The following is a 91130-nucleotide window of genomic DNA, read 5'->3' as shown; positions in this document are numbered from 1 at the left end:
GCCACCCAGAGCGGTGAGACGCGCGACTTCATCGCCATCGAGCAGGGCGTGGTGGGCGCGGGCCTGCTCACCTTCGCGCTGGTGGGGCGCGACCTGGACATCTCCCAGGGCCGGGTGCTGCTCATCGACGCGGGCGGCATCCTGGGCGGCCTGGTGGGCTTGAGCGCGATGTTCCTGGCGCTGGACAGCGACCACGGGGACGCGCTGCTGGTGGGCACCGCCGTGGGCGTGCTGGCCGGCCTGGGGACCACGACGTTCCTCACGCGTGACTTCGATGCACCAGACAACACTCCGACCGTCTCTGTCGCCCCGGCGGCCATGGGGCGGCATGGGGGGATGGGGCTCGCGGTGCTCGGGCAGTTCTAGACTGCGGCCGCAGTCCTCCTTCGGCCTTCCCGGAGCCGCCCATGCCCGACGAGTCCCAGGCGCTGACCCTCTTGCGTGACGAGCACACGTTGCGCGTGCGACAGGTGAAGGAGTGGGGCGAAATCCTCACCGGCTTCGAGGGCCGCAACCGCTACGAGGTGGTGGGCGACGACGGACGCCCGCTCTTCTTCGCGGGCGAGGTGGGCAGCGGGCTGGGCCTGTTCCTGCTGCGCGGCTTCCTCAAGGCAAAGCGGCCCTTCAAGATGGAGCTCAAGTCCGCGCGTGGGGAGACACTCCTGCGGCTGCGCCGCCCGTGGCGCTTCTGGCTGTCCCGGCTGGAGGTGGAGGACGGCGAGGGACGGCACCTGGGCGCCATCCAGCAGCGCTTCCGCTTCTTCACCCGCGCCTACGACGTGCTCGGGCCTCGCGACGAAGAGCTGGCCCACTTGAGCGGGCCGTTCTTCAGGCCCTGGACGTTCAACGTGGAGCAGCAGGGCCGCGAGGTGGGGACCATCGCGAAGAAGTGGAGCGGGTTCGGCAAGGAGATGTTCACGGACGCCGACAACTTCGGCGTCCGGTTCAACGGCCTGCACGACCCGCACGTGCGGACGCTGGTGGTGGCCGCGACGTTCCTCATCGACTTCGTGCACTTCGAGGACCGCCGCGGCGGCAACGACTGACGGCTAGGAGTGCCGGCGCAGCGTGGGCACGCGCGTCTGGCCCTGCTCGTCACGCGGGAGTCCGTCGAACGCCGGCTCACCGACGGGCGGGGCGGGGCGCCAGCGCTGGACCTCACGCACCATGAAGAAGGCGGCGGCCGATAGAACGCCCAGGTCGTCCAGCCAGCCGAACACGGGGATGAAGTCCGGAATCGCGTCCACGGGCGACACGAAGTACAGGACGGCCAGCAGCCCGGACAGCTTGCGCCACGTCGCCACCCGAGGGTCGCGCACGTAGTGGAAGAAGCGGGTTCCCATTCCTCGAAGGCCTGCGATGTTCATACCCCTCCCTACGCATGGGGGACGCGGGTGATTGCACCATTCATGCCGGGCGCTTGCACGCCTGGTGTGCTAGCGGGCGGCGCCAGATGTCTCCTCCAGCACGTCCGCGCGGCCCGCGACCTCCAGGCGGGCGCGGCTGCCCTCGCGAAAGGGGGCCGAGGAGGCGGCGCGCACCACCAGCGCCATGCCCGCGCAGGACACGGTGAAGTCCACGTGCGCGCCCCGGAAGGCGCGCTCCAGCACCTCCGCTCGCAGGGCTCCGCCCACCGCGACGCCGTCCGTGTCGGGGACGAGCCGCAGCGCTTCCGGGCGCAGGGAGAGCATCACCTCGCCGCGCGCCTCCGTGCTCAGCGGCAGGTTGCCCAGCGCCGTGCGCGCGACGCGGCCGAAGGCTGAACCGGGCAGCAGGTTGGTGCCGCCCAGGAAGTACGCGGCGAAGGCGCTGCGCGGCGCTTCGTAGACGGACTCGGGTGCGCCCTGCTGTTCCACCGTGCCCCCGCGCAGCAGCACCAGCCGGTCCGCGAAGGCCAGCGCGTCCCCCACGTCGTGCGTGGCGAAGAGCACCGCGGTGCCTCGCGCCTTGAGCACGCGGCGCCACTCTCCGAGGACGTTGGCGCGCAGGCCGGCGTCCATGCCGGCGAAGGGTTCATCCAGCACCAGCAGCTTCGTGCCAGAGGCCAGCGCGCGCGCCAGCAACACGCGCTGCCGCTGTCCCCGTGAGAGTGTTCCGCAGGTGCGCGCTTCCAGGTCTTCCAGTTGGAACAGCGCCAGCATGCCGCGCGCGTGCGCCAGGCCTTCGCCCTTGGGCTGCACGCCCATCACCACGTCGCGCACGGTGAGGCCGGATTCGAGCTCCGCGTCGTGGAGGACGCGGCGCAGCGGACGCTGCTCCGGGGGCACGAACACGTCCGGCCCGGCGACCACGCGGCCCGCGAGCGTGATGTTGCCGGACGTCGGCTGCTCCAGGCCCGCCACCAGCCGCAGCAGCGCCGTCTTCCCGGAGCCAGAGGTGCCCATCAGCGCCACCGCGTCCCCCGGCTCCAGCGCCAGCGACACGTCGCGCACCGCGGGGGCGGCGGCGCCGAGGAACTTCAGGGTGAGGGCATCGAGCGAGAGGAAGGCCATGACGGCGGGCACACTACGGTGCGGCACCGGCCGGGCCAAGCACCGGCCACCCGACCCGGTCCCAACCTGTCCGACTGTCGGACAGGCTCGTGCGGTGTGCTCCGCGGAGGGGAATCCCAGCGAGGGCTTCCGCGCCGTGGGATTAGGCTCTTCGCCTTCCCCTCTTCCGGGAGTCCCCATGTCGCGCCTGCTCGTCGCTTGTGCCGTCCTGCTGGGAACCGCGTCCTTCGCCCAGGCCCCCGCTGCCCCTCCGTCGCAGCCCAAGGCCGCGGCCGCCCCCGCCGCACCGGAGAAGCCGAACCCGATGAAGGCCTCCGCGGAGCGCACCCAGGCCGCGCTCGCCCAACTGCCCAAGGCGAAGCCCGAGGACGTGAAGTCCCAGGACGCCATCCTCAAGGCGCTCTACGACGTCATCAGCGGACCGGCGGGCGCGGCTCGCGACTGGCAGCGCTTCCGCTCCCTCTTCTATCCGGGCGCCCAGCTCATCCCGCTGGGGAAGCCGCCGGGGGCGACCACGCTGGCGGCCCGCCCCATCACGCCGGAGGACTACGTGACGTGGGGCCAGGAGAGCACCGCGACGCACGGCTTCTTCGAGAAGGAGATTGCTCGCCAGACGCACGCCTTCGGCGCGCTGGTGCAGGTCATGAGCACCTACGAGGCGCGCGGCACGCAGGACGGGCCGCTCATCGCCAAGGGCGTCAACAGCATCCAGCTCTTCAACGACGGCCAGCGCTGGTGGGTGATGAACATCTTCTGGATCGACGAGAAGACCGCCGGCCTCACCGTGCCCAAGGACCTCACCCAGAAGTAGTCCCCCGCACCAACGAAGAGGGCCGGGTCCCGGAGCGCGCATCCCGCGTCCCGTGCCCGGCCCTCCCGTGTTTCTACCGCCTGGACTCAGCCTTCCGAGCCGGGCTCACCTTCCGTGCTGGCCGGGCCAGCCTCGTCCGCCGGAGCCTCCGGCGAAGCAGCCTCCACCGGCGCGGCCTCCGACGAAGCCTCGACGCCGGCCCCTTCCACCGGCGAGGTGGTCTCCGTCTCCTCCTCGGACTCCTCGCCTTCGGGCAGCTTGGAGATGGCCATCACCTTCTCCTCGCCGTTCTCCAGCGCGATGAGGCGCACGCCCTGCGTGTTGCGGCCGATGACGGAGATCTCCTTCACCTTCATGCGGATGAGCATGCCGCCGTTGGTGACGATCATCACCTCGTCGCTGTCCTTCACCTGCACCACGCCCACCACGCGGCCGTTCCGCTCGGTGGCCTTGATGTCGATGATGCCCTTGCCGCCACGGCCCTGCTGCCGGTACTCGGCGCCTTCGGTGCGCTTGCCGTAGCCGTTCTCCGTCACCGTGAGGATGGCGCTGCTCTGCTCCGCGGGCGCCTGGCCCTCCTCCGGCTCCTTGTCCAGGAGGTCCGCGCCCACCACCTCGTCGCCGTCCTCCAGCGTGATGCCCTTCACGCCGTAGGCCTGACGGCCCATGGAGCGGACATCCTCTTCCTTGAAGCGGATGCTCATGCCCGTGGCCGTGGACAGGAGGATGTCCTTGGTGCCGTCGGTGATCATGACGCCCACCAGCTCGTCGCCCTCGTCGATGCCCAGCGCGATGATGCCGCTGGCGCGGACGCTTTCGAACGCGCTCAGGTCCGTGCGCTTCACCACGCCCTTCTTCGTGACGAAGAAGACGTAGCGGTTCTCCGGGAAGTCGCGCGTCACCAGCACCTGCGCCAGCCGCTCCCCTTCCCCGAACTGCACCAGGTTCACGATGGCCTTGCCGCGCGACGTGCGGCTGCCCTGCGGAATCTGGTGCACCTTCAGCGAGTACAGCTTGCCCTTCGTGGTGATGGGCATGAGGTACGCGTGCGTGCTGGCCACGAACACCTTGGTGACGAAGTCGTCCTCCTTCGTCCCCGCGCCCGTCTTGCCGCGCCCGCCGCGCTTCTGCGCGCGGTACTCCGACAGGGGCGAGCGCTTCACGTAGCCCGTGTGCGACAGCGTGACCACCATCGTCTCTTCGGCGATGAGGTCCTCGCGGGTGAGGTCATCCACCGCGCCGGTGATCTCCGTGCGGCGCTTGTCGCCGTAGCGCTCGCGGATCTCCATCAGCTCCGCCTTGATGACGGAGAGCAGGCTCTTCTCATTGGCGAGGATGTCGCGCAGGCGCGCGATGTCGCGCACCAGCCCGATGAGCTCCTTGAAGAGCTCCTCGCGCTGAAGGCCGGTGAGGCGCTGCAGGCGCATCTCCAGGATGTTCTGCGCCTGGTCCTCGCTGAAGCCCGCGCCTTCGTACTTGTGCTCCAGGCCGCCGTAGGCCGGCTCCTCGTTGCGCGCGCGGCTGACCAGCAGCTCCATCTGCGCCTTGGCCTTCGCGTAGTCGATGCGGTCCAGGTTCTGGAAGCGCTCGCGCGTGTACAGCTCCGGCGACAGGATGTTCATCAGGCCCCAGCGCGCTTCATCCGGGTCACGCGACGCGCGGATGAGGCTGACCACCAGGTCGATGAGGTCCTGCGCGACGAGCAGGCCTTCCACGATGTGCATGCGCGAGAGCGCCTTGCGCAGCTCGTAGCGCGTGCGGCGCGTCACCACGTCGCGGCGGTGCGCGATGAAGCGGTCCAGCAGCTCCTTCAGGTTGAGCGTGCGCGGCTGCCCGCCGTCGATGGCCAGCATCACCGCGCCGAACGTCGTCTCCATCTGCGTCATGGAGAAGAGGTTGTTGAGCACCACCTGGTTGATGGCGTCGCGCTTGAGCTCGATGACGATGCGCATGCCCTGACGGTCGCTCTCGTCACGGATGTCGCTGATGCCCTCCAGCTTCTTCTCGCGCACCAGCTCGGCGATCTTCTCGATGAGCCGGGCCTTGTTCACCTGGTAGGGGATCTCCGTGACGATGATGGCCTCACGGTCGCCCTTCTTGTTCGTTTCAATCTCCGTGCGCGCGCGGATGGTCATGGCCCCGCGGCCCGTCTCGTAGGCGCGGCGGATGCCATCGCGGCCGGTGATGATGGCGGCGGTGGGGAAGTCCGGCCCCTCGATGAACTCCATCAGGTCCAGGACGGTGCAGCCCGGATTGTCGATGAGGTGCAGCGTGCCGCTGATGACCTCCGTCATGTTGTGCGGCGGGATGTTGGTGGTCATGCCCACCGCGATGCCGCTGCTGCCGTTGACGAGGAGGTTGGGGAACTTGGCCGGCAGGACGAGCGGCTCTTCCAGCGAGTCGTCGTAGTTGGGGCCGAACTCGACGGTCTCCTTGTCGATGTCCCCCAGGAGGTCCTCCGCCAGCCGCTCCATGCGCACTTCCGTGTAACGCATGGCCGCCGGCGAGTCGCCGTCCACCGAGCCGAAGTTGCCCTGGCCGTCCACCAGCAGGTAGCGAAGGCTCCATTCCTGGGCCAGGCGCACCATGGCGTCGTAGACCGAAGAGTCGCCGTGCGGGTGGTACTTACCGATGACGTCACCCACCACGCGCGCGCTCTTCTTGTAGGCGCGGTTGTGGAGGTTGCCCAGGTCGTTCATCGCGAAGAGGACGCGACGGTGGACGGGCTTCAGGCCGTCGCGCACGTCTGGCAGCGCGCGGCCGATGATGACGGACATCGAGTAGTCGAGATACGAGCGGCGCATCTCGTCTTCGATGTTGATGGGAATGAGCTCCCCAGCGCCGCTCGACGGAGGAGGCGCGGGGGGCGTTGCCGGCGTGTCGGTGGTGTCGTCAGCCATGGGCTCTGGAAGGTGCGGACGGGCCCCTCACGTGGGGGGCTCCGCCCGATGGGAGAGTGTTCGTAACCCCCGGATTTCCCTCAGTCAATAAGGGAAACAGGGGGGATTCGCCCCGGCTGCCCGCCCGCCCGGTTCCAGGGGTCGGAAAGGGCCTTTCCAGGGCACCCGGATGGAACATCCGGGCGGTGCGTTTTCAGCCCCACCGGAGGCCGTTTCCGGGCCCGCGTCCGGGGCCCGTTTCCAGGCCGTTCCGGGCCCGTTTTTCAGGCCTTGGGGCGGAGGTTCGCGGCCAGCCGTTCGGCCTCCGCGCCCACGCCGCCCTCGGGGTCCTTGGCCTTCGCGGTTTCGAACGCGGCGAGCGCCCCTTCGCGGTCCCCACGGAGCCTCAGGGCCACGCCCACGTTGAGGTGCGCGGAGGCGTTGTCGCGGTCCATGGCGAGCGCCTCGCGGAACAGCGTGAGCGCCTGGTCCACGTCGCCGGACAGGAGCGCCTCGCGGCCCGCCTGGACGCGCTTGTCCGCGTCGTTGACCAGCTCCACCTCGAACACGCTCTTGCCCACCACGTTGGCCACGAGCACGCGCAGGATGCCGCCCCAGTAGAAGGACAGGCCCTCCGCGGCGACGACGGCGGCCAGGGGCAGGTCGGGCAGCAGCTGCTTGCCCCGGAACTTGAAGCGGACCTTGGTGTAGCGGCCCTTGTTGGTCCAGTGGACCAGCTCGCCGCGGAGCTTCTGGAAGCCGGCCTCCAGCTGCGCCGGGTCGATTTCGAAGGGCAGCACCCGGCCCTTCGGCTCGCCCGCGGGCAGGCTCTTGGGCGTGGACTCGCGGGGGTCGGCCACGGGGCCGGAGTCGAAGACGGGCTCGGCCTCCAGCACGGGGGGCTTCGGAGAGGAGGCGGAGGCGCGGCGGGGCTCCACCTTCTCCACCTTCGCCTTCACTGGCCGGGCCGGTGTCTTCGCGGGCGCGGCGGGGCGCGCGGGCTGCTTCTTGGCCTTCGCGGGGGACTTGCGGGATGCCGTCTTTGCCATGAGGCCACTCTAAGCGACCCACTCCCCCGCCGCTCGTGAAGTCGTGCGAAGACGGCGGCGCTAGACAGGGCCTGGACGGTGGGCCCAGACGCCCACCATGAGGCTGGGCACCAGCACGCCGCCGTTGGAGCGCAGCTCGGCGGTGAGGCGGGCGGCCAGCGTGTCGATGTCCACCTCCATGGCCAGCGCCACGCCCAGCCGCTCCATGTGGGGCAAGAGCGTGCGCACGGTCTCCACCAGGGCGTGCGTGGTCTCCGCGTCCGGCGTCACGCCCAGCCGCCCGCCCACCACGCCGTCATCCACCACCAGCCCGGCCCGCCGCAGCGTGGACACCAGCTCCAGGCCCATGTGGACCTTGATGCCCACGCGTTCGCAGGTGGGCAGCATCCAGTTCCAGACACGGTTGAACAGCGGCAGCTTCGGGTGCGCCATGCCCATGGCCGCCAGCTCCAGTTCGTGCAGCGCCAGCACGCCGCCGGGGCGCAGGTGCTCCACCATGCGGCGGACGAACGTCACCGGGTCCGGCTGGAACATCACCACCAGCCGGCCGACGATGGCGTCGAAGGGGGCGCCGACGGGCAGGGACTCCAGGCTGCTCTGCTGGAAGCGCACGTGGCCCAAGCCCTGCGACCCGGCGCGACGCTGGGCGCAGGCGAGGACGCGGGCCTCGCGGTCCACGCCCACCACCTCGCCCGTGGGGCCCACCAGCTCCGCCGCGAGGATGGACACGTCCCCCACGCCGCAGCCCACGTCCAGCACGCGCATGCCGGGCTTCAAGCCGGCCCCGCGCAGCACTCCCTCCGTCAGCGGCGCGTACACCTGGGCCTGGAGCATCAACCGTCGCAGCTCCCGGTCCTCGTTGCCCTGGACGTACTCCGCGGCGGAACTCGTTTCTTCGACACGCATGTGCGACTCCGGGGTTGGAGACGACGCGCACGGTCGCAAGCCCTGGCGCCGTTCGCGCCCTCCCGGCGGTCCCGGCGCAATGACAGACAGCCATCCGCGCCCGAGCCCCGGGGGCAGGGCCATGTCCACCCACGAACAGGCCCACGTCCCGGACATGTCTCTTGTGATTCCGGGACTTCCGGGTGAAGCACCCGCGCGGTGCACGGCGTGTGGGTTGTCGCGCGGCGTGGCCGTGAAACAATCCGCGCCCTCCCCCCACCAGGAAGAGCGCATCCATGACGCGTGTCCGGCCCGTCCTCCTCTCCGCCCTGCTCGCTGCCTCCCTCGCCCACGCCGCGCCCGCCGTGCCCGCCGCGGAAGGCGCGTGGCCTCGCGTGCGCAAGGAGCGCCTCCAGAAGCTGCTGCCCCAGGCCATGGCCCGCGCGGGCGTGGACGCGTGGGTGGTGCTCTGCCGTGAGAACGACAACGACCCGCTCGCGGCCCACGTGGGCGGGGAGAACGCGGGAGGCACCGCCGCGTTCCTGTTCCTACGGGACGGCGACTCGCTGCGCTCCACCGCGCTCTCTCCCGAGGGCGAGGCCACCGCGCTCCGCGACATGGGCGTGGTGGACGAGGTGGTGGCCTTCGAGCGCGGCGCGGACGTGAACGCGCTCATCGCCGCGCGCCTCACCCAGGCGAAGCCGGCGAAGGTGGCCATCAACTCGTCGGAGCGGATGTCCATCGCGGACGGCCTGTCCGCCACGCAGCGCGCGAAGCTGGAGGCGGCGCTGTCCCCCGCGCTGCGCAAGAAGCTGGTGTCCTCCGAGGACCTGGTCTCCGAGTGGCTGTCCGTGAAGACGCCCGAGGAGGTGGACATCATGCGCAAGGCCGCGGACCTCACCGCGAAGCTGGAGGAGGAGGCGTACCGCACCGTGGTGCCCGGCAAGACGCGGGACTCGGACGTGGCGCGCTTCCTCAAGAAGCGCATCGCGGAGCTGGGCGTGGGTGACGGGTGGCAGCCGGACCAGAACCCCAACGTGAACAGCGGGCCCACGCGCGGGCACTCGAACGCCACCGACCGCGTCATCCAGCCGGGGGACTTCATCCAGACGGACTTCGGCATCCGCGTGGGCGGCACGTGGGTGACGGACATCCAGCGCTTCGCGTACGTGCTGGCGCCGGGGGAGAAGCAGCCTCCCGCGGAGGCGCTGGCGAAGTGGGAGAAGTCGAAGAAGGGCAGCCGCATCGCGCTCGCGGCGATGAAGCCCGGCGTGCGCGGCTACGACGTGGACAAGGCCCAGCGCGACTGGATGCGCGAAGCGGGCTCCGAGCCCGTGATGTGGGGCACCGGCCATCCCGTGGGCTACTGGGCCCATGACGCCGGCCCCGCCCTGTCCGGCGCGGCGTCCGGCAAGCCGCCCGCGGGCTCCTCGCTGCGCAAGCTCCAGCCCGGGCAGGTGTTCGCCTTCGACGGCTTCTACGCGTGGAAGGACGGCAGCAGCCCGGACGCGCTGCGCATCCTCTCCGTGGAGGAGATGGCCGTCGTCACGGAGACCGGCGCCGAATACCTCAACCCACCCCAGGAGCAGCTCATCCTCATCCCCTCTCCTGTCACGGCCGCGAAACAGTGAGGGCCTGAGGCCCGCCAAGCGCCCACACCCTACGACGTGGGTGGCCCCGACCCCGGCAACTCGCACCGTGGGGGTGTGGCGCGCGGACGCGCGGGCTCGGATACACTCGTGCGCATCGCGCGCGCCGCTCAGGCGCTGGAGGAGTGCCATGCCAACCGTGCTGGTCATCGACGATGACCTCTTCGTGCTCGCGACCGTGGGAGACACCTTGCGGGACGCGGGCTACACGGTGCTCACGGTGCAGTCCCCCGCCGAGGCCTTCCACCTGGACCTCACCGGCATCGCCGCCATCCTGTGCGACTACAACATGCCGGACATGAACGGCTCCGACGTGCTCGTCGCCATGCGCGAGCTGCAGGAGTGCCGCGCGCCGTTCATCTTCCTCACCGGCCACTCGGACCTGGATGACCTGCTGCCCGTGGCCATCCGCTACGGCGCGGAGCTGCTGCCCAAGCCGGTGGACCCCGCGGAGCTGACGCGGCTGTTGCGCAAGCAGATCGCCGCCTGAGCCGTTCTGGCGTACGCGCGTCTGCCCGACGCCGTCTCCGACCACCACGCCGTGGTGGCCGAGTTGGCGGTTCAGCCGAGCACGGCGACGAGCTGACGGCACTGCGCGAGCAGCGTGCCGTCCTCCGCCCAGAGGAGCTGGGTCTCCTCTGTGTAGCCCTCCGCGGCCTGGCGCGAGCGCCCGGTGCGCAGATAGTGCGCGTCCGGCGCGATGCCCTTCACCGGGAACGGCTGGAAGAACTGCACGCTGAGGTCCACCGACGCCGCGGCGCGGAAGCCGTCCAGCCGTGACAGCACGGACGGCGGATACGCATCCATCAACCCCACGCACAGCGCCGGGTCCAACGCCGTGGGAACGCGAGGCCGCAGCCACCCGCCCACCTCCGCCTCGGGACCGCCCGAGTACGGCGCCGAGCCCACGCAGTAGCGGTACTCGAAGAAGCGGCAGAAGTCCGGCATGGGCACGTCGTCAGGGACAGGCGTGAGCGCACCGGGCGCGGGCACCTTCGGCATGACGAAGTCCATGTACTCGGGAGCCCCACCGCGAGCGGCGCCAAAGGTCGCCGTGGCGACGGCCACCACGACGCCGCCGCTCTCCACTCGCGCGGTGGCATGGGTGACGAACTTGCCGGCGCGCTCGATGCGCGTGTGCAGGTCCGCCACGCCCTCCACAGCGGGCGAGCAGAAGTGCACGGTGAACGAGCGCACCTGCCGTTGGGGGTCGTTCAGCTGGTGCTCCATCGCACGCAGCACCTGCCCCGCCACCACGCCGCCGTACGCACCCCGGCCCTGATACCAGGGCGCCTCGTAGCGCGAGCGGTAGTGCCCGGGTTCCAGCGGTTCAACGAGGGTGGCGACAAGGAAGGGCGCGGTCATGATGCACCGCATCCTAGTGTTCCCGGCGTGGATGTCCCGGGGAGATGCGGGCCCCCGGCGCTACTGGATGACGAGCTCGCGCAGGGTGGTGGTCTGCTTGAGGGGCACCCAGCTGAAGACGCCCTTGCTCAACCGGGGGTACAGGTTTCCGGGTTCCGCCAGGTAAAGGCTGCTGAAGTTCCCAGCGCCGGGACGCTTCTCCGTGGTGGAGACGAGCGTCTCCTGTCCCTTCCCATCGCTGTCGGAGAAGACGACCGTGATGGCCGCCAGCGCCGACGGAGGCTCCATGTCACCGTCATGGACCGTGACGCCCTCCCGCGGCTTGGGAACCAGCCAGCTCACGGGGAGCTCCACCTCGAACCGGTCGGGAGCGGTCCAACGGATGGAGGGAAGCGCCCTGTCCTTGCGGCCGGGAGGCTGGAACCACGTGGCGACGGGCTTGCCGTCGGCGGTGCGCGCCACGCCCAACTGCACCGCGCGCTTGGAGTCCGCGTTCGGCTCGCTCCACCACAGCTCCAGGTGATCCGCGCCAAGGATGGCCTTCGCGCTGGCATCCACCGCGGGCACCGGCTGGTCGTCCTGGAGCGTCGCGAGGAGCGTCACCGTGGTGCCCTTGCGCAGCCACTGCACCTTCAGGCCCGCGTCCGCGTCGCCGCTCCAGTTCTTCTTCCCCCAGCTCACCCAGACCGGCGCGGGCGGCGCCGGATTCTGCGTACCGGAGGCGAGCATCGAGGCGGACCGGTTCGGGACAGGGTCCTCGGTCTGCGATTCGGAGTATTCGTAGGACGAGAGCTCCGTCCGCTGGGAGACCAGGTCCATGCTCCACGCGTGGTACCGGTCACCGGTGTCGCCCCCCACCAGCAGGGGCCCCTTGTTGTCGAACAGCAGGGACACCGCCCCCACGTAGCCCGTCAGGCCATTGCCCGCGAGGCGGAGGGAGTTCGGCCGGCCCTTCGTCTTCGATGACGGCGCGCTGGGACAATTGACGTGATCAATCGGGCCCAGCCCTCCACCACGCATGGCGAAGCGCTCGCCGGTGGCCAGCCCCACCAGGATGACGGGCGTCGTGGTGCCGGGCCCTTCTGCATCCTTGAAGTCGTAACAGACGACATCGTCCTCCTTGCCGTCCCCATCCAGGTCAAGCTGGAAGCGTTCGCGGACGACGACCTTCTCCGCCTTCACGCGCGCATCGAACCAATCTCCGAAGGACTGTGGAGCCGAGGCGGCCGGAGTGGCCGTGACGAGGAGACCGAGCAGCGAAAACCAATGGGGCGTGTGCATGAAGGACCGTGGCTCAGCCCTGGTACGACTCGTCCTGTTCGATGCGGCTGAGCACCCAGTCGAACTCGCCGGACGTCACGCGCGCCTGGCAGTGCGTGCAGTGGCCCGCCATGTTGATGGACAGCGGGGCGCCGCACGACGGGCACTTCTTCTGCGTGGAGGGCTTGCCCTGCACGCCCCGGCCGCGGATGAGCGTCCAGTACTCGCTGTAGGCGCGCTCGCGGGAGCGGCTGCCCCCCACGACCTGTCCGTCCCGGTCCCGCACCGTGTAGTCCAGGCTGGACGCGAACACGCGCAGGGTGACGGCGTCGAAGTACTCATCCCGCGTCACCCGCGCGAGCACCAGGTTCGTGATGTGCGCGTTCTCCGTGATGTTGCGCAGGCCCGCCTCACGGTAGGCGTTGATCCAGTACAGCTGCGTCTGGAAGAGGTTGTCGCTGAGGAAGGGCCGCATGCCCTTCCACTCGCGCGCGGCCCACGCGGTCTGCATCTCGTGGAAGATGAACTCCAGGCGCTTGCGCAGCGCCAGCGGCGTCGCTTCCGGGTCGTCATGCAGCAGCGCGTTCAGCCGCTCCTGCGAGCGCGAGTCCTTGATGGTGGGCAGCTCCGTGCCCTGCTCCTCCGTGGTGCCGGTGAGCTGAGGGCCGCGCCGCTCGCGCTCCTGCGACGCCACGCGCGTCACCACCCAGTCGAACTCGCCGGTGTTCACCACCGTGTCGCAGTACGAGCACTTGTGGCCGTGCACGGACTCCAGCGGCGCGCCGCAGTTCGGGCACTTGAAGGCGCGCACGTCCTCGGGAGGCCGGGACTTCGCGGACGCGTCACGCTCCAGCAGCCACTCCTCCGCGACGTACCAGCTCTGCTCGGAGCCGGAGGAGACCTCCGTGTAGTTGGCCTCGAAGCGCAGGACGACGCGGACGCGCTGGCTGTTCGCGCTGATGCCCTCCACGGACTCATACGTGACGGCGCCCACCACCACGGCCTTCACCGCGTCCGGAGTGCCCAGTTCGTGGAGCGAGTCGATGGCGCCGTCGGACAGCCAGCCGCCCAGCGTGTCCAGGCGGCCGCCGCCGCGCGCCTCGTGCACGCGGGCGAAGAGCGAATAGACGAAGTCCTCGAAGAGGACGATGGAGAACTCCGGGTCCAACGGCTGCACCGACCCGTCCGAACCCTTGGGCCCCACGCGGGCCAGACGCGCGAGCTTCGTGCGCAGCGAGCCCTGGCGTTGGGGCGGCGGAGGCGCATGGGGCGTGGTGGTGCTCCAGTCCCTCTGCCCCGCGCCCGACTTCATGTTCATGACGACGATGGCCACCACGCCCATGATGACGATGAGCAGGCAGAAGCCCCCGAACGCCCCGCCTCCATCCGAAGACGACGAGCCACTGGAGCTGTAGTAGCGGGGGCCGGAGCTGTACGAGGACCGGCTGCTGCTGGAGCCGAAGGAGGACGACGAGCTGCGGCTGCTCGACGAACTGCGGCTGCTCGACGAGCTCCGGCTGCTCGACGAGCTGCGGCTGGAGCCCCGATAGGAGCTACCACCGCCGGGGCGCGCCTCCGCGTCCGGGATGGAGGCGAGGCCCAGCCCGAGGAACAGCGCGACCGCGAGAAGGAGGACGGAGTGGGAGCGCCTCACGCCACGGCTCCGGGCATGTCCGGCAGTTCGTTCACGTCATCCTCCAGGCGGGGCAGCACGCGCGAAAGCGGTGCCTGGATGCGGCGCAGGGCCTGGAGAAAGGGCTCGGGCGCGGTGGACGCGGCCAGCGCGGCGGACAGCTGCGTGAGCGCGTCCTGCCATTCCGCCCCCATGAGCGAGGTGTCCACGCCGTAGTCGGTGACGACCTCCACGCGGCGCTCGAAGAGGGAGACGAACACCAGGATGCCGGTGCGGCGCGACGTGTGCGAAACGCCCAGCTCCGTGAAGGCGGCCTTCGCGGCGGTGCGCACGGAGTCCTCCTGGAGCTTGCGCGGGGTGAGCGCGCGGCGCAGCGACGGCAGCAGGCGGCCGCCCATCACGCCCGCGGCGTAGGCCAGGAGCACGACGGGCGGGAAGGCGAAGAGGTGGACCTCCTGCGGGATGAACAGGAGGACCAACAGCATGACGAAGGCGACGGCCGCGCCCAGCCGTGCATCGGTGTGGGCGTAGTCGCCGGAGGCGCGGCGCACGGACACCACCACCTCCGCGGCGGTCTGGGACTCAATGGCCGCGACGGCTTCAGCGGCCTGGGTGCGTGCGGCGTCTTCGAGGAAGGTCGTGGCCATCGTGGGCGGGCACTATAGCCAACCCACGCGACACGCTCCTATGAGGGCAGCTGCCAGTCGATGGTGTGCTGGCCGTGCTTCTTCAGCGCGGCGTTGGTGGTGCTGTACGGCTTGCTGCCAAAGAAACCCTTGCTCGCGGACAGCGGCGAGGGGTGCACGCCCTCCAGGACGACGTGGCGCTTCTCGTCGATGAGGGCCTTCTTCTTCTGCGCGGGCTTGCCCCAGAGCAGGAAGACGACGGGGTCCGCCTTGGCGCTGACAGCGCGGATGACCGCGTCGGTGAAGGGCTCCCAGCCGTGCTTCGCGTGGCTGTTGGGGGAGGCCTGGCGCACGGTGAGCACGGTGTTGAGCAGGAACACGCCCTGCTTCGCCCAAGGGATGAGCGACCCGTCGCGAGGCTTCGGCGCGCCCACGTCGCTCTGGAGCTCCTTGAACATGTTCACGAGCGAAGGCGGAGAAGGCACACCGGGCTGGACGGAGAAGGCGAGTCCATGGGCCTGACCCGGGCCGTGGTAGGGGTCCTGGCCCAGGAGCAGCACGCGCACGTCCGCGTAGGGCGTGAAGCGGAACGCGGAGAACACATCCTCCTCCGATGGGAACACGGTCTGTTCCTGGCGTTCCTTGCGCACGAACTTCTCCAGCTCCGTGAACGACGGAGCATGGATGGCGTCATGCAGCACTTTCTTCCAGTCCTCGGGCAACCCATCCGCCAGGCTCATTGCGTCCCTCCGTGGGCCGCACCCTAGACCAGAGTTCTCGAACCTCGATCACCTGACGGCGCGAACGGCCTTGTCGGTGGCGTTGAGGTCGAAGGCTTCAGGGTCAAGCGAGCCTCCGACCCACTCGAGCATTTCCTCATGCTCCTCGTGCTTGGGGTCCTGAAGAATCTCGAGCAGGCGCTCGTAGCCGGGGATGCCGCCGCAGTCATCGGGAGGTGCCGCCCGCTCTCCTGCGGTGCATGCGGGGTATCTGCTCCCAGGTTCGGGCGGCTGCACCTTCTTCACGCGAATACGGTGCACCCAGTCGTCACCGAAGTCGTAGATGTAGCCGAAGATGTTGCGAGCGTGCGGGGCGATGTCCGTGACGGTGTACTTGCGCTCATCTCGCAGCGGAGGGCCCCCGAAGCCGAAGTCATCGGAATCCCCAGCAGCCCGACGGCCGTATTGCTGCCGCGAGGTGTCCTCGAACATGTGCATGTGGCTGTGGGTCCAGCCGAAGGACTCTTGCAAGACGTCGTGCAGCTTCGACAGGGGCATGTCGCTGCGAACGTGAAGCTCGCGCCAGATGGCCGGCTGGATGCCCACCAACTCGACGTGCAGCACGTGAATGGAAGGCGCGGCAGTCGTCTTCTTTCGGGAAGCCATGGACGAGGGCGCATGTAACCGCTCTCGCCATGAAGAGAAAGTGTCCTGACAGTCCCTTGCGGCTGAGTCGTACGAAAACGAAGAGACTGCTGCGGCTGAGCCGCAAGGTCCCGGACGTCTGCACCGCGCTGCGCTTCCTGGCGGTCGTGAGAGTGGGAAGTGGCCTGTCGTGCCGTGAGGTTGCCCGACAGCTGTGCTGTGCCCCTTCGACGGTCGTCTGCGCCGTGAAGCGCTTCCGCATGCATGGCGAGGAAGGCCTCTGGGACAGGCGTGCCGAGAACGGCACGGCCAAAGTGGACGAGGACTTCAAGGAGGCCCTCCGGGCAGCCCTCCTCGGCACGCCCCAGGAGTGCGGCTGGCAGAGGCCCACCTGGAGCCGTGAGCTGCTCTGCCTGGAATGGGCCGCCGGGGCGCGTCCGCGGTGTCTGTGGCCACGATGGGAAGGGCGCTCAAGTCGGTAGGGGCGAGCCTCAAGAGGCCCAAGCCCATCGTGCTGTGCCCCTGGCCTCGAATGAAGCGCCAACGGCGCATATTCCAGCTGCGCAGGTTGGCGGCGGCGTCCTGCGCCCGAGAGCCAGTCTTTTACGAGGACGAGGTGGACATCCACCTCAACCCCAAGGTCGGTCCGGATTGGATGTTGAAGGGCCTCAGGCGCAACGTGCTGACGCCCGGCAACAATGAGAAGCGCTACCTGGCGGGTGCCATGAATGCCAAGACACGCAAGGTGACGTGGGTGAAGGGCGCCAGCAAAGCCAGCTCCCTCTTCATTTCGCTGCTGTGGCGGCTGGCCACCGAGAACAAGCAGGCGCGCCGCATCCACCTCATCCTGGACAATGCCTCCATCCACGACAACAGGAAGACGCACCTGGCTCTGGCCCAACTGCGTGGCCGAATCGTCCTGCACTTCCTGCCGCCCTACTGCCCCGAGGAGAACCGCATCGAGCGCCGCGGGCTCGACCTGCACGCCAACGTCACTCGGAACCATCGCTGCAAGTCGATGGACGAATTGCTGGACAACGTGGATGCCTACCTCCAGGCGCGGAACCTGAGCTATCCCCTCATTTGAAACTTCCCCTCGGAGAACGCACGGGCAGCCGACCAAGCGAGCTCCGAGGGGGAATCAGAAATGAGGGGATGCATCAGGCGCGGAACGACTCCGGCGAGTCCAGTCCAGCCCTGCGTCGGTCCTCTCCCCTCGCCGCATAGGTGTTCGAGGATCGTGAGCGGTGGTTTAGGGTCCGTGAAGGCGTCCATGATGCCGCGCTGGTACGGCAGCGAGCGCCAGCGCCCGGGCTCCGCGGCGGACTCGGCGGACAGGTGGAAGTACCGGTCCGCCCACTCCGACAGGGACAGACGGGGCGGGGGCTTCCACGCGGCCATGGCGGCGCGGACCACGCCGTCGATGTCGGCGTGCTCGCTCATCGAGGGGGATCCCTCTCGCGCTCGCTGCGCGCCACGGAGAGCAGCGCGTACCCGGCGATGTCCCGCCAGGGCGACTCGCCCAGCGCGTCGCGGTCCGTGGCGATCCGGAACAGCTTATCCAGCACGCGAACGACGGTCAGCGCGTCGTCCATCCGCTCCGGCGGGATGCCGTCCGGGTACAGGATGCGCATCACCGCGCCGGACTTCCCGAAGCTGTCCCCGTGGGCCGCCTGCTTCGTGGTGACCAGCGCGCCGATGGCCGCGCCCAGCTCCCCGTAGTCGCTCATCGCTTCCTCTTCCGCTCGTCCGCCAGCAGCCAGCGCAGGTGCAGATCGTGGGGGCGCACCAGCATCCGAGCCGCGCGGCGTACCCAGGCCAGCGGGCGCGTCACGACGCGCTCTCCGCGAGCTCGTCAAGGGCCTCCCGCACTAGGTTCTCCAGCGTCCCGACGTCGGAGGCGGTGAGGTGCGGCATCGCCTGGCGCGCCCGGGACGGGACGCCCAGCAGGTGCGTCCGGCAGGTGCGGAACACGTCCTCCAGCTTCGCGCGGACGTCGCGCGCGGGGACGAGCTCCCCGGCCTCCTGGCGGTAGTCCAGCTCTGCCTGCCTGGCCTGCCAGTAGGTCTTGATCCGCGCGGCCTCGTTGCTCGACAGCTCGGAGTCAGGGGGCACGTCGGCGGGTAGTGGGGCAGGGCGAGGGCCGGCCGCAGGCGCCTTCGAGGCGGCGAGCTCGCGCGCGGCCTCGCGTTCGCGGACGGAGATGGGCGCTTCCGAGTAGCTGGTGTTCCGCGCCCACTCGCGGTCTGCGAGGGCCACGTCCACCACCTTGCCGTCCCGGACGGACTCCCGGAGGCGCCCGGACTCGATGGCCGCGCGCACCGTTTCGTGGTGCGCCCCGCGGTGGCGGGCGTAGGCGCGCATGGCCAGGGGGGGCGTGCAAGCGCACTCGCCCGGCGGGCAGCCGTTGGTCTTCGCTGGTGCGCTCTTCGAGCCCATCCTCCACGGGGTACCACCAGGTGGCGGAAGCCGGAACTTTGACCGGGCTACGGCGCTGGGGGCGGCGGGACCTTGGGCGCCCTGGACCTAGCGAGATCTCGCGGTCTGCGCACCCGTAGGCAGTGTACCCCTATGTAGGACCCAGACACATGGGGCGGGTGCGCCTATATGCGACAGTGTAGTCAAAAATTACGTCAGGGCTGAAATTGGCGCACGTTGTTCTGCATCGGGGCGTCAGGTGGGGAGCGGGCGGGGTGGGGTAGGGATGGGGGTAGGTAGCCCTTAAGCTCTTGATATCATTCACTATCTACCTACCTACCCAAGGGATATACACACATATAGGGCAGTACCTCTCAGGAAACAGGTATTACATAGACACACAAATTAGATGACGCAGATCGGATCAGTGTCTCTGATCTATAGGAGATCAGAACAGGTTAGGGGAGGGGGTGGGGAGGTACGTTTCTAGTAGTTACGAGTACTTAAGCGATCGACGCAGGTAGGTCATACATATGCAGTGCCGTGTGTCAGCGTATGTGGAGGTGAGGAATATTCAGAATAATGTCCAGATAATTCGCACCCGCAGAGGGCAGCATAAGCATATGAGACGACCCGTGTGGTACGTAGATATAAGCAGGAATGCGCAATTGCCGGGATAGTCACCCCGCCGGCCGTTTAATCGCACTCTCCGTGCGGCAACTCATGCATGAGTGCGCGGCCCGGGGCGGATAATCGCTGCCACGCCGGCGTAACCGGGAAGCCCTCCAGGGCGCCTCACTGAAGGAGCTCACCTGGCTGCCGCGCTGTTCGCGCCGTTGAGGCCCGCGCGGCGAGTAGGCGTCTTGCCAGGTGGCAAGTCAGCCCTGCAATCGATTGCAGCGGTCCCCCGGCCAGCGTGGACGCCTTGCCACCTGGCAAACAGGGGCGCGCCCGCTTGTCACACTGGATGCCCGCGGCCCGTCTAGCCTACGGCGCTTACAGTAGGGCCGTATGGGGCGGGCTGGTGCTGCCCGCTAAGCGGCCGATGTTGCTGGGGTACTGGAGGGCAGATTGCAAGATTCTTGCGTGTTGTTACCATCTATGGCAACAACCCGAGGAAGTGACTGGACCTCGAAAAATCGCGATGGACCGTGGGCCGACGGCCAAGTTGCGGATCGTGTGGGGTGCCGGCAACAACGAGCGGTACCTGGGCGAAGAGTTCTTCGACGGTGAATGCGACGAAAAGCAGCGATCGCAGTTCCAGGCCACGTTCCAACTGGTCGCTGACAACGGGCAGTGCAGGATCGATACACTGTATAAATATCCGCTGCCTTATTGCGGGAATCTAGGCGAATTCAAGGTCCACAAGAAACGCCTGTTTTTCTATCGCGACGGTAACGATTTGGTCATCACGCATGGGGCGACCAAGAAGACTGGAAAGACAGACCCGAATGATATCATCAGGGTCGAGCGCATCGAGAAAGAGATTAAAGCGAGGGAAGAGCAGTTGAAGCAATCCGCATTGAGGGTTCACCCACAAGACCGAGGCAAAAAGCGATGAAGCAAGCCAAGTATACTGCTGGTTACGCTGCGGCGTTCCGCTTGCTCGACAGCTTTCTGGGACTCCTTGAGCAGCGCGGGATGAAGCGAACGGATCTGGCGAAGAAGCTTGGGGTTGAGCGTTCCGCCGTGACTCGTTGGCTGTCCCCCAATCGCAATCTGACTGTCTTTACGGCGGCCATGATTGCCGAAGCGCTCGGCGCCGAGCTTCAGTTCGTGCTCGTTGACCGCGAGGCGCAGAAGGCCGAGGCGCCTCCGGTCGAGACTGTTCAAGCTTCGCCGGAGCCGCGGCGCGAGTACCGGAAGGCTCCTGCGCCGCGCCACACTTACATCACGGAGACCGCTTTGCCGGTCGCCGTCTCGAATCTTCGACTGTTCAGTCGAGGGGTCGAGACGTCGACCACGCAGGGCGAATACATCCATCTGCACTCCGTTTGAAACACCAAGCCATGACCAAGGCCACGACCGAACCCGGACCCCCGAAGATTGATCCCAAGGCCCTGGCCGAAGTCTCCAACGCCGTCGACCTCCTCGCGGTTCGCCTGGAAGAACTCGTCGCCAGGATTGCCTCTCAGGACGCGGTGCCCGGCGTCTCGATTGCCCTTGAGTTTGAATACAGCTGCGAGTGGCGCAGGCGGGATGAGCGCCCCGGCTTCGATGTGAGGTTCAAGCTTGACAGCGCACTTCACACGAAAGCGAAGCGCGATGCGGAGTGGGGCAAGCTCGTTGAGTTCCACATCGCCTATGCCCTTGAGTATGCGCTCAAGAAGCCGGCACCGGCCGAGTGGGACGAGCGACTCGGGCAGTTCGCCAACATCAACGGCGTCGTGAACGTCTGGCCATACGCGCGAGCTGAGATGTCTACGAGCCTAGCGAAGATGGGGCTGCCGCAGTTCATGCTGCCCGTCTACCGCCCCGGCCGGGCGAATAAGGGCCGCGTCGAGTTCCACGCGATGGTGGGCAAGGACATGACTGCGGAAGGCGACATGCCGCAGGCGTAGTTCCGCCCCGGTAGTGAGCGGCCCGCTCCCAGTCCCCTGGGGCGGGCCGTTTGCGTTGTGGAGGCCCTGGGAGCCTCGCCAAGCGTCGAAGCAGGGCTACGACGGCGGGCGCACTGCCGTGGTGGCTGGCAGAGCCGCCTGGGCCGGCGCTGCAGCTGCTGGAGCCGCTACCCACGCCAGAACCTCGGGGGGCGTCATCACCGACAACTTGGCGAACGCCCGCCCGGCTTGGGCCTTCAGCTTGGGGTGGTCCGGGTCGAAGGTGACGAGAACGTCCGCACGACCGCGCGCCGCGCACGCCATGATCATCGAGTCGAACTTCAGGTGCGTCATGCTCGTGCCCGTCCCGTTGACGGCCTTGAGGACGGACATGGGCAGGCCAGTGGCCAAGATGAGCGCCGCAGGCGTGTCGAAGGGGATGATTTCGACGTTGCGCACAGCTGGTGGGGCCTTGTGGCCGCGGCGCATGAACTCGGCGAGGGAGGGCGCGGGGATGAGGATGTCGCGCCGGTTGGCGACGAGCGCATCCCACAGCTCGCGTGAAGGGGCTTCTTCAGCCCGCCCCGTCGGCGGGTCGAAAACGAAGCTGAGCACGTTCGTGTCGAACATGACTCGCTTGGGCAGTCTGCTGGGATCAATCACGCCCGAGCTCCTTGTTCAGCTCGTCGAGGCTCAACCCCTCGAACTCGCCCCCACTGGCCTCACGGTAGAAGTTGCCCCACGCTGTCGTCGGGTCCTCGTCCGTCACCGGATCGAAGTCGAGGAGCTCCCCTTCGGTGATGCCCCCCTTCGCATCGCGGATGACTCGCGCTTCGACGTCGACTTCCTTGTAGAGGTACGGCGCGATCCGGAGCGCAAGGTCCGTCGTGAGGTTGAGCGTCATCTCCCCGCGTTCGATTCGAGCGTCGAGCCCCACCATGGGTTTACCGCCTCCGATGCTCGTCACGGTGGCGCGCCCGGAGAACGACTCCGGCACCGGCACGAACGCTGGCGCCTTCTCCGTCGCTACGGTCAGGTACCGCGGCCTTGCTTGGACCTTTGTCCACTCTTCCTGGGAGACGTGGACATCGAAAGGCTTCAAGCGCCCCACCTGCACGGAGGAACTCTTGATGTGCTGGGGGAAGTTCGCGACCTGCCCCCGGAAAATCTTTAGAGGCTTTGCGAGGGTGCGCGGCACACTCAGGTCGCCGGAAAGCATCGCGCTGACTTCGAGCGCACCGAACAGGGCGGCTTCGGGATTGGATGGGCGGGCGCCAATCCGCAGGCACTTCTCCTCGACTTCCAGCCCGTGAAACTTCAGGTCGGCGCCGCGCTTCCCGGCGGCCTGTCGGACGAGCTCCAGGTAGGCCAGGAAGAGCTTGAGCGCGGCCTCAGCGTCAACAGTGCCCTTGTGGACCTCGGGCCCGTCGATCTCAAACTTTAGGTTCTCGTCGTTCATCCCGCCTCTTGGCATAGCACGGCGCTATCGGAACCATCGCTGCAAGTCGATGGACGAATTGCTGGACAACGTGGATGCCTACCTCCAGGCGCGGAACGACTCCGGCGAGTCCAGTCCAGCCCTGCGTCGGTCCTCTCCCCTCGCCGCATAGGTGTTCGAGGATCGTGAGCGGTGGTTTAGACCAGCGCGCGCGTTCTGAGGGGGCCCGCTTAGGGATTGGGGCTCCCGGCGTCCAGCCATTGGGCTGGAAACGAGGGCTGCTGTTGGCCCCAGGAGGTGTCTCCCACGGGGATGGACGGGTCCGAAGGGCCGGTGGGCACGCCCGCATCGGGGCCACCAGGGCCGAGCGGTCCCTCCGGCTCACCATCGTGGAGCCGCCGCAGGATGCGTCCGTCCGACAGTCGAACCGCGTACATGACACCGCCGTCCAGCGACAGCCCACCGGGTTCACAGGCACGCGGGTCCAGGTCCATGCGGATGAAGACGATGTCCCCTTCACGGAGGAGCCTGAAGCGATGGGCCTCCCTCCTGCTCCAACAGGACCGTCCCTCCGGCTGGCGGGGAAGGAAGTCATCAGCCGCCACGAGCATGGCCCGAAGCAGGCCGCCCTCCAGCGAGTACGGCTGCCCCGGCGCAGCGACGGTCAGCGCCTCTCGCGCGAACATCTCAGGGAAGACAATGGAGCGGTCCTCCGACGCCAGCGAGTCGGATGGATTCGCCTCGCGTCGCATGCACCCAGCGCACAGGACCGCGCCCACGAGCAGCAGCCGCTTCATGGTCTGGGCTCTAGCCGCACGAGGTCCGGGTCGAGCGCGGCGGAGGACGCGCAGCCCCCAAGCCAGCACACCAGGCAGCACCACCAGGGACCGCGCATGGGCTGGCACTCCTTCCTCGGGAACGGAGGGCGGATGGCCACCTCCGGGTGGCATCGTGCCGGAACGCCACACCGGAAAGCGAGCAGGCACTCAAGGCGGGAGCTTGGGGCCCGGGCCGGAGCGCGCTAGCCTTGCTCCCGCCATGACGATGTACACCGAGTCGCTCCGCGCCTTCCTCAAGCCCGTCCTCCTCTACCTGGATGACGAGTCGGTGTCGGAAATCATGATCAACGGCCCCACCGACGTGTGGATCGAACGCAAGGGCCGCTTGATCAAGACGGATGCCGCCTTCTCCGAAGAAGGTCTGATCGGCGCCGCGCGCAACATGGCCCAGTTCGTGGGCCGCCCCCTGACCGAGGAGCGCCCCCGCCTGGACGCGCGCCTGCCCGACGGCAGCCGCATCCACGTGGTGATTCCGCCCATCGCGCGCAACGGCACCACCATCTCCATCCGCAAGTTCTTCAAGGACAAGCTGAGCATCGACTCGCTGTTGAAGTTCAAGTCGCTGACCAAGCCCATGGCGCGCCTCATCGAGGCTGGCATCGCCACCAAGCTCAACATGCTGGTGGCCGGCGGCACGGGCTCCGGCAAGACGACGCTGCTCAACATCGTCTCGTCCCTCATCCCGGACGAGGAGCGCATCCTCACCATCGAGGACTCCGCCGAGCTCCAGCTCAACCAGTCCCACATCGTGGCCTTCGAATCCCGCCCCGCCGACAAGTTCGGCAAGGGCGCCGTGGACATGGGAGACCTGCTGCACTCCGCGCTGCGTCTGCGCCCCGACCGCATCGTGGTGGGCGAGGTGCGCGGCGGCGAGGCCTTCCACCTCATGCAGGCCATGAACACCGGCCACGGCGGCTCGCTGGCCACCACGCACGCGAACACGCCCACGGACACGCTGCGCCGCATTGAATCCCTGTGCCTCATGTCGTCCGTGGAGCTGCCCATGGTCGCCGTGCGCGCCCAGGTGGCCAGCGCCATCAACTTCGTCATCTGCTGCGAGCGCCTCCACGACGGCAGCCGCAAGACGATTGCCCTGTCGGAGGTGCTGCCCCTCAACGAGAAGGGCGAGTACCGCACCCAGGACATCTTCGTCTTCACGCCCGTCGCCAAGGACGAGCACGAGAACATCCTGGGCTACCACGCGCCCACCGGCATCATCCCCAACTTCATCCAGAAGGCGCGCGCGTACGGCTTCGACGACCTGGACGACGCCTTCTTCGACCCCGCCACCTACGGCGTGCCGCCCCCGCCCAGCTTCCAGGTGGGCGAGGCGTACACCCTGCGCTGGGCCCCCTCGCTGAAGCACCGCGAGCAGGGACTGCCGGACCCCGCGCACTTCAAGGAGGACTGGGCGAAGTTCGAGCAGGTGCTCCGCAACGCGGCCCCGGACGGCCCCGTCGCTGGCCCCAAGCCGGCGGCGACCCCACCCAAGCCCGCCGCCGCTCCGGCTCCGCCGCCCGCGAAGGCCGCTCCGGCGCTGCGGCCCTCGACGCCGCCGCGCCCGCCGCCTCCGCAGGACGACGACAAGACGCCGCCGCCCACGCGCAACCCGTTCGCGGAGCAGGAGGACACCCGCTCCACGCCGCCCTCCGAGCCATTGGTGCAGGTGTCCGAGGACCTGCTCGCGGAGGCCTCGCCCGCGCGCAATACGCCGCCGCCGCGCCGGCCGCCGCCCGCTCCGGCGCGTCCCGGCACCCCGCCGGCAAACACGCTGCGAGCGGGTGCCACGCCCACGCGTCGTCCGCCGGGTCCGCCGCCACCGCCCTCGGATGACGAGGACGAGGACGACGACCGGCCGAAGACGGAGCTGAACACGTCGGAGAAGACGCAGATCCGCCCGGTTCCGGATCGTACGCGCCGGTAGCCGCCCAAAGGCGAGGGGACCCTGTCCGGGCTTCCCCGGCCACGGCGACGTGAAACCTCCACGCGGGAGGCCCGGCGCCGGACACCGGCGTCGCCCCCGGGTGGGTGGGGCCCTGTCCCACCACGCGGGTCCTCGAATCCTGACCTTGCGAGGAGGACGGGTCAGGGGAGAAAGTGCTCCCGTGTTGATCCCCTTCCTCGCCGCGCTCACCCTGGTGGTCGCCCAGGCGCCCGCACCCGCTTCCTCCGCGAAACCCGTCACCGTCTTGCTGGCGCCCACGGACGTGACGCGGGGAACGCCGCGCTACCTCGTTGGAACCGCCCAGGAGCACGTGGCCGAGCAGCTCAAGGCCCGCGGCCTGGAGGTGATCCGCGTGGAGGACGTGACGCGCACGCTTCCGAAGAAGAAGCGCACGGCGATGATGCGCTGCAACCGCACGCAGCCGTCCTGCATCGCGTCGCTGGGCCTGGCGGCGAAGACGGACGTGGTGATGGTGACGGAGATTGGCCCGTACCTGAACGCGTACAAGGCGGGCGTGCGCGTGTACACGGCGCAGGATGGCGCGCCGCTGGTCGAGCAGTCGGTCCCTGGCGTGAGCGAGGACCAGGTGCTGGACGCGCTCAACAAGTCGCTGGACGTGGTGGTGCCGCGCACGCTGCGGGTGCTGCGCCCGGAGCCGGTGGCGCCGCCGGTGACGCCTCCCGTGGCGCAGCAGACGCCCAACGTGACGCCGGGCGTGAAGCAGCCTGTGCCAGGGCCGGACCTGACGCCGGGAGTGCAGCCCCCCACCGAGATGGGACTGACGGACACGCCGACGGTGGAGACGCCGGGACGCCGCAAGTGGGCCTGGGTGCCGGCTGCGGGCGGCGTGGTGCTCGCGGGCGTGGGGACGGTGTTCTTCGTGCAGTCGCGGAGCAAGCTCAGCGACCTGAACAACAACGAGTATCCGAACCTGCAGGACGCGGAGAAGCTGCGCGACTCCGGCAAGCGTTCGCAGGCGATTGGCGCGGTGGGTATCGGCGTGGGCGCGGCGGCCATCGCGGCGGGCGCGCTGATGTACTTCCTGCCGGTGCAGCAGACGAACGTTCAGCCGTCCGTGACGCTCACGCCCCAGGGCGGTGGTCTGAGCTTCGCTGGGACGTGGCAGTGAGCACGGGGAAAGCCATGCGGAACCTCTGGAAGGTCGGCGCGCTGGGCGCGGTGTTCGGTGCGGTGCTCAGCGTGGGCGGCTGCAGTGACTTCGACGCGGCCTATGAAAACTGTCAGGGCGAGGGCCGCTGCGGACCGCAGGCGAGCGGGGACGGTGGACCGGACGCGGGTGACGCGGGCGACGGCGGAGACGTCACGCCTCCTCCCTGCGGAGACGGCGGCGTGGACTACCCCGACCTGACCGGCTTCGACAACGACTGCGACGGTATCGACGGTGTCGCGGACGCGGGCTACTTCGTGCATCCGACGGATGGCCGGGACGACGGCAACGATGGAACCCGCGAGCGGCCCTTCCAGACCCTGGCTCGCGCCCTCCGGGAGATCCGTGACGGAGGCACGGGACGCAACATCGTGTACCTGGGCACCGGCACGTACAACGAACCTGCGCCCGTGGTGGACGTGCCTGTTTCGCTCTACGGCGGATACACGTGGCGCGGAAACCAGTTCTGGGACCGATTCAAGGATGGCGGCGGCACCACGTTCTTCGACGGCGGCACGATCCCGTTCACCGTTCGAGACGTCGCTGGCGCGGACGTCCTGTTGGAAGGCCTCACCATCGCTTCCGCTGATGCGCTCAATGCCGGTGAGCCCTCCATCGCGCTGCGGGTCATTGGCAGCCAGAACGTCGTCCTCCGGAAGGTTTTCGTCGCGGCCGGGAACGGAGCTCCGGGTAGTGCTGGCACAAACGGAGGCGTCGGACTGGATGGTGGTGCAGGGAACACCGGGTCGGACAGCAGCAGCAGCATTTCCGTTGGCGGAAATGGCGGAGCCTCGTCCTGTGAAGCCACGCGCGTAGGCGGCCAGGGCGGAGGAAATCTTCCGACCCAGCCTGGAGACATGGGGGCAGATGGCGGCCCCAATGGCGGAGGTGGTCGCGGTGGAGATGGCGGTGCTCAAGCGCTCGTGACCGACGCCGGTTGCAACGACTTCGAATGCACGTGCAACGCTCCGGGAGGAGCTGCGGGCATCGCTGGCGCGAAGGGTGGAAATGGATCCGCGGGCCCTGGGGGCACGGGCGACGGCGCCATCGCCGGGGGAATGTGGGTGGCTGGCGCCTCCGGGCAGGATGGCCAACCCGGGAAGCCAGGCACGGGCGGCGGTGGCGGAGGAGCCGGTGGCAGCTGCAAAGCCGCTGCGACCCAGATCGCTACCGGCGGTGGCGGCGGCGGTGGTGGTGGTGCCGGGTGCGGAGGCCAGGAAGGCAAGGGTGGTGGGAACGGTGGGGCATCCATCGCGCTGCTCGTGTCAGATGCTCAGGTGACTGTCGAAGCCACCACTTCGTTGCAGACCGGCACTGGCGGCATGGGTGGGCGCGGCGGCGCAGGCGGTCAGGGAGGTGTTGGCGGTGCGCCGGGCCCTGGTGGAAAGACGATGCCCCCGATTACAGGCAAAGCCCTCCCCGGCAATCCCGACACACGAGACGTCCGGACGACCGGAGGCGCGGGAGGCCAGGGCGGCGTTGGAGGAGAGGGAGGTCAGGGCGGCCCAGGCGGTGGAGGACGCGGAGGCCCCTCCGTGGTCAGTTGGTGCGTGAATGGAGGCGTCACCTTCGAGTCCCAGCCAACGTATGTGCTGGGCAGTGGCGGGGCCGGTGGAGTCAGCGACGGAGGCGTGGATGGGACCGAGGGCATCTCCCAGTTCACCGTGGGATGCCCGACGCCCTGACCCACTGCATCGCCCGCTGTGTGACACCAGCGGGTGAGAAAACGCGACCCGGGGGCAGGTGCCTGTCTGCTTGCCCGGCGTGCCCCGGGCCCTGACTTCGCTTCCCGGGATTTCACCTGTTACGCTCCCCCGCGGTGGAGATGTCATCCGAGTTGATCTGCGAAACCTGCGGCCTCACCGTTCCGTCCGAGACGGCGGTGTGCCCTCGCGATGGCACCGTCGTGCTGTCGTCGTTCCATCCGACTCCACCGGAACCGAAGGTCATCGTGGAGCACCCCGGTACTGAAGCCACCGCCATCACCGACCCCCTCATCGGCCTGAAGCTGGGCGAGTACGAGCTGCGCTCGCGCATTGGCGTGGGCGGCATGGGGCTCGTCTACGACGGCATCCAGCCCCTCATCGGCAAGCGCGTCGCCGTGAAGGTGCTGCGCCCCGAACTGGCGCACTCGTCCGAACAGGTGGCCCGCCTCCTCGCGGAGGCCCGCGCCGTCAACGCCATCCGCCACCGCGGCATCATCGACATCTTCGGCTTCGGCCAGCTCCCTGACGGCCGCCAGTACATCGTCATGGAGTACCTGGATGGCCAGCCGCTGGACGCCATCCTCGCGGAGAAGGGCCGCCTCCCCGTCCCGGAGGCCCTGTCCCTCCTGGATGAAGTGCTCGCCGCCCTGGGCGCCGCGCACGGCGCGGGCGTGGTGCACCGCGACCTGAAGCCCAGCAACATCTTCCTCGTGCGCCAGCCAGACGGCACGCGCTACGTGAAGCTGCTGGACTTCGGGCTCGCCAAGCGCGGCGAAGGGCCCACCGTCCGCACCGCGCAGACGCGCACCGACATGGTCGTCGGCACTCCGGAGTACATGGCGCCCGAGCAGGCCCGCGGCCAGTCCGTGGGACCCATGACGGACCTGTACGCCATGGGCGTCGTCACCTTCGAAATCATCACCGGCCGGCTGCCCTTCATCGGCAGCTCCCCGGTGGACCTGCTCATGAAGCACGTGGAGGCGCGCCCGCCCCGGCCGTCGGAGTTCGTCCCCGACCTGCCACCCGCCGTGGACGCCTTCATCCTGCAGATGCTCACCAAGGACCCGGAGACGCGCCCCAACTCCGCGGATGCCCTGCGTCAGCACCTGTCCAAGCTGCGCCGCACCCTCCGCGCCACGCGCACCAACCCCACCGCGCCCGCTCCCGTCGAGCCCGCGCCGCCCAAGCCCGCGGTCGCCGTCAGCGACGCGGACGCGCGCCGCCCCACCACCCAGGTACCTCCGCCGGTCCCGCCGGACGACCTGATGGTGCCGCAGGAAGAGACGACCTCCCTGCGCCGCTTCGTCCCCATCGCCGTGGGCGCGGCCGTGCTGTTCGCCGCCGTGGGCGTGGTCATCGCCACGCGCGGGGGGAGCGAAGCGCCTCCGCCGGTCGTCGCCGTCGCCACTCCGCCGCCTCCCGCCTCGAAGGTGGAACCCACGCCGCCCCCGCCCGCGCCGGAGGTCGTCGCCGCGCCCGTGCAGGAGCCCGCTCCCGCGCCTGCCGTCGAGGTGCCCCCTCCGGCGAAACCGGTGCCGCCCACCGTCAAGGCCGTGGCCGTGAAGACCGTCCGCGACGTCCCGGCGCCCAAGCGCACGGAGTCCTCGAGCGAGTCCGCCGTGAAGAACCTGATCCTCGACACCGTGAAGCAGGTCGAGAACAGCCCCCTGTACGCCGACAACAAGGTCCACAAGGGGCTCACCCAGCAGGCCGCCCTCAACTACCTGGACAAGCAGATCAAGCGGCTGGAGAACGCGGACGACGCGGCGGGCCGCGCGGATATCCTCAGCGAGCTCCGCGGCTGGAAGCAGCAGTACCTCAAGTAGCCCACGCCATGACCGCGCCCCCGGGTCCTGCTCTGCTCGCGGTGGACCTGGGCCTGCGCTGCGGGCTCGCGCGCTTTGGCGCGGACGGGCGGCTTCAGTGGTACCGCTCGCAGAACCTCGGCACGCACGCGCGGCTCAAGCGCGCGGTGCCCGCCGTGCTCCAGGACGCGTCTCCGCTCGCGTGGCTCGTGCTGGAGGGCGGTGGCCCCATCGCGGATGTCTGGGAGCGCGAGGCCCTGCGCCGCGCCCTGCCCGTGCTTCGCGTGGCCGCGGAGGACTGGCGGCACCGGCTGCTCTACGCACGGGAGCAGCGCAGCGGCTCGCTGGCCAAGGACGCCGCGGACACACTCGCGCGGCGGGTCATCGACTGGTCCCACGCGCCCCGCCCCACCTCGCTGCGCCACGACGCCGCGGAGGCCATCCTGCTGGGCCTGTGGGGCGCGCTGGAGGTGGGCTGGCTTCCGCAGGTGCCCGCGGAAGTCCGGCGCTGACCGCCCGCTACTTCACCGACACGCACGCCACCGGCTGCGCGATGGCGTTGCGCGCGCGCTCCTCGCTCACCAGCGCGTAGCCCGCCAGGTCCTGCAACAGCATGTCGCGGTTCTGCCGGATGAGGCCCGCGTTCTTGCACGCCTTGATGTCGCCGTAATACCCGTACGGCGGCAGCGCGAGCTGCAGCTCCGCCAGCTCCGACAACTGGAGCTCTCCCAGCTCGCGGTGGAAGAGCTTGCGGGCCGCGTCCTCCACGCCGACGACGCCGCGCTCGAAGCGGATGATGGACAGGTCGTACGCGACGAGCTGATCCTTCTGGAAGAAGGCGTGCAGTCTGTGCGCGGCCACGGACAGCTGCAGGTCTCCCTCGATGCCCATCTCCCGCGCGATGCGCATGGCCAGCCGCCGCTCGCAGGCCCCGTCCCCTGGAGGCGCCGTGCCCAACGTCACGCCGGCGAACAGGCGCCACGCCCACGCGCGCCCATCCTCGCGCGGCGTCTGGAAATAGGTGGGGCACTCAATCTGGCGGATGTAGAGCGCCACCAGGTCCTTGGGCATCCGCGAGAAGTCCGGCCGCGTGAACGTCACCGCCGAGCGGTCCCGGATGCCCTGGTCCATCCGGCCGGCCAGGACACTCATCCGGTCGCCCTCGATGCGATGGCGCAGCTGGCTCTCGACGTCGAACTCGCTCTCCAGCCGCGGCAGCTTGCTGGCCGTGTAGAGGTACGTGATCGGAATCACCACGCCGGCCAGGCCGACGAGGAACATGAACAGCCAGAACACGGTCTTCACGGGCACGACTCTAGCAGGGCAGGCACGTGCCAGGAGGACGGGTTAGAAAGTCCCCATGAGCGACTGGCACACAGCCACCGTCACCGCCCGCACCCCCGCGGCGGATGGCCTCACCGATTGGGTGCTCGACATCGGCGGGACGCCGCTCGTGGGCTCGCACGCCCATCCGGGACAGTACGTGCAGCTGCGCCTTCCCGGTGGGCAGCCGGGCATGTTCGCCATCGCCTCGCCGCCCGCCCTCAACAGCACGCGGTGGGAGTTCCTCCTCAAGGACGAAGGCACGCTGCCGTCCGCGCTCCTGCACCTGCCGCTGGGCGCGCACGTGGAGGTGACGCGTCCGGCGGGCCCCGGCTTCCCCATGGAGAAGGCGCGCGGCCGCGACCTGCTGCTGTTCGCCAGCGGCTCCGGCATCTCCGCCATCCGCCCCGTCATCGCCGCCGTGCGACAGGAGCGCGGCGCGTATGGCCGGGTGACGCTGTACTTCGGCGCGCGCACGGCGGGCGGCTTCGCCTACCAGCACGAACTGCAGCAGTGGCTGGAGGACGGCGTGCGCGTGCTGTGCACCGTGAGCCGCCCCGGCGCCAGCGGCTGGCAGGGCCTCACCGGCTACGTGCAGGCCCACCTGGGCGAGGAGCCGCTGGAACACGCCATCGCGTTCGTGTGCGGCCCGTCGGACATGGTGCAGGACGTGATGGCCCAGCTGGCCCAGCGCGGCGTTCCGCGCAGCGCCGTGTTCCTCAACTACTGAGCCGCGCGCGCCTCGACCGCGGGGGACGCGTAGCGCACGCCCACCACCACCGCCGCCGGGTCGCTCTCCTGGCTGCCGGTGGCCTTCTGCGGCGTCCACGCGGCCACGCCCAGTTGATGCCCCTCTGGCGAGAAGCGCACGCGCCGCACGGACCAGCCGAACTCCAGCTCACCCGCCGCTTCCGGCGCGCCCTCGGCGAAGAGATACACGCGCCGGTCCCATCCGCCCGACGCCAGCGAGCGCCCATCCGGCGCGATGGCAGCGGTGGACACCACGCCGTGGTGCAGCTCCCACTTGCGCAGCACCTGACCGGAGGCCGCGTCCACCAGCGCGCCCGCGTTCCACGGGCCCTGGGGCTCCTGGATGCCCTTGCGCTCGCGCTCGTACACCGTGCGGTTGCGCTCCGCCTTCTCCTGGCTGAAGGCCACGCCCAGCCGCTTTCCCCGCGCGTCCACGGTGACGTCGTTGACGTGCGCCGGGAAGGTGAAGTCCAGCCGAGGCGAGAGCGCCCGTGCCATCGCCGTGCTCGCCCCTTCCGGAGCGCCGCCCTTGAGCGTGAGCACCGCCTCCGCCGTCGTCTCGTCGAAGACCGTGTCCACGCGCTCGGCGAAGGGCGCGCCCAGCACGCCCTGGCTGCCCTGCGGCACGCACGCGTCACACACCGCCACGTCCACGCCCGGCAGCGTCAGCTGCTTGAAGCGCAGCGTGCGTCCACGCGACAGCCGCGCCACGGTGTTGCCCAGCGCGCCCGGCACGGTGACGGTGTCCTTCAGGAACGCCACGTCGATACCGGACGCCGTGGCCGCCGCCGTGGTGAGCACCACCACCGGCGTGCGCGAATCCAGCGCCAGCACCACCGGCGGCCCGCTGTCCACGCGGCCCTGCACCGCAGCGAAGCCGCCGCGCCGCTCGAAGTGCGTGCGCGCCACATCCGGCTTCAGCACCTGCTCCGGCGTGTCCGACGCGCGCACGTGCCCGTCCCAGCCGCCCGAGTACAGCGTCCCGTCCGCCGCGAACGCCAGCGCGCTCACCGGCCCCACGTGCAGCCGCGCCTCCGCGCCGAACGACAGCTCCGGCACGGACAGCAGGGACACCAGGCCCTGCGCGCTGCCCACCGCCAGCCACTTGCCATCCGGGTGGAAGGCCACCGACACCAGCGGCTCCTCCGTGGCGAGCGCCACCACCTGCGAGCCCGTCGCCGCGTCGAAGAGCTGCACCGCGCCGCTGCGGCTCACCGTGGCCACGCGCGAGCCATCCGGCGAGAATGTCACGCCCTCCAGGTCGTACTGCTGGACGTTGACCGAGGGATCCGCGCGCATCACCGGCGCGCGGGCGTCACCGGACTTCGCCGCGGCGGGCGACAGGTCCCAGATGGAGACGTGGTACGCCTTGTCCCCCAGGCGCGTGTACGCCACGCGCTGGCCGCGCGGCGCGAAGTCCAGCGCCCAGATGAAGTCCTTGCGGTTGAGGACGGTGGGTTCCGCGTCGAAGCCCTCCACCGTGCCGGAGAGGAAGCCTCCGGACGTGGACTCCAACCGCCCCAGCGTGTCCGGCGCCAGGCCCACGGCGGTGTGCGCGCAGCCCGTGAGCGTCAGCACGCCCGCGAGGACGAAGCCCCCGGTGCGCTGTCTCATGAACCCGACCCGCGGACGGCGGCCTTCTCCTTGTCCACGTTGATCTCGTTCACGCCCTTGTTGTCCACGGACAGCAGGAACAGCTGCTTGTCCGCTTCACGCTTGTCGTTGAACGAGGTGCGGCCGGTGGCGCCGTCGAAGTCCTTCAGTCCCGCCAGGGCCTCGCGCATCGCCGCGCGCGTGTTGGGCCGCTGCTTGTCCAGCACCTGCCGCACCATGCGCGCCGAGTCGTAGCCGATGGCCTCCAGCAGGCCCGGGTCGCGGCCCGTCTCGCGGTACGCGTCGCGGTAGCTCTTCACGAACTTCTGCGTGGCTGGCCGCTGCGAGTCCACGAAGAAGCCGTCCACGTACACCGAGCAGGTGACGAACTTGCCGCCGCGCTCCAGGAGCTCCGGCAGGCCCGAGCGGCCCTTGGGGCTGGACCACTGGTTGGTGCCGAAGAGCGTGACGGTCTTCAGGTCCTTCTTGCCCGTCGTCTTGCGGATGCGCTCCAGGTCGCGCGGGTCGCACGCGTTGGTGACGATGTCCTCCACCGCGAGCGCGGGCGTCACCAGGCTCACCCGGCGCCAGTCGTCCGGGATGAAGAGGCCCTCGAAGTCGATGATGGGCTCCACGCCGCTGCGTGCCTTCTCCATGGCCTTGCGGCGGCGGTACGCGTCCGTGATCTTCTCGCCCTGCACGTCGCGCACGGCCTCCGCGTAGTCGCCGCGGTCCTCCAGGTAGTAGCGGCCCACCAGGCGCTTCGCTTCACCGGTGAACGTGGTCTGGTCGTACGAGTACGACTCCGCGCCGCGCATCACGCCGCCGCGTGACACCACGTCGTCCCAGAACTCGTTCGCCAGCTCCACACCGTAGGGGATGTTCGGGTAGAGCACCGCGAAGCGCTTGTAGCCCTTCACGTTCATCGCGTAGTCCGCGATGGCGCGCGCCTGCGCGGAGTTCGTCAGCATGTTGCGGAAGACGTACGGGCCAATGTCCGTGATGCCCTCCTGACGGCTCAGCGTCAGCAGCGGCACCTGGAGCTCCTCCGCCAGCAGCGCCGCGCGCTTGGTGTCGTCCACCAGCAGCGGGCCCAGGGCCGCGATGGCGCCGTCGTCGAACGCGAGCTGCTCCATCGCCGTGCCCGTCTTGTTGACGTCGCCCTGCGTGTCCTTCACCACCAGCTCGATGTCGCTGCCCTGCAGGCCCAGCTTCACGCCGCGCAGCACCGCCTCGCCGATGGGCTGGTAGCGGCCCGACATGGGCAGCAGCACCGCCACGGTGCGCGGACGCACCTCCACGCGGCGGGTGGCGCGCGCGAGCAGCTCCTTGGCCTGCGGCGCGAAGGTGCTGTTGGGCGCATCTCGCAGGAACGTCTGGAGCGTCTCCTCCAGGCGGGACCAGTCGCGCAGGTGGTAGTAGATGCGCGCCAGCTTGAACTGGAGCACCGGCCACGCGGGGTTGGACGGGGACAGCCCCTCCTGCACGCGGGCGATGTCGAGGAAGCTGGCGCGGCCCTCCACCAGCTGCTCCACCTTCTTCACCGCGGCGGCCTTCTCCTCATCCGTCCGGGCGTCGCCCGCTTCCTTCACCGCGGAGGACAGCGCCTGCGTGTACAGGCCCGCGCCTTCCGCCGCGCGCGCGGCCTCCCTCAGCAGCTGCTCCTTCTCCGCGCCCTCCGCGCGCTCCGCCAGGCTGGTGAGCGTCTGGTACGCGTCGCGGTAGGCGCCCACCTCCATGGCGGAGACGGCCAGCTTGTGCTTGGCGTCATCGGCCTGGGCGTAGAGGGGGTTCTCGAAGAGCAGCTCGTTGAAGCTCTTGCGCGCGTTCGCGTAGTCCCTCGCCTCGAAGTAGAGGACGCCCGCGTTGTAGAGCGCGTCCTGGCCGGCGGTGGTGGCGGGGTACGCCTTGCGCACGGACAGGTAGGCCTCCGCGGCCTGCTTCTTGTCCGGGTTCGACTGCGCCTGGGTGCGGGCCTGCGCGAGCGCGGCGTTCGCGGTGGCGTCCTGCTTCACCTCCACGCGCGGGCGATCGGGCTGGGTGGAGTCACCCCCGGAGGTGTCGTCCCGGCTGTCAGTACGGGAAGGCGTCTTGGGGCAGGCGGTCAACGTCAGGGCCAGCGCGGCGACGAGCGCGCGGCGCGATGCGGAGAGGACTTCCATGGCGAGGTGCATAGCAGCGCGGGTGCGGCTCCGTCGACACTTGAGCGGGGGGAAGATTCCCCTGGAACGTCCGCTTCAGTGCACCGCGCATGCCCGCGTGCGTCACCGAGGGGAAACCCCTGCCCTCCCCACTCCGTGCGGCCCCGGAGCCACGCCGCCGCGTGGCCCCGGCCGCACGCCCGGCCACCTAGCCGAAGAGTTCCTTCACCTTGTCGAAGAAGGACTTCGACTGGGGATGGGTCTCCTCGCCGGACACCTCCGCGAAGCGCTCCAGCAGCTCGCGCTGCTTGGAGGACAGCTCCGTGGGCGTTTCGATGATGACGCGCACGTGCTGATCCCCGCGCTGCTGGCTGTGCAGGTGCGGGATGCCCTTGCCCTTCAGGCGGAACACCTTGCCGGACTGGGTCCCCTGCGGAATGGTCATCTTCACCTTGCCGTCCAGCGTGGGCACGTCGATCTTCGCGCCCAGCGCCGCCTGCGTGAAGGACACCGGCACCTCGCAGAAGACCTCGTACTCCTCGCGCTGGAACAGCGGGTGCTCGCGCACGATGACCGTCACGTACAGGTCACCCGGGGGCGCGCCCCGGTCTCCCGGCTCACCCATGCCGGACAAACGCACGCGCGTGCCGTTGTCCACGCCGCCCGGGATGGCGACCTCGATGACCTCTTCCGACGGCGTCTTCCCGGAGCCCCTGCACTTGGCGCACGGATCCGGAATGGTGGCGCCCGAACCGCCGCAGTCACCGCACGGCCGGGACACCGCGAAGAAGCCCTGCGAGTAGCGCAGCTCCCCGCTGCCGCCGCACGCCGCGCACTGCCGGGGCGCCGCGCCGCTCTTGCTGCCGGAGCCGGAGCAGGTCTCGCACTTCTTCGGACGCGGGATGGTCACCTTCGGGCGGCAGCCGAACGCCGCCTCCTCGAAGCTGATCTCCAGGTTGTAGCGCAGGTCCGCGCCCCGGCTCTGACGCTGCCGGCCACGCCCGCCGCCCCCCCCGAAGATGTCGCCGAAAATCTCTCCGAAGATGTCGTTGATGTTGACGCCCTGGAAGCCGCCGCCCGCGTCCCCGAAGGGATTGCCCGCGTGTCCGAAACGGTCGTACTTCGTGCGCCTGTCTGGATCGCTCAGGACCTCGTAGGCCTCCGAGGCTTCCTTGAACTTCTCCTCGGCCTCGTGGTTCCCGGGGTTGCGGTCCGGGTGGTACTGCAACGCGACCTTCCGGAACGCGCTTTTCAGGTCCTGCGCCGTAACGCTCTTCTGGACGCCGAGGACTTCGTAGTAGTCGCGCTTCTGCCCTGCGGCCCCTGCCATTGAATCGAACCCCTGGAATTTGCTGGCGTTTTCAAGCTGCGTAGAGAATCGGAGTCACTATAACGCAGCGAAACACGCCAGCAATCCAGGCCGGGGTCCAACCCTGTGTGACGCAGGGGGTCTGCCGCTACACGGTCCAGACACGGTTGACCGTCAGCTCCATGCGGGCGAGCCGGCGCTTGAGGGCCGGGTCCACGGGGCCGTTCATGGACCACTTGGGGACCACGAAGTGCAGCTCCGCGTTGTAGAGCTTCGCGGCGCTCGCCAGCAGGCTCCAGCGGTTCTCCGCGGTCGGATCATCCACCATGCCCGGGGTGACGATCTCCAGGATGATGGGCGTGCGGGCGGAGTCGGACTGGCGACAGGTGAAGTCCGGCCGGTGGTCCTCGATGGTTCCGGAGAGCACGGGCGGCGGCATGAAGCCAGGGAGCCGGGCCTTGATGTCCGAGTAACCAATGGTCCGGAAGTACTCGGCCATCAGCCAGAGCAGACGGCGGCGATCTTCGTCATCCACGACCGACTCGCAGCCGGGATTGAACAGGACTTCTTTCTCAGTGTTGGTTTCCATGGCGCATCTCAAGCTGTCCGCGTGTGTGGGATGCGGCAACGCAGGCGGGCGCGAGCGCTCCCTGACCGGCCGTGGGGCGGGCGGCCATGCACGCGCGCTTCCCACTTCCCTTTCACTTGGACGACACCGTCGCCTCGGTGACAGAGTGCGCCCCCTCCCGTGGCCCCCCGTCCCTCCGCGCACGTCTATCGCCGGCTCCTGGGCTACCTGAGCCCGTACCGCCGGTTGCTTCTCGCGGGCACGCTCGCCTCGCTCACCGCCGCGGCCGCTACCGCCGCGTACGCGTGGATCGTCGGGCCCCTGCTGCGCGCCGTCCTCACCGGCGCCCCCGTCACCGTCGCGGGGATGACCCTGGCGCCGGAGGCCCTGCTGTCCCGGCTGCCCCTACTGGTCGTCGCGGTGGCGCTGGTGAAGGCCACCGCCCAGTTCCTTCAGGGGGGCCTGATGCAGCGGTTGGGCCAGCGGGTGATGGCCGACCTGAGGGGCTTCCTCTATGGCCGCCTGCTCGCCCAGCCTCCGGCTTTCTTCGAGCAGCGCCACTCTGGCGAACTTGTCTCCCGGTTCACCTCGGACGTACCCCTGGTGGAGTTCTCCGTCACCCAGGCGCTGTCATCGTACGTAAGGGATGGGCTCCAGATTTGCGCACTGCTGGCGACCTGCTTCCTCATCGACGCGAAACTCTTTCTCTTCACGTTCGTCGTCGTGCCCGTGACGGTGGTGCCGGTGAGCCGCTTCGCGCGGTCGCTCAAGAAGGTGGCCACCCGCTCGCAGGCCAACCTGGGCGCGCTCAGCGCCATCACCGCCGAGCAGCTGCAGAACCTCCCCGTGGTGCAGGCCTACGGCACGGTACCCCGCGCGCTGGAGTCCTTCGACGCGGAGGCGGAAGCGTACCTCACGGAGATGCGCCGCTCGCTCTTCATCCGCGGCGCCTTCAGCCCCACGGTGGAGCTGTTGGGCATCGTCGGCGTGGCGGTGGCGGTGGCGTGGGGCGCTCGCGCGGTGTCCATGGACCCGACGCTGGCCGGGCGGCTCCTGTCCTTCATGGCGGCGGCGCTGCTGCTCTACCAGCCGGTGAAGTCACTGAGCGGCACGCTGTCCCAGGTGCTCACCGGGCTGGCGGCGGCGGAGCGCCTGTTCTCCCTCGCGGACTCGCCGGTGCCACCGGACGTGGGCGCGGAGGCCCCTCCCCTGTCGCGCGCCCTGGAGCTGTCCGGCGTGCGCGCCACCTACTCGGACGGACGCGAGGCCCTGAAGGGCGTGGACCTGACGATTCCCGCCGGCGCGCGCGTGGCGCTGGTGGGCCCGTCCGGCGCGGGCAAGACGACGTTGTTCTCCGTGCTGCTGGGCTTCCTGCCGCCGAGCGGCGGTGAAGTGAAGTGGGACGGCGTGCCGCTGTCCTCGCTCAAGGCGTCCAGCGTGCGCGCGCAGATGGCGTGGGTGCCGCAGGAGCCGGTGCTCTTCTCCGGCACCGTGCGCCACAACCTGCGCCTGGGCCAGCCGGACGCGACGGACGACGCGCTGTGGGAAGCGCTGCGGCTGGCGCACGCGGAGGACTTCGTGCGGGCGCTGCCCGGCGGCCTGGATGAGCCCGTGGGCGAGCGGGGCAGCCGCCTGTCCGGCGGACAACGGCAGCGGCTGGCACTGGCGCGCGCGTTCCTGCGCCGCCCGTCACTGCTGCTGCTGGATGAGCCCACGAGCGCCCTGGACGCCACCAGCGAGGCGGCGGTGGGCGCGGGGCTCCAGGCGCTGATGAAGGGCCGCACGGTGCTGGTCATCGCGCACCGCCTCAGCACCGTGCGCGACGCGGACCTCATCGCCGTGGTGGAGGGCGGACAGGTGGTGGAGGCCGGCACGCACGAGCAGCTGCTCGCGCTGCGGGGCCGCTATGCGCGCCTGTTGGGCGAAGGCGCCGTCGCCGCCTGAACGCCGCCCCGCGGGGCCATGGCCTTCGCTTCCGAAGGGGTGTTCATGGGTCCCGTGCCCATTCGCTCCACGCCATCGCTGACCTTGCGCGACCGGGCACGCCCTGCGAGCCTTCCGCCCTGGCCCATGCCCCAGACGCCGCCCCGCGAACGAGAGCCGCTGTCGCTCAACGCGCTCCTGCTGGTGCCCGCCCTGCTGCTGGCCGCGGGCGCGTGCGTCGCGGTGGCCGCCCGGCACTTCGCGCTGGCCGCCGCGTTCACCAGCACGCTGGTGCTCGTCCCGCTCGTCTTCCGGCTGTGGACGCGGCCCTGGTACCGGGGGCTCGTGCTGCGCGGCCTGGGCCTGTTCATCGCGGGCATGCACCTGCCCATGCTCACCGGCGGCGTGCTCGCCTACGGGCGCATCGGCTGCGAAGGCGCGGACTGCGGCCAGACACTTCTCTGGAGCATCGTGCTGGCTCCCGTGGCCGGCGCCGTCTGCTCTGTCGTGTACTGGCTCGTGGGCCGTCCCCCCGTCTGAATTACAAGGAATCACAGACCCCCTATTCTCACTGGAAATGCTTGTTCCAGTCAGACCTCACGTCGCGCCCGGGCCGTTCGTCGTGGCGTTGGCCGTCCCCACCACGGTGTGCGTGCTGGGGAGCACGCTGCCGGTGCTCCTGGGCAGTCCCGCCGGCCTGATGAGCGTGGTGAGCTCCGCGGGGCCCTTCGCGGCGCTGCTGGTGCTGACGCTGGTGGTGGAGGTGCCCCTGCTCATGCTGGCGACGGGCTCCACGCTGATGGGCCGCACGGTGCCGCTGGCGGTGATGGTGGGCATGGCGACGGTGCCGTGGACGCTGGGGCTCTTGGGCACGGAGGTGGCGCTGGAGCGGATGCAGGTGGCGCTGCCGATGGTGTCCGCCACGGACGCGGGCATCGCGTTGACGGCGGGCCTGGGCAAGGCGATGGCGCCCCGGCTGCTGGGGGCCTGGACGAGCGCGGTGCTGCTGGGCGCGCTGTCGGTGGCGCTGGGCATGGCGCGCTACAACACGGCGCGCGTGGTCCACGACAACACGCGCCGCAGCCTGCTGCTGGGCAGCCTGGTGTCCGCGGCGCTGGCGGGCATGGCGGTGGTGGGCACGCTGGAGGCGCACCACCTCTTCACGCTGCTGTCCCGGCTGTCTCGGGCTCCCGGCGCGCTCCGCCCGGACCTGATGGCGGAGGGCATGGCGCAGGCGGCGCGGCTGCGCACGGTGCGCTGGAGCTGCTTCTCCTGCCTGTTGGTGCTGGGCTGCGCCTGGCTGATGACGTACCGAGCGGCGGAGGCCCGGCGGACCCGCGCGCTGGATTGGGTGGGCGGCCTGGTGCTCACCGCCGCGGTGGCCGTGCTGCTGGTGCTGGACGCGCACCCGCTGCACACCACGCTGGGCCCGGAGCGCGTCACCACCGGCCGCAGGACGTCCGGCCCCGTTCCCACCGACGCGGACGTGACACACCTGATGGGCGAGCGCTCGCCCGTGCGGCTCAGCTTCCCCGCGTCAGCACGTACAGCATGACGAGCCCCACCACGACGGCGAAGCCGAAGACGGCCACCATCACCAGCCCCTCCGACTTGCGCACCACCGGGGGCAGGACCTCGTTGGGCAGCGGCTGACCGTGCCGCAGCACCAGCGGCTCCGGCTCCGGGGCCACCCGCGGCGCGGGCGCTGAAGCGACGGCGGCGGGAGCGGCTTCGCGCGGAGGCGGCGCCACCGGCGTGAAGGTCACGGTCCGGGTGGCGACGGTGTCCCGCGTGCCGGGGTTGCGGCCTGACGGGTCCGCCAGGTGCTCTGGCGACGTGACGCTGGACATCTCCAGCCCCTCGCGAGCGAGCGCCAGCACGCGCTGCATGTGCAGGATGTAACGGTCCTGGCCCTCGTAGGTGGCGAGCGCCTGCGCGGCGCGCACCAGCCGCTGCGGCACCAGCTCCGGGTCCGCGCGCACCTCCGTGGACACGGGCCGCGCCTCGCCGGCTTCCACCCGGCCCGTGCGCACGCCCTGTCCGCTGGCCCAGATGCAGTGTTCATCCAAGAGCGTCAGCTCCTGGCGGCGCACCCGGCCGTCCTCGTCCACCAGGGACATCAGCTCCGCGCCCTGGGGAGACAGGTGCCAGACGGTGCGCAGGCCGTTCTCCCCCAGCGGTCCTTCCACCGCGCGAGCGCGGTAGAGTTCCTGCATCGCGGACTTCAAGGGGTCGGACGAAGTTTCCACGGCCATGACTGCCGCAGAGTAGGGGCGCCGCGCCCGAAACGGAAGCGACGCCCGCTCCGGTGTGATTGCCCCGTGCGTGGATGCCCGCCTTGTGCCTACCGTCCATTCCACGATGAGCCGTTCCAAGAACCGAGCCCCCGACTTCATCCGCCAGTTCGAGGGTGCACAGACGCTCGACGGACTGCTGGAGCTGGCTGGCAGTCCCTGCGACACCGCCGACGTGCTCGAGCGCATGCAGGAGGCGCGCGCGGAAGGCGCCGATGCCGGCCAGGTGATTCCCACCCTCTTCGACGGGGAGCCCCGCTTCCCGGACCCGGAGCTGGCGCGCCGCCTGTACCAGAACCTGCTGGGGCTCTGGGACGTGGTGCTGGAGGGAAAGACGGTGCGGCCGGAGGACGGCCCCCGCCCGCCGCGCCCGAAGAAGGAGCGGCTGCAGCCACCCACGCCCTTCCATCCGGACGACCCCTCCAGCGAATTCGTGGAGGCCGCCTGGCGTTACCTGGAGGACGACGACAAGGCGCGCACGCGGCTGATGCATGCCTACGAGAACCGGCAGGACAGCCTGCTGGGTGCGCTTGACGCCGCTGGCCTCACGGACGAAGGTTATGGGGTCGCCCGCCACCTGCTCTTCGAGCTGCACTCCATGCTGGAGCTGGGCTGGCCGCCGGGGCTCTCGGCCGTGGATGCCAGGGCCCTGGACAGGGAACCGGATGCGCCGCCCGCGCCGGATGCCCTCCAGGAGTACGTGACGGAAGCGCTGTTCGAGGCGGAGCAGGACGAGGAGCACCCCCTCGCCCCCGAGGAGCTGGCGCAGGTGCGCACCCTCGTCCGGCGGGGACTGGTCGCGCTGTGGCGCGCCCGCAAGGGGAGATGAAGATGGCCCGAGACGACAACGACGGTGGTGGCTTCACCGGCAAGCGCAACAAGTCCTACCGCGAGCTGGACGCGCAGCGCGGCAAGAGCAAGTACCACTCGCGCCAGGACGACCCGGCGCAGCAGAAGCTGGAGCGCAGCGCCAGCTACCAGAAATACAAGACGGCCGCGGACGCCCTCTTCACCGGCGGCGAGCTGCCGGAAGGGCTCGCGAAGACGTTCGACCCCGAAGGCAAGCGCAAGGCCCAGAAGGACGCCCTGCGCAAGGTGCAGGAGTCGGAGACGCGCGCGGACTGGGTGAAGGGCGTGGTGGACTACCTGGAGAAGTATCCGGACCTGCCCGAGGACGCGTACTTCCTCGACAGCCTCCTGGACCACCCGCGCGAGCGCATCGTGGACAAGGCGCTGGCGAAGCTGGAGTCGCTCCAGGAGGCGGGCACGCTCCAGAAGAAGCTGCCCAAGAGCCTGGACCAGCGGCTGAAGTCCATCGAGCTCACCGGCCTGGACCCCGACATGCAGGGCCGCGCCAAGGTGCTGCGCGAGAAGCTGCGCGCCTGATCAGCGCGCGCGCTGCTGGTGGATGAGCACCACGTCGCGCTGACCCTCCTTGGAGGGCTGGTGCGTGAGCCGCAGCTCCGCGCCGGGCCGCGAGTACAGGCCGGGCTCATCGCCGCGCTTCCACCCGGCCTTCGCCAGGGCGTCGTCGTAGAAGGCGTCCACCTGCGGGCCCGTGAGCGGCACCTGGAAGGTGAGCGTGCGTGAGCCCTCCGCGTTGACGCGCAGCACGCCGTTCGCTTGCGGCGGCAGTGGCGCGAAGTCCCCCGCCGCTTCCTGTGGACGCGCCAGCGCGTGGTTGGCCTCACCCAGGTACAGCGTGGTGGTGCCATCCGGCTGCGGCATCATCACCACGGTGTAGGTGATGCGCCGCTTTGGATCCAACGCGGTGAGCATGGCCGCGTTGTTCGCGTACTGCGCCTGCTCCTTGCCGGGCGGCACGTAGAGGCCGCCGTCGCGGAACGCGTCCGCGAAGCGCTGCACCAGGTCCCGGATGTTCTCCTTCACGTGCACCGCGCGCAGCGCCACCGGGATGCCACCCGCCTCCACGATGTCGCTGGACTCCACGTGGGCGATGACCTGGAGCCGGGGCCACGCGAAGCGCGGCGCGGCCTGCTGCACGCCCGCGTCCGGCACGCCCGCGTCGGGAGCCGCCTGGGCGGACAGCCCCAGCAGCAGCGAGAGCACCGCTCCCGCCACGCGCCCGGCGCGCATCAATGCGGCACGCCTCCCAGCCATTTGTTGCGCCGGCCGTCGTTCCGGTAGGTGGGGGAGAGGTTGTCCGCCACGAAGGGGGTGGTCTCCCAGACGGTCTGGTTGCCCGCGTGCGAGCCACCGATGCTCTGCTCGTAGTTGCTCTCCGAGCCGCGGAAGCTCATGAAGAACTGGTCCTCGTTCACGCCGCCCACCGCGCCCACGCCCGCCATCAGCGCGGCGCCGGCGCTCCCACCGCCGCCGTTCTCGCGGTACACGCGCTCGGCCCACCCGTAGTAGTCCACGTTCCCGCAGGTGCCCCCGCTGTCGATCATGAGCGGGCACTCACGGCCCTCCGCCACGGAGGACAGGCCCCAGTCATCCAGCAGCATGAAGAAGCGCCGGGTGCAGCGCCCGCCCGACGCGCGCCCCGCCGCGCACACGCGGAACTGGTCGCTGGCGAGCCGGTGCGACACCTTGAAGAACTCCGGCTCCATGAAGTTGCCCAGCCGCTCCGCGCGCAACGTCGTGGAGGCGTTGCAGGAGATGCCGTCGGACTGGGTGGCCATGGCCAGCCCCAGCGCCGTCGAGCCTGGATCCGCGTCCACCGGGCGGGTGCCCAGGATGCCCACGGGGCTGCCCGCGGGCCGCGTCGGCTCGCAGTCCACGTTCACCCGCGTGGCGCGCGCGATGGCCAGCTGGAAGGTCATCGCGCCGCTGGCGTGGCTGGCCCGGCCGTCGAAGTCCTGGTAGCGCCCCGCGGCCTCCGACGACGCCAGGGCCTCCGCGTTGGCGCGCTGGAAGACGCCGGCCTGCGGGTTGTGCATCACGTGCCCGGTGGCCTCCCACAGCGCGAAGTTGGCGGCCTCCTGCACCTTGAGCGTCAGCGCGCCCACCTCCGCGAAGTAGATGCCGAACAGGAGGATGGTGACGAACACCATGGAGCCCAGGGCCGTCTCGACGAGCGCCTGTCCCCGGCGCGACGTGGAAGCGCGCGCGCGCATCAGTACTTCCCTCCCGTGCTGCTGCCGCCCCGGTAGCCGGCGTTGTCCAGGCGGCGCAGCGCTTCCGCGTGCTCGGAGAAGCCCGCCTGCTGCAGGCTGTTCGCGGGCTTGTCGTCGCGGGCGCCCTCGGTGCTCACCAGCGTGGCGCGCCAGAAGGGGTTGAGGAAGTTGGGCGGCTCCTCCCAACCGCCGCCCACCGCCGCCGGCCGGGGCCGGTGGTAGTAGGCGAGCCCCGCGGCCAGGGCCACCTGGTTGCGCTGCACGTCCTCGCGGCCGGTGGGCAGGATGCGCCCGAGCGGCGCGGCGTTGTCGAACTCCGTCTCCTGGTTCGCGAACTTGAAGGTGAACAGCAGGTTCCAGGGGTCCGGCTTCGCGCGGCGCGCGTCGCTGGCGTAGTCGCGGTGGAGCATCGCGTACAGCTTGGGCTGGCCGTAGTCGTTCTCGTCGGCGTTGCCGTGCAGGAGCCCCGCGTTGAAGCCCACCGAATAAGGCCAGATGCCGGGGCACACCACGCAGGCGCCCAGCGTGTGGCGTTCATCCACGGTGGTGTTGTTCTCCGCGCCCTGGCCGGGCGGCGCCTTCGCGCCGTAGACGTGCTGGTCCTCGAGGGACTGGCGCTCGTCGGACATCACCCACGCGTCCGTCGCCCCGGCGGTGTAGGGGGTCCCGTCCGGGCAGATGCCGGTGACGGCGCGGCCGTGGTCGTGCGCCCACGAGTTGCGGCCGGAGATGGTCTGGTAGGTGGAGGAGTCCATCGCGGACGCGCTGCCGTAGTGATGGAAGCCCGGGTTGTGCGCGGCGGCGCCAGAGCCGAAGCCCGCGCTGCCGCTCCCCCGGTTGTGCACCCACGTCCAGCCCAGGCTGCCCATGGTGGCGTTGAGCGTGGCGGTGCCCTGGCCTCCGCCCGTGGGCATCACCGCGCCGGAGGTCGCCGGCACCGAGCCCGTCTTCTCCTGCTGCATCAGGTCGTCGTAGCTGGAGCCGGAGGACGCGCCGCCGGACACCTCCGCCAGGGACTTGTTGGCGCCCTCGGGCTGGGCGACCAGCTCCGGGTTGATCTCCTTGGCGATGAGCCGGGTGAGGTTCTGGTTCGCCAGGTGCGTGCCCACCAGATGGTTGTAGATGGCCAGCTCCGCGCGGAACATGGAGCTCGCGCGCCCCTGCAGCATCTGCACCTGCGTGGCCGCCGCCTGGTCCAGGGCGGACCAGTCGTTGCCGGGCATGGCACATGGGGACGTCTGCCGCGCGGCGTACTGCTGGCTGCCGAAGCTGATCATCGACTGCGTGCCCGCCATGGCCACCATGTGGGCAATCTGGGCGCGGTTCATCACCGCGATGGCGTTGAACGTGCGCGCCGTGGACACCGCCTGGCTGTAGGCCGCCGCGTCCGCCGCCATCTGGATTTCGACGCGCTCCTTGGCGCGCATGCCGAAGCCCAGCGTGAGCAGCACCATCAGCGTGAGCAGGAGGAACGTCAGCGAGAACAGCACCAGCGCCTGACCGCGCGCGCCGGACTTCAGAAGCCGTGCAGGCTGCATCCGGCACCTCCATTGAAGTTCGACGCCTTCACCGGGGTCATCATCCGCATGGCCGCGTGGACCTGGATGGGGAACAGGTAGTGGCCCTGCGCGTTCCAGCGCAGCATCCGCTCGCCCAGGTCGCCGCCGGGCCAGTCATCCGGCCCCAGCTCCACGTCGGTGTCCGCCCACCAGTCCGACTGCTTCTGCGCCGGGTTGAGCGGGTTCGCGTCCGTGTAGTTCTTGAGGTGGAACTGGGCCAGGAACATGCGGCTCATCACCCAGTCCGCGAACGGGATGCGCATGTAGTACCAGGCCACCATGCGGATCTCGAGCGTGCGCCGCTGCATCTCCGCATTGGAGTCCGTGGGCACGTCGAACAGCAGGTCCTCGTCGCCCGCGAGGCTGCGCACCCAGGCGGGATCCGGCGACTCGCGGACGATCTCCACCATGGGTCCTTCGGTGAAGAGCGTCCCCCGCGAGCCGCGCACGCGCAGGTAGTTGCGCTTGCGCTCGTCAAAGGCGTTGGCCAGCTGCGCGGGCGTGCGCGTGTGCTCCACCGTGGGCAGCATCGTCACCAGCGCCGCGTGCGTCATCGCCTCGCAGCTGCCGTGGTTGAGGCTGCCCGCGCGCACCGCGCGGTACACCGCCACCTGCGCCAGGATGCGGCCCTGCAGCAGCATGAAGAGCTGCAGCGAGCCCAGCACCATGAACACCACGAGCGGCATGCACAGCGCCGCTTCCACTGCGGCCTGACCGGACTCGTGCTTCCGACGCTGGGGGTGGGGGAAGGCCATAGTGGGTGAGGCTGCCTTCCTCCTAGATTCTCGATGATTGGGGAATCGGTCAAATGGCCGGAACACCGCCAGACCGATTCCATACTATCAGGACTGTTTGCCTCAGCGGTTGAGGGTGAACCCGCAGGCCGCGTCCAGCGCCACCTTCGCCCCCGCGAGCGCCTGGAGCAGGCGCTCGTAGTGATTGCGCTCCGCGTCAACCTGGGCCTCCACCTCCTCTGGGGGCAGGCCCTGGTGGGAGAGGGAGAGGCGCAGGCGGGCGGCGGCCGAGTCGCGCTCCACCTCGATGGCCGCCCGGGCCTTCTTCGCGGACCGGCCGAGCTCCGCCTCGGCGGCGGCCTGGGCCACGGGCAGCGCGGCGTCCACGAAGGCGCCGAAGCCAGGGAAGGCCTGGTGGACTTCATCCCCCTTCAGGGCTTTGCCGTCGGATTCCAAAGCGGTGAGTACGGAAACGTCCGCCACGGGGCCCTGGGGGCCCTCCACCACGGCGACGGGCAGGAGGGTGCGGGCCAGGAAGCGGGCCAGCTGACGGCTGGGCACGCGGGCACCGGGCGAGGTGTCCTGGGACTCCGGCAGCTGGACGTGGAAGAGCAGCTCCAGGCCGCGCGCGGGCTTCTTCACGCTGCGCTTCTCGATGTGGCGGAAACCACTGCGGCCGTAGGGGCCGTCCTTGAGGAAGCCGAACAGCGCCTCCACCAGCGGGTGGCCGGTGGCGAAGTACTCCAGCTCCTCCGCTTCCACCGCGGTGTCGCGCCAGAAGGTGCCCAGCAAGGTGCGGTCCTGCATCACGTCGATGCCGGGCAGGCCTTCCACGTTGAGCGCGTGGCCGAACTGGAAGGCCACCTGGAAGGCCTCCACCTGCTCGTCGGTGTCCACGCCAATGCCCACGCGGCGCGCCAGCTCCGTGACGGTCTCCTCCAGGCGCTCGTCCAGGTCGCGCGCCACGCTCCACAGCCCGTCCTCCAGCGGCGGAGCCTCCTCGTCGGAGTCCTCGTCGCCAGGCTCATCCCCCATGCGCTCCTGTGCGCGCGCCACCAGCCGGGCCACGGCGGGCTTGTCGAAGCTGCGCACGTCCAGCAGCGGGTCGTACGCGCGCTTCACCTGCTCACGCGCCGCCTCCACGCGGGTCTTCAACTCCGCGGCGTATTCCACGCGCGCCTCGCGGGGCATCAGGGCCAGGTCCGCGATGCGGTCCTCCACCTCCTCCAGCACCGCGTCCAGGCCGCCCACCGTCTCACCGAAGACGCCCACGGCGTCCGCCAGCAGCATCAGCACGTCCGACGCGAGCGTGCCCGCGGGGTCGAAGACGTGGATCTCCACCGGGTGCGCCTGCCCGATGCGGTCCAGGCGGCCGATGCGCTGCTCCACAGTAGAGGGGCTCCACGGCAGGTCGTAGTGGACCAGGTGGTGCGCGAACTGGAAGTTGCGGCCCTCGCCGCCCACTTCCGTGCACAGGAGCACGCGGGGGCCTTCCGGGTCGCGGAAGCGCGCCACCTGACGGTCGCGCTCCACGAGCGGCAAATCGCCGTGGTAGCCCAGCGCCTCCACGCCCTCGCGCGACAGCTCCGACTGGAGCGAGTCCAGCGTGTCGCGGCTCTCCGTGAACACGAGCACCTTCGCGCGCGGCTCCGCATTCCAGATGCCGCGCAGCACACCCACGAACGCGATGAGCTTCGCGTCCCGGCCGGTCAGCTTGAGGTCCGCGCCCTTCAGCGCCGGGTTGGACTTCACCGCGCCCATGAACGCCGCGGGGCTGGACTCCAGGCGCCGCAGCACGTTGGCCAGCGGCGCGCCGCGAAGCGTGCCCTTCGCCAGCGTGGCGAGCGCCGTGTCACGCGCCGTCAGCTCCTCCGGCGTGAGCTGCACCGGGTGCCGGTGGAGCCTGCGCGTGGAGAAGCCGCCCACCACCGCGCGCCGGTTGCGCACCAGCCGGTCGGACAGGCTGTACGTCTCCGCCAGGTGCGCGAGCAGCGCCTCCTTCTCCTTCAGCGTCTGGAGGCTCGCGTCCTCCGGGAAGCGCTTCGCCAGCGCGGCCACGGCGGCCTTCGCGGCCTTGCCGTCGCCCTTGCCTTCCATGAGCGCGCGCACCGCGGTGGACAGCTCCTCCTGGCGCTGGAGCCGCGCCTCGAAGCCGTTCACGGACGGCGCCGTCGCCGCGTCGATGAGGGTGAGCAGGCCGTGGTACTCCGCCGGATCCAACTGCATGGGCGTGGCGGTGAGCAGCAACAGGCCCCACGAGTTCGCGGCCAGCCCCTTCGCGGCGGCGAAGGCCTTCTCGCCCTTGAGGTGGTGCGCCTCGTCGATGATGACCAGGTCCCAGAAGGCGTCCTCGGCGGCCACCTCTTCGCGGTGCTCGCGGGTGCGGCTGAGCAGCTCCAGGCTCGTCACCACCAGCGGGAAGCGCGCCCACGGAGAGACGTCCGGCGCTTCCTTCAGCGACTGCTCGTAGCGGTCCGAGTCCATCAGCGTGAAGAGCTGGTTGAACTTGTGGAACAGCTCCACCAGCCACTGCACGGTGAGGTGGCTGGGCGCCACCACCAGGCAGCGGCGCGCCAGGCCCACCAGCCGCAGCGCGCTGAACACCATGCCCGCTTCAATCGTCTTGCCCAGGCCCACTTCATCCGCCAACACGAAGCGCGGCCGGCGCGCGGACAGCACGCGCTGCACCACGCCCACCTGGTGCGGCTTCACCATCACCCGGCTGGCCAGCAGCGCGCCCAGCGCGTCACCCCGGCGCTCGTCGTCCAGCACCAGCGCCTGCTTGCGCAGCATGAACGCCTTCGCGTCCCCCACCCGCCCGTCGCGCAGCGTGGACAACAGGTCGGAGCGCGGCGCCAGCGCACGCACCTCCGACTCCGGCAGCTCGTCCTCTTCGCCCGTGTCCTCGAAGCGCACCACGTAGCGGCGCAGTCCGCGCGCGCCCGGCTCCTCGCCCAGGACGGTGGCCTTGCGCCCCTTCGGCGTCTGGATGGGCTCGCCCTTGGGCAGCTGGTAGGGCACCAGCGCACCGCCGCGCGTGGACACCAGCACCGGCGCATCCTCGCGGGACGGGAAGGCGATGAGGGCCTTGGCCCCCTGCTCCTGCAGCGACAGCAGATGCCCCACGCCCCACTCGGGCTGCGGGAGGTAGCGGACCTTCAGACCTTCGACGAGAGACGCCATATGCCGTGCAACACCTGGGTGACGAGGAAGGGGCGCTGCATAACGTCCCGGCGCCCGGAAGGCCATTTCACGGGCACCTCCACCCCTTCCAACCCCTTGATTCCAGGCCCGAGCTCCCGGAAAGCGCCGGGGCATCGTCCACCATCCGACAGCCCCGCCGCGTCCTGCCCGCCAGACCTTTCCCATCCCTGCGGGTAGGGTCCATGATTTCATGACAAACAGGTAAAAACAGGGTTATAGGATACCCTGCCCGACAGTGCGATGTCGCTCACCCCACCTTTTCGGTGATGTTGAGCGTCCTTCTGCACAGAAGCGCTCGGTGCCGTCGGGGGGGAGTGCCACATGCTGCGACGTTGGACCTTCGCTCAGCGGGTCGGGGCAGGTCTGTCCGTATGCCTTCTGGCCGGACTCATCCTGCTTGCCACCCTTGTGTCCACGGCCCACACGCTGACGGTGGACGACGGGGCCGTCCTCCATCACGCCTCCGACATCCTCTCCGGCCTGCTGGGCCTGGGCGCCCTGGTCGCGCTGGTGGTGGTGCTGCGCAACGCGCTGGGCCCCATGCACGCGGAAGCCGTGCAGAGTGAACAGCGGTTGCACCTGTTCATGGATGGCGTGAGCGACTACGCGCTGTGCTTCCTGGAGCCGGACGGCACGGTGTCCTGCTGGAGCACGGGCGCGGAGCGGCTCACCGGGTGGACGTCCTCCGACATCGTGGGCCAGCGCGTGGAGGTGCTGCACGTGCCGGACGCGGTGGCGCACGGCCTGCCCGCCTCCCACCGCGAGCGGGCCGCGCGCGAGCGGCGCCTGCAGGCGGAGGGCTGGCGGATCCGCAAGGACGGCTCGCGCTTCTGGGCGGAGACGCTGCTCACCGCGCTCTACACGGAAGGCGGCACGCTGCAGGGCTTCGCGGAGGTGACGCGCGACATCACCGAGCGCAAGCGCACCGAGCGCATGCAGGCGCTGCTCGCGGAGGCGGGACGCGTGCTGCAGCCGCAGGCCGGCGCCAAGGAGCTGGGAAACGCGCTCACCCGCCTGTGCGTGCCGGAGATCGCTGACGCGTGCGTGCTCTACCTGCCGGACGGCCAGGGCGGCGTGCGCCCCGGCGCGGTGACGTGCGCGGACGCGGCCACCCAGGCGCGGCTGTGGGAGCCGCTGTTGCGCAGGCCCTCGCAGGACGAGCCCGGCCCCGCGCGCGTCATGCACACCGGCCGCGCCGAGCGCTTCGCGGAGGTGGATCCAGACCGGCTGCCCTCCTCCGTCAGCGACAGCACCTGCGCGGAGCTGTGGCGCGCGCTGGGCGTGCGCTCCGCGCTGAGCGTGCCGCTCGTCGTGGACAACCGCGTGCTGGGCGCGCTGTGCCTCCTGTCTACCCGGCCCCACCGCCACTACGGCGCGGTGGACCAGGCCTTCCTGGAGGAGCTGTCCGCGCGCGCCGCGCTGGCGCTGGACAACGCCCGCCTGCTGGCGGCGACGCAGAACGCGCTGGAGCTCATTGGCGTGGCGGCGCACGACCTGGGCACTCCGCTCAGCTCGCTGCAGCTGCGCCTGCGCCGCGTGCGCCTGCAGTGCGCGCCCGCGAACGCGGAGGACCCACGCCTGCGCGAGGGGCTGCTGCTGGCCGAGGACGAGACGAAGCGGCTGGGGCAGCTGGTGCACAACCTGCTGGACCTGTCGCGCCTGTCCGGCGGCCGGCTGGTGCTGGAGGCCCGGCCCATGGACCTGGCGGAGCTGGCGCACGAGGTGACCGCCCGCCACGAGGACCAGGCCGCCGCCGCCGGCTGCGCCCTCACCGTCCACGCCCGCGACGCGGCCCGCGGACGCTGGGACCGCCAGCGCCTGGACCGCGTCCTCACCAACCTGGTCAGCAACGCCCTCAAGTTCGGCCGGGGCCAGCCGGTGGAGGTGCATGTGAACGTGGATGAGGACTCACACCGGGTCCAGATGTCGGTGCGGGACCACGGCGCCGGCATCCCCGCCGAGGCGCAGCAGCGCCTGTTCACCCGCTTCGAGCGGGTCACGACGGACAGCCGCGCGCCGGGCTTCGGCCTGGGCCTCTACATCGTCCGCCAGCTCGTCGAAGCCCACGGCGGCACCATCCGCGTCCACTCCCGGCTGGGAGAAGGCTCGGAGTTCACGGTCGAACTCCCGTTCACCCTGGAAGCACAGGAGGAAGTGGGAAAATCGATTCGAATATGACCCTCCCGGGTGGGTTGCGCCCCAGAGGCCCTTCCCATCCAGTCACGGACAGTTCGAGTTCGCCTCTGGGTGGAATAATTCTCAGAAGTTGAATCGCTCTGTTGATTGTGGATATTCTCCGTGTGGCTAGAACTGCTCGTTTCCGGCAAAAGCCGGATTTGAGAGTGACCCTCCGCCAGCGTCCCCCCGACGCAAGGGCACCCGGGTCCACTGGCCGCGACGCTGCTTCGGCAGCCGTCCGCACATACGCGTTCGGAGGAGTCCCCTCATGGCTGGAACTGACACGATTCGGGAGCGGTGTTCTCGCACTTCCCCCCACCTGTTCACGGCGGGCCGCGCGAGCCTGCTGGCCACCCTGGCCAGCCTGACGGTGGCGTGCGGCGGTCCGGAGTCCACGGGGCTGGAGTCCTCCGCCGTCGTGGAGCCCAATGTCGAGCCGCAGCTCACGGTCCAGGGCCAGGACCTGTCGCTGGGCGACATCCTGGGCGGCGGCAACCGCGAGCCGGCCGTGGGCCTGGCGCTGGAGGTGGACAACGGCAAGGGCGTGCCCATCAAGGTGAAGGCCGGCCAGAGCTTCTGGGTGAACCAGATTGACCTGCGCGCCTCCCTCACCGCGTCGAAGGACGAGGGCGTGGACGGCCTGCGCCAGAACAGCGACTTCCTGGCCATCGGGTGGTCGGGTGTGCGCCTGGCGGACCAGGAGTTCGTGGGCCTGTCGAACCCGGACGGCACCTTCACCCGCCGCCGCTTCTACCGTGACGCCGCGTGGATGAAGGCGACCAGCCTCTTCACGGTGGAGCCGGTGGACTCGCGCGGCGTGCTGACGGGCGCCCCGGTGCTGCTGAACATCGGCAGCGACGACACCCGCCGCACGGAGCGCGACGACTTCTTCGTCCGCCGCATGCGCGCCATCCAGTGGACGCGCGACTGCCGCTCGCTCACGGACTGCAACGGCGCCCGGGCCTATGAGGAAGAGGCCCTGGTGGAGCTGCGCAACGCGTACGACCACGCGAAGAAGCAGACCCTCACCTTCAACTCCCGCACGGCGGGTCTGCGCCTGCGCTGGAGCCTGCGCCCGTTCGCCCCCTACTACATCCCCGTCACGCAGGTGTCCCAGCCGGAGTTCAGCTACGGGTTCGGCATCGACATCAAGCCCGTGACGGCGCCCCGCAAGGACGGCACGTATGCCCCCGGGTCGGACGTCACCTTCCAGATGACCCTGAAGGACGGCAAGGGCAAGCGCCTGCACAAGGCCGGGAGCCTCCCAACCTACAATGAGGTCGCACCTCCGGGCGCTCCCGGTAGCCCGGGCGGCATCCAGTACTATCAGGCGTTCTTCAACCCCACGACGACCTACTATCGCCGCAAGCACCAGGAACGGATGATGATGACGCAGCTCATCGGGCCGGCGCAGGACATCCAGCCCATCCGGACCATCGTCGACCTGGAGGCCTTCCTGGATGACTCGCAGGACGTGCAGACCATCGCCACCCCGGCGCGCGACGGCGTCTATGCGCAGTTCATGACCTTCCCCCCCGCCAACAAGCTGTTCGGCGGCGCCTTCTTCCCCAATGACGGCCGCTGGGACGCGCCCGTGAGCGACACCTGGACCTACACCCTGCCCGCGGACGTGAAGCCCGGCACCTACCTGGTGACCGCCAAGGCGCGCCGCAATTACCTGGGCGAGGACATTCCGGCGTCGCGCACCATCGAAATCCAGGTGGGGACGAAGACGCACACCAGCGCGGCCCTGACCACGGGTCCGTGCAACACCTGCCACAGCAAGGGCGGCGATCTGGGTGAAGTCCTCCATGCGAACGACAACCGCGCCGCGTGCGCGTCGTGTCATGCTCCGCTGGGCTTCGAACTGGAAGGGCCCATCTTCGTGCGCACGCACTTCATCCACTCGCGCTCCAACCGCTTCGACGCGCCCCTGGAGAAGTGCTCGTCCTGCCACCTGAAGCAGGAGACCACGCAGCGCACCAGCAAGGCCGCCTGCCTGTCGTGCCACAAGAGCTACCCTGAGAGCCACGTGGCGAAGTTCGGCCCCATCGAGAGCATGTACGTCGGCGGGGGCCGCGAGTCGTTCCAGCAGTGCACCGGCAGTTGTCACAAGACACACCCCGGCGCCGGCTTCTAGCCGCCGCCGGTTCGCACGGAGGTCCTCATGGCGCACGTGAAGATGCAGACGGCTCGTTCCACCCTCACGGATCCGGTCGCCGTCGCCGAGGACCTCCTGCGCCAGTTGCACGGCCCCCCGCCGAAGCTGGTGACGCTGTTCGCGGCCCGCCAGCGCGACCAGCGCGCGCTCAACCGCGCGGTGCGCGAGCGGCTGCCGAAGGACACCCGGCTGGTGGGCGCCACCACCGCCGGGGAGCTGGACAACAACGGCATCCACGAGAACAGCGTGGTGATGGGCGCGCTCTCCGGCGACTTCGAGGTGGGCCTGGGCCTGGGTTCGGGCCTCACCGGGGACGCCATCGCCGCGGGCGCGCAGGCCATCAAGCGCGCGTGCGAGGAGCTGGGCGTGCGTCAGCAGGACCTGGACGCGCGCCGGTACGTGGGCCTCGTGATTGACGACGGCTTCCGTTACAAGAAGGAAGAGCTGCTGCTGGGCATCCTGGAGAAGAACCAGACCCTGGTGCTCGTGGGCGGCGGAGCCAGCGACTCAGAGACGGACCCCGCGCGCCAGTCCGCCCTCATCCACGTGGATGGCGAAGTGGCCGGCGACGGCGTGCTGGTGGCCCTGTTCAAGACGAACGCGCCCTGGGCCGCGCTGCGCTCGCACTGGTACGTGCCCACCGGCGAGCGCATGACCATCACCAAGGTGGACGAGACGCACACGCGCGCCCTGGAGATCGACGGCCAGCCCGCCGCCCGGCGCTACGCGGACATCCTGGGCGTGGAGAACATCGCGGACCTGGAGTTCGGCCGGCCGGGTGGCTTCGCGCTGCGCCCCACCGCGCTCAAGGTAGGCCGCGAGTACTTCATCCGCGCCGCGTGGCGCCCCCTGGAGGACGGCTCCATCCTGTTCGCCAACCTCCTGGAGGAGGGCAGTGAGCTGGACCTGATGAAGGCCGGCGACCTGGCGGGCATGACGCGGGACTTCTTCCAGGAGGAACTGCCCAGGCGGGTACAAAACCCCCAGGCCGCCCTCCTGTTCCACTGCAGCGGACGCCTGTGGTACGCGCAGGCCCAGGGCATGTTGCCAAAGCTCTCCGAGGCCATGAAGCTTGCACCGTCCGCTGCTGGGATGAACGTGCAATTCGAGATCTACTCGGGCTTCCACATCAACACCACGCTGACCGTGCTCGCGTTCGGCTCCAACTAAACAGACCATGGCCCACCACCCGTTCGACGTGGCCCAAGCCGAAGCGCCCCTCGGTTACACCCTGTCCCTGCTCCTGGTGGGCAGCGAGCGTGAGACGCGCGCCATGCGCGACGCGTTGGAGAAGGAGGACATCCTCTCCATGCTCACGCTGGAGCCCGTCAGTACGCGGGAAGCCCTGGAGCAGGCGCTGGAGCGCCCCTGGGCCCTGGTGCTGGTGGGGTCCGAGCTGCCGGGCATGACCTGGGAGGACGTCCAGGCCGCCTGGGTGAAGCGCGGCCGTGAGACGGCCTTCGTGGTGAGCGCGCCCACCTGGAGCGCGGACACGCTGGCCGCCGTCATGCGCGCCGGCGCGCGCGACTACGTCAGCGAGGACCGCTACGGCCACCTGCCCTTCGTGGTGGCGCGGGAGCTGCGCCTGCACGCCGAGCGCGCCCAGCACCAGATGACGGGCGTGGAGCTCAAGCGCACCAACTACCTGCTCAGCAACATCATCGACGCGCTGCCCTTCGTGCTGTTCGTGAAGGACGCGGAGACGCGCCGGCTGGTGGTGGTGAACAAGACGTTCGCGGACGCGTTCCGGGTCACCAAGGAGTGGTTGCTGGGGAAGCTGGACCACGACTACTTCCCCAAGGAGCAGGCGGAGTCGTTCATCGCCATCGACACGGAGATCCTCGAGACGCGCAAGATGAAGACGTTCGAGGAGGTGGCCCGCGCGGACGGCGTGGACCGCATCTTCGCCACGCGCAAGATTCCGCTCCTGGACGACCAGAACGTCGCGCGCTTCGTGATGGGCGTCACGGAGGACATCTCCGACCGCAAGCAGAACGAGGAGGCCCTGCGCGCCTCCAGGGATGAGCTGGAGGCCGCCAACAAGCAGCTGGCCGCCAGCCTGGAGGAGATCAAGAAGACGCGCGCGGTGTCCGCCCGCTCCCTGGCGAGCTACCAGCAGCGCGCGCTCCAGATGGAGATCATCCGCCAGCAGAACGAGGACCTGGACCGGCTGGCCCAGGAGCTCTCCGTCGCCAAGCGCAATGAAGAAGAGCGCGCCCGCGAGGCGGAAGGCGCCGTGCGCCTCAAGAGCGAGTTCCTGGCGAACTTCAGCCACGAAATCCGCACGCCGCTCAACGGCATCATCGGCTACTGCGACCTGCTCATGCGCGAGGAGGGCAGCCGCCTGACGCCGCACGGCCGGCGCGACCTCAACGTGGTGAAGACGAACGCCAAGACGCTGCTGGCGCTCATCAACGACATCCTGGACCTGTCCAAGATTGAAGCGGGCCGCGTGGAGGTCGTCACCGAGCCGGTGGACGTGCAGGAGCTGGCCGACGAGTGCATGGCCACCGTGAAGGAGTACCTCAAGGGCAAGGACGTGGCCCTCACGGTGAACGTGGACACCGAGGCGAAGGAGATCCGCACCGACGCGCTGAAGCTGCGGCAGATCATGCTCAACCTGTTGAGCAACGCGGCCAAGTTCACGGACACGGGAGAAGTGGCGCTCACGGTGGTGCCCGCGGGCGGCGGCGAGCTGCTGATGACGGTGGAGGACACCGGCGTGGGCATCCCGTCGGATCAGCTCCCCTTCATCTTCGAGAAGTTCCGCCAGGTGGACGGCACCACCACGCGCAAGGTGGGCGGCACGGGGCTGGGGCTCGCCATCGTGCGCGAGCTCACCCGCGTGCTGGGCGGCACGGTGGACGTGAAGAGCACGCTGGGCCGCGGCTCCACCTTCACGGTGCGGCTGCCGGACGTGCTGGCGACGACCGTGGGCGCGGACAGCCCGCACGCCACGGAGCGCCTGGTCCCCTTCCACGACGTGGCCCAGAAGCTCGCGCCCATGGCGCGGCCGGGCAGCACGGTGATGGTGGTGGACGACGACGTGCTCATCCAGCAGCTCGTCACGGGCCAGCTGGAGCCCGCGGGCTTCAGGGTGGTGACGGCCAATGACGGCCTCGCCGCGCTGAAGCTGGCCCGCGAGGTGAAGCCGCAGGCCATCCTGCTGGACATCCACCTGCCGCGCATGGACGGCTGGTCCGTCCTGAGCCAGCTGAAGAGCGACCCGGCGCTGGCCGCCATCCCGGTCATCCTGGTGTCGGTGGAGGAGCAGCGCGCCCGCGGCTTCAGCCTGGGTGCGTGCGAGTACCTGGTGAAGCCGGTGGAGCCGGAGCGCCTGGTGGACGTGGTGCAGAAGAGCCTGGCCTCCGCGGGCGCTTCCGCCGCCACGGGCGACGTGCTGGTGGTGGACGACGACGCGGCCACGCGCGAGCTGGTCAGCCGCAACCTGCGCCGCGCGGGCTTCTCCACCAACGAGGCGCGCAACGGCGAGGACGCGCTGCTCAAGGCGCGCGTGTCTCCGCCGTCGCTGGTGGTGCTGGACCTGATGATGCCGAACCTGGACGGCTTCGAGGTGCTGCGCCGGCTGCGCGCGGAGAAGCTGTCCGTGCCGGTGGTGGTGCTCACCGGCAAGACGCTGTCCACCGAAGAAGAGACGCTGTTGCGCGACGGCTTCGCGGGCTTCGTGCGCAAGGGCGGCCACGCGCTGGAGGACGTCATCGCGCAGGCCAAGGGCCTCTTGATGACCCAGCGTGCGGCATCCGCGGGGAAGCTGCCTCGCGTGCTGTACGTGGAGGACAGCGAGCAGAACCGCGACATCGTCCGCAGGTACCTTGGCGGACTGTATGACCTCATCGAGGCGGAGGACGGCGAGCAGGGGCTGGAGCGGGCCCGCAACGACGCGCCGGACCTCATCCTCATGGACCTGTCCCTGCCGCGGCTCGACGGTTGGGAAGTCACGCGCAGGCTCCGCGCGTTGCCGGATGGGCAGAACGTGCCCGTCATCGCCGTCACGGCACACGCGGGTCGCGAGTACCAGGACAAGGCTCAGGCGGCCGGTTGCACGGCCTACATGACCAAGCCCCTGGACCGCGATCAGCTCATCGAGACGATTCGTCAGTACCTAGGGAGAAGCCATGGCTGAAGCCAAACCGCGCGTCCTTGTCGTGGACGACGATCCGGATCTGCTCGACCTCGTGCAGCGCTCGCTGAGCGCGTACGGGTTCGATGTGCAGACCCACACGTCCGCGTTGGGCGTGTCCAACATCGTGCGCGCCTCCGAGCCGGACTTCGTGCTCATCGACGTCAACTTCCCCGCCCTCAAGGGGGACAAGGTGGTGGGCCTGGCGCGCCAGTACGCGCCCCCCGGCACCCGCTTCATCCTCTACTCCGCCTCGGATGAGGCCAAGCTGCGCTCGCTGGCCATTGCCTCCGGCGCGGACGGCTACATCTCCAAGAGCGTTCAGGGCGCGGAATTGGCGCAGAAGCTCCACGCCATGCGCCTCAAGCCTCGCCCGGCGTCGCCCAACCGGAATCCCTCACCGGTTGAGAGCTGACCCACCCCCTGGGTGAGCCCGACCCCTCGGGCCACCCCGTACTCCGGACGGATGGGAATCTCAAAAATCGATAACCAGCAAGCCCTGTATGACTTGAAGTTCACCAAAAGGGCTGTAAGGTAGTCGCTTCTAGAGATTTACGCGCTCACTGTTCCTCTCGACTGGGGCGCGCTCTACCCACCACGATCTGCCTGCGTCCCCCCGGAGGCACCTTGCATACGTCGACCGATTACAGCCACGCCGAAAAGCTGAAGCAGGAGCTGACTCAACCGCTGTTCAACGTGATGTTGAAGAAGTGGGTGGGCAAGGGCGAGCTGGACTACGAGCGCTACCTGCACACGGACACCCTGCTGGCGCTGCAGTCTCCGGAAGGCGAGCTGGTCTCCCATGACGAGCTGATGTTCCAGATCGTCCACCAGTCCCAGGAGCTGTACCTGAAGCTGGCGTCGCGGGAGATGGTGGAGGTGGTGGCGGAGATGGACCGCGACGCGCTGTGGGCGGTGTCCGCGCGGCTGGTCCGGGTGCAGAAGATCATCGCCGGCATCAGCGCGGAGATGGCCATCCTGGAGACGATGACCCCGTCCGAGTACCAGGTCATCCGCCGCAGCCTGGGCAACGGCAGCGGCCAGGAGTCGCCGGGCTACAACACGTTGCGCCTCGCGGCGGACGGGCTGGAGTCCGCCATGGAGCGCATGCTGGCGCGTCGCGGACTGACGCTGTTCCAGGTCTATTCGGCTGGGGGGCCGAAGGACCTGCAGCACGTCTGCGAGCAGCTGGTCACGGTGGATGAGAGCTTCCAGGGATGGCTGTACGCGCACTACCAGCTGGTGCGCCGGACGATTGGCATCGACCGCACGGTGAAGGCGCTGGACGGGCTGCCTTCGCAGGTGCTGCAGGCGCGCATGACGCTGCCGCTGTTCCGCGCGCTGTGGGACGTGCGCGTGGAGCTGACCGCGGGCTGGAAGCGCGAGGGTGGCTACACGCCGGGTGAGTCGCGCGGCGGCGGCTGCCCGATGGCCGCCATCAACGCGATGAAGGACACGGCGGTGAACATGCCGGTGGCCCAGGCGCAGGCGGCGCACGCCCATGTGGCGGCGCACGCGCAGCACGCCTCGGCGGCGCAGGTCCATCACACCGCGACGGCGCACGCGGCCCCGGCCCCTGCGCATGAGGCGCGCACCGGCGGCGGCTGCCCGATGAACATGCAGCACGCTCCGGCGGCCCACGCGGCCCCGGTCCACGCTCCGGCGGCCCACGCGGCCCCGGTCCACGCTCCGGCGGCCCACGCCTCCGCGGTCCACGCGCACTCCGCTACGGCCCATGTTCAGCACGCCTCGGTGGCTCACGCCGTCATGGCGCATGCTTCGGAGGTCCACGCGGCCCATGCGCAGCACGCCTCGGTGGCTCACGCCGCGACGGCGCACGCAGCCCCGATCCCTGCGCACGAGGCGCGCACCGGCGGCGGCTGCCCGATGCATGCTCAGCACGCGCCGGTGGCCCATGCTCCGGCCGTCCACGCACAGCCGGCTCTGGCTTCACACGCTCCGCACGCGGCGGCCCATCCTCCGCACGTGGCGCACGCGCCGGTGGTCCACGCCCCGCACGCGTCGGTGCCGCACGCGCCCGCTCCCCATGCGGCCGCGGCTCCCGCGCCGGTGATGCACGGGCCGCATGCGGCGGTGCCCCACGCTCCGACTCCTCATGGGCCTCATGCGCATCCGCACGCCGCGCATGCATCGGCGTACGCCCACGCCCAGGAGCTGCGGAGCCAGTCGTGACCGTGGCGGCACTCCCGGGAGCCCTCCGCGCGGAGTACCCGCTGCTCCAGACCTGCACGTACCTCAACAGCAACTCGACCGGGGCGCTGCCCCGGGCCGTGGAGGGCGTGCTGGCGCAGTACTGGAACACGATGCGCGCGTGGCGCGATGACACCTGGGACACGTGGCTGTCCCAGATGCAGGCGTACGCGGACGGGGTGGCGGAGCTCATCGGCGCACCCGCCGGCTCCGTCGCGCTGGACACCAACCTGAGCGCGCACCTGTCGCGCCTGGCCTCGTGCCTGGAGTTCACCGGAGAGCGCCGCCGCGTCGTCATCACCGACCTGGAGTTCCCCACGGTGCCCTTCATCTGGAAGGGCTTCGCGCGCTACGGGGCGGAGCTGGTCGTCGTCCCGTCGAAGGACGGCCGCGTGGACGAAGCCGCGCTGGAGGCGGCCATCGATGAGCGCACGCTCATCGTCTGCGTCGCGCACGGGGCCTTCGCCACCGGCGCCGTGCTGGACGTCGCGCGCATCGCGAGGGCGGCGCACGCGGCCGGAGCGCTCATCGCCACGGACGCGTACCAGACCGTGGGCACCGTCCCCGTGGACGTGCGCCAGCTGGACGTGGACTTCCTCATGGGCGGCGCGCACAAGTGGCTGGGCGGCTCCGAGGCCGCCTTCCTGTACGTGCGCCCCGGGCTCCTGCCCACGCTCCGGCCCGCGGTCACCGGCTGGCTGGCCGGCGCGTCACCGCTCGGCTTCCAGCAGACGACGGACTACGCGCCGGACGCGCGCCGGATGATGGGTGGCACGCCCGCGCCGCTGATGGTGCTGCTGTCCCGTCCCGGCCTGGAGCTGCTCAAGGACGTGGGCATCCACGCCGTGCGTGAGCACTCGCTGAAGCTCACCGGCCAGCTGATGGCGCGCGCGGACGAAGCAGGCCTGCGCGTGGTGACGCCGAGAGAGCCAGACCAGCGCGGCGGCGTGGTGGCGATGAGCTTCCCCGGCGACGCCCAGGTGACGGCGCGGCTGGTGGCGCGAGGCTTCATCTGCAGCCACCGGGGCTTCCTGCGCGCCGCGCCACACTTCTACAACACGCTCGAGGAAGTGGACGCCTTCATGGACGCGCTCATCGAAGCGCAGCACAATGAAGCCGCATGAGCAGCCAGATGCCTCCCTTCACACGTGAGGCGCCGTCGCCTCGCGCCCTGCTGCACCTGCTGTTCAACGGCGCCCGCGCGATGGACGTCGTGGAGACCGCGCTGAAGCTGGGCCTGCTGGACGCGCTGGAGCCCGGCCCGGTGACGCTGGGCGAGCTGGCCACGAAGTACGACCTGCGGCCCAAGCGGCTCTACAAGTTCCTCGACTGCCTTGAGAGCCTGGGGCTGGTGCAGCGCGAGCAGACCAGCGACACGCTGGAGGCGGCGCGCTACCGGGGCGTGCCCGGCCTGCGCGAGGCGGCGGAGCTCGTGCTCGGCGCGGGGTCGCTGGAGCGCGACCGCGAGAAGTACGACTGGAAGGCCCTGTACGGCCGGCTGCCGGAGACGCTGCACGGCGAGCACTCCATGTCCGCCACGTCGTTCGACTGGCCTCCGCGCACGCCCGAACAGGTGGAGGGTTTCGAGGCCAGCATGTCCGCGGGCCTGGGCCCCATCCTGGAGACGTTCCGCGCGCACGCGAACACCCTGTGGCCCTCCGAGGCCCGGCTGCTCGACGTGGGCGGCGGGGACGGCACGCTCGCGGAGCACCTGCTGCGCCAGCACCCGATGCTCTCCGTGGACGTCTACAACCTGCCCGCCACGGAACCCCTCGTCGCGCGCACGCGTGAGCGCGCGGGCCTGTCCGCCAAGCGGCTGGGCTTCGTGGGCGGCGACTTCCTGAAGGAGCCGCTGCCCCGGGGCTACGACGCGCTGTCGCTCGTGCGCGTGCTGCATGACTGGCCCGCGGAGGTGGCGCGGTCGCTGATGCAGGCCGCCTTCGCCGCCCTGCCCTCCGGCGGACGCGTGCTCATCTGCGAGGAGTTCCGCACCCCGGAGCGGCTGGCGGCCCAGTTCTTCTGGTCCTACTTCCTCATCGGCGTGGACACGTGCGTGAGCCGGCTGCGCGAGGTGGAGTTCTACCTGGAGGGGCTCACCGCCGCGGGCTTCACGGACGCGCACGTGCTGCCCGGCCCCTTCGAGCTGGTGGTGGCCACGAAGCCCTGAACCGCCCCACCCCGTCAGGGGTGGCGTGCGAGGAAGGGCGCCCTCCCCGGGGCGTCGTGGCCTGCCCCGCGGGCCCTGTCCTACGCTGGACACCCGGCCCCCTCCGGCAGGTCACAACGGGTGGGGCCATGTTCAGACTGTTTCTCAGCCAGACGCGGTAACCAGCCACACGCAGACGGGAGGAGCCTGTATGACAGGTCCCCGGTCACGAACGGGGTTGAATGCGGTAGGGCAGGACCACGGGTGGGAAGAAGCGCGGGAGTCCCAGGCGCGACAACGTGGTGTCGGACCGGCGGCGCGCTCGCATCTGGAGCGCGAGGTGATGGTGCCGGTCGATGACGCCGTCCTCGTCCGAGGACGGCTGGCGGTGCCCTCGGGGGCCCGGGGCGTGGTGGTGCTGGCGCGCGGCAGCGACAGCAGCCTCCAGAGTCCACGGCTCGCGCAGACCGCGCGCCTGTTCCAGGCGATGGGGCTGGGCACCTTGTTGATGGACCTGCTCACCCGCGAGGAGATGGAGGAGCGCAGGACGCGGCAGTTGCGCTTCAACGTGGGCCTGCTGGGCATGCGCATGGCGGGCGCGGCCCGTTGGCTGAGGCGCGAGGGCCCCTCCGCGGGCCTGAACGTGGGCTACTTCGGCGCGCACACCGGCGCGGGCGCGGCGCTGGCGGCCGCGGCCTTCCGGCCTGATCAGGTGGAGGCCGTCGTGTCGCGTGGCGGCCGTCCGGACCTGGCAGGGGCGGTGCTGCCCAAGGTGCAGGCCCCCACCCTGCTGCTGGTGGGCGGCGCGGACACGCTGGGCCTGGACATCAACCGCCGGGCCTACGAGGCACTCCGCTCCGACAAGCGCATGGACATCATCCCGGGCGCCACCCACCACTTCCAGGAGGACTCGGAGCTGGAACAGGTGGCCGAGCTCGCCGGGGAGTGGTTCCTCCAGCACCTGGGCGACCCCCGGGAAGCGCGGGAAGACGGCGCGGAGGAAGCCGCGCCGCCTTGAGGGAACAGCCTCAGGCCAGCACGGGGCGGGGCACGCCCAGCTCGCACGCCATCACCGCGAGCTGGGCGCGGTTCTCCGGTCCCAGCTTGCGGTAGATGCTCGTCAGGTGGGCCTTCACCGTGCGCTCGGTGATGCCCAGGTGGGCGGCGATCTTCAGGTTGTCCGCGCCGGCCGCCACGTAGCCCAGCACCTCGCGCTCGCGCAGGGTCAGCCGTGACAGCGCGGAGCCCGGCATCTCGAGGTCGTCCAGGTGCAGGGCATTGGCGTGGAGCATGTCCACGGGCAGCAGCCGCTCACCCCGGGCCACACGCCCCACGGCCCGCACCACGTCGTCAACGCCCGCGTTCAGCTTGCACAGGTAGCCCGCCGCTCCCGCCTGGAAGCAGCGCTCCACCACGTCCGGCTCCTGGTGTCCGGACAGCACCAGCGCGCGCACCTGCGGATGGAAGTCATGCAGGTACTTCAGCGCGTTCAGCCCATCCTCCGCGCCCTCGCGGCCCACGTGCTCCAGCCGCAGGTCCACCACCGCCACGTCCGGCGCGGCCGCGCGCACGTTGGAGAGGAACGTGCCTGTCTCCGCGCACCGAGCCACCACCTTCATCCCCGCGCCTTCGAGTAGGGCCACCAGGCTCTCGCGGAACACCTGCTGATCCTCCAGCAGCGCGACACGGATCTCCCGTCCCGTTGAGTTCAATTCCATGGATGACACCCTCGCCTTCCCATCGTTTGGTCATCACCCCCTGGGAAGGGACATCCACGCTATGCCATCGCGCCGCCCCCTGTGAAACCACCCCCGGTATGCGCGCGGCGGAGGAGAAGAACAGCGAACGTTTCGTCGTCCGAGACCCAGACGAAGAGTATGGCCGACAGTGCTCCCGCAAGAGCGGAAGTACAGGTCTTGCCCGGTCGGTCTCACTGGACTACGTCCTTCTGAATGGCGACCAAGCCTCCACGCGACAGCGAGCTCGAAGCCATCCTGGAGAAGGTCCGCCAGGTGCGGAACTTTGATTTCCGCAATTACAAGCGGGCCACGCTGCACCGGCGCATCGAGCGGCGGATGCAGGCCACGCGCTGCCGGAGCCGGGCGGCCTACCTGGCGCTGCTGGAGCGGGACCCCACCGAGGTGAGCACGCTGGTCTCCTCCATGCTCATCAAGCTGACGACCTTCTTCCGGGACCGGGAGGTCTGGCAGGCCCTGGAGCAGAGCATGGCGGAGTTCGTGCGCCAGCGGCCGGACAAGGACCTGCGCATCTGGAGCGCGGGCTGCGCCACGGGCGAGGAGGCCTACTCGCTGGCCATCATCGCGGCGGAGGCGCTGGGGCCGGGCTACCCCGGCGCGGAGCTGAAGGTGTTCGGCACCGACGTGGACGAGGAGGCCATCGCCACGGCCCGCCGGGGCATCTATACGCCGGAGCAGTTGGAGAATGTCTCCCCGGAGCGGCTGGCGCGCTTCTTCGTGCGCACGGGCAACAGCTTCACGGTGCGCAAGGAGATCCGCCGCGCCGTGGTGTTCGGCGTGAACAACCTGGTGTCGGACGCGCCGGTGTCGCGCATCGACCTCCTCCTGTGCCGCAACGTCTTCATCTACCTGGACTCCGACCTGCAGAAGCGGGTGCTGGCGCGCTTCCAGTTCGCGCTGCGCCGCAACGGCCAGATGGTGTTGGGCCGCTCGGAGCTCATCCCCTTCGCGGCCCGGCTCTTCCGGCCCATCGACCTGGCCCGGCGCATCTACCGCAAGGATGGGCACGTGGAGCTCACCAGCACGACGCAGGACCGCCTGCCACCGGAGCCCGTGAGCCTGACGCGCATCCTCGAATCCAGCCTGGACTTCGAGCGCTCCTTCCTGCGCAACCTCCTGGACTCGCATCCCTGTCCGCACATCGCGACGGACAATGACGGCACGGTGACGCTGTGGAGCCGCGCGGCGGCCCGGATGTGGAACCGCAACGAGGGGGAGATGCTGGGCAAGAAGCTGGCCGCGCTGGGCCTGGCGGGCCTCAGCGGCGACCTGCTCGTCGAACAGAGCCAGCGCGTGCGCTCCGGCAGCTCCGAGCGGGAGGTGGCCGACGGGATGATGGAGGTCTCCAACGGGGAGCCCCTCGCCCTGCGCGTCCAGGTGGTGCCCCTGCGCGAGTCGGCGGGAGGGCGGCAGGGCCTGCTGTACACCGTCCACGACATCACCCACCTGCGCGGCGTGGAGCAGAACCTGCGCACGGCGCAGGAGGAGCTGCAGGCCATCCAGGTGCGGATGCAGTCCTCCACGGAGGAGCTGCGCGCGTCCAACGAGGAGCTGGAGACGACCAACGAGGAGCTCCAGTCCGCCAACGAGGAGCTGCAGACGACCAACGAGGAGCTCCAGTCCACCAACGAGGAGCTGGAGACGACCAACGAGGAGCTCCAGTCCGCCAACTCGGAGCTGGACGCCACCAACCGCGAGCTGGCGCACCGCACGCTGGAGATGGACGCGCTCACCTTCTGCCAGCGCACCATCATCCGCACCCTCTCCGCCGCGGTGCTGGTGCTGGACGGCGACGGCCGCATCACCACCTGGAACCTGGCCGCGGAGCGGCTCCTGGGCCTCACCGAGCGCGAAACGGTGGGCCAGCTCCTGTGGTCCCTGCACGTGCCCGCGCTGAAGCGCGCGCTGGTGCTCAAGCTGCGCCGCCACCTGCAGGAGAATCGCTCGCTGCGTCTGGATGGCATCCCCTATCAGCTGCCGCACGGGGGCAAGGGGAGCGCCACGCTGGTGGCCACGCCGCTCGTCACCGACACGCACGTGCTGGGCTCCATCATCCTCTTCGAGGACACCACCCGGGCCTCCGCCCTGCTGGAGGAGAACCAGCGCCTGCGGGGGAAGCTCAAGGCATGAGCCCGCGCCGCGCGTCCCCGCCTGCGTCCTCCGCCGCCCCGGGCCCCGGCACGCAGGAGCCCCAGGGACTCCTGCGCAAGTACCGCGAGCTCATGAAGAAGCACACCGCCCTGGTGCGCAAGCTGGGGGAGAACACCCGGCGGCAGGTCATCACCCTCAAGCTGTCGCGCTGGGCGCTGGAGACCAGCGACAGCGCGCTCGCGATGATGAACGCCACCAGCGTGGTGCTGGCCAACAGCCGCTGGCACGCGCTGGGGCGGCTGCGTGGCCCCTGGAGGCGCGAGGACGACGGCGCGGAGCGGATGGCCCTGCGCGACGTGGGCCAGGCGGAGGCCGCGGTGGTGCTCGCGCTCACCGAAGGCGGCGCGCGCATCACCCGCTACCGTCAGGCGCGCGAGGCCCAGCCCCGGGTGCTGGAGGTGCGCATCGAGCGCGTCACCGGCCAGATGCAGGGACAGGTGCTGGTGCTCGCGCGCGACATCACCGAACAGGCGCGCGCCGAGGAGGAGCTGGCGAGCGCGCGCGCCACCCTGCTGGAGCGCGAGAAGGTGCGCGCCCTGGGGGAGCTGGCGGCGGGCATCGCGCACGACCTGCGCGCCACGCTCAACGCCATGCGGCTGCGGCTGGAGCTGCTCCAGCGTGAAGTGAGCCCCACGGGCCAGGGCCAGCAGCACATGGACGCGCTCGTGAGCATCGTGTCCGACGCGGAGGCGCGCGTGGGCCGGCTCCAGGACTTCTCCCGCGGCAAGCACGGCACCGCCCTGGAGCCCGTCCAACTGGCCCACGTGGTCCACGACGCGGTGGACATCGTCCGGGGCGGCATCGAGCACCAGGCGCGCCAGGGCGGCCATCCCCTGAGCCTGGACGTGGCGCTGCCCGAAGGGCTTCCCCGCGTGGCCGGTTCGGCCATGGAGCTGCGCTACGTCGTCATCAACCTGCTCATCAACGCGCGCGACGCCATGCCCCGGGGCGGCGCCATCCGCGTGCGGGCCTTCAAGGCCGGGAAGGCCGTGCGGCTCGTGGTGGAGGACGAGGGCACGGGCATCCCGGAGGAGCACCTGCCGAACATCTTCAAGCCCTTCTTCACCACCAAGGGCGAAAAGGGCACGGGCCTGGGGCTGTCCATGGCCCACGGCGTGGTGACGCAGGCGGGCGGCACGCTCACCGCGGCCAACCGCCCGGAAGGGGGCGCGGTGTTCACGCTCACCTTCCCCGCGCTGAAGGCCGCTCCGGCGCACGGCGGAGCGCGCTGACCCGGGGCCTCAGCCCGTCTGCTCCGACTCGTCGGAGACCCCGAGCACCGGAGGCTCCACGGACGCCGCGCCGGACGGAGGCGCCGCGAGCACCGCCCGGCGCAGCAGCTCCACCTGGGACTCCGCCGTGCGGGCGCGCTCCTCGAAGCGCCGCGCGGAATGGTCATGGCCACGCTCCCGGGCCCGGGCGGCCAGCCGGCGCGACAGGGACGCGCTCTCCTCCAGCGCGCGCAGCGCGGCCCACAGCGCGCCGTCCAGCTGGTTCTGCTGCGAGCCGGACAGCGCCTCCCCCGTGTACGCGTGGCCCGTGCGGCAGCGGAAGCGCAGGAGGCTGCCCTCCTCCAGCTCGAAGAGCACGCCGCCGCAGTCCGGGCAGCCGTAATAGGACGGCTTCGCGTACTCCACCGGAGAGGGAGGGTCGCCCATGGCGGGAAGGTCCACCGACATCACCTTCACCTCCGTCTCCACCTGCCGCGACCGCTTGCGCGAGCGCGGAGCCACGGGCGTGTCCACCAGCCGCGTCAGCAGCGCCCCCATCTCCGCCAGGGGCACGCAGTAATCCACCGCCACGAGCTCCAGCGCGCTCCGGGGCATGTCCGGGCAGAGCGCGTCGCGCGGTTCCTGCACCACCGCCAGCCCGCCCTCCCGCTTCACCGCCATCAGGCCGCTGGTACCGCAGTCCAGCGCGCCGGTCAGCACCACGCCCACCACGCGCGGGCCGTACGTGAGCGCGGCCGAGCGGAACAGCGGATCCACCGCCGGCCGGTGCCCGTTCTCCCTGGGCCCCTTCACCACCTTCACGCGGTCCGGCTCCACCAGCAGATGTCTGTCATTGGGCGCCACGTAGATGCGGCCCGGCGCCAAGGCCTCTCCGTCCCGGGGATGGTGGGCCGGCAACGGACCGGCGCGGGAGAGGATCTCCGGCAGGTAGCTGCGGTGCTGGGCCGGCACGTGGAGCACCAGCAGCACGCTGGCGGCCAGGTCCCCAGGCAGTCGCCGCACCAGTTGGGTCAGGGCCTCCACCCCGCCCATGGAGGCGCCGATGACGATGATGTCGTGGCGTTGCAAGTTCCCATCCCCCAATCCGGAAGCGCGAACAGACCTCGCCGCGTCTGTTTCAAGCTAGGCAGGCCTGGAACCCCGTGCGGACGGGCCCGGGGAGGCACGGCACCGCCGCCTGGCAGGGGTCAGCCTGGGTCCTCCGGCGGGGCGCGCCCCGCGGACATCGCGAGCGGCGCCAGGTGGGCCTTCTGCGCGGACACCGCCGCCTCGGCGTCCGCTCTCGCGGCCTCGGCTTCCGCCCGGCGGGCCTGGGCCGCGTGGACGGAGGCCTCGCGCTCCATCAGGCCCACGTGGACCCGGGCCCGCTGACCGTCCCCCGCGGCCCACGTCCGCTCGGAGTCGTTGCCCCCCAGCATCGCCACGGCCTGATCCGCCAGTGAGACGACCTTCAGCGCCTGGGCCCGCTGCACGCAGGCCTGGGAGAGGACGCCATAGGCCTCCGCCTGCGCCCGGGCCGCCGTGGCCTCCTGCCGCCGGGCCGCCGCCCGGGCCTCCAGGGCGTGCCCCCGCGGGTCCGTCCGCCCTGCCTTCCGTTGGGATGTCATCAGGTCCTTCCTGGTGGGAGGCCACCTACATGCCCCGTGGCGCGCACACCCTTCAAAGCTAGGAACGCCCTCCAGGGCTGCCCACCCGCCAGGACGAGGCGTGTGGTTCCAATCGGAAGTTTCCAGAAAATTCCAGGGAGGGTGGCCAGAAGGGAGGGGGGTGGGTCATACTCGGGAAGTGCCCGGGTCACGTGTCTTCCTTGGGGCGGCATCCTGCCGACCGGGGCACCCAACTGTCGGTTCCAGGGGGAGCCACCATGTCCGAGACCAAGATTCGCGTCCTCATCGTGGACGATGACCCGGACCAGCTCGCGCTGACCGAACGCTCGTTGTCCTCGTACAACTTCGAGGTCCGCACCCACCGTTCGTCCCTGGGGGTCTCCAACCTGGTGCGCACCACGGCGCCGGACCTGGTGCTCCTGGACGTGAACATCCCCGCGCTGAGTGGCGACAAGGTGCTGGCGCTGGCCCGGCAGCAGGCGCCGGAGAACACCCGCTTCGTCCTCTACTCCGCCTCCGACGAGTCGAAGCTGCGCGCGCTGGCGCTGGCGGCGGGCGCGGACGGCTACCTGTCCAAGAGCACGCAGGGCGCGGACCTGGCGCGCAAGCTGGAGCGGCTGCACAAGCGCCCCCGCGTCGCCGCCGGCACGTAGCGCTCCGCGCTCACGCGAAGGCTCACTCGCCCACGAGCGCGCCGACCTCCAGGAACACCTGCCGGAAGTCGCCCTGCGCGCCCACGAGGCGCAGGTTCTGGGCCAGCCCCCCGGTGGCCCGGAAGAACATCATCGCCTCCGGGGGCGGCCGGATGCGCATGATGCGCGCGGCGTTGCGCGTGAAGTGGTTGCGCATGTCGCGGTTGATGTCGCAGGTGCCGTAGTCGTACGGCGCCGTGCGCATGGGACGCCCGGCGATGTGGAGCACCTCGCGCAGGAGCACCTCCGCCTCCGCCTCCGGCAGCTCCACGGAGAAGCCCACTTCGCGGCACAGGCCCAGCACGTCCAGCGTCTCCAGCCGCAGCGCCTGCTGGAACATGCGGCGGTTGGCCGCGATGAAGCCCGGGCTGAAGCGCTTGATGGAGCCGAAGTCCAGCAGGCCCATGCGCCCGTCCGGCATCACCATGAAGTTGCCGGGGTGCGGGTCGGCGTGGATTTCGCCCGCGTCCAGGAACGGCCCGTAGGTGGCGCGGATGAGCTGGCGCGCGACGCGGAAGCGCGCGGCGTCATCCGGCGACGTCGTCACCCAGTCCTTGAGCGTCTGGCCCTCCAACAGCTCCAGCGTGAGCACGCGGTGGGCGCTGCGCTCCTCGACGACCTGGGGCACGTACAGGTCCGGCAGCCGCGCCACGCTCTTCGCGAAGCCCTGCGCGAGCTTCGCCTCGCGGCGGTAGTCCAGCTCCAGCATGAGCTCGTCGCGGAACTCCTGGAAGTAGGCGGTGCCGTCCATCATCCGCGACGTCTTGGACACCGTCTTCACGACGAGGCCCAGGTTGTCCATGTCGTGGCCCATGGACACGTCGATGCCGGGGTACTGCACCTTCACGGCGACGGGGCGGCCGTCATGCAGCACCGCGCGGTGCACCTGGCCCAGCGACGCGGCGGCGAGCGCGTCCGGGGAGAACTCCTTGAACAGGGCCTCCGGCGGCGCGCCCAGCTCCTCCTGCACCACGCGCGACACCTGCGCGTAGGACATGGCGGGGGCCTGGTTCTGCAGCCGGGCCATCATCTGCCGCACCTCCGGCGTGAGCAGGTCCGGGTCCATGGAGAGGGCCTGGCCCAGCTTCATGGCCGCGCCCTTCATCTCCCCCAGCGTGGCCACCAGCTTCTCCGCGGTGCCCAGGCTGAGCAGCTCCGAGGAGTTCGTCCCGGAGAGCTTCTTCGCACCCGTCTTGAGCACCTCCGTACCCACATGCAGGGAGAGGCCCGCCAGCTTGCGCAGGCGGTTGAAGCGCCCCTGGGGCGGCAGCTTGTCGTCGGGTTCGGAAGCCATGGGAGAGCAGAGGATTAACGAAGACTCCTCTCCCATACGCAAGACGCCCCCGGGGTGGATGCGAGCCCGGCTCCCCTACCGGGGAGCGGCCGAGCCCCGCACCCGGGCCCGGAGGAAGCGCCAGCGCTTGAGCCCCTCCAGGTCCAGGGGGTCCGCACGGACCGCCAGCTCATAGGCGGCGAGCGCCTCCTCCAGCCGGCCCACGGACGCGAGCGCGTCTCCGGACAGGCGGTGGACGGCGGCGCGGCCCTCGCGGCCGGTGTTGCCGGCGAGGAAGCGGCGGCGGCACTGCTCCAGCATGGTGGCGGTGAGGCCCGCGGCGAGGCACCGCTCGATGCCCTCCACGTTGCCCAGCGTGGCGTCGTACTCCACGCGCCGCTCCACGTGGCCCAGCGTGTGGAGCGCTCCGGACACGCGATCCAACGCGCGGTCCACCTGGGCGCGCTGGCCGTCCGACAGCGGGCGGGCCTTGAGCAGCTCCAGCGCCCCACGAGCGCGCTGGGCCGCGGTGCGCACGGACTCCAGCGTGGCGTCGCGCGGCAGCTCCAGCACGGCGTACGGGTCCCCGGCGAGCCGCCGGCGAAAACCCTGGAGGACGGTCTCTGCTTGCGCGTCCTCGGGCGTGGGGATGGCGGCGGTGGCCTGCGCGGACGTGGCGCGGGTGACGTTGCGAAGCTGGGCCAGCTGGGCCTGGAAGGCGGGGCTGGCATCGCGCAGCTGCACGCCGAAGCCCGGGGGCATGTTCCACGACTGGGCCTGCTCGGCGGTGACGTGGCGTACCACCTGCGCGGTGCACGGCAGCTCGCCGCCGGGAAGCCGCAGCACCAGCGACACCTCCGACAGGAGCGCGGGGGGCGGAGTGGCCAGCTGGAAGAAGAGGCCGGAGCGGCCCACCCACTCGCCCTTGAGCTCCACGGGGGCCTGCGTGCCCTGGCCGCGCAGGAGCGCGGTGAGCGGCGGCGCGGAGGGCGCGGGCGGCGGCGCGAGCGACGCCTCCAGGGCCACTCTCAGCTCCGCGGCGGAGGCGAAGCGGTGTTCGGGCCGCTTGGCCAGCGCGCGCAACAGCACCCGCGACAGGGGCTCCGGCACGGCGGGGTTCAGTTCGTGCGGCGGGACGGGCTCCTTCTGCAGGTGGCCCACCAGGATTTCGGCGGCGGTGCGGCCGTAGAAGGGCACCTGGCCGGTGAGCAGCAGGTACGCGAGCACGCCGGCGGCGTACAGGTCGCTGCGCGCGTCCACGATGCCGTCGCCGCACTGCTCGGGGGCCATGAACTCCGGCGTGCCCAGGAGGACGCCCACTTCGGTGGTCATCTCCCCGGCGGGGCGGGACAGGAGCTTGGCGATGCCGAAGTCGAGCAGCTTCACCCGCTGCTTGCCGCTGGGGCTGGGGACGAGGAAGACGTTGGCGGGCTTCAGGTCGCGGTGGACGATGCCGTGCGCGTGCGCGGCGCCCAGGGCGTCACACACCTGCATCATCAGGTCCACCACCAGCGCCGCGGCCATGGGGCCGCGGGCGAAGTTGGCCAGGCTGTCACCCTCCAGGTACTCCATGACCAGGTACGGGCGCCCTTCGCGCGAGTCCAGGTCATAGAGGGTGACGACGTTCTCGTGCTGCACGAGCGTGAGCGTGCGGGCTTCGGAGAGGAAGCGCGCGACGAGCTCCGGGGCCTGGGCCAGGTGCGCGTGGAGCACCTTGATGGCCACGCGCTTCTGGATGAGCGTGTGCTCCGCGAGGAACACGGTGCCCATGCCGCCGCGGCCCAGCTCGCGCACGACGCGGAAGCGGCCGAACTCCTGGCCCACGAGGGAAGGCACCACGGGCGTGGGAGACGACATGGGCGTGAGCGAAGGGGCGGGCAGCGACGCCGCGGGTCCCGGCGGCGGCGTGCCGGCGTAGAGCATCGTGCCGCCGTTGAGGTCCAGCCCGCGCATCAGCGTGGGACACGCCTCCGCGTCCGAGTGGGGCTGACCGCAAGAGCAGATGAGAGGCGACTGGGCGAGCACGAGGGACCGGTAACCAGCGAAAGGCGATGCGGGGGTAAGGACAGCGTCAGCGGCCGATGCGAGCGGTGTGCCAGGAACCGGGATTTTCCGGCTCGCGCGGACGGGCGCGCCAACCGGTTGATCCGCTTCGCTTTTGCGACACTCGGATGCGGCCTGGGTCCCAACTCATCGACAGACACCCCTCGGTTGCGGGGAGTTTTTACAGCCCCGGGGCGGAACAGTTTTCCGTCCAGCACATCCCAATACGTTCGGTCCGCAAGACCTTGGGCAACTTCCGCCCTGCCTTCCCTTCAACCGTCCTGCCGCGCCGCGAAAGTCCCTCAACGATGACAGCACGCGGTGCGGGTTTCCAGTGCGCAGCGACACGAACATCCACGCTGGAAAACATCTCGTTCAGTCTCGAAGTAAGCCGCGATTGCGCGGATGGCAGTGGGAGCCTGGAAGGCCCTGTAGCGCGTGAGGAACGTACGGATCCGACGGTGTTGGGAGGCCGACAAATCGGCCTGGGATGAAGTGTCCTGCGAGGATGGCGGGGGTTTCCGGGCTTCTGGCGGGACGCGGTTGCGTGCGGTGGGGACGCGGGGTCCGTCACCCGTCCTGCATCAACTTCTTCAGCCAGAACCAGCGCCCGTTGGAGCGGAGCGCGCCCGCCAGGAACTCGGAAAACGAGCTGGCTATCTGGGGGCACTGCGCTGGATCCGGGAAGCGTTCGCGGAAGCCGTCGCGCAGGGGATAGCGGCCGTCGTGCTGCTTGCTCACGTCGAGCAGGACGTAGTTCCCATCGCGGACCTCGCAGAGGGCGTACCAGGACGCGGGCCCCGCCCGGTCCGTGTCGTCCTGGCTCATGACGATCCGCGCGCGGCGGAGCTCCGACAGCGGGGGGAAGGAGAACGCGGGGTCGACGCGGTCGAACAGGTCCGCACCGTCGCAGTGCAGGTAGAAGGCGCGCAGGTCCGGGTCCAAGCGCCATCCGGCGCGTTGCTCGAAGGCGTCGAGCTGCGCGGGAGTCGCGGGAGGGCGTGCGTGGTGGAGGCGCGAGACCTCTTCGAGCAAGGCACTCATCGACATGGGGTCATTCGCCCCTGATAGGGAGAAGGGATGCTCAAGACGGCAGGCTACTTCCGGGAGTTCGGTCCCGGGTTCGAGGATGCCCCTTCCCTCGTGGAGTCGCGAGGGAAGCTGCCGGAAGAGGACTGGCGGCGCGTCGCACGCTATCTGCACACGGGCGTCACGCTCGCGGTCAGCGGCGGCCTGCTGAAGGACTGCCTCACGGGTGAGACGCTCGTGGCCAGCCACTACGCCCAGACCGATGGCGTTTGGACGTGGCGGGCCGACCTGCCTCGCTACGTCGAGCGATACCGCGTGGCCATCCCCGACGCGTTCCTGGAACACATGCGGGCGCTGGACTGGAAGTGCCCCGTCCTCTCCCAGCAGGAGCTGATCGCGCTGACGGAGCGGCTCTTCCACGAGATGAAGCACGCACGGAAACATCGACGGAAGCCCTGAGGGCGGCACGAGCCCAGGAGAAGGCCACGCGCTGGGAGCACCGCTCGCTCGTGGGCTCGCGGCTGGCGGACCGTGCGTTGATGGCCACCCTTACGCCATGAGCACGCAAGCCCCGCGCAGGCTGAACGACGGGAACTCGCTTCCTCCCATGGGCTTTGGCACCTGGCCGCTCACAACGCGGAGGACCACAAGGGCGCGACGCTGGCGGAATGGGTGCAAGGCACGCTGTTCGGCACTTCGCCCGCGCTCGTGGTGGTGGACCTGACCACGGGGCGGCAGCGCCGGGTGCTGGCCACGCATCCGTCCACCCAGCCGGAGCAGGACTTCCTGGCGGTGGTGGCGAGGGATGCGCGCATCGTCTGGCCTGACGGCATCTTCGCCACGGCGGGACATGTCTACGTAACGCTCGGCCAGTGGAACCGGCTGCCGTCGTTCAACGGCGGCAAGGACCTGCGCGAACCGCCGTACCTGTTGATGCGCGCACCGCTGGAGGCAACGGCTCCGGTGGATGCCACGCGGACGAAGAAATGAGGAGCGGCCATGCACTCACGATTGGGATGGAGGGCGGCCCTGGTGGCCGTGCTGGGACTGGGCGGAGGCGCCTGGGACCGAGACTCCGCAGCCACGGCTCCAGGACAAGCGCCTGTCTTCAGCTACTGGCACAACTGGACGGATGACCATGGGGTCAGCCACATGACCCTGTGTCCCGTGCGGAGCTTCGACCTGAAAAGCATGTCTCCGCCCGCCGATCCTCAATGGCAGGCACACCAGCCGCCCGGCCAGTCCCAGGTCATCTTCACGGTCCAACCCAACGGCTGGAAGGGGTCCTGGCACGAGGACCCGAAGGTCCAGTGGATCATCCCCCTCTCCGGAACATGGTTCGTCGAGGCAATGGACGGCACACGCGTGGAGCTGGGGCCAGGGCAGGTGTCCCTGGGCGAGGACCTGAACACACGGCCGGACGCACAGGGCCGAAAGGGCCACCTCTCCGGGAACGTCACCCCCGGTCCTGTGACGCTGATGGTCGTGCAACTCGCGGAGGAGCCCACCGTCAATCAACCGTGCCGGTTCAAGTGACGGCGGTGCGTGCTGGATGTCTTCGCTACGGCGGCGCGAGCTGAACGTCTGGCACCACGTCCGCGAGCAATCCGAGCACTTCATCCCGATAGGGCAATCCCGCCTGCGCTCCCAACCGCGTCGTCGCGATGGCGGCGGCTGCATGCGCGAAGCGAGCGGCGGAGAGCAGCGGCTGGGACTCCGCCAGAGCGACACAGAGCGCCGCGGAGAAGGCATCCCCCGCTCCGGTGGTATCCACCGTGTCCACCGGCAGCTCAGGCAGCCACGCCTCTTCCTCCCGCGACACCAGGAGACTGCCTCCAGGCGCCGCGATGATGGCCGCCCCCACGCCGCGCATCAGCAGATTCCTTGCAGCGCGCCGCGCGGAAGCACGGCCATGCACCGTGATGCCTGTCAGCGTCCGCGCTTCGGAGGCGTTGGGCCGGATGACGTGCACATCCTCCAGCAACACCTCCGGCAGCGGCACGGCCGGCGCGGGATCCAGCACCACCCGGACTCCGGCCGCTCGCGCCAGACGGACCGCCGCCTGGACCGCTTCCAGCGGCACCTCCAGCTGCACGAGCAATACCTTCGCGGTGGCGATCCGCTCCGCGCTCCGCAACACATCCCGGATGGAAAGTCTGTGATTGGCGCCCGGGGAGAAGAAGGTCTGCTTCCTCCCGTGTCCATCCACCATCACCAGCACCGCGCCAGAAGGCGCCTTCGGATCAGGCACCACCCCCTCCAGCGCAACGCCCTCCCGTTCCAGCAACGCCACCTGCCTCAGGCCGCGCCCATCCGTCCCCACCCTCGCCACCAGCGAGGCCCGCGCCCCCAGCCTCACCGCGGCCACCGCGCCGTTGGCTCCCTTCCCTCCGAGCGCCTCCTGGAAGACGTCGCCCTCCGCGCTGCCTCCCGGCTCCGGCAGCGACGGTCCTCGCACCAGGTAGTCCGTGGCCACGCCCCCCACCACCACGATGCGCGGGCTCATGGCGGAGCCTCACCGAACGGACGCTCCCGTGCGGCCGTGACCAGGTGCTGGAGGAACCAATCCCGGGCCAGCCGGGCCGCCTGCTCCAGCGTCCCCGGTTCCTCGAAGAGGTGGGTCGCCCCAGGCACGATCTCCAGCCGCTTGTGCGTGCGCAGCGCCGCCAGCGCCTCCTGATTGAGCGCAATCACTTGCGTGTCATCTCCACCCACGATGAGCAGGGTGGGCGCCCGCACCGCCGGCAGCGCGGCACCCGCGAGATCCGGACGACCGCCCCGGGACACCACCGCCTGGATGGCTTCAGGCATCCGCCCCGCGGCCACCAGCGCCGCACCCGCCCCCGTGCTCGAACCAATCAACCCCAGCGGCTGGCCTCCCAACCCTGGCACCCGTTCCAGCCACCGCGTGGCTCCCACCAGCCGCCGCGCCAGCAACTCGATGTCGAAGCGCAGGTGCCGCGTCCGCCGCTCGGCCTCCTCCTCCCCCAGCGTGAGCAGGTCCATGAGCAGTGTCGCCAGCCCCGCCTGCTGCATCACTCCCGCGACGTACCGGTTGCGCGGACTGAAGCGGCTGCTGCCGCTGCCATGCGCGAACAGCACCACGCCGGAGACCGACTCCGGCACGCTCAGCGTTCCTTCCAACCCCACGCCGGGCTCCACCTCCAGCCGCACCGCGTGCTCCGAAATTCGTTGCTCAGCCATGTCTCAAACCTCCGCTGGACTCACCGCGCCACCGTGCGCAGCGCGCGCCAGCAGCTCGCGCACCTCGTCGTCGGTGGTCTGCGTGAAGTCCTCGAACCATTGCCCCACCGCGTAGAACGGCTCTGGGGTGTGGACGCAGACGACCGCGTCCGCTTCGCGCTCGAACTCCGCGCACGTCTCCGGCGCGCCCACCCCCACGCCCACCACGATGCGCGCGGGCTTCTGCTGACGAAGCGCCCGGAGCGCCGCCCGCATCGTCGAGCCCGTGGCCAGCCCGTCATCCACCAGGATCACCGTCCGCCCTTCGACCCGCGCGGGAGGCCTGCCGTCGCGGAAGAGCTGCTCCCTCCGGACCAGCTCCCGCCCCTCACGCTCAGCGGCCGCGGCGATGGCCGACTGGGGTATCCCCAGCCTTCGCACGACACCCCCGTTGAGGACCGTGACGCCTCCGGTGGCGATGGCCCCCATGGCCAGCTCCTCGTGCCCCGGCGTGCCGAGCTTGCGCACCACGAACACGTCCAGCGGCACCCCGAGGATGCGAGCGACCTCGAAGCCCACGGGCACACCGCCGCGCGGCAACGCCAACACCAGCAGGTCACCGCCTCCGCCAAGCAGGACGCGGAGCCGTTGGCCCAACGCACGGCCGGCGTCGACGCGGTCTCGAAACAGTTGCATGCCATGCCCCAGGGTCCGGAAAAGACGTCCTCCTCCTTGAGGTGGAAGACATGCCGGATGGCAGCAAGGGCACCCTGCCCGCCCGCTCGCATCACGCCCGAGTGACTGATTCAGCGATCAACCATTAACAAACATTAACATCCGACTTCGCGCGCATGACGCGAGGCGTCACCTGCCTATGGTCTGTTCCGCGTCAAACCCCCGTAGGAGTGCGTCAAAACCCAACGCAGGGAGTCCCCATGTCGAAGGTCTATGAAGCTCCGGGTCAGAAGGGCAGCAAGGTCGAGTACAAGAGCCGTTACGGCAACTACATCGGCGGTGAGTTCGTCCCGCCCGTGAAGGGTCAGTACTTCGAGAACATCAGCCCCGTCACGGGCCGCCCCTTCTGCGAGATTCCCCGCTCCACGGCGGAGGACATCGAGAAGGCGCTCGACGCCGCGCACAAGGCGAAGGACGCGTGGGGCCGCACCGCCGCCGGCGAGCGGGCCAACATCCTGCTGAAGATCGCCGACCGCATGGAGCAGAACCTGGAGATGCTCGCCGTCTCCGAGACGTGGGACAACGGCAAGCCCATCCGCGAGACGCTCGCCGCGGACCTGCCGCTCGCCATCGACCACTTCCGCTACTTCGCCGGTTGTATCCGCGCGCAGGAAGGCTCGCTCAGCCAGCTGGATGACAACACCGTCGCCTACCACTTCACGGAGCCGCTCGGCGTCGTGGGGCAGATCATCCCGTGGAACTTCCCGCTGCTCATGGCCGCGTGGAAGCTGGCGCCCGCGCTCGCCGCCGGCAACTGCGTGGTCCTCAAGCCCGCGGAGCAGACCCCCGTCACCATCCTCAAGTTCGCGGAGCTGGTGGGCGACCTGCTTCCCCCCGGCGTGCTCAACATCGTGAACGGCTTCGGCATCGAGGCCGGCAAGCCGCTCGCCAGCAACAAGCGCATCGCCAAGATTGCCTTCACGGGTGAGACGACCACCGGCCGCCTCATCATGCAGTACGCCTCCGAGAACATCATCCCCGTCACCCTGGAGCTGGGCGGCAAGTCCCCCAACATCTTCTTCGAGGACGTCTTCGCCAAGGACGACGACTTCGCCCAGAAGGCGCTGGAGGGCTTCGCCATGTTCGCCCTCAACCAGGGCGAGGTCTGCACCTGCCCGTCCCGCTCGCTGGTCGCCGAGCGCTTCTACGACGACTTCATCGCCAAGGCCGTGGAGCGCACGAAGCGCATCGTGCAGGGCAACCCCCTGGACGTCACCACGCAGATTGGCGCGCAGGCGTCCAATGATCAGCTGGAGAAGATCCTCAGCTACCTGGACATCGGTAAGAAGGAGGGCGCGAAGGTGCTGACCGGCGGCGGCCGCAAGTCGCTGTCCGGCGCGCTGGCGGAGGGCTACTACGTGGAGCCCACCATCTTCGAGGGCCACAACAAGATGCGCGTGTTCCAGGAGGAGATCTTCGGCCCCGTCGTGGCGGTGGCGAAGTTCAAGGACGCCGAGGACGCGCTCGCCATGGCCAATGACACGCTCTACGGCCTGGGCGCTGGCGTGTGGACGCGCGACAACAGCACCGCGTACCGCATGGGCCGCGGCATCCAGGCGGGCCGCGTCTGGGTGAACTGCTACCACCTGTACCCCGCGCACGCGGCGTTCGGCGGCTACAAGCAGTCCGGCATCGGGCGCGAGACGCACAAGATGATGCTCAATCACTACCAGCAGACGAAGAACCTGCTCGTCAGCTACGACCCGAAGCCCATGGGCTTCTTCTAAGGACGCCCCGCATGTCCGTGCCGCGCGTCGAGGTCACGCCGGCCGCCGAGGCCCTGCTCCACAAGATGCAGGGCCTTCACGGTCCGCTCCTCTTCCACCAGTCCGGCGGCTGCTGCGACGGCAGCGCGCCCATGTGCTTCCCGCGCGGCGACTTCCGCGTGGGCCAGGAGGACGTGTACCTGGGCGACATCGTCCGCACGCCCTTCTACATGTCCGGCCCGCAGTTCGAGCTCTGGCGCCACACCCACCTCACCGTGGACGTGGTGCCCGGTCGCGGCAGCGGCTTCTCCGTCGAAGCCCCTGAAGGCGTGCGCTTCCTCATCCGCTCACGCCTGTTCACCGACGACGAGTACCGCGCGCTCGAACAGGAAGGGCCCCCGCCCAAGGGGCCCCAGCACTGAAGGCATCGCCGGCCCCGGCCTCCCTCACGGCTTCGGGGGAGGCGGGGGCCGCGCTTCCGCCGTGTTCCGGGGCAGCCGCAGCGTGAAGGTGGCGCCCTGCCCCGGCTGGCTGTCCACGTCGATGCGGCCGCCCAGCGCTTCGACAATCTGGCGGCTGATGTAGAGCCCCAGGCCCATGCCGCCGTAGTGCCGCTCGCTCACGGCGCGCTCGAAGCGGCCGAAGAGGCGCGGCAGCGCGTCCGCTTCGATGCCAATGCCCTCGTCGCGCACCTCCACCCAGGCCTCGTCGCGCGCATCCACGCCCGCGCGCACCGACACCGGGTGGCCGGCGCCGTACTTCGCCGCGTTGGAGAGCAGGTTCACCAGCACCTGGTCCAACCGCAGCGCGTCCCACTGGCCCGTCAGCGTGCGCGGCAGCTCCAGTTCGAGCGTGCACCGCGCCTGGGCGAACACGTCCCCCAGGCGCTCCACCGCGTCGCGCGTCAACTGCACCAGATCCACCTCCGCGCGCTCCAGCGACAGCTTGCCCAGGGACAGCCGGCTCACGTCCAGCAGGTTGTCCACCAGCGCCGTCAGCCGGAGCACCTGCCGCTGCGCGGTGTTGAGCCTCCCCGTCACGAGCCCGGGAGTGCCCGCTGTCTCCAGCGCCCGGCCAATGAGGTTGTGCTGGAGGATGAGGCTGGTGAGCGGCGTCTTCAATTCGTGGCTCGCCACGGAGAGGAACTCGTCGCGCAGCCGCACCGCGGACTGGGCGTCGTGGAACAGGCGCGCGTTCTCCAGCGCCACGCTCAAGCGCAGCGCCAGCTCCTCCGCCATCGTCACGTCCGCGGCCTCCAGCGCGCGCTGGGGCTCCGCGGTGAACAGCGTGATGACGCCCAGCGTGCGGCCGCGCGCACGCAACGGCACCGACAGCACGGACGTGGGCGCCAGGCGATCCACCAATGCCCGGTGCTCGGCGCTCGTGGAGACGGCGTCGCAGCGCTTGAAGTCCAGGGGCGACAGGAAGCAGACCTCCCCGGTGCGGAAACACTGGAGCGCCGGGTGGGCGGGCCCCCTGTCCGTGCCTCCCAGGGCCGCATGGAGCCGCGCGTCGTGCTCGGCCACGCGGTGGGCCGCGGTCACCCGCCGCAGGGTGCCGTCCGGCGCTGCCAGGTCCACCAGGCAGCCGGTGGCCACGTGGTCCACCACCAGCCGCGCCACCGCCGGCAGCGCCTCCTCCACGTCGTCCAGGCGCAGCGCCAGCACGCGGCTTGCGGCCAGCAGGAGCTGCAGCCGCTCCTCGGCCGCCTTGCGCCGGGTGATGTCCGCCATGGCGCCGGTGAGCTCCGTCACCTTCCCGTCCGGTCCGCCGAAGGACTGTCCCACGCTGTGCAGCCAGCGCACGCCGCCGTCGCGGCGAATCACGCGGAACTCCAGCTCGAAGAAGCCCGGCGACTCGCGCTGGTAGCGTTGGAACTCCGCCTCCACGTGCGGCCGGTCCTCCGGATGCAGCCGCTCCAGCATGTCGCCCACCAGCACCGCCGAGTCCACCGCCGGCAGGCCCAGCATGTGGTTGAGCGCCGCGTCTCGCACCTCCTTGCCGCGCACCAGGTCCAGGCGCCAGGTCCCCATGTCGCCCGTCACCAGCGCCTGCCGCAGCCGCTCCGTGCGCTCGCGAAGCGCTTCGTAGAGCGCGGCCCGCTCCAGCGCCTGCGCGCACTGGTGCGCCAGCGCCTCCAGGAACGCGCGCTCCTCGGCGGGGAAGACGCGAGCCTCCGGCCACCCAAGCAGCAGCAAGCCCCTCGCGCGGGTCTCCCCCCACAGCGGCACCACCGCGCGGGCCCCCGGCCCCTGGCGGCGCGCGAACTCCGCGCCCTCCGGGTGGCGTGCGACGAACTCCTCCAGCGTCCCGAACCACTTCGCCTCGCGCCGGGGGGCCGGGTCCGTCCCGTCCGGCGGCCGGGTGAACGACGCCAGCGCGTCTTCCGGGTAGCCCAACACGCGCAGCGGGCGCATGAGGCCGTCCTCCTCCAACGCCAGCACCGCGACGCGCGTGGCGCCGCTCGCCTCCCACACCTCACGCGCCAGCACCTGCGCCACCGCGTCCTCGGTGGCCGCGCGGGACAGGGCCGCCGTCACCGCCTGCAGCCGCGCCGTGCGTGCCTGGGCCTGACGGGCCTCGCCATACAGGCGCGCGTTGTCCAGCGACAACGCCGCCCGGCGGGCCAGCTCGCGCGCCAGCTCCAGGTCCTGCTCACCAAAGCGTCCGGCCGTACCGGACATCAATGACAGACTTCCCAGCACCCGCCCGCGCGCCACCAGCGGCACCACCATCACGGAGCGGCACCCCAGGCGCCACGTCTCCTCCAGGGCCGCGTTCCCCCGTGCCGCCGCCAGGAAGGCCTGTTCGGGCACGTCCGGGATGAGGCGGGCCTCACCGGTGCGCAGCACATGGGCCATGCCCTGCGAGCCGTTCTCCTGGAGGGCCCAGCGCTCCCCAATGGCATACACGGTGGGTACGAGCGAGGGGTCCCGGTGCGTCGCGGCCCTTCGCACCACCTGGTTCGAAGGCGTGACGACGTCCACCGCGCACCAGTCCGCGAACACCGGCACCACCAGCTCCGCCAGCTCGCGCAGCACCGTGGGCTCGTCCAGCGACGACGCCAGCACCTCACCCGCGCGGGCCAGGAACGCGAAGCGGCCCTCCTCCGCGGAGGATGACACCTCGCGCACACCTGACAGGGACACGGGCGCGACAGGCTCCACGGCGGCGGCCTCACGCGTGACGGCCTCGCCTCCGCTCCCGGACACGGGGACCCCGTCGTTCGCCGTCACGGCGGACGGCGGCGGTAGCTCGGTCGAAGGCTCGATGGACGATTCGGGCATGGAGCGCGGGCCACGGCGTCACGGGGATGACGCCTCACCAAAGGGACGTTCCGATAATGACGGCCCCCGACCGGAGACAAGCCTCCCCGGCCACCTGACTCCTGGCGAGTGTCCGGCAGGCAACCCGCCCGGCCTGCCTGCCCTCGCGCGGTGCCTCAGCCCGCCGCGACGTCCGGTGAAGGCGGGTTCCACCACACCGCCCCCTTCCCCTGGATGGCGGTGTGCGCCCGCTCCCGCACCGCCTGCATCCCCGCGGCGTCCAGGGACTGGAAGGCCGAGGCCGCCCGCAGCGCGGCGTCCTGTTCGTTCGGGAAGCCCATCCCCATCAACATCACGTCCGGATCCAACGTCAGCGTGTATTGCACGCACTCCGCCACCGACAGGTGCGGCAGCATCGGCGTGTCGCGCGCCTCACCACCGGAGCTGACCTTGCCGCGCGGGCGCGCCTGGAGCGGACGTCCGTAGCCCTCCGTGTCCCCCAACAGCTTGCCCGCGCCGAACGTCTTGAAGGACACCACGCCCACGCCGTGCGCTCGCGCCAGGGGCAGCACCTGCTCCACGTAGCGCGCGTCCACGAACGGCCCCAGCGGGAACATCACCACGTCGCACCGCCCGGAGCGCACCGCCGCCATCAGCGCGTCCGGGTGGTGGCAGGAGATGCCCTTGAAGCGCGCCTGCCCCTTCGCCACGCACGCCTCCAGTTGCTCCAGCGCGCCGCCGGGCCGGGCCAGCTCCTCCCACTGCGCCAGCGACTTCACCGCGTGCAGCGCGAACAGGTCCACCGACGGCAGGCCCAGCCGCCGCAGGGACGCCTCCACCTGAGGGGCCACCGGCGCGTCCAGTTCGTCCACCTTGTCGATGACGAACACGCCCTCACGCCGGCCGCGCAGCGCCTCGCCCACCACCTCCTCGCTCAGGCCGTCCTCGTAGCCGGGCGCCGTGTCGATGACGTTGAGCCCCGCGTCCAGCGCCCTCGCGAGCGTGGCGACCAGTTCCTCACGAGGCACCGTGCGGTCCGCCAGGTCGCCAATGCCCACCGCCGTCGCGGTGAAGCCCGTGCGCCCGAGCGCGCGGCGCGGGGTGAAGCGGGGAAGCGATGTCGTGGTCATCAAGCAATCCTCCTGTCAGGAGGAGCAACATCTCACCGCGCCCCACGTCCCGCGCGGTTCTTGTCCCAGATGGCTCCCAGGATGAGCAGGTAGGCCATCAAGCGGACGACATACAAGTAGTGGATGCGCTCGGCGTCCAGGGTGGGCGCCAGCAGCGCGCCCAGCAGGTTGTGGACGCCCATCAGCGTGAAGGCCAGGGCGAACAGCGCGAACAGCCGGTCCTTCGACTGGAGATAGAAGCGCAGGAAGAAGAGGGCGCACGCCAGGTACGCCATCAACACCGCGCCATCGAGCAGGATCTTCATCATGGCGTCCCCCCCATTGCGTCAGGACACGTCCCAGATGAGGCCGAAGAGCAGCACGCCGGCCCCCACCAGCGATGTAACGGTGCGCTCCAGCGACAGGTCGCCCGCGGGGATGAGCACCAGGTCCACGAAGAGCAGCACGTTGTTCAGCGTGAAGACCGTGAAGCACAGGCCGCTGTAGAGCAGCAGCTTCATCCGCGTGCGCCGCCAGGCCCGCAGCAGCAGCACCGCGCACGCCAGACTCGTCAACGCGCACAGGATGTAGACCGCCTCAGCCATGTCCGTCGCCGTCCTTGTCCTGCTTGATCACGAACGCGTCCGCGAAGCCCCTCACCCGGTCCATGGGGCGTGAGAAGATGAACGAAATCACACTCACGCGCCGCGCCGAGTACGCCATCGCCAGCTCCGCCGTGGCCTGCACGTCCTCCGAGCGGCCAGGGCTGAAGCGGTAGGCGTCCTCCGCCACCCCATCCTGGAGAAGCAGCCCTCCCGTCTTCAGCTCCGCCATACGGCGGGCCGCGGAGGCTTCGGTGATGCGCAGCTCCAGGGCCACCGACGACGCAGTCCACGCCCGCTCCGTCCGGGCGCGAAGCAGGAGGAGCACCTCCAGCTTCTCGATGGAATCGATGTGCGTCGTGAGGAAGCGCTGGACCCGTGGTGAAAGGCCGGCGTCAGTCACGTCTCCACCTATGGACCTAGATACTTTGTGAATCAACCTTTCTATTGGGAGCGGTTGTTCACAGTTACACACGAGCCTGGTCGCCTGACTGGTCAGGGTGCGTCACGCCAGGAGCCCCCTGATTCCGCCTAGTTGCGAACGCGAGGGGCAGGGGCGCGGACGCGGACGTCCATGCGGGCGTCGCCGGCCACCATGCTGCTCAGGGCCTCTGGTTGGGCCGGGGAAAGGCGGGCCACGGCGCGCAGGGCGGCCACCAGGATGAGGGCCTCCAGGCTGGAGGGCACCGCCAGCCCCTCGGGGCCGGCCTTCACGGGCAGGGGCAGCCGGGGGGCGCGGCCGGCGGAGGACAGCGCGTCCACGGCGTAGGCGGGGCGGGCCTCCAGCGACACGGTGATGGCGGGCAGGGACTGCGCCTCCTTGTCGGCGCCGTGCACCTGGAGTTCCAAGAGCCGCCCCAGGGAGCCAGGGGACAGGTAGAGGGCCAGGCCCGAGGGACCGTCGTCGTCGCCGTGGAAGACGCAGCCCTCGTAGGTGTGCTCGTGCGCGCCCGTCACGTCCACGGTGAAGGCCTGGCTGTCATCCCAGTGCGTCCAGGGCTTCGCGTCCCAGAACTCGGTGGCGGCCTGGACGAAGAGCAGCGCCTTGTCGCTGCCCAGCCCGGACACGCCCATCTGGCCCCACGCGAGGAAGGTGGCGATGGCCGCCCGGGCGGAGAGCGCCGCCAGGGACGGCGGCGCCACGGACAGGCCCAGCGCCTCGGCGGCTTCCGCCAGGGCGGGCTCGCACGACACCTGGGAGGGCTCCAGGCCGGCGATGAGGGCGCGCACGCCAGAGAGGTCCGTCTGTTCGAAGACGGGAGCGGACGGGTCGCCCGAGTCACCGATGCGCAGGTAGACGCCGGTGGTGCCCACGGAGAGGGGCACCGGACCCAGCTTGAGCAGGTGGAACATGGCGGACCCTCCGGGCGCGCGGGCTTTCGCGTCACCCTCCCAGGACGCGAGGGTTCGCGTCCAGGGCCCTGCGGACCATCTTCATCAGGGCGCGGATGTCGAACGGCTTCTGGAGGAACTCCATGCCCGGGTGCAGGCGCTTGAGGCCGCTGACGTCCACGGCGCTCATGCCCAGCACGGGAATCTGGCGCAGCGTCGGGTCCTGCTGGATGCGCGCGATGAGCGCGGGGCCGTCCAGCACGGGCATCATCCAATCCGTCAGCACCAGGTCCGGCTTCACCTCCGCCAGGCGCTCCAGGGCCTCGCGGCCATGGGACGCCGTGAGCACGCGGTAGCCCTCCTCCCTCAGAAGGTCCGCGAGCGCCTCCAGGATGCCCTGTTCGTCGTCCACCACCAGCACGGTCTCGGTCGCGGGAACCACGGAGCCTCTGGGGGTCAGGAGTGGTTGCCCGGGAAGCGAGCGATGCCGGTGAGCAGCAACTCGGGCGAAGGCTGGAACGGCGGCTGGATCTCGATTCCCTGGGAGGTGATGAGGAACTCGCGCAGCGTCGGGTCGTAGTCCGCGTCCCGCAGCTTGAAGATGGACAGCAACCGCCTCAGGCGGCCATTGAGCTCCAGGTGGCGCATGAACAGCAGGTTCTCCGCCACGCCGGACAGGCCGGTCCCCAGGGGAACATCCATGTCCGGGCCGAAGAGGCGCGGCGTCTCCAGCGTGAAGACGGTCGTCACCCCGTGGCGTCGCAATTCCTGCGTGAGCGCGGCGAAGAAGGGGCTGATGCGCGCCGGTTCGTGGGTGGTCTCCACCATGGCGCTCAGGCCGTCCACGAACAGGCGCTTCACGCCGCGCCTGCGCACGTCCTCCATCAGCGTGTGCGCCACCAGGTCCAGGTTGCACTCGGCGGGCATGTTCCACTGGAGCACCAGCCGGCCGTCCTTCACCGCGGTGCCCAGCGACAGCCCCACGTTGGCCGCCTTGTGCATCAGCCGGTCCGGCCCCTCGTAGAAGCTCACCATCAAGCAGGGCTCGCCCAGGCGCAGCCCTTCCGCCAGGTGGCTCACGCCGAGGATCGTCTTGCCGCAGCCCGGGGGCCCCATCACCAGCGTGGTGGACGCCGCGGCGAAGCCCTCCGGAATCATGGCGTCCAGCGTGGGCACGCCGAAGCGCACGCGCTGCGTGCCCCAGTCCGGCGGCTGCGAGCGGCTGACCATCGTCTCCAGGCGGGGGAACACCTCCAGGCCCGACTCGGAGATGCGGAAGTGGTGCGAGCCATTGAGGCTGGCACTGCCGCGGAACTTGCGCACCTGCAGTTCACGCCACGAACGCATGGCCGCCGTGCGCTCGCGCAGCTCCAGGATGCCGTCCACCATGGTGTATTCCGGGTGCACGGTGGGGCCCACGCTGCTCGTGAGCAGGAGCGCGGTGAAGCGGGACAGGCCGGCGGACACCTGGAGCTCGTGGATGAACTTCTTGAAGTCGCGGCTGCTGCCCGCGGCCTCCTGCGCCTGCACCAGACCGTCCAGCACCAGGATGCCCGCGCCGTGGTTGCGCATCTCCCGGCGCAGGAGCTCCAGCAGGCCCGGCAGCCCCTGCTCCTCCAGCATGCGGAAGCCGCTGACGTAGTAGATGCGCTGGGGCAGCTGGGACGCGTCGAAGAACGCCATGCTGCGCAGGTTCGCCAGCATGCGCGAGTGCGATTCGGCCAGCAGCGTCACGTACAGACAGCGCGTGCCCTGTTGCGCCTGCGAGTAGCACAGCTGGTTGGCGAAGATGGTCTTCCCCGCGCCGGGCTCCCCCACCACGATGTAGACGCCTGAGGCCACCAGGCCACCGCCCAGGATGGGATCCAGTCCGGGAACGCCTGTCGCGATGCGCTCGAAGACGGGAGGGTGCTGCTCGCTAGGGGACATGGCGACCGCTCATACCGTAAAACCCGGGGTGTCGCCCTGGGAGATTCGCGCCGGGGCCCCTTGCCCCCTGGAGCCCCCACCGTGGAAACCCTCGTCCGGTTCGCCGAAGGCCTGGGCCGCTTCTCCGCGCGCTTCGTCCCCAGCGCCTTCGCCATCGCGGTGCTGCTCACCCTGCTCACCATGGCGCTGGCCATGGGCTGGGTGGGCGCCTCGCCGCCGGTGGTGCTGGACGCGTGGGGCGGAGGCTTCTGGGAGCTGCTCACCTTCTCCATGCAGATGGCGCTGGTGATGTTCACCGGCTACCTGCTCGCGCTCACCGCGCCGGTGAAGGCGCTGCTGGAGAAGGTGGCCAGCCTGCCGAAGAGCCCCCGGAGCGCCACCGCGCTGATGGCGGCGGTGTCCATGGCGCTCGCGTATTTCAACTGGGGCCTGTCGCTCGTCGCCAGCGCCATGCTGGTGCGCTTCATCGCGCGCAGGCGTCCGGACGTGGACTACCGGCTGCTGGTGGCCTGCGCCTACTTCGGCCTGGGCGCCACGTGGCACGCGGGCCTGTCCGCCTCCGCGCCGCTGCTGGTGGCGACGCCGGGGCACTTCCTGGAGAAGCAGCTGGGGATCATCCCCATCGACCGGACGCTGTTCTCCGCCTTCAACGTTTGCCTCACGCTGGCCGCGGTGGCGCTGCTCACGGCGCTGGCGTGGGCGCTGCATCCGTCTCCCGAGCGCACCGTGCGCGTGGAGCCCGCGGTGCTGGAGAAGCTGGGAGACTTCGTTCCGCCGGAGAAGCCCAAAGGGCGCTTGAGCCCCGCGGAGTGGCTGGACCACGCGTGGCTGCTCAACACCGTCTTCGGGGTGCTGGGCCTGGCGTGGTTCGCGCGGCACCTGTGGCTGAACGGCGGATGGAAGGCGCTCAACCTCAACGTGGTGAACTTCACCTTCCTCACGTTGGCGGTGCTGCTGCACGGCACGCCCGCGCGGCTGCTCAAGGCGAGCGAGGAGGCCGCGAGCGTGCTGCACGGCATCGTGCTCCAGTTCCCGCTGTACGCGGGCATCTACGGCATCTTCAAGGCCACGGGGCTCACGGACCGCATCGGGGAGCTCTTCGTGTCGCTGTCCACGCAGCAGACGTTCCCAGCCATCGTGTACCTGTACAGCGGCGTGGTGAACTACTTCGTGCCTTCTGGAGGTTCCAAGTGGGCCATTGAAGCGCCCTACCTGCTGGACGCTGCGGGACGGTTGGGCGTGGCGCCGGAGAAGGTGGTGCTGGCGTACGCGTGGGGCGACATGGCCACCGACCTCATCCAGCCCTTCTGGGCGCTGCCGCTCCTGGCCGTGGCGCGGTTGGAGTTCAAGGACATCCTCGGCTTCCTGCTGGTGGCCTTCCTCGCGTACCTGCCGCTGGTGACGCTCGGCTTCTTCCTGTTCGGGTAGCGCGGCGCGGCGTCCCCGGTGCGAAACCCTGGAATCCTGGACTCGGGGAATGACGCGGGATGTTTCATGGTAGACAGGCACACCAAGGGGCCGGACGTGGGCCGGCCGCCTCCAACATCAACGAGGGGACCCCAAGACATGAAGAGCCTGATCAACGGAAGCGTGCTGTGCGCGGTGCTGGGTGTGGCGACGGTGGCCGGAGCGCAGGAGGCGGCGGCGCCGGCGGCGGAGTCCGTGAAGGCCCCCAGCGCGGACGCGGTGCGCGACACCTGGAACTACTTCTACAAGGGCCAGGGTCAGGGTCCCGTGCTGGTGGAGGCCAAGCTCTGCACGGAGGTGGCCAAGGACGGCCCCAACAAGTACGAGTGCACCGCCGAGGTGGGCCCCGAGGGCGTCAAGGCGAACACCACCGTGATGCTGTGGCAGAGCTACCTGGTGCCCCAGGGCGACTCCATCGAGGACATCACGGTGCAGGTGAAGCAGGGCGCCACCGTGCGCGAGACGAAGGACGTGAAGGTGAAGGGCGAGGGCTGGCGCGCGCGTCAGTGGACCGGCGTGCGGCTGCCCAAGGCCGGCGCGTGGACCGTGACCGTCATGCGCGGCGACCAGGTGCTCAAGGAAGTGCCGGTGAAGGTGCTGTAGGCCTTCATCCCGTCCAACAGATAACACATACATCGACGCCCGCCGGGGAGCCCCGCGCGGGCGTCTTTCTTTACCGGCCCTCCTCCCCGAGGTCGGCAGGAATTACTGGCCGACGAACAGCAACCCCACCCTTGTGACGGGCTCCCCGCGACTTCCGCCGAGGGAACACCCTGGCCAGGACACGTTGGCCGCGCCCTTGCAATAGGGCTTGAGCGCGGTTGAAGGGC

84 protein-coding genes and 1 pseudogene are annotated in these 91130 nt (G+C 70.0%); 40 read left to right on the top strand and 45 right to left on the bottom strand.

Features of this window, described 5'->3' with window-relative positions; translation table 11 throughout:
• Positions 1-366 (top strand): annotated as a pseudogene (locus tag D7Y11_RS02665) (hypothetical protein); the annotation flags it as partial.
• 41 nt (positions 367-407) lie between these two features.
• Complete coding sequence (locus tag D7Y11_RS02660) at positions 408-1046, top strand: phospholipid scramblase-related protein (RefSeq protein ID WP_121751573.1); 639 nt, start codon at positions 408-410, stop codon at positions 1044-1046.
• Between the two features lie 3 nt (positions 1047-1049).
• On the opposite strand, the gene D7Y11_RS02655 is transcribed toward D7Y11_RS02660, so the two are convergent.
• Complete coding sequence (locus D7Y11_RS02655; protein ID WP_121751574.1) at positions 1050-1343, bottom strand: YkvA family protein; 294 nt, start codon at positions 1341-1343, stop codon at positions 1050-1052.
• A 93-nt stretch (positions 1344-1436) separates the two neighbouring features.
• The gene (locus D7Y11_RS02650; protein ID WP_126932952.1) at positions 1437-2492 is read right to left on the bottom strand and encodes an ABC transporter ATP-binding protein; all 1056 of its coding nucleotides are present in this window, start codon (positions 2490-2492) and stop codon (positions 1437-1439) included.
• Positions 2493-2670: 178 nt separating this feature from the next.
• Here D7Y11_RS02650 and D7Y11_RS02645 point away from each other — a divergent pair, with 178 nt between their 5' ends.
• Positions 2671-3303, top strand: coding sequence for a nuclear transport factor 2 family protein (locus D7Y11_RS02645; RefSeq protein WP_121751576.1), 633 nt, complete (start codon positions 2671-2673; stop codon positions 3301-3303).
• An 86-nt stretch (positions 3304-3389) separates the two neighbouring features.
• Here the strand turns inward: D7Y11_RS02645 and gyrA are convergent, their stop codons facing one another.
• The 3 genes from gyrA to D7Y11_RS02630 form a co-directional block, all read right to left on the bottom strand.
• On the bottom strand, positions 3390-6203 hold the full coding sequence (gene gyrA / locus D7Y11_RS02640; protein WP_121751577.1) for a DNA gyrase subunit A: 2814 nt from the start codon (positions 6201-6203) through the stop codon (positions 3390-3392).
• Between the two features lie 263 nt (positions 6204-6466).
• Positions 6467-7231 (bottom strand): tetratricopeptide repeat protein, encoded by a 765-nt coding sequence (locus tag D7Y11_RS02635; RefSeq protein ID WP_121758243.1) that lies wholly within the window; start codon positions 7229-7231, stop codon positions 6467-6469.
• Positions 7232-7291: 60 nt separating this feature from the next.
• Positions 7292-8137, bottom strand: coding sequence for a class I SAM-dependent methyltransferase (locus D7Y11_RS02630; protein ID WP_158628994.1), 846 nt, complete (start codon positions 8135-8137; stop codon positions 7292-7294).
• Between the two features lie 275 nt (positions 8138-8412).
• Here D7Y11_RS02630 and D7Y11_RS02625 point away from each other — a divergent pair, with 275 nt between their 5' ends.
• Positions 8413-9747 carry a Xaa-Pro peptidase family protein gene (locus D7Y11_RS02625; RefSeq protein ID WP_126932951.1) on the top strand — a complete coding sequence of 445 codons (1335 nt, stop codon included), beginning with the start codon at positions 8413-8415 and terminating at the stop codon, positions 9745-9747.
• 148 nt (positions 9748-9895) lie between these two features.
• Entirely contained in the window at positions 9896-10255 is a 360-nt protein-coding gene (locus D7Y11_RS02620) for a response regulator (protein WP_120594668.1), read from the top strand.
• A 71-nt stretch (positions 10256-10326) separates the two neighbouring features.
• On the opposite strand, the gene D7Y11_RS02615 is transcribed toward D7Y11_RS02620, so the two are convergent.
• Genes D7Y11_RS02615 through D7Y11_RS02585 form a run of 6 tightly spaced genes read right to left on the bottom strand, consistent with a single transcriptional unit; the run spans position 10327 to position 16034 of the window.
• Complete coding sequence (locus D7Y11_RS02615) at positions 10327-11130, bottom strand: acyl-CoA thioesterase II (RefSeq protein WP_120580049.1); 804 nt, start codon at positions 11128-11130, stop codon at positions 10327-10329.
• Positions 11131-11190: 60 nt separating this feature from the next.
• Positions 11191-12411, bottom strand: coding sequence for a hypothetical protein (locus D7Y11_RS44080; protein ID WP_233597362.1), 1221 nt, complete (start codon positions 12409-12411; stop codon positions 11191-11193).
• 13 nt (positions 12412-12424) lie between these two features.
• Positions 12425-14044 carry a TIM44-like domain-containing protein gene (locus tag D7Y11_RS02605; protein WP_158624531.1) on the bottom strand — a complete coding sequence of 540 codons (1620 nt, stop codon included), beginning with the start codon at positions 14042-14044 and terminating at the stop codon, positions 12425-12427.
• Positions 14041-14670: a hypothetical protein gene (locus D7Y11_RS02595; protein WP_121751580.1), complete on the bottom strand. Its 630-nt coding sequence runs from the start codon at positions 14668-14670 to the stop codon at positions 14041-14043. Before D7Y11_RS02595 ends, D7Y11_RS02605 begins: the two co-directional genes overlap by 4 nt.
• Before the next feature lie 38 nt (positions 14671-14708).
• Positions 14709-15389 carry a uracil-DNA glycosylase gene (locus D7Y11_RS02590; protein WP_120594663.1) on the bottom strand — a complete coding sequence of 227 codons (681 nt, stop codon included), beginning with the start codon at positions 15387-15389 and terminating at the stop codon, positions 14709-14711.
• A gap of 48 nt (positions 15390-15437) precedes the next feature.
• Positions 15438-16034, bottom strand: coding sequence for a plasmid pRiA4b ORF-3 family protein (locus D7Y11_RS02585; RefSeq protein WP_126932950.1), 597 nt, complete (start codon positions 16032-16034; stop codon positions 15438-15440).
• 29 nt (positions 16035-16063) lie between these two features.
• Here D7Y11_RS02585 and D7Y11_RS44075 point away from each other — a divergent pair, with 29 nt between their 5' ends.
• The gene (locus tag D7Y11_RS44075; RefSeq protein ID WP_233607179.1) at positions 16064-16495 is read left to right on the top strand and encodes a helix-turn-helix domain-containing protein; all 432 of its coding nucleotides are present in this window, start codon (positions 16064-16066) and stop codon (positions 16493-16495) included.
• On the top strand, positions 16432-17100 hold the full coding sequence (locus D7Y11_RS02580) for an IS630 family transposase (RefSeq protein ID WP_306770409.1): 669 nt from the start codon (positions 16432-16434) through the stop codon (positions 17098-17100). The genes D7Y11_RS44075 and D7Y11_RS02580 overlap by 64 nt, the downstream gene beginning before the upstream one ends.
• Here the strand turns inward: D7Y11_RS02580 and D7Y11_RS02575 are convergent.
• From D7Y11_RS02575 to D7Y11_RS02565, 3 genes are all read right to left on the bottom strand, one after another.
• Positions 17085-17456, bottom strand: a complete 372-nt coding sequence (locus tag D7Y11_RS02575) for a hypothetical protein (protein WP_126932949.1) — start codon at positions 17454-17456, stop codon at positions 17085-17087. The two genes, D7Y11_RS02580 and D7Y11_RS02575, sit on opposite strands and share 16 nt — an antisense overlap.
• On the bottom strand, positions 17453-17743 hold the full coding sequence (locus tag D7Y11_RS02570; protein WP_126932948.1) for a hypothetical protein: 291 nt from the start codon (positions 17741-17743) through the stop codon (positions 17453-17455). The genes D7Y11_RS02575 and D7Y11_RS02570 overlap by 4 nt, the downstream gene beginning before the upstream one ends.
• Before the next feature lie 100 nt (positions 17744-17843).
• Positions 17844-18452 (bottom strand): hypothetical protein, encoded by a 609-nt coding sequence (locus D7Y11_RS02565; protein ID WP_126932947.1) that lies wholly within the window; start codon positions 18450-18452, stop codon positions 17844-17846.
• Positions 18453-19575: 1123 nt separating this feature from the next.
• Between D7Y11_RS02565 and D7Y11_RS02560 the strand changes: the two genes are divergently transcribed.
• The 3 genes from D7Y11_RS02560 to D7Y11_RS02550 are packed head-to-tail and all read left to right on the top strand — an operon-like array spanning position 19576 to position 20992.
• On the top strand, positions 19576-19992 hold the full coding sequence (locus D7Y11_RS02560; protein ID WP_158641884.1) for a type II toxin-antitoxin system RelE/ParE family toxin: 417 nt from the start codon (positions 19576-19578) through the stop codon (positions 19990-19992).
• Positions 19989-20429, top strand: coding sequence for a helix-turn-helix transcriptional regulator (locus tag D7Y11_RS02555; RefSeq protein WP_126932945.1), 441 nt, complete (start codon positions 19989-19991; stop codon positions 20427-20429). Before D7Y11_RS02560 ends, D7Y11_RS02555 begins: the two co-directional genes overlap by 4 nt.
• An 11-nt stretch (positions 20430-20440) precedes the next feature.
• Positions 20441-20992: a hypothetical protein gene (locus D7Y11_RS02550; protein WP_126932944.1), complete on the top strand. Its 552-nt coding sequence runs from the start codon at positions 20441-20443 to the stop codon at positions 20990-20992.
• 96 nt (positions 20993-21088) lie between these two features.
• Here the strand turns inward: D7Y11_RS02550 and D7Y11_RS02545 are convergent, their stop codons facing one another.
• From D7Y11_RS02545 to D7Y11_RS02535, 3 genes are all read right to left on the bottom strand, one after another.
• Positions 21089-21601, bottom strand: coding sequence for a type II toxin-antitoxin system VapC family toxin (locus D7Y11_RS02545; protein ID WP_126932943.1), 513 nt, complete (start codon positions 21599-21601; stop codon positions 21089-21091).
• 25 nt (positions 21602-21626) lie between these two features.
• Positions 21627-22430, bottom strand: coding sequence for a hypothetical protein (locus D7Y11_RS02540; RefSeq protein ID WP_126932942.1), 804 nt, complete (start codon positions 22428-22430; stop codon positions 21627-21629).
• A gap of 209 nt (positions 22431-22639) precedes the next feature.
• Positions 22640-23206, bottom strand: a complete 567-nt coding sequence (locus D7Y11_RS02535) for a hypothetical protein (RefSeq protein ID WP_126932941.1) — start codon at positions 23204-23206, stop codon at positions 22640-22642.
• Positions 23207-23447: 241 nt separating this feature from the next.
• Between D7Y11_RS02535 and D7Y11_RS02530 the strand changes: the two genes are divergently transcribed.
• The 5 genes from D7Y11_RS02530 to D7Y11_RS02505 all read left to right on the top strand — a co-directional run bounded on the left by D7Y11_RS02530 (position 23448) and on the right by D7Y11_RS02505 (position 30384).
• On the top strand, positions 23448-25172 hold the full coding sequence (locus D7Y11_RS02530) for a CpaF family protein (protein ID WP_126932940.1): 1725 nt from the start codon (positions 23448-23450) through the stop codon (positions 25170-25172).
• A gap of 181 nt (positions 25173-25353) precedes the next feature.
• A complete protein-coding gene (locus tag D7Y11_RS02525) occupies positions 25354-26322 on the top strand; it encodes a hypothetical protein (protein WP_126932939.1) in 969 nt (322 codons plus the stop codon).
• Between the two features lie 14 nt (positions 26323-26336).
• Positions 26337-28046, top strand: coding sequence for a hypothetical protein (locus tag D7Y11_RS45125; protein ID WP_199753680.1), 1710 nt, complete (start codon positions 26337-26339; stop codon positions 28044-28046).
• A gap of 140 nt (positions 28047-28186) precedes the next feature.
• Positions 28187-29893: a serine/threonine-protein kinase gene (locus D7Y11_RS02510; RefSeq protein ID WP_126932937.1), complete on the top strand. Its 1707-nt coding sequence runs from the start codon at positions 28187-28189 to the stop codon at positions 29891-29893.
• Between the two features lie 8 nt (positions 29894-29901).
• Positions 29902-30384: a hypothetical protein gene (locus D7Y11_RS02505; protein ID WP_126932936.1), complete on the top strand. Its 483-nt coding sequence runs from the start codon at positions 29902-29904 to the stop codon at positions 30382-30384.
• A 7-nt stretch (positions 30385-30391) separates the two neighbouring features.
• On the opposite strand, the gene D7Y11_RS02500 is transcribed toward D7Y11_RS02505, so the two are convergent.
• The gene (locus tag D7Y11_RS02500) at positions 30392-31177 is read right to left on the bottom strand and encodes a transglycosylase domain-containing protein (RefSeq protein WP_120575134.1); all 786 of its coding nucleotides are present in this window, start codon (positions 31175-31177) and stop codon (positions 30392-30394) included.
• A gap of 55 nt (positions 31178-31232) precedes the next feature.
• Here D7Y11_RS02500 and D7Y11_RS02495 point away from each other — a divergent pair, with 55 nt between their 5' ends.
• On the top strand, positions 31233-31925 hold the full coding sequence (locus D7Y11_RS02495) for an NAD-binding oxidoreductase (protein ID WP_120575135.1): 693 nt from the start codon (positions 31233-31235) through the stop codon (positions 31923-31925).
• Here the strand turns inward: D7Y11_RS02495 and D7Y11_RS02490 are convergent.
• The 4 genes from D7Y11_RS02490 to D7Y11_RS02475 all read right to left on the bottom strand — a co-directional run bounded on the left by D7Y11_RS02490 (position 31919) and on the right by D7Y11_RS02475 (position 37577).
• A complete protein-coding gene (locus D7Y11_RS02490; RefSeq protein WP_126932935.1) occupies positions 31919-33559 on the bottom strand; it encodes a WD40 repeat domain-containing protein in 1641 nt (546 codons plus the stop codon). The two genes, D7Y11_RS02495 and D7Y11_RS02490, sit on opposite strands and share 7 nt — an antisense overlap.
• The gene (locus D7Y11_RS02485) at positions 33556-35700 is read right to left on the bottom strand and encodes a penicillin-binding protein activator (RefSeq protein ID WP_233596698.1); all 2145 of its coding nucleotides are present in this window, start codon (positions 35698-35700) and stop codon (positions 33556-33558) included. The genes D7Y11_RS02490 and D7Y11_RS02485 overlap by 4 nt, the downstream gene beginning before the upstream one ends.
• Positions 35701-35887: 187 nt before the next feature.
• Positions 35888-37009, bottom strand: a complete 1122-nt coding sequence (gene dnaJ / locus D7Y11_RS02480) for a molecular chaperone DnaJ (protein ID WP_121777540.1) — start codon at positions 37007-37009, stop codon at positions 35888-35890.
• A gap of 127 nt (positions 37010-37136) precedes the next feature.
• Positions 37137-37577: a hypothetical protein gene (locus D7Y11_RS02475; protein WP_120575140.1), complete on the bottom strand. Its 441-nt coding sequence runs from the start codon at positions 37575-37577 to the stop codon at positions 37137-37139.
• Between the two features lie 159 nt (positions 37578-37736).
• Between D7Y11_RS02475 and D7Y11_RS02470 the strand changes: the two genes are divergently transcribed.
• The 3 genes from D7Y11_RS02470 to D7Y11_RS02460 all read left to right on the top strand — a co-directional run bounded on the left by D7Y11_RS02470 (position 37737) and on the right by D7Y11_RS02460 (position 41034).
• On the top strand, positions 37737-39500 hold the full coding sequence (locus D7Y11_RS02470; RefSeq protein ID WP_126932934.1) for an ABC transporter ATP-binding protein: 1764 nt from the start codon (positions 37737-37739) through the stop codon (positions 39498-39500).
• Positions 39501-39545: 45 nt separating this feature from the next.
• Positions 39546-40019, top strand: coding sequence for a hypothetical protein (locus D7Y11_RS02465; protein WP_233607177.1), 474 nt, complete (start codon positions 39546-39548; stop codon positions 40017-40019).
• An 82-nt stretch (positions 40020-40101) separates the two neighbouring features.
• Positions 40102-41034 carry a hypothetical protein gene (locus tag D7Y11_RS02460; RefSeq protein WP_126932933.1) on the top strand — a complete coding sequence of 311 codons (933 nt, stop codon included), beginning with the start codon at positions 40102-40104 and terminating at the stop codon, positions 41032-41034.
• On the opposite strand, the gene D7Y11_RS02455 is transcribed toward D7Y11_RS02460, so the two are convergent.
• Entirely contained in the window at positions 41003-41695 is a 693-nt protein-coding gene (locus D7Y11_RS02455; protein ID WP_233596701.1) for a hypothetical protein, read from the bottom strand. The genes D7Y11_RS02460 and D7Y11_RS02455 overlap by 32 nt on opposite strands.
• A gap of 145 nt (positions 41696-41840) precedes the next feature.
• On the opposite strand from D7Y11_RS02455, the gene D7Y11_RS02450 reads away from it, so the two are divergent.
• Together D7Y11_RS02450 and D7Y11_RS02445 are read left to right on the top strand one after the other, a co-directional pair.
• Positions 41841-42602 (top strand): hypothetical protein, encoded by a 762-nt coding sequence (locus D7Y11_RS02450; protein WP_120575143.1) that lies wholly within the window; start codon positions 41841-41843, stop codon positions 42600-42602.
• A 2-nt stretch (positions 42603-42604) separates the two neighbouring features.
• Positions 42605-43159 carry a hypothetical protein gene (locus D7Y11_RS02445; protein WP_169821335.1) on the top strand — a complete coding sequence of 185 codons (555 nt, stop codon included), beginning with the start codon at positions 42605-42607 and terminating at the stop codon, positions 43157-43159.
• Here the strand turns inward: D7Y11_RS02445 and D7Y11_RS02440 are convergent, their stop codons facing one another.
• The 5 genes from D7Y11_RS02440 to D7Y11_RS02420 form a co-directional block, all read right to left on the bottom strand.
• Positions 43160-43870 carry a hypothetical protein gene (locus D7Y11_RS02440; RefSeq protein ID WP_120575144.1) on the bottom strand — a complete coding sequence of 237 codons (711 nt, stop codon included), beginning with the start codon at positions 43868-43870 and terminating at the stop codon, positions 43160-43162.
• The gene (locus D7Y11_RS02435) at positions 43870-44853 is read right to left on the bottom strand and encodes a hypothetical protein (RefSeq protein WP_120575145.1); all 984 of its coding nucleotides are present in this window, start codon (positions 44851-44853) and stop codon (positions 43870-43872) included. Before D7Y11_RS02435 ends, D7Y11_RS02440 begins: the two co-directional genes overlap by 1 nt.
• Positions 44853-46391 (bottom strand): pilus assembly protein TadG-related protein, encoded by a 1539-nt coding sequence (locus tag D7Y11_RS02430; protein WP_126932932.1) that lies wholly within the window; start codon positions 46389-46391, stop codon positions 44853-44855. Before D7Y11_RS02430 ends, D7Y11_RS02435 begins: the two co-directional genes overlap by 1 nt.
• The gene (locus tag D7Y11_RS02425) at positions 46370-47167 is read right to left on the bottom strand and encodes a TadE/TadG family type IV pilus assembly protein (RefSeq protein ID WP_121751587.1); all 798 of its coding nucleotides are present in this window, start codon (positions 47165-47167) and stop codon (positions 46370-46372) included. Before D7Y11_RS02425 ends, D7Y11_RS02430 begins: the two co-directional genes overlap by 22 nt.
• Before the next feature lie 102 nt (positions 47168-47269).
• A complete protein-coding gene (locus D7Y11_RS02420) occupies positions 47270-50329 on the bottom strand; it encodes a helicase-related protein (RefSeq protein WP_126932931.1) in 3060 nt (1019 codons plus the stop codon).
• Between the two features lie 342 nt (positions 50330-50671).
• On the opposite strand from D7Y11_RS02420, the gene D7Y11_RS02415 reads away from it, so the two are divergent.
• From D7Y11_RS02415 to D7Y11_RS02370, 9 genes are all read left to right on the top strand, one after another.
• Positions 50672-52528 carry an ATP-binding protein gene (locus tag D7Y11_RS02415; protein ID WP_126932930.1) on the top strand — a complete coding sequence of 619 codons (1857 nt, stop codon included), beginning with the start codon at positions 50672-50674 and terminating at the stop codon, positions 52526-52528.
• A gap of 268 nt (positions 52529-52796) precedes the next feature.
• Complete coding sequence (locus D7Y11_RS02410; protein WP_126932929.1) at positions 52797-54668, top strand: cytochrome C; 1872 nt, start codon at positions 52797-52799, stop codon at positions 54666-54668.
• 27 nt (positions 54669-54695) lie between these two features.
• On the top strand, positions 54696-55859 hold the full coding sequence (locus D7Y11_RS02405; RefSeq protein ID WP_120575151.1) for an FIST signal transduction protein: 1164 nt from the start codon (positions 54696-54698) through the stop codon (positions 55857-55859).
• Between the two features lie 7 nt (positions 55860-55866).
• Positions 55867-58833 carry a response regulator gene (locus D7Y11_RS02400; RefSeq protein ID WP_120575152.1) on the top strand — a complete coding sequence of 989 codons (2967 nt, stop codon included), beginning with the start codon at positions 55867-55869 and terminating at the stop codon, positions 58831-58833.
• On the top strand, positions 58826-59245 hold the full coding sequence (locus tag D7Y11_RS02395; protein WP_120575153.1) for a response regulator: 420 nt from the start codon (positions 58826-58828) through the stop codon (positions 59243-59245). Before D7Y11_RS02400 ends, D7Y11_RS02395 begins: the two co-directional genes overlap by 8 nt.
• A gap of 212 nt (positions 59246-59457) precedes the next feature.
• Positions 59458-61023, top strand: a complete 1566-nt coding sequence (locus D7Y11_RS43725; protein ID WP_199753679.1) for a tryptophan 2,3-dioxygenase family protein — start codon at positions 59458-59460, stop codon at positions 61021-61023.
• Positions 61020-62165: an aminotransferase class V-fold PLP-dependent enzyme gene (locus tag D7Y11_RS02380; protein WP_126932928.1), complete on the top strand. Its 1146-nt coding sequence runs from the start codon at positions 61020-61022 to the stop codon at positions 62163-62165. The genes D7Y11_RS43725 and D7Y11_RS02380 overlap by 4 nt, the downstream gene beginning before the upstream one ends.
• An 8-nt stretch (positions 62166-62173) precedes the next feature.
• Positions 62174-63208 carry a methyltransferase gene (locus D7Y11_RS02375; protein ID WP_126932927.1) on the top strand — a complete coding sequence of 345 codons (1035 nt, stop codon included), beginning with the start codon at positions 62174-62176 and terminating at the stop codon, positions 63206-63208.
• 322 nt (positions 63209-63530) lie between these two features.
• A complete protein-coding gene (locus tag D7Y11_RS02370) occupies positions 63531-64205 on the top strand; it encodes a dienelactone hydrolase family protein (RefSeq protein WP_126932926.1) in 675 nt (224 codons plus the stop codon).
• A 10-nt stretch (positions 64206-64215) separates the two neighbouring features.
• On the opposite strand, the gene D7Y11_RS02365 is transcribed toward D7Y11_RS02370, so the two are convergent.
• Positions 64216-64905, bottom strand: a complete 690-nt coding sequence (locus D7Y11_RS02365; protein ID WP_126932925.1) for a response regulator transcription factor — start codon at positions 64903-64905, stop codon at positions 64216-64218.
• 234 nt (positions 64906-65139) lie between these two features.
• Here D7Y11_RS02365 and D7Y11_RS02360 point away from each other — a divergent pair, with 234 nt between their 5' ends.
• Complete coding sequence (locus D7Y11_RS02360) at positions 65140-67074, top strand: CheR family methyltransferase (RefSeq protein WP_126932924.1); 1935 nt, start codon at positions 65140-65142, stop codon at positions 67072-67074.
• Entirely contained in the window at positions 67071-68327 is a 1257-nt protein-coding gene (locus tag D7Y11_RS02355) for a sensor histidine kinase (protein WP_126932923.1), read from the top strand. The genes D7Y11_RS02360 and D7Y11_RS02355 overlap by 4 nt, the downstream gene beginning before the upstream one ends.
• 9 nt (positions 68328-68336) lie before the next feature.
• On the opposite strand, the gene D7Y11_RS02350 is transcribed toward D7Y11_RS02355, so the two are convergent.
• Complete coding sequence (locus D7Y11_RS02350; protein ID WP_120575183.1) at positions 68337-69395, bottom strand: chemotaxis protein CheB; 1059 nt, start codon at positions 69393-69395, stop codon at positions 68337-68339.
• 119 nt (positions 69396-69514) lie between these two features.
• Entirely contained in the window at positions 69515-69934 is a 420-nt protein-coding gene (locus tag D7Y11_RS02345; protein WP_120575159.1) for a hypothetical protein, read from the bottom strand.
• 257 nt (positions 69935-70191) lie between these two features.
• On the opposite strand from D7Y11_RS02345, the gene D7Y11_RS02340 reads away from it, so the two are divergent.
• Complete coding sequence (locus D7Y11_RS02340; protein ID WP_120548103.1) at positions 70192-70587, top strand: response regulator; 396 nt, start codon at positions 70192-70194, stop codon at positions 70585-70587.
• A gap of 22 nt (positions 70588-70609) precedes the next feature.
• On the opposite strand, the gene D7Y11_RS02335 is transcribed toward D7Y11_RS02340, so the two are convergent.
• The 3 genes from D7Y11_RS02335 to D7Y11_RS02325 all read right to left on the bottom strand — a co-directional run bounded on the left by D7Y11_RS02335 (position 70610) and on the right by D7Y11_RS02325 (position 74992).
• Positions 70610-71920 carry an AarF/ABC1/UbiB kinase family protein gene (locus tag D7Y11_RS02335; RefSeq protein ID WP_121751595.1) on the bottom strand — a complete coding sequence of 437 codons (1311 nt, stop codon included), beginning with the start codon at positions 71918-71920 and terminating at the stop codon, positions 70610-70612.
• 75 nt (positions 71921-71995) lie between these two features.
• On the bottom strand, positions 71996-73852 hold the full coding sequence (locus D7Y11_RS02330) for a serine/threonine-protein kinase (RefSeq protein WP_233596702.1): 1857 nt from the start codon (positions 73850-73852) through the stop codon (positions 71996-71998).
• A 660-nt stretch (positions 73853-74512) separates the two neighbouring features.
• Complete coding sequence (locus D7Y11_RS02325; protein WP_126932922.1) at positions 74513-74992, bottom strand: SMI1/KNR4 family protein; 480 nt, start codon at positions 74990-74992, stop codon at positions 74513-74515.
• Positions 74993-75022: 30 nt separating this feature from the next.
• Here D7Y11_RS02325 and D7Y11_RS02320 point away from each other — a divergent pair, with 30 nt between their 5' ends.
• The 3 genes from D7Y11_RS02320 to D7Y11_RS02310 all read left to right on the top strand — a co-directional run bounded on the left by D7Y11_RS02320 (position 75023) and on the right by D7Y11_RS02310 (position 76507).
• Positions 75023-75430 (top strand): hypothetical protein, encoded by a 408-nt coding sequence (locus D7Y11_RS02320; RefSeq protein ID WP_121751596.1) that lies wholly within the window; start codon positions 75023-75025, stop codon positions 75428-75430.
• A 213-nt stretch (positions 75431-75643) separates the two neighbouring features.
• Entirely contained in the window at positions 75644-75961 is a 318-nt protein-coding gene (locus D7Y11_RS02315; protein ID WP_199745871.1) for a hypothetical protein, read from the top strand.
• A gap of 9 nt (positions 75962-75970) precedes the next feature.
• The gene (locus tag D7Y11_RS02310; protein WP_120575164.1) at positions 75971-76507 is read left to right on the top strand and encodes a cupin domain-containing protein; all 537 of its coding nucleotides are present in this window, start codon (positions 75971-75973) and stop codon (positions 76505-76507) included.
• 25 nt (positions 76508-76532) lie between these two features.
• Here the strand turns inward: D7Y11_RS02310 and D7Y11_RS02305 are convergent, their stop codons facing one another.
• The 3 genes from D7Y11_RS02305 to D7Y11_RS02295 are packed head-to-tail and all read right to left on the bottom strand — an operon-like array spanning position 76533 to position 78850.
• Entirely contained in the window at positions 76533-77477 is a 945-nt protein-coding gene (locus D7Y11_RS02305; RefSeq protein WP_126932921.1) for a ribokinase, read from the bottom strand.
• The gene (locus D7Y11_RS02300; protein WP_120575166.1) at positions 77474-78175 is read right to left on the bottom strand and encodes a dienelactone hydrolase family protein; all 702 of its coding nucleotides are present in this window, start codon (positions 78173-78175) and stop codon (positions 77474-77476) included. Before D7Y11_RS02300 ends, D7Y11_RS02305 begins: the two co-directional genes overlap by 4 nt.
• Before the next feature lie 3 nt (positions 78176-78178).
• The gene (locus D7Y11_RS02295; protein ID WP_126932920.1) at positions 78179-78850 is read right to left on the bottom strand and encodes a phosphoribosyltransferase; all 672 of its coding nucleotides are present in this window, start codon (positions 78848-78850) and stop codon (positions 78179-78181) included.
• A 239-nt stretch (positions 78851-79089) separates the two neighbouring features.
• Between D7Y11_RS02295 and adh the strand changes: the two genes are divergently transcribed.
• Together adh and D7Y11_RS02285 are read left to right on the top strand one after the other, a co-directional pair.
• Entirely contained in the window at positions 79090-80616 is a 1527-nt protein-coding gene (gene adh / locus D7Y11_RS02290; protein WP_120593885.1) for an aldehyde dehydrogenase, read from the top strand.
• Between the two features lie 11 nt (positions 80617-80627).
• Positions 80628-81017 (top strand): DUF779 domain-containing protein, encoded by a 390-nt coding sequence (locus tag D7Y11_RS02285; RefSeq protein WP_120575169.1) that lies wholly within the window; start codon positions 80628-80630, stop codon positions 81015-81017.
• A gap of 24 nt (positions 81018-81041) precedes the next feature.
• Here D7Y11_RS02285 and D7Y11_RS02280 read toward each other — a convergent pair whose 3' ends face one another.
• From D7Y11_RS02280 to D7Y11_RS02245, 8 genes are all read right to left on the bottom strand, one after another.
• Complete coding sequence (locus D7Y11_RS02280; protein ID WP_126932919.1) at positions 81042-83882, bottom strand: GAF domain-containing protein; 2841 nt, start codon at positions 83880-83882, stop codon at positions 81042-81044.
• 155 nt (positions 83883-84037) lie between these two features.
• Positions 84038-84991, bottom strand: a complete 954-nt coding sequence (locus tag D7Y11_RS02275) for an aldo/keto reductase (RefSeq protein WP_126932918.1) — start codon at positions 84989-84991, stop codon at positions 84038-84040.
• A 32-nt stretch (positions 84992-85023) separates the two neighbouring features.
• Positions 85024-85299 (bottom strand): DUF5985 family protein, encoded by a 276-nt coding sequence (locus D7Y11_RS02270; protein WP_169820306.1) that lies wholly within the window; start codon positions 85297-85299, stop codon positions 85024-85026.
• Positions 85300-85317: 18 nt separating this feature from the next.
• Complete coding sequence (locus D7Y11_RS02265) at positions 85318-85575, bottom strand: DUF5985 family protein (RefSeq protein ID WP_120593881.1); 258 nt, start codon at positions 85573-85575, stop codon at positions 85318-85320.
• The gene (locus D7Y11_RS02260; RefSeq protein ID WP_121751602.1) at positions 85568-85975 is read right to left on the bottom strand and encodes a hypothetical protein; all 408 of its coding nucleotides are present in this window, start codon (positions 85973-85975) and stop codon (positions 85568-85570) included. Before D7Y11_RS02260 ends, D7Y11_RS02265 begins: the two co-directional genes overlap by 8 nt.
• 128 nt (positions 85976-86103) lie before the next feature.
• Entirely contained in the window at positions 86104-86925 is an 822-nt protein-coding gene (locus D7Y11_RS02255) for a hypothetical protein (RefSeq protein WP_121751603.1), read from the bottom strand.
• 31 nt (positions 86926-86956) lie between these two features.
• Positions 86957-87346 carry a response regulator gene (locus tag D7Y11_RS02250; protein WP_120575175.1) on the bottom strand — a complete coding sequence of 130 codons (390 nt, stop codon included), beginning with the start codon at positions 87344-87346 and terminating at the stop codon, positions 86957-86959.
• A 14-nt stretch (positions 87347-87360) separates the two neighbouring features.
• Positions 87361-88833: an ATPase domain-containing protein gene (locus D7Y11_RS02245; RefSeq protein WP_120575176.1), complete on the bottom strand. Its 1473-nt coding sequence runs from the start codon at positions 88831-88833 to the stop codon at positions 87361-87363.
• 81 nt (positions 88834-88914) lie between these two features.
• Here D7Y11_RS02245 and D7Y11_RS02240 point away from each other — a divergent pair, with 81 nt between their 5' ends.
• Positions 88915-90261: a short-chain fatty acid transporter gene (locus D7Y11_RS02240; RefSeq protein WP_120575177.1), complete on the top strand. Its 1347-nt coding sequence runs from the start codon at positions 88915-88917 to the stop codon at positions 90259-90261.
• Between the two features lie 138 nt (positions 90262-90399).
• A complete protein-coding gene (locus D7Y11_RS02235) occupies positions 90400-90903 on the top strand; it encodes a hypothetical protein (RefSeq protein WP_126932917.1) in 504 nt (167 codons plus the stop codon).
• Positions 90904-91130: the final 227 nt, after the last annotated feature.

The sequence above is a fragment of the Corallococcus sp. AB018 genome (genome assembly GCF_003986945.1).
Taxonomy (GTDB): Bacteria; Myxococcota; Myxococcia; order Myxococcales; family Myxococcaceae; genus Corallococcus; species Corallococcus exiguus.
The sequence above is the reverse complement of the archived record's forward strand: the minus strand, read 5'-3'. Positions and strand labels throughout refer to the sequence as shown.

Coding starts and splice junctions, on each gene's coding strand:
- D7Y11_RS02660 (WP_121751573.1), top strand. CDS start 408: ATGCCCGACGAGTCCCAGGCGCTGACCCTCTTGCGTGACGAGCACACG.
- D7Y11_RS02655 (WP_121751574.1), bottom strand. CDS start 1,343: ATGGGAACCCGCTTCTTCCACTACGTGCGCGACCCTCGGGTGGCGACG.
- D7Y11_RS02650 (WP_126932952.1), bottom strand. CDS start 2,492: ATGGCCTTCCTCTCGCTCGATGCCCTCACCCTGAAGTTCCTCGGCGCC.
- D7Y11_RS02645 (WP_121751576.1), top strand. CDS start 2,671: ATGTCGCGCCTGCTCGTCGCTTGTGCCGTCCTGCTGGGAACCGCGTCC.
- gyrA (WP_121751577.1), bottom strand. CDS start 6,203: ATGGCTGACGACACCACCGACACGCCGGCAACGCCCCCCGCGCCTCCT.
- D7Y11_RS02635 (WP_121758243.1), bottom strand. CDS start 7,231: ATGGCAAAGACGGCATCCCGCAAGTCCCCCGCGAAGGCCAAGAAGCAG.
- D7Y11_RS02630 (WP_158628994.1), bottom strand. CDS start 8,137: ATGCGTGTCGAAGAAACGAGTTCCGCCGCGGAGTACGTCCAGGGCAAC.
- D7Y11_RS02625 (WP_126932951.1), top strand. CDS start 8,413: ATGACGCGTGTCCGGCCCGTCCTCCTCTCCGCCCTGCTCGCTGCCTCC.
- D7Y11_RS02620 (WP_120594668.1), top strand. CDS start 9,896: ATGCCAACCGTGCTGGTCATCGACGATGACCTCTTCGTGCTCGCGACC.
- D7Y11_RS02615 (WP_120580049.1), bottom strand. CDS start 11,130: ATGACCGCGCCCTTCCTTGTCGCCACCCTCGTTGAACCGCTGGAACCC.
- D7Y11_RS44080 (WP_233597362.1), bottom strand. CDS start 12,411: ATGCACACGCCCCATTGGTTTTCGCTGCTCGGTCTCCTCGTCACGGCC.
- D7Y11_RS02595 (WP_121751580.1), bottom strand. CDS start 14,670: ATGGCCACGACCTTCCTCGAAGACGCCGCACGCACCCAGGCCGCTGAA.
- D7Y11_RS02590 (WP_120594663.1), bottom strand. CDS start 15,389: ATGAGCCTGGCGGATGGGTTGCCCGAGGACTGGAAGAAAGTGCTGCAT.
- D7Y11_RS02585 (WP_126932950.1), bottom strand. CDS start 16,034: ATGGCTTCCCGAAAGAAGACGACTGCCGCGCCTTCCATTCACGTGCTG.
- D7Y11_RS44075 (WP_233607179.1), top strand. CDS start 16,064: ATGAAGAGAAAGTGTCCTGACAGTCCCTTGCGGCTGAGTCGTACGAAA.
- D7Y11_RS02580 (WP_306770409.1), top strand. CDS start 16,432: ATGGGCCGCCGGGGCGCGTCCGCGGTGTCTGTGGCCACGATGGGAAGG.
- D7Y11_RS02575 (WP_126932949.1), bottom strand. CDS start 17,456: ATGAGCGAGCACGCCGACATCGACGGCGTGGTCCGCGCCGCCATGGCC.
- D7Y11_RS02570 (WP_126932948.1), bottom strand. CDS start 17,743: ATGAGCGACTACGGGGAGCTGGGCGCGGCCATCGGCGCGCTGGTCACC.
- D7Y11_RS02565 (WP_126932947.1), bottom strand. CDS start 18,452: ATGGGCTCGAAGAGCGCACCAGCGAAGACCAACGGCTGCCCGCCGGGC.
- D7Y11_RS02560 (WP_158641884.1), top strand. CDS start 19,576: ATGGACCGTGGGCCGACGGCCAAGTTGCGGATCGTGTGGGGTGCCGGC.
- D7Y11_RS02555 (WP_126932945.1), top strand. CDS start 19,989: ATGAAGCAAGCCAAGTATACTGCTGGTTACGCTGCGGCGTTCCGCTTG.
- D7Y11_RS02550 (WP_126932944.1), top strand. CDS start 20,441: ATGACCAAGGCCACGACCGAACCCGGACCCCCGAAGATTGATCCCAAG.
- D7Y11_RS02545 (WP_126932943.1), bottom strand. CDS start 21,601: ATGTTCGACACGAACGTGCTCAGCTTCGTTTTCGACCCGCCGACGGGG.
- D7Y11_RS02540 (WP_126932942.1), bottom strand. CDS start 22,430: ATGAACGACGAGAACCTAAAGTTTGAGATCGACGGGCCCGAGGTCCAC.
- D7Y11_RS02535 (WP_126932941.1), bottom strand. CDS start 23,206: ATGAAGCGGCTGCTGCTCGTGGGCGCGGTCCTGTGCGCTGGGTGCATG.
- D7Y11_RS02530 (WP_126932940.1), top strand. CDS start 23,448: ATGACGATGTACACCGAGTCGCTCCGCGCCTTCCTCAAGCCCGTCCTC.
- D7Y11_RS45125 (WP_199753680.1), top strand. CDS start 26,337: ATGCGGAACCTCTGGAAGGTCGGCGCGCTGGGCGCGGTGTTCGGTGCG.
- D7Y11_RS02510 (WP_126932937.1), top strand. CDS start 28,187: ATGTCATCCGAGTTGATCTGCGAAACCTGCGGCCTCACCGTTCCGTCC.
- D7Y11_RS02505 (WP_126932936.1), top strand. CDS start 29,902: ATGACCGCGCCCCCGGGTCCTGCTCTGCTCGCGGTGGACCTGGGCCTG.
- D7Y11_RS02495 (WP_120575135.1), top strand. CDS start 31,233: ATGAGCGACTGGCACACAGCCACCGTCACCGCCCGCACCCCCGCGGCG.
- D7Y11_RS02490 (WP_126932935.1), bottom strand. CDS start 33,559: ATGAGACAGCGCACCGGGGGCTTCGTCCTCGCGGGCGTGCTGACGCTC.
- D7Y11_RS02485 (WP_233596698.1), bottom strand. CDS start 35,700: ATGGAAGTCCTCTCCGCATCGCGCCGCGCGCTCGTCGCCGCGCTGGCC.
- dnaJ (WP_121777540.1), bottom strand. CDS start 37,009: ATGGCAGGGGCCGCAGGGCAGAAGCGCGACTACTACGAAGTCCTCGGC.
- D7Y11_RS02475 (WP_120575140.1), bottom strand. CDS start 37,577: ATGGAAACCAACACTGAGAAAGAAGTCCTGTTCAATCCCGGCTGCGAG.
- D7Y11_RS02465 (WP_233607177.1), top strand. CDS start 39,546: ATGGGTCCCGTGCCCATTCGCTCCACGCCATCGCTGACCTTGCGCGAC.
- D7Y11_RS02455 (WP_233596701.1), bottom strand. CDS start 41,695: ATGCAGGAACTCTACCGCGCTCGCGCGGTGGAAGGACCGCTGGGGGAG.
- D7Y11_RS02450 (WP_120575143.1), top strand. CDS start 41,841: ATGAGCCGTTCCAAGAACCGAGCCCCCGACTTCATCCGCCAGTTCGAG.
- D7Y11_RS02445 (WP_169821335.1), top strand. CDS start 42,605: ATGGCCCGAGACGACAACGACGGTGGTGGCTTCACCGGCAAGCGCAAC.
- D7Y11_RS02440 (WP_120575144.1), bottom strand. CDS start 43,870: ATGCGCGCCGGGCGCGTGGCGGGAGCGGTGCTCTCGCTGCTGCTGGGG.
- D7Y11_RS02435 (WP_120575145.1), bottom strand. CDS start 44,853: ATGCGCGCGCGCGCTTCCACGTCGCGCCGGGGACAGGCGCTCGTCGAG.
- D7Y11_RS02430 (WP_126932932.1), bottom strand. CDS start 46,391: ATGCAGCCTGCACGGCTTCTGAAGTCCGGCGCGCGCGGTCAGGCGCTG.
- D7Y11_RS02425 (WP_121751587.1), bottom strand. CDS start 47,167: ATGGCCTTCCCCCACCCCCAGCGTCGGAAGCACGAGTCCGGTCAGGCC.
- D7Y11_RS02420 (WP_126932931.1), bottom strand. CDS start 50,329: ATGGCGTCTCTCGTCGAAGGTCTGAAGGTCCGCTACCTCCCGCAGCCC.
- D7Y11_RS02415 (WP_126932930.1), top strand. CDS start 50,672: ATGCTGCGACGTTGGACCTTCGCTCAGCGGGTCGGGGCAGGTCTGTCC.
- D7Y11_RS02410 (WP_126932929.1), top strand. CDS start 52,797: ATGGCTGGAACTGACACGATTCGGGAGCGGTGTTCTCGCACTTCCCCC.
- D7Y11_RS02405 (WP_120575151.1), top strand. CDS start 54,696: ATGGCGCACGTGAAGATGCAGACGGCTCGTTCCACCCTCACGGATCCG.
- D7Y11_RS02400 (WP_120575152.1), top strand. CDS start 55,867: ATGGCCCACCACCCGTTCGACGTGGCCCAAGCCGAAGCGCCCCTCGGT.
- D7Y11_RS02395 (WP_120575153.1), top strand. CDS start 58,826: ATGGCTGAAGCCAAACCGCGCGTCCTTGTCGTGGACGACGATCCGGAT.
- D7Y11_RS02375 (WP_126932927.1), top strand. CDS start 62,174: ATGCCTCCCTTCACACGTGAGGCGCCGTCGCCTCGCGCCCTGCTGCAC.
- D7Y11_RS02370 (WP_126932926.1), top strand. CDS start 63,531: ATGGTGCCGGTCGATGACGCCGTCCTCGTCCGAGGACGGCTGGCGGTG.
- D7Y11_RS02365 (WP_126932925.1), bottom strand. CDS start 64,905: ATGGAATTGAACTCAACGGGACGGGAGATCCGTGTCGCGCTGCTGGAG.
- D7Y11_RS02360 (WP_126932924.1), top strand. CDS start 65,140: ATGGCGACCAAGCCTCCACGCGACAGCGAGCTCGAAGCCATCCTGGAG.
- D7Y11_RS02355 (WP_126932923.1), top strand. CDS start 67,071: ATGAGCCCGCGCCGCGCGTCCCCGCCTGCGTCCTCCGCCGCCCCGGGC.
- D7Y11_RS02345 (WP_120575159.1), bottom strand. CDS start 69,934: ATGACATCCCAACGGAAGGCAGGGCGGACGGACCCGCGGGGGCACGCC.
- D7Y11_RS02340 (WP_120548103.1), top strand. CDS start 70,192: ATGTCCGAGACCAAGATTCGCGTCCTCATCGTGGACGATGACCCGGAC.
- D7Y11_RS02335 (WP_121751595.1), bottom strand. CDS start 71,920: ATGGCTTCCGAACCCGACGACAAGCTGCCGCCCCAGGGGCGCTTCAAC.
- D7Y11_RS02330 (WP_233596702.1), bottom strand. CDS start 73,852: ATGCGCGGGCTGGACCTCAACGGCGGCACGATGCTCTACGCCGGCACG.
- D7Y11_RS02325 (WP_126932922.1), bottom strand. CDS start 74,992: ATGTCGATGAGTGCCTTGCTCGAAGAGGTCTCGCGCCTCCACCACGCA.
- D7Y11_RS02320 (WP_121751596.1), top strand. CDS start 75,023: ATGCTCAAGACGGCAGGCTACTTCCGGGAGTTCGGTCCCGGGTTCGAG.
- D7Y11_RS02310 (WP_120575164.1), top strand. CDS start 75,971: ATGCACTCACGATTGGGATGGAGGGCGGCCCTGGTGGCCGTGCTGGGA.
- D7Y11_RS02305 (WP_126932921.1), bottom strand. CDS start 77,477: ATGAGCCCGCGCATCGTGGTGGTGGGGGGCGTGGCCACGGACTACCTG.
- D7Y11_RS02300 (WP_120575166.1), bottom strand. CDS start 78,175: ATGGCTGAGCAACGAATTTCGGAGCACGCGGTGCGGCTGGAGGTGGAG.
- D7Y11_RS02295 (WP_126932920.1), bottom strand. CDS start 78,850: ATGCAACTGTTTCGAGACCGCGTCGACGCCGGCCGTGCGTTGGGCCAA.
- adh (WP_120593885.1), top strand. CDS start 79,090: ATGTCGAAGGTCTATGAAGCTCCGGGTCAGAAGGGCAGCAAGGTCGAG.
- D7Y11_RS02285 (WP_120575169.1), top strand. CDS start 80,628: ATGTCCGTGCCGCGCGTCGAGGTCACGCCGGCCGCCGAGGCCCTGCTC.
- D7Y11_RS02280 (WP_126932919.1), bottom strand. CDS start 83,882: ATGCCCGAATCGTCCATCGAGCCTTCGACCGAGCTACCGCCGCCGTCC.
- D7Y11_RS02275 (WP_126932918.1), bottom strand. CDS start 84,991: ATGACCACGACATCGCTTCCCCGCTTCACCCCGCGCCGCGCGCTCGGG.
- D7Y11_RS02270 (WP_169820306.1), bottom strand. CDS start 85,299: ATGATGAAGATCCTGCTCGATGGCGCGGTGTTGATGGCGTACCTGGCG.
- D7Y11_RS02265 (WP_120593881.1), bottom strand. CDS start 85,575: ATGGCTGAGGCGGTCTACATCCTGTGCGCGTTGACGAGTCTGGCGTGC.
- D7Y11_RS02255 (WP_121751603.1), bottom strand. CDS start 86,925: ATGTTCCACCTGCTCAAGCTGGGTCCGGTGCCCCTCTCCGTGGGCACC.
- D7Y11_RS02245 (WP_120575176.1), bottom strand. CDS start 88,833: ATGTCCCCTAGCGAGCAGCACCCTCCCGTCTTCGAGCGCATCGCGACA.
- D7Y11_RS02235 (WP_126932917.1), top strand. CDS start 90,400: ATGAAGAGCCTGATCAACGGAAGCGTGCTGTGCGCGGTGCTGGGTGTG.